Annotated in this window: 110 protein-coding genes and 3 tRNA genes (2 of these 113 running past the window's edge); 50 read left to right on the top strand and 63 right to left on the bottom strand. The window is 64.3% G+C overall.

Annotation, left to right across the window (positions count from 1 at the left end):
• Positions 1–63 carry the 5' portion of a DNA polymerase I gene (gene polA, locus AXZ77_RS05170; RefSeq protein ID WP_098410313.1) on the bottom strand. The gene continues 2763 nt to the left of window position 1, outside the view, so the window shows 63 of its 2826 coding nt (coding positions 1–63); its start codon is at positions 61–63; its stop codon lies off the left edge, out of view.
• 383 nt (positions 64–446) lie between these two features.
• Between polA and AXZ77_RS19510 the strand changes: the two genes are divergently transcribed.
• Positions 447–605, top strand: coding sequence for a hypothetical protein (locus AXZ77_RS19510; protein ID WP_176535967.1), 159 nt, complete (start codon positions 447–449; stop codon positions 603–605).
• A 22-nt stretch (positions 606–627) separates the two neighbouring features.
• On the opposite strand, the gene AXZ77_RS05165 is transcribed toward AXZ77_RS19510, so the two are convergent.
• A complete protein-coding gene (locus tag AXZ77_RS05165; protein ID WP_098410312.1) occupies positions 628–1071 on the bottom strand; it encodes a globin domain-containing protein in 444 nt (147 codons plus the stop codon).
• Entirely contained in the window at positions 1058–1264 is a 207-nt protein-coding gene (locus AXZ77_RS05160; protein ID WP_078519710.1) for a zinc-finger domain-containing protein, read from the bottom strand. Before AXZ77_RS05160 ends, AXZ77_RS05165 begins: the two co-directional genes overlap by 14 nt.
• Before the next feature lie 80 nt (positions 1265–1344).
• Between AXZ77_RS05160 and AXZ77_RS05155 the strand changes: the two genes are divergently transcribed.
• A complete protein-coding gene (locus AXZ77_RS05155) occupies positions 1345–2277 on the top strand; it encodes an ABC transporter ATP-binding protein (protein WP_255266418.1) in 933 nt (310 codons plus the stop codon).
• Here AXZ77_RS05155 and AXZ77_RS05150 read toward each other — a convergent pair.
• Both AXZ77_RS05150 and AXZ77_RS05145 read right to left on the bottom strand, forming a co-directional pair.
• Complete coding sequence (locus AXZ77_RS05150) at positions 2274–3131, bottom strand: DUF1989 domain-containing protein (protein ID WP_098410310.1); 858 nt, start codon at positions 3129–3131, stop codon at positions 2274–2276. The genes AXZ77_RS05155 and AXZ77_RS05150 overlap by 4 nt on opposite strands.
• Before the next feature lie 84 nt (positions 3132–3215).
• Complete coding sequence (locus tag AXZ77_RS05145) at positions 3216–3791, bottom strand: TetR/AcrR family transcriptional regulator (protein WP_098410309.1); 576 nt, start codon at positions 3789–3791, stop codon at positions 3216–3218.
• 100 nt (positions 3792–3891) lie between these two features.
• On the opposite strand from AXZ77_RS05145, the gene AXZ77_RS05140 reads away from it, so the two are divergent.
• On the top strand, positions 3892–4356 hold the full coding sequence (locus AXZ77_RS05140; RefSeq protein WP_098410308.1) for an MAPEG family protein: 465 nt from the start codon (positions 3892–3894) through the stop codon (positions 4354–4356).
• A gap of 70 nt (positions 4357–4426) precedes the next feature.
• Here the strand turns inward: AXZ77_RS05140 and AXZ77_RS19505 are convergent, their stop codons facing one another.
• The 10 genes from AXZ77_RS19505 to AXZ77_RS05090 form a co-directional block, all read right to left on the bottom strand.
• The gene (locus AXZ77_RS19505; RefSeq protein ID WP_176535966.1) at positions 4427–4603 is read right to left on the bottom strand and encodes a hypothetical protein; all 177 of its coding nucleotides are present in this window, start codon (positions 4601–4603) and stop codon (positions 4427–4429) included.
• Between the two features lie 190 nt (positions 4604–4793).
• Positions 4794–5570, bottom strand: a complete 777-nt coding sequence (locus AXZ77_RS05135) for a succinate dehydrogenase iron-sulfur subunit (RefSeq protein WP_075776181.1) — start codon at positions 5568–5570, stop codon at positions 4794–4796.
• Positions 5571–5585: 15 nt separating this feature from the next.
• Complete coding sequence (locus tag AXZ77_RS19285; RefSeq protein ID WP_141536227.1) at positions 5586–6803, bottom strand: glycosyltransferase; 1218 nt, start codon at positions 6801–6803, stop codon at positions 5586–5588.
• A 57-nt stretch (positions 6804–6860) separates the two neighbouring features.
• The gene (sdhA, locus tag AXZ77_RS05120; RefSeq protein ID WP_098410305.1) at positions 6861–8666 is read right to left on the bottom strand and encodes a succinate dehydrogenase flavoprotein subunit; all 1806 of its coding nucleotides are present in this window, start codon (positions 8664–8666) and stop codon (positions 6861–6863) included.
• Positions 8667–8679: 13 nt separating this feature from the next.
• Positions 8680–9072: a succinate dehydrogenase, hydrophobic membrane anchor protein gene (locus tag AXZ77_RS05115; RefSeq protein WP_075776184.1), complete on the bottom strand. Its 393-nt coding sequence runs from the start codon at positions 9070–9072 to the stop codon at positions 8680–8682.
• Positions 9073–9083: 11 nt separating this feature from the next.
• Positions 9084–9473 (bottom strand): succinate dehydrogenase, cytochrome b556 subunit, encoded by a 390-nt coding sequence (gene sdhC / locus AXZ77_RS05110; RefSeq protein WP_075776227.1) that lies wholly within the window; start codon positions 9471–9473, stop codon positions 9084–9086.
• A 255-nt stretch (positions 9474–9728) separates the two neighbouring features.
• Positions 9729–10763: a MaoC family dehydratase gene (locus AXZ77_RS05105; protein ID WP_098410304.1), complete on the bottom strand. Its 1035-nt coding sequence runs from the start codon at positions 10761–10763 to the stop codon at positions 9729–9731.
• Positions 10763–10966 (bottom strand): DUF1737 domain-containing protein, encoded by a 204-nt coding sequence (locus AXZ77_RS05100; RefSeq protein ID WP_098410303.1) that lies wholly within the window; start codon positions 10964–10966, stop codon positions 10763–10765. Before AXZ77_RS05100 ends, AXZ77_RS05105 begins: the two co-directional genes overlap by 1 nt.
• Before the next feature lies 1 nt (position 10967).
• A complete protein-coding gene (locus tag AXZ77_RS05095; RefSeq protein WP_098410302.1) occupies positions 10968–11519 on the bottom strand; it encodes an NnrU family protein in 552 nt (183 codons plus the stop codon).
• A 12-nt stretch (positions 11520–11531) separates the two neighbouring features.
• Entirely contained in the window at positions 11532–12404 is an 873-nt protein-coding gene (locus AXZ77_RS05090) for a CoA ester lyase (protein ID WP_098410301.1), read from the bottom strand.
• Positions 12405–12568: 164 nt separating this feature from the next.
• On the opposite strand from AXZ77_RS05090, the gene AXZ77_RS05085 reads away from it, so the two are divergent.
• Positions 12569–12901, top strand: a complete 333-nt coding sequence (locus AXZ77_RS05085) for a hypothetical protein (protein WP_255266417.1) — start codon at positions 12569–12571, stop codon at positions 12899–12901.
• 9 nt (positions 12902–12910) lie between these two features.
• On the opposite strand, the gene AXZ77_RS05080 is transcribed toward AXZ77_RS05085, so the two are convergent.
• On the bottom strand, positions 12911–13654 hold the full coding sequence (locus tag AXZ77_RS05080; protein ID WP_098410300.1) for a sulfite exporter TauE/SafE family protein: 744 nt from the start codon (positions 13652–13654) through the stop codon (positions 12911–12913).
• A gap of 225 nt (positions 13655–13879) precedes the next feature.
• Between AXZ77_RS05080 and mdh the strand changes: the two genes are divergently transcribed.
• Both mdh and AXZ77_RS05070 read left to right on the top strand, forming a co-directional pair.
• On the top strand, positions 13880–14842 hold the full coding sequence (gene mdh / locus AXZ77_RS05075) for a malate dehydrogenase (protein ID WP_078539780.1): 963 nt from the start codon (positions 13880–13882) through the stop codon (positions 14840–14842).
• A 150-nt stretch (positions 14843–14992) separates the two neighbouring features.
• The gene (locus AXZ77_RS05070; protein ID WP_255266416.1) at positions 14993–16174 is read left to right on the top strand and encodes a hypothetical protein; all 1182 of its coding nucleotides are present in this window, start codon (positions 14993–14995) and stop codon (positions 16172–16174) included.
• Here the strand turns inward: AXZ77_RS05070 and AXZ77_RS05065 are convergent.
• Positions 16161–17225 carry a glycosyltransferase family 2 protein gene (locus AXZ77_RS05065; protein WP_098410298.1) on the bottom strand — a complete coding sequence of 355 codons (1065 nt, stop codon included), beginning with the start codon at positions 17223–17225 and terminating at the stop codon, positions 16161–16163. The genes AXZ77_RS05070 and AXZ77_RS05065 overlap by 14 nt on opposite strands.
• Before the next feature lie 235 nt (positions 17226–17460).
• On the opposite strand from AXZ77_RS05065, the gene sucC reads away from it, so the two are divergent.
• The 7 genes from sucC to lpdA all read left to right on the top strand — a co-directional run bounded on the left by sucC (position 17461) and on the right by lpdA (position 26557).
• Positions 17461–18654, top strand: a complete 1194-nt coding sequence (gene sucC, locus AXZ77_RS05060) for an ADP-forming succinate--CoA ligase subunit beta (RefSeq protein ID WP_078519722.1) — start codon at positions 17461–17463, stop codon at positions 18652–18654.
• A gap of 5 nt (positions 18655–18659) precedes the next feature.
• Positions 18660–19547, top strand: a complete 888-nt coding sequence (sucD, locus tag AXZ77_RS05055; protein ID WP_075776193.1) for a succinate--CoA ligase subunit alpha — start codon at positions 18660–18662, stop codon at positions 19545–19547.
• 69 nt (positions 19548–19616) lie between these two features.
• Complete coding sequence (locus tag AXZ77_RS05050) at positions 19617–20069, top strand: hypothetical protein (protein ID WP_098410297.1); 453 nt, start codon at positions 19617–19619, stop codon at positions 20067–20069.
• 51 nt (positions 20070–20120) lie between these two features.
• On the top strand, positions 20121–23078 hold the full coding sequence (locus tag AXZ77_RS05045; RefSeq protein ID WP_098410296.1) for a 2-oxoglutarate dehydrogenase E1 component: 2958 nt from the start codon (positions 20121–20123) through the stop codon (positions 23076–23078).
• A 4-nt stretch (positions 23079–23082) separates the two neighbouring features.
• Entirely contained in the window at positions 23083–24615 is a 1533-nt protein-coding gene (gene odhB / locus AXZ77_RS05040) for a 2-oxoglutarate dehydrogenase complex dihydrolipoyllysine-residue succinyltransferase (protein WP_098410295.1), read from the top strand.
• Between the two features lie 111 nt (positions 24616–24726).
• Entirely contained in the window at positions 24727–25119 is a 393-nt protein-coding gene (locus tag AXZ77_RS05035) for an MAPEG family protein (protein WP_098410294.1), read from the top strand.
• Between the two features lie 49 nt (positions 25120–25168).
• Positions 25169–26557, top strand: a complete 1389-nt coding sequence (gene lpdA, locus AXZ77_RS05030; RefSeq protein ID WP_098410293.1) for a dihydrolipoyl dehydrogenase — start codon at positions 25169–25171, stop codon at positions 26555–26557.
• A gap of 94 nt (positions 26558–26651) precedes the next feature.
• On the opposite strand, the gene AXZ77_RS05025 is transcribed toward lpdA, so the two are convergent.
• From AXZ77_RS05025 to AXZ77_RS05015, 3 genes are all read right to left on the bottom strand, one after another.
• Positions 26652–27155: an acyl-CoA thioesterase gene (locus tag AXZ77_RS05025; RefSeq protein WP_078519729.1), complete on the bottom strand. Its 504-nt coding sequence runs from the start codon at positions 27153–27155 to the stop codon at positions 26652–26654.
• Between the two features lie 72 nt (positions 27156–27227).
• Complete coding sequence (gene hrpB / locus AXZ77_RS05020) at positions 27228–29714, bottom strand: ATP-dependent helicase HrpB (RefSeq protein ID WP_098410292.1); 2487 nt, start codon at positions 29712–29714, stop codon at positions 27228–27230.
• Positions 29686–30438 (bottom strand): DUF3108 domain-containing protein, encoded by a 753-nt coding sequence (locus AXZ77_RS05015; protein WP_098410291.1) that lies wholly within the window; start codon positions 30436–30438, stop codon positions 29686–29688. The genes hrpB and AXZ77_RS05015 overlap by 29 nt, the downstream gene beginning before the upstream one ends.
• Positions 30439–30568: 130 nt before the next feature.
• On the opposite strand from AXZ77_RS05015, the gene meaB reads away from it, so the two are divergent.
• Positions 30569–31555, top strand: a complete 987-nt coding sequence (gene meaB / locus AXZ77_RS05010) for a methylmalonyl Co-A mutase-associated GTPase MeaB (protein ID WP_098410290.1) — start codon at positions 30569–30571, stop codon at positions 31553–31555.
• A gap of 22 nt (positions 31556–31577) precedes the next feature.
• Here the strand turns inward: meaB and AXZ77_RS05005 are convergent, their stop codons facing one another.
• The 5 genes from AXZ77_RS05005 to AXZ77_RS04985 form a co-directional block, all read right to left on the bottom strand.
• Positions 31578–32138 (bottom strand): copper chaperone PCu(A)C, encoded by a 561-nt coding sequence (locus AXZ77_RS05005; RefSeq protein ID WP_098410289.1) that lies wholly within the window; start codon positions 32136–32138, stop codon positions 31578–31580.
• A gap of 39 nt (positions 32139–32177) precedes the next feature.
• On the bottom strand, positions 32178–32531 hold the full coding sequence (locus tag AXZ77_RS05000) for a hypothetical protein (RefSeq protein WP_098410288.1): 354 nt from the start codon (positions 32529–32531) through the stop codon (positions 32178–32180).
• Between the two features lie 112 nt (positions 32532–32643).
• A complete protein-coding gene (gene rpmB, locus AXZ77_RS04995; RefSeq protein ID WP_098410287.1) occupies positions 32644–32931 on the bottom strand; it encodes a 50S ribosomal protein L28 in 288 nt (95 codons plus the stop codon).
• A gap of 182 nt (positions 32932–33113) precedes the next feature.
• On the bottom strand, positions 33114–33770 hold the full coding sequence (locus AXZ77_RS04990) for a GntR family transcriptional regulator (protein WP_078519736.1): 657 nt from the start codon (positions 33768–33770) through the stop codon (positions 33114–33116).
• A gap of 31 nt (positions 33771–33801) precedes the next feature.
• Positions 33802–34497, bottom strand: coding sequence for a M48 family metallopeptidase (locus AXZ77_RS04985; RefSeq protein ID WP_098410286.1), 696 nt, complete (start codon positions 34495–34497; stop codon positions 33802–33804).
• 143 nt (positions 34498–34640) lie between these two features.
• On the opposite strand from AXZ77_RS04985, the gene AXZ77_RS04980 reads away from it, so the two are divergent.
• Both AXZ77_RS04980 and AXZ77_RS04975 read left to right on the top strand, forming a co-directional pair.
• A complete protein-coding gene (locus AXZ77_RS04980) occupies positions 34641–34967 on the top strand; it encodes an FYDLN acid domain-containing protein (RefSeq protein WP_098410285.1) in 327 nt (108 codons plus the stop codon).
• A gap of 248 nt (positions 34968–35215) precedes the next feature.
• A tRNA-Ala gene (locus AXZ77_RS04975) sits at positions 35216–35291 on the top strand.
• A 411-nt stretch (positions 35292–35702) separates the two neighbouring features.
• Here AXZ77_RS04975 and AXZ77_RS04970 read toward each other — a convergent pair.
• Together AXZ77_RS04970 and AXZ77_RS04965 are read right to left on the bottom strand one after the other, a co-directional pair.
• Positions 35703–35779, bottom strand: a tRNA-Arg gene (locus AXZ77_RS04970).
• A gap of 146 nt (positions 35780–35925) precedes the next feature.
• Positions 35926–37350 (bottom strand): HAMP domain-containing sensor histidine kinase, encoded by a 1425-nt coding sequence (locus AXZ77_RS04965; protein WP_098410284.1) that lies wholly within the window; start codon positions 37348–37350, stop codon positions 35926–35928.
• 306 nt (positions 37351–37656) lie between these two features.
• On the opposite strand from AXZ77_RS04965, the gene rpmH reads away from it, so the two are divergent.
• From rpmH to yihA, 8 genes are all read left to right on the top strand, one after another.
• Positions 37657–37791, top strand: a complete 135-nt coding sequence (rpmH, locus tag AXZ77_RS04960) for a 50S ribosomal protein L34 (protein ID WP_075776231.1) — start codon at positions 37657–37659, stop codon at positions 37789–37791.
• Between the two features lie 130 nt (positions 37792–37921).
• Positions 37922–38350, top strand: a complete 429-nt coding sequence (gene rnpA, locus AXZ77_RS04955) for a ribonuclease P protein component (RefSeq protein ID WP_098410283.1) — start codon at positions 37922–37924, stop codon at positions 38348–38350.
• Positions 38347–38637: a membrane protein insertion efficiency factor YidD gene (gene yidD / locus AXZ77_RS04950; RefSeq protein WP_083079214.1), complete on the top strand. Its 291-nt coding sequence runs from the start codon at positions 38347–38349 to the stop codon at positions 38635–38637. Before rnpA ends, yidD begins: the two co-directional genes overlap by 4 nt.
• A complete protein-coding gene (gene ttcA / locus AXZ77_RS04945; RefSeq protein ID WP_078539799.1) occupies positions 38630–39511 on the top strand; it encodes a tRNA 2-thiocytidine(32) synthetase TtcA in 882 nt (293 codons plus the stop codon). The genes yidD and ttcA overlap by 8 nt, the downstream gene beginning before the upstream one ends.
• A gap of 174 nt (positions 39512–39685) precedes the next feature.
• Complete coding sequence (locus AXZ77_RS04940) at positions 39686–41212, top strand: bifunctional diguanylate cyclase/phosphodiesterase (protein WP_176535965.1); 1527 nt, start codon at positions 39686–39688, stop codon at positions 41210–41212.
• Between the two features lie 191 nt (positions 41213–41403).
• On the top strand, positions 41404–43251 hold the full coding sequence (gene yidC / locus AXZ77_RS04935; protein WP_098410281.1) for a membrane protein insertase YidC: 1848 nt from the start codon (positions 41404–41406) through the stop codon (positions 43249–43251).
• Positions 43248–44015 carry an MOSC domain-containing protein gene (locus AXZ77_RS04930; protein ID WP_098410280.1) on the top strand — a complete coding sequence of 256 codons (768 nt, stop codon included), beginning with the start codon at positions 43248–43250 and terminating at the stop codon, positions 44013–44015. The genes yidC and AXZ77_RS04930 overlap by 4 nt, the downstream gene beginning before the upstream one ends.
• Entirely contained in the window at positions 44015–44665 is a 651-nt protein-coding gene (gene yihA, locus AXZ77_RS04925) for a ribosome biogenesis GTP-binding protein YihA/YsxC (RefSeq protein WP_098410279.1), read from the top strand. Before AXZ77_RS04930 ends, yihA begins: the two co-directional genes overlap by 1 nt.
• Before the next feature lie 21 nt (positions 44666–44686).
• On the opposite strand, the gene argF is transcribed toward yihA, so the two are convergent.
• The 3 genes from argF to AXZ77_RS04910 form a co-directional block, all read right to left on the bottom strand.
• On the bottom strand, positions 44687–45613 hold the full coding sequence (gene argF, locus AXZ77_RS04920; protein WP_098410278.1) for an ornithine carbamoyltransferase: 927 nt from the start codon (positions 45611–45613) through the stop codon (positions 44687–44689).
• Between the two features lie 88 nt (positions 45614–45701).
• The gene (locus tag AXZ77_RS04915; protein WP_098410277.1) at positions 45702–46880 is read right to left on the bottom strand and encodes an aspartate aminotransferase family protein; all 1179 of its coding nucleotides are present in this window, start codon (positions 46878–46880) and stop codon (positions 45702–45704) included.
• Between the two features lie 222 nt (positions 46881–47102).
• On the bottom strand, positions 47103–47849 hold the full coding sequence (locus tag AXZ77_RS04910) for a ZIP family metal transporter (RefSeq protein WP_098412443.1): 747 nt from the start codon (positions 47847–47849) through the stop codon (positions 47103–47105).
• A 154-nt stretch (positions 47850–48003) separates the two neighbouring features.
• Between AXZ77_RS04910 and AXZ77_RS04905 the strand changes: the two genes are divergently transcribed.
• Complete coding sequence (locus AXZ77_RS04905; RefSeq protein WP_098410276.1) at positions 48004–49167, top strand: alpha-hydroxy acid oxidase; 1164 nt, start codon at positions 48004–48006, stop codon at positions 49165–49167.
• 10 nt (positions 49168–49177) lie between these two features.
• Here AXZ77_RS04905 and AXZ77_RS04900 read toward each other — a convergent pair whose 3' ends face one another.
• Entirely contained in the window at positions 49178–50050 is an 873-nt protein-coding gene (locus tag AXZ77_RS04900) for a helix-turn-helix domain-containing GNAT family N-acetyltransferase (protein WP_098410275.1), read from the bottom strand.
• Positions 50051–50235: 185 nt separating this feature from the next.
• Between AXZ77_RS04900 and AXZ77_RS04895 the strand changes: the two genes are divergently transcribed.
• The 3 genes from AXZ77_RS04895 to pth all read left to right on the top strand — a co-directional run bounded on the left by AXZ77_RS04895 (position 50236) and on the right by pth (position 52149).
• Complete coding sequence (locus tag AXZ77_RS04895; protein ID WP_098410274.1) at positions 50236–50871, top strand: 50S ribosomal protein L25/general stress protein Ctc; 636 nt, start codon at positions 50236–50238, stop codon at positions 50869–50871.
• A 189-nt stretch (positions 50872–51060) separates the two neighbouring features.
• Entirely contained in the window at positions 51061–51351 is a 291-nt protein-coding gene (locus AXZ77_RS04890) for a hypothetical protein (RefSeq protein ID WP_078519751.1), read from the top strand.
• Positions 51352–51438: 87 nt separating this feature from the next.
• On the top strand, positions 51439–52149 hold the full coding sequence (gene pth / locus AXZ77_RS04885; RefSeq protein WP_078519752.1) for an aminoacyl-tRNA hydrolase: 711 nt from the start codon (positions 51439–51441) through the stop codon (positions 52147–52149).
• Here the strand turns inward: pth and AXZ77_RS04880 are convergent, their stop codons facing one another.
• Positions 52150–52584 carry a VOC family protein gene (locus tag AXZ77_RS04880; protein ID WP_078519753.1) on the bottom strand — a complete coding sequence of 145 codons (435 nt, stop codon included), beginning with the start codon at positions 52582–52584 and terminating at the stop codon, positions 52150–52152. It lies immediately after the preceding gene.
• Between the two features lie 154 nt (positions 52585–52738).
• On the opposite strand from AXZ77_RS04880, the gene thyX reads away from it, so the two are divergent.
• From thyX to AXZ77_RS04870, 3 genes are all read left to right on the top strand, one after another.
• Positions 52739–53656 carry an FAD-dependent thymidylate synthase gene (thyX, locus tag AXZ77_RS04875; RefSeq protein ID WP_098410272.1) on the top strand — a complete coding sequence of 306 codons (918 nt, stop codon included), beginning with the start codon at positions 52739–52741 and terminating at the stop codon, positions 53654–53656.
• Positions 53649–54311 (top strand): hypothetical protein, encoded by a 663-nt coding sequence (locus AXZ77_RS19280; protein WP_141536226.1) that lies wholly within the window; start codon positions 53649–53651, stop codon positions 54309–54311. The genes thyX and AXZ77_RS19280 overlap by 8 nt, the downstream gene beginning before the upstream one ends.
• 154 nt (positions 54312–54465) lie before the next feature.
• Positions 54466–54873, top strand: coding sequence for a DUF1810 domain-containing protein (locus AXZ77_RS04870; RefSeq protein WP_098410271.1), 408 nt, complete (start codon positions 54466–54468; stop codon positions 54871–54873).
• On the opposite strand, the gene AXZ77_RS04865 is transcribed toward AXZ77_RS04870, so the two are convergent.
• From AXZ77_RS04865 to AXZ77_RS04830, 8 genes are all read right to left on the bottom strand, one after another.
• Complete coding sequence (locus tag AXZ77_RS04865) at positions 54870–55781, bottom strand: ABC transporter permease (RefSeq protein ID WP_078539814.1); 912 nt, start codon at positions 55779–55781, stop codon at positions 54870–54872. The two genes, AXZ77_RS04870 and AXZ77_RS04865, sit on opposite strands and share 4 nt — an antisense overlap.
• A 12-nt stretch (positions 55782–55793) precedes the next feature.
• Positions 55794–57074 carry an ABC transporter permease gene (locus AXZ77_RS04860; protein ID WP_078519758.1) on the bottom strand — a complete coding sequence of 427 codons (1281 nt, stop codon included), beginning with the start codon at positions 57072–57074 and terminating at the stop codon, positions 55794–55796.
• Positions 57075–57091: 17 nt separating this feature from the next.
• A complete protein-coding gene (locus tag AXZ77_RS04855) occupies positions 57092–57583 on the bottom strand; it encodes a YegJ family protein (protein WP_176535964.1) in 492 nt (163 codons plus the stop codon).
• A 68-nt stretch (positions 57584–57651) separates the two neighbouring features.
• Positions 57652–58728, bottom strand: a complete 1077-nt coding sequence (locus AXZ77_RS04850; protein WP_098410269.1) for an ABC transporter substrate-binding protein — start codon at positions 58726–58728, stop codon at positions 57652–57654.
• 115 nt (positions 58729–58843) lie between these two features.
• Positions 58844–59944, bottom strand: a complete 1101-nt coding sequence (locus tag AXZ77_RS04845) for an ABC transporter ATP-binding protein (RefSeq protein WP_098410268.1) — start codon at positions 59942–59944, stop codon at positions 58844–58846.
• A gap of 109 nt (positions 59945–60053) precedes the next feature.
• Entirely contained in the window at positions 60054–62786 is a 2733-nt protein-coding gene (locus AXZ77_RS04840) for a Hint domain-containing protein (protein ID WP_098410267.1), read from the bottom strand.
• A gap of 314 nt (positions 62787–63100) precedes the next feature.
• Positions 63101–63187, bottom strand: a tRNA-Leu gene (locus AXZ77_RS04835).
• A gap of 143 nt (positions 63188–63330) precedes the next feature.
• Positions 63331–64995 carry a peptidoglycan-binding domain-containing protein gene (locus AXZ77_RS04830; protein ID WP_098410266.1) on the bottom strand — a complete coding sequence of 555 codons (1665 nt, stop codon included), beginning with the start codon at positions 64993–64995 and terminating at the stop codon, positions 63331–63333.
• 146 nt (positions 64996–65141) lie between these two features.
• Here AXZ77_RS04830 and lipB point away from each other — a divergent pair, with 146 nt between their 5' ends.
• The 4 genes from lipB to AXZ77_RS04810 all read left to right on the top strand — a co-directional run bounded on the left by lipB (position 65142) and on the right by AXZ77_RS04810 (position 69002).
• Positions 65142–65870, top strand: coding sequence for a lipoyl(octanoyl) transferase LipB (gene lipB, locus AXZ77_RS04825; RefSeq protein ID WP_098410265.1), 729 nt, complete (start codon positions 65142–65144; stop codon positions 65868–65870).
• Positions 65871–65984: 114 nt separating this feature from the next.
• Positions 65985–66416, top strand: coding sequence for a cytochrome c family protein (locus AXZ77_RS04820; protein WP_078599890.1), 432 nt, complete (start codon positions 65985–65987; stop codon positions 66414–66416).
• A 286-nt stretch (positions 66417–66702) separates the two neighbouring features.
• Positions 66703–68373, top strand: coding sequence for a cytochrome c oxidase subunit I (gene ctaD / locus AXZ77_RS04815; protein ID WP_098410264.1), 1671 nt, complete (start codon positions 66703–66705; stop codon positions 68371–68373).
• A 128-nt stretch (positions 68374–68501) separates the two neighbouring features.
• Entirely contained in the window at positions 68502–69002 is a 501-nt protein-coding gene (locus AXZ77_RS04810) for a DUF2244 domain-containing protein (RefSeq protein ID WP_255266415.1), read from the top strand.
• Between the two features lie 12 nt (positions 69003–69014).
• Here the strand turns inward: AXZ77_RS04810 and AXZ77_RS04805 are convergent, their stop codons facing one another.
• The 3 genes from AXZ77_RS04805 to AXZ77_RS04795 form a co-directional block, all read right to left on the bottom strand.
• Entirely contained in the window at positions 69015–69431 is a 417-nt protein-coding gene (locus tag AXZ77_RS04805) for a hypothetical protein (RefSeq protein ID WP_098410262.1), read from the bottom strand.
• A 59-nt stretch (positions 69432–69490) separates the two neighbouring features.
• The gene (locus tag AXZ77_RS04800) at positions 69491–69676 is read right to left on the bottom strand and encodes a DUF3008 family protein (RefSeq protein WP_078569541.1); all 186 of its coding nucleotides are present in this window, start codon (positions 69674–69676) and stop codon (positions 69491–69493) included.
• A gap of 81 nt (positions 69677–69757) precedes the next feature.
• A complete protein-coding gene (locus AXZ77_RS04795; protein WP_098410261.1) occupies positions 69758–70222 on the bottom strand; it encodes a GatB/YqeY domain-containing protein in 465 nt (154 codons plus the stop codon).
• A 170-nt stretch (positions 70223–70392) separates the two neighbouring features.
• Between AXZ77_RS04795 and carA the strand changes: the two genes are divergently transcribed.
• Both carA and AXZ77_RS04785 read left to right on the top strand, forming a co-directional pair.
• A complete protein-coding gene (carA, locus tag AXZ77_RS04790; protein WP_098410260.1) occupies positions 70393–71556 on the top strand; it encodes a glutamine-hydrolyzing carbamoyl-phosphate synthase small subunit in 1164 nt (387 codons plus the stop codon).
• 105 nt (positions 71557–71661) lie between these two features.
• Positions 71662–73716, top strand: a complete 2055-nt coding sequence (locus tag AXZ77_RS04785) for a glycosyltransferase family 2 protein (RefSeq protein WP_255266414.1) — start codon at positions 71662–71664, stop codon at positions 73714–73716.
• On the opposite strand, the gene AXZ77_RS04780 is transcribed toward AXZ77_RS04785, so the two are convergent.
• Positions 73717–74370: a GntR family transcriptional regulator gene (locus AXZ77_RS04780; RefSeq protein ID WP_078519773.1), complete on the bottom strand. Its 654-nt coding sequence runs from the start codon at positions 74368–74370 to the stop codon at positions 73717–73719.
• Between the two features lie 96 nt (positions 74371–74466).
• Here AXZ77_RS04780 and AXZ77_RS04775 point away from each other — a divergent pair, with 96 nt between their 5' ends.
• The 3 genes from AXZ77_RS04775 (at position 74467) to AXZ77_RS04765 (ending at position 76926) form a co-directional block, all read left to right on the top strand.
• Entirely contained in the window at positions 74467–75168 is a 702-nt protein-coding gene (locus AXZ77_RS04775) for a pyrimidine 5'-nucleotidase (protein WP_098410258.1), read from the top strand.
• Between the two features lie 114 nt (positions 75169–75282).
• Complete coding sequence (locus AXZ77_RS04770; protein ID WP_078519775.1) at positions 75283–75510, top strand: hypothetical protein; 228 nt, start codon at positions 75283–75285, stop codon at positions 75508–75510.
• 204 nt (positions 75511–75714) lie between these two features.
• A complete protein-coding gene (locus AXZ77_RS04765; protein ID WP_078569546.1) occupies positions 75715–76926 on the top strand; it encodes a UbiH/UbiF family hydroxylase in 1212 nt (403 codons plus the stop codon).
• On the opposite strand, the gene AXZ77_RS04760 is transcribed toward AXZ77_RS04765, so the two are convergent.
• The 5 genes from AXZ77_RS04760 to ppk2 form a co-directional block, all read right to left on the bottom strand.
• Positions 76923–78281, bottom strand: a complete 1359-nt coding sequence (locus AXZ77_RS04760; protein WP_098410257.1) for an MATE family efflux transporter — start codon at positions 78279–78281, stop codon at positions 76923–76925. The two genes, AXZ77_RS04765 and AXZ77_RS04760, sit on opposite strands and share 4 nt — an antisense overlap.
• 103 nt (positions 78282–78384) lie before the next feature.
• On the bottom strand, positions 78385–78981 hold the full coding sequence (locus AXZ77_RS04755) for a cytochrome b/b6 domain-containing protein (RefSeq protein ID WP_098410256.1): 597 nt from the start codon (positions 78979–78981) through the stop codon (positions 78385–78387).
• A gap of 6 nt (positions 78982–78987) precedes the next feature.
• The gene (locus AXZ77_RS04750) at positions 78988–79431 is read right to left on the bottom strand and encodes a cytochrome c (RefSeq protein WP_098410255.1); all 444 of its coding nucleotides are present in this window, start codon (positions 79429–79431) and stop codon (positions 78988–78990) included.
• 262 nt (positions 79432–79693) lie between these two features.
• Positions 79694–80296 carry a cyclopropane-fatty-acyl-phospholipid synthase family protein gene (locus AXZ77_RS04745; RefSeq protein ID WP_078569549.1) on the bottom strand — a complete coding sequence of 201 codons (603 nt, stop codon included), beginning with the start codon at positions 80294–80296 and terminating at the stop codon, positions 79694–79696.
• A 92-nt stretch (positions 80297–80388) separates the two neighbouring features.
• On the bottom strand, positions 80389–81399 hold the full coding sequence (ppk2, locus tag AXZ77_RS04740) for a polyphosphate kinase 2 (protein ID WP_098410254.1): 1011 nt from the start codon (positions 81397–81399) through the stop codon (positions 80389–80391).
• Between the two features lie 140 nt (positions 81400–81539).
• On the opposite strand from ppk2, the gene AXZ77_RS04735 reads away from it, so the two are divergent.
• From AXZ77_RS04735 to AXZ77_RS04710, 6 genes are all read left to right on the top strand, one after another.
• Positions 81540–82199: a glutathione S-transferase family protein gene (locus AXZ77_RS04735; RefSeq protein WP_098410253.1), complete on the top strand. Its 660-nt coding sequence runs from the start codon at positions 81540–81542 to the stop codon at positions 82197–82199.
• Positions 82200–82419: 220 nt separating this feature from the next.
• A complete protein-coding gene (locus AXZ77_RS04730) occupies positions 82420–82755 on the top strand; it encodes a hypothetical protein (protein WP_141536225.1) in 336 nt (111 codons plus the stop codon).
• 122 nt (positions 82756–82877) lie between these two features.
• Positions 82878–84833: a DNA topoisomerase IV subunit B gene (gene parE, locus AXZ77_RS04725; RefSeq protein WP_098410252.1), complete on the top strand. Its 1956-nt coding sequence runs from the start codon at positions 82878–82880 to the stop codon at positions 84831–84833.
• A gap of 9 nt (positions 84834–84842) precedes the next feature.
• A complete protein-coding gene (locus AXZ77_RS04720) occupies positions 84843–85424 on the top strand; it encodes a hypothetical protein (protein WP_098410251.1) in 582 nt (193 codons plus the stop codon).
• Between the two features lie 242 nt (positions 85425–85666).
• Positions 85667–86518, top strand: a complete 852-nt coding sequence (locus AXZ77_RS04715) for an aldose 1-epimerase family protein (protein WP_098410250.1) — start codon at positions 85667–85669, stop codon at positions 86516–86518.
• On the top strand, positions 86515–87018 hold the full coding sequence (locus AXZ77_RS04710) for a gamma-glutamylcyclotransferase family protein (RefSeq protein ID WP_098410249.1): 504 nt from the start codon (positions 86515–86517) through the stop codon (positions 87016–87018). Before AXZ77_RS04715 ends, AXZ77_RS04710 begins: the two co-directional genes overlap by 4 nt.
• Here AXZ77_RS04710 and pdeM read toward each other — a convergent pair.
• Complete coding sequence (gene pdeM / locus AXZ77_RS04705) at positions 86991–87638, bottom strand: ligase-associated DNA damage response endonuclease PdeM (RefSeq protein ID WP_098410248.1); 648 nt, start codon at positions 87636–87638, stop codon at positions 86991–86993. The two genes, AXZ77_RS04710 and pdeM, sit on opposite strands and share 28 nt — an antisense overlap.
• Entirely contained in the window at positions 87635–90040 is a 2406-nt protein-coding gene (locus AXZ77_RS04700) for a ligase-associated DNA damage response DEXH box helicase (RefSeq protein ID WP_098410247.1), read from the bottom strand. The genes pdeM and AXZ77_RS04700 overlap by 4 nt, the downstream gene beginning before the upstream one ends.
• Before the next feature lie 227 nt (positions 90041–90267).
• Between AXZ77_RS04700 and ilvD the strand changes: the two genes are divergently transcribed.
• Complete coding sequence (gene ilvD, locus AXZ77_RS04695; protein WP_078519789.1) at positions 90268–92103, top strand: dihydroxy-acid dehydratase; 1836 nt, start codon at positions 90268–90270, stop codon at positions 92101–92103.
• Positions 92104–92157: 54 nt separating this feature from the next.
• Here the strand turns inward: ilvD and AXZ77_RS04690 are convergent, their stop codons facing one another.
• The 12 genes from AXZ77_RS04690 to AXZ77_RS04635 all read right to left on the bottom strand — a co-directional run bounded on the left by AXZ77_RS04690 (position 92158) and on the right by AXZ77_RS04635 (position 109351).
• A complete protein-coding gene (locus tag AXZ77_RS04690; protein WP_098410246.1) occupies positions 92158–92988 on the bottom strand; it encodes a fructosamine kinase family protein in 831 nt (276 codons plus the stop codon).
• Between the two features lie 342 nt (positions 92989–93330).
• Entirely contained in the window at positions 93331–95046 is a 1716-nt protein-coding gene (locus tag AXZ77_RS04685; RefSeq protein WP_098410245.1) for a thiamine pyrophosphate-dependent enzyme, read from the bottom strand.
• 1 nt (position 95047) lies between these two features.
• On the bottom strand, positions 95048–96703 hold the full coding sequence (locus tag AXZ77_RS04680) for an FMN-binding glutamate synthase family protein (protein WP_098410244.1): 1656 nt from the start codon (positions 96701–96703) through the stop codon (positions 95048–95050).
• A 25-nt stretch (positions 96704–96728) separates the two neighbouring features.
• Positions 96729–96914, bottom strand: a complete 186-nt coding sequence (locus AXZ77_RS04675; RefSeq protein WP_078519794.1) for a PLDc N-terminal domain-containing protein — start codon at positions 96912–96914, stop codon at positions 96729–96731.
• A gap of 172 nt (positions 96915–97086) precedes the next feature.
• Positions 97087–100173 (bottom strand): efflux RND transporter permease subunit, encoded by a 3087-nt coding sequence (locus AXZ77_RS04670; protein WP_098410243.1) that lies wholly within the window; start codon positions 100171–100173, stop codon positions 97087–97089.
• A 7-nt stretch (positions 100174–100180) separates the two neighbouring features.
• On the bottom strand, positions 100181–101368 hold the full coding sequence (locus AXZ77_RS04665; RefSeq protein WP_098410242.1) for an efflux RND transporter periplasmic adaptor subunit: 1188 nt from the start codon (positions 101366–101368) through the stop codon (positions 100181–100183).
• 342 nt (positions 101369–101710) lie between these two features.
• Positions 101711–103678 (bottom strand): bifunctional 2',3'-cyclic-nucleotide 2'-phosphodiesterase/3'-nucleotidase, encoded by a 1968-nt coding sequence (locus tag AXZ77_RS04660; RefSeq protein ID WP_098410241.1) that lies wholly within the window; start codon positions 103676–103678, stop codon positions 101711–101713.
• 150 nt (positions 103679–103828) lie between these two features.
• Positions 103829–104842, bottom strand: a complete 1014-nt coding sequence (locus AXZ77_RS04655; RefSeq protein WP_098410240.1) for an ABC transporter ATP-binding protein — start codon at positions 104840–104842, stop codon at positions 103829–103831.
• On the bottom strand, positions 104839–105816 hold the full coding sequence (locus AXZ77_RS04650) for an oligopeptide/dipeptide ABC transporter ATP-binding protein (protein WP_098410239.1): 978 nt from the start codon (positions 105814–105816) through the stop codon (positions 104839–104841). The genes AXZ77_RS04655 and AXZ77_RS04650 overlap by 4 nt, the downstream gene beginning before the upstream one ends.
• Before the next feature lies 1 nt (position 105817).
• The gene (locus AXZ77_RS04645) at positions 105818–106720 is read right to left on the bottom strand and encodes an ABC transporter permease (RefSeq protein WP_255266413.1); all 903 of its coding nucleotides are present in this window, start codon (positions 106718–106720) and stop codon (positions 105818–105820) included.
• 22 nt (positions 106721–106742) lie between these two features.
• Positions 106743–107666: an oligopeptide ABC transporter permease OppB gene (oppB, locus tag AXZ77_RS04640; protein WP_098410237.1), complete on the bottom strand. Its 924-nt coding sequence runs from the start codon at positions 107664–107666 to the stop codon at positions 106743–106745.
• Positions 107667–107731: 65 nt separating this feature from the next.
• Positions 107732–109351: a peptide ABC transporter substrate-binding protein gene (locus AXZ77_RS04635; RefSeq protein WP_369679768.1), complete on the bottom strand. Its 1620-nt coding sequence runs from the start codon at positions 109349–109351 to the stop codon at positions 107732–107734.
• A gap of 424 nt (positions 109352–109775) precedes the next feature.
• Here AXZ77_RS04635 and AXZ77_RS04630 point away from each other — a divergent pair, with 424 nt between their 5' ends.
• From AXZ77_RS04630 to AXZ77_RS04620, 3 genes are all read left to right on the top strand, one after another.
• Entirely contained in the window at positions 109776–111218 is a 1443-nt protein-coding gene (locus AXZ77_RS04630) for an MFS transporter (RefSeq protein ID WP_098410236.1), read from the top strand.
• A 165-nt stretch (positions 111219–111383) separates the two neighbouring features.
• Positions 111384–112403 (top strand): aldo/keto reductase, encoded by a 1020-nt coding sequence (locus tag AXZ77_RS04625; protein WP_098410235.1) that lies wholly within the window; start codon positions 111384–111386, stop codon positions 112401–112403.
• 197 nt (positions 112404–112600) lie between these two features.
• Positions 112601–112831: the 5' portion of a hypothetical protein gene (locus AXZ77_RS04620; protein WP_098410234.1), read on the top strand. 141 nt of this gene lie beyond the right edge of the window; only the first 231 of its 372 coding nucleotides appear in the window; it begins with the start codon at positions 112601–112603; the stop codon falls past the right edge of the window.

Genomic DNA, 112831 nt, shown 5'->3' with positions numbered 1-112831 from the left:
GGCGCGGAAAATGAAGGCCGAACCGTCGATAAGATGCAGGTGACAGCCTTTGCCGAATGCCATTGCGAGAGCCCTCCTTCGCGCGTTGGCCCCGGTTGTGCCACAGGGGGGTGCGGAGGGGAAGAGGATCGGGGGGTGAGCCGCGTCTCGGAAGGATTCCAGTGGAAGCCTTCAGCGGCGAACGCGCCGCGCTTCGCGGCGCAGGGGTGGCGATTGAGTTTCGCGACAAGGGCCGCGCCCGAGCCTTGGGTGGGCGCTTCGCTGTCGTCTGATTTGGGCAGTTCATCTCGCAAGCCCGAAAGACCGCCGGGCCCGCGCACCATCGCCAATGCGCCCTCCCGGGGGGAGGGTCGGGCTGGTCGCCCGTGCCCAAGGATATGCGGAGAGCCCTTGCCAGCTCCCCTGAAATCCCCCATCTCAAGCGGCAGCCGCAAAGGATCGAACCGATGGATTATTCCAAGATGGGTGGCGCGAAGCCGCCGAAGAACACGCCCAAACATGCCGAGCACAACGCCTATGGCTCCGACAAGACGCCTTACGGGAAGAAAGACCCGAAAGCTGCGCTGCTCGAACGGATGAAGGCGGCGGCGAAGAAGGACAAGTGAGGCGCGGCAGGCAGACCGGCGCCTAGAACTGATCTTCCAGCGCCTCGGCGCCCGCGATCATCTGAGCCGAGACCTTGCTGAACAACTCGGCCCAGTCGGCGGCCAACTCGGGCGACCACTGATCGCCCAGCTTGGCCGCGAGGCCTGCGATCACCGCCTCTGACAGCCACACGTAATAGTCCGGCTCGGCTCCGAACAGCACATGCATCTGACCGAGGCCGGGCAGTTCCAGCTCCTGCTCCTCGGGCGGATCGAGCGTGGAGAGGATCACCTCCATCATCGCGGCATATTTCAGCTGCTGCCCGCCTTCGCTGTTGGGCAACACCTGATCAAGCTCGGGATGGACCGCGAAGAGCCGCGCGAAGGCGTCGCGAAACAGCGACGGATCTTCGAAGTCGAGCCGCGCCGCGCTGGCTTTCACCCGCGCCGCGCGCTCGGGCGGCAAAAGTGGCTCAGTGATCGTCATGCGCGTGATCGCGGTCGATCACATATTTCTTGTCGCAATAGCCGCATTCGACGAAACCGGTATCACGCGGAATCGACAGCCAGACGCGCGGATGACCCAACGCCCCCTCGCCGCCATCGCAGGCGACCTTCCAAGTGGTGACGACCTCGGTCTCGGGTGCCTCGGGGGCATTAGGCGAATGGGTGGCAGTCATGGATGCTCCGTCTATATAAGGCACGAAAACCGCGCCCTGAATTTGGGCTTCATTCTAGCAATCGCGAAAGGCGGGGCAAGTTGGAACAGCAGGCAATCGAAGTTACCGGGCTGCGCAAGACCTATGCAGGCGGCAAGAAGCAGGCACCGAAGGAAGCATTGAAAGGGCTCGACCTGTCGATCCCGGAAGGCTCGATCTTCGGGCTGCTCGGGCCGAACGGGGCCGGAAAGTCGACGCTGATCAATATTCTTGCGGGTCTGGTGAAGAAAACCGACGGGCGCGTCGTGATCTGGGGCTTCGATCAGGACGTGAACCCGCGCCAGTCGCGCGCCGCGATCGGGGTGATGCCGCAGGAGCTGAATATGGACCCGTTCTTCACGCCGCGCGCGGCGCTGGAGATGCAGGCGGGGCTTTACGGCGTGCCGAAATCCGAGCGCTGGACCGATGAGATTCTCGAACTGGTGGGGCTGTCGGACAAGGCCGAGGCCTATGCGCGCAACCTCTCGGGCGGGATGAAGCGGCGGCTTTTGCTGGCCAAGGCACTGGTGCACCGCCCGCAGATCCTCGTGCTGGACGAGCCGACCGCAGGCGTCGATATCGAGCTGCGCGCGATGCTGTGGCGCAATGTGCGCAAGCTCAACGAGCAGGGCATGACGATCATTCTGACGACGCACTACCTCGAGGAAGCCGAGGAGATGTGCGACGAGATCGCGATCATCAACAATGGCGAGCTGATCGTGCGCGACACCACGCCGAACCTGCTCAAGCGGATGGACCGCAAGGCGCTGGTGGTCGAGCCGCGCAATGAGGTTAGCCAAGAGATTCGCCTGCCCGAAGGCGTCACCATGGAAACCCGCGCGGGCGGGCAGATGGCGTTTTCCTACTCGCGCGAGCAGACCTCGGCGGAGGATATCCTCGATGCGCTGCGCGCAGCCGATGTCGAGATTCGCGACATCGCGAGCGAACAGCCGGGGCTGGAGGAAGTCTTTGTCTCGCTGACCTCGAACCGTTAAAGCCCGTGGCTGCGGTCGTAGGCGTTGGGCGCAGGCGGCGCCCAACCCTCGGGCGCTGATTTCGGGCGGTAGATTTCGACGCCCAGCGGAAAGCAGGCCGCCGTATCCGAGCTGTGCTCGGACGAGCAATCCCCGCCCGGACAGGCCGAGAGCACGCCCAGCAGATCGGTCTCTGCGAAGAATTCGAGGTAATCGCCGGGGCGCACCGGGCTCGCTTTCATGAAATACTGCCCGGTGTCGCGCGTGAAGCCGGTGCACATGAAAACGTTGAGCACGTCATGCACCAGTGCCTCAGCCTCGCGCAGCGGCAGATCGCGAGCCTCGGCCAGCGCGCGGGTCAGGTTCGAATGGCAGCAATGGTGATACTGCCCGCCATCGGACAGCAGACAATGCGTATAAGGATCGCAGCGCGTGCCGATCACGTCATGGACCGCGCCGCCGAAGGCGTCGATGCCATACCAGTCGAGCGTATCCTCGGTGATCGTCGCGAGCGGGCGCATCGTCGGAAAGCTCGACCACATCCGGTCGCCGCGGCTCAGATGCGTGCCATGCAGCGCGCGCGTCTTGCCGGAATAGAACCGTTCGGACAGGTCCGCCGAGAACAGGTTCAGATCGCCCACCTGCGGCCCCTCGACCGAAGCGATGCGGAAGAAATGCCCGGCGGGCACGTCGAAGGCCAACGCCTCGCGCGGGGGTACGCGCAGATCGGCGATCTTCTCCCAGCCGTCACGCGCCGTGCGATAGGCGGACAGATCCGGCGTGGGCAGCGCATCGGTCGGGTAACAGATCACCGGCGCGATATCGCGGCGGGCTTCGGCATCACCGGGCGCAGAAAACTGGGGCGTTGGGTGCATGGGGGCCTCCTTATTGCCGCCACTCTGCCTGTCTGGCGGGAAATGAAAAGGCATCTCCGCGAGGATCGTGTTTGAAGACTGGCCTTACTTCGCTCCGGTGAGGCGCGATATCAGCGCCTCCGTCATCTCGTCTTGCGAATGTTTCAGTGGATCATCGAGACTGTCTGCAAGCCCGAAGAGCATCACCATCCCCAGAACCGCCGAATGGATCGCAACGGCTTGCTGGCGGTCGCCTCCGCAGTGATCCGCAAGCGCGGAATACAGGCGGTCCGTTACGGGGTGAACTTGCGCCACGAACCCGGCGGCTGTCGCGTCCTGCCCGGTCCGCTTCAGGGTCTGCGGCATGAGATACATCGCCCGGAACCGGTCGAGGTCTCTGAAGTGAAACGCCGCGATGGCCCGCACGAATCCTACGATAGCCGCCCTGCCCTCGGGGGCGGATCGCAACGCCTCCAGACCCGCTTCCGTCTCCGCTTCGAGCCAGGGTAGATACATCGCCGCCAGAAGCGCCTGTTTGGTCGGATACCAGTAGAGCACCGCCTGTTTCGAACGTCCTAGCCTGCGGGCGATGGCATCGAAAGACACGCCACCAAGCCCTTCGGTCGCGAGAATGTCGCGCGCGATTTTCAGGATCTCAGCGTCTGTCTTGGGCGTGGCCATGCTCGAATTCCTTGACGACTTACCAAAGGTAAGTTTATCCTTACCAATGGTAAGCACATTGGTCCACCCCTTCGGATGGCCAAGAGATCAGGAGCGGACCTTGGATCACCTCAGCATGCAAAACCCCGTTCTCGCGACCTATGTCATCGCGGCCGCGCTCATGGTGCTCAAGGTCATGGGCCAAGGCTGGATGACCGTCTATCGCATGCTGAAAAGCAATTCCGGGCTCGCCAGCCCCGAGGATCTGCGCCCCGGCCTCATCAACCGGGCACCGGATCCATCCCAATTGGCGCTCAACGACTACGTCGACCGCTCGCGCCGCATGCATCGGAACGACTTGGAAAATATTCCCGCGTTCTGGGTCGCGGGGTTCCTGTTCGTGCTGATCGACCCTGCCCTGTGGCTCGCACAGACCTTGCTCTACGGGTTTGTCATCGCGCGGCTGGCGCATTTCTGGGCCTATGCGACGGCGCAATCGCATGAAATCCGCGCGACCTTCTACACGGTCGGGTCGCTGATCGTGATCTACATGGCGGCCCATACGCTCGTTGTCGCGCTGACCTGAGCGTCAGACAAAGAAAAACCCCGGCGGAGAGCCGGGGCAGTCACGACAGAACTCTTCGGGAGGTCACCGCTCAAGCCGCGGTGTAATACTCGTACATCAGCTCGACCGCTTCGAGACCGTCGGTATTTTCGGTCTTCGCAGTCGGGATGAATAGGGGCGTGGACTTCTCAGGGGTGTAGTAGGCCAGATGCTCTTCGGCCACCTGGATCGGTTGCGCCCCTTTGGGGAATTTGACGATATCGACCATGGAACTCTCTCCAGTCACGTTTCGAGTTCCTCCCTGCCACCCGATTTAGGGATTTTTCCGCGGAATCAAACCCAAAATGCTGCATGTGCGATATGCATTTGCCGCAACGCAGCAAAAAGGGCGGCTCGCGCCGCCCCTTCCACAAATCGTTGAGGGTGAACCATAGGCTCACCCCAATATATGCATCGGATCAGACGACCCGGTTGACCTGCATCCGCTTGATCTCGGCGATCGCTTTCGCCGGGTTCAGACCTTTCGGGCAGGTCTTGGTGCAGTTCATGATCGTGTGGCAGCGATAGAGCTTGAAGGGGTCTTCGAGCTGATCGAGACGCTCTGCCGTCGCTTCGTCGCGCGAGTCGATGATCCAGCGATAGGCGTGCAGCAGCGCTGCCGGGCCGAGATACTTGTCGCCGTTCCACCAGTAGCTCGGGCAGGACGTCGAGCAGGATGCGCACATGACGCACTCATACAGACCGTCGAGCTTCTTGCGGTCTTCGATAGACTGACGCCATTCCTTCTCGGGACGGTTCGTCTTGGTCTCGAGCCACGGCATGATCGACGCGTGCTGGGCGTAGAACATGGTCAGGTCGGGGATAAGGTCTTTCACCACCGGCATGTGCGGCAGCGGGTAGATCTTCACGTCGCCCTTGATCTCGTCGAGGCCGTAGATACAGGCCAGCGTGTTGATCCCGTCGATGTTCATCGCACAGGAGCCACAGATGCCTTCGCGGCAGGAGCGGCGGAAGGTCAGCGTCGGGTCGATCTCGTTCTTGATCTTCAAGAGCGCGTCGAGAACCATCGGCCCGCACTTATCCATATCAATGAAATAGGTGTCGAGACGCGGGTTCTCCCCGGTATCCGGGTCCCAGCGATAGATCTGGAACTTGCGGATATTCTTGCCATCCGGCTTCGGCCAGGTCTTGCCGACGCGGATCTTGGAATTCTTCGGAAGCGTGAACTGAACCATGAGATGTCCCTTTCGTCAGTACGAATAGAGCGGACGCGTAGGCATCCGACCAGATTTTCTATAGACACATGTGTCATAGGCGGATGATGGATCGCCCTGAACGTAGGTGCCGACATTGAGTTCGACTTTCAGATTCGAACGAAAGCCGTCATTGGTAACGCCCATCCCGGCCTCGCCGGACACCGGCGATTTCGGGGCATATCGAGCGTAACATTGAGCTTCGGCCTGTTCGACTGGGATCGGTCCGCAGGCCGCAAGCGCCATCATGCTAAGGCAAGCCGTCGCTACGGGTAACTTCGAGACGACACCCTTGAAGGGCACACTTGCAGCGAAAGTAGGAGCTACAGTCTGCAATATCTGCATGGCGCGATTATGGAAACTGTGGTTTTGAAGCACGTGTTCGGCGATCTCGTTCGATCCACGCGGTGCCTCCAGAGCTTCCCGAACGGCCACGGGTGCGCTCTCGGCGCCGACATATCCATACACATGCCGACGCAGGTCTTCCGGAATGCCGTCGATACAATCGGTTACGAGGGTCGCTCCCGAAGCGAGAACATCATATACCCTGTTGGAGGCGAAATGTCCGCGTGCCATTTGCGGCTCGTGGTCGTTGAGGACAACCTTTGCCGAGGCGTAGTAGGCCCCAAGTTCAGAATTCGGGATATGCCTGCCGCCGAGATTCTCGTCGGGGACCGCGCCCTTCCAATTCATGCCCCAGATTTTGAGCGGGAGCCCGTCAGCAATACATGCCGAGACGATCTCACGCCGGTAAGCGCCGCGAAGATTACCAACCGAAATAACCTCGCGAGCGAGGTCCGCTCGGGCATGGTCAGGTGAGAACACATACCGGTCCGTACATTGTGGTAGCCAGCTTGCACTGATCCCACGCCCTTGCAGTTCCTCTGCATAGGAACTCGACGCAGAAAACACATGACGCGCTCGCCGCAGATCAGCGTCACTTATACGCTCATGTTGCGAAATGACCCAGAGGTATTGCGACCGCCACAAGCTTGAATGCCCGCGCTTCCCACGGATAACCAAATCGATACCGCGACGCAGATGCGGCATATGAACCGCTTTCCCGCGATAGCCGACCCAAACTTCGGCACCGAGGTCTCTCAACGCTCGCGCCAGAGATTGACCAAAGTAATGGTCACCCCAGAAGCGCCCCTTGCTGGGGCGACTACACGGAAGAAGCACATTGATCCGAGGCGGGTAGTTGACTTCAGCCATGCGAAAGCCTCCCGCCGAGGCGGGGCGGCCGCTCCGGCATTTCACCGGAGCGACGCATCAGTAGACCCGCTTCTTCGGCGCGATCTTCTTGATCTCGATCCCGCCCTGATCCTCGGGGGTCAGCGGGTCCATGTGGACCGGGCGGAAGGTCAGATCGACGTTCGCGCCTTCCACATGCATGATCGAGTGCTTGCGCCATTCGGTGTCGTCGCGATCGGGATAGTCCTCGTGCGCGTGCGCCCCGCGGCTTTCCTTGCGCGCCTCGGCCCCGACGATGGTCGCCAGCGCGTTCGGCATCAGGTTCTCGAGTTCCAGCGTTTCCATCAGGTCCGAGTTCCAGATCAGCGAGCGGTCGGTGACCTTGAGATCGTCGAGCTTCGCGGCGACCGCCTTCATCTTCTCGACACCCTCGGCCAGCGTCTTGTCGGTGCGGAACACCGCCGCATCCGCCTGCATCGTGCGCTGCATCTCGTCGCGCAGCTGAGCCGTCGGCGTGCCGCCATCGGCGTAGCGCACTTTGTCGAAGCGCTCGAAGATCGCGTCGATCTTGGCTTTCGGGATATCCGGGTTGGAGCTGTTCGGATCGACGACCTCACCGGCGCGGATCGCGGCGGCGCGGCCGAAGACCACGAGGTCGATCAGCGAGTTCGAACCCAGACGGTTGGCACCGTGCACAGACGCCGAACCCGCCTCGCCCACGGCCATCAGGCCGGGCACGATCGCATCGGGGTCGCCCTCTTTCGGGTTGATGACCTCGCCGTGGTAGTTCGTCGGAATGCCGCCCATGTTGTAGTGCACGGTCGGCAGAACCGGGATCGGCTCTTTCGTGACGTCGACGCCGGCGAAAATCTTCGCCGATTCCGAGATCCCCGGCAGACGCTCGGCCAAAGCTTCCGGCGGAAGGTGGCTGAGGTTGAGGAAGATGTGGTCCTTGTGCTCGCCCACGCCGCGGCCTTCGCGGATCTCCATGGTCATGCAGCGAGACACCACGTCGCGCGATGCCAGATCCTTATAGGTCGGCGCGTAGCGTTCCATGAAGCGCTCGCCTTCGGAGTTGGTCAGGTAACCACCCTCGCCGCGCGCGCCTTCGGTGATCAGGCAGCCCGAGCCGTAGATGCCGGTCGGGTGGAACTGCACGAATTCCATGTCCTGCAGTGCGAGACCGGCCCGCGCGACCATGCCGCCACCGTCGCCGGTGCAGGTATGGGCCGAGGTGGCCGAGAAGTAGGCGCGGCCGTAACCGCCGGTCGCGAGCACAACCATCTTCGCGTTGAAAACGTGCATGGTGCCGTCGTCGAGCTTCCAGCAGACGACGCCCTGACACTGCCCGTCATCGGACATGATCAGGTCGATCGCGAAATATTCGATGTAGAACTCTGCGTTGTTCTTCAGCGACTGACCGTAGAGCGTGTGCAGGATCGCGTGACCGGTGCGGTCCGCGGCGGCACAGGTCCGCTGCACGGGCGGGCCTTCACCGTATTCGGTGGTGTGGCCGCCGAAGGGACGCTGGTAGATCTTGCCCTCTTCGGTGCGCGAGAACGGCACGCCGTAGTGCTCGAGCTCGTAGACGGCTTTGGGGGCGTGGCGCGCGAGGTATTCCATCGCGTCGTTATCGCCGAGCCAGTCCGAGCCCTTGATCGTGTCGTACATGTGCCACTGCCAGCTGTCCGGGCCCATGTTGCCCAAGCTGGCGGCGATGCCGCCCTGTGCGGCGACCGTGTGCGAGCGGGTCGGGAAGACCTTGGTCACGCAGGCGGTGCGCAGGCCCTGTTCGGCCATGCCGAGCGTGGCGCGAAGACCCGAGCCACCGGCGCCGACCACGACCACGTCGTAATTATGCGTTTCGTATTCGTAAGCAGCCATTATCTCGTCCCGTTCAGTTGCCCAGCAGAAGGCCGATGAAGACCATCTTGCCGAGTGCATAGAGTGCGGTCGCCATGATCACGTAAGCCAGCGAATGCATCGCGATCTTGGTCGCCTTTGCGGCGGTGCCGTGGATGTAGTCCTCGATCCAGATCTCAGTGCCCTTCGCGAAGTGGCGCATGCCGACGATCACGACCAGCGCGGTCAGGATGGCCGGGAAGGGCTTCGAGAAGGTCGTGATCACGGTCTGCTGATCGGCGCCGAGCGTGGTGCCGACGATATAGAGCCAGGTCGGGATCATGAAGGCGAGAGCCACGGCCGAGGCCGACATCCACCAGTGATGCTCGGGGCCGGTGCCCGAGGCGCCCTTGCCCACGGCGCGCTTGCGGTCGGTGAGGTAACGCATGAGGGCCTCCGTCAGAATTGGATGATGATGAGGGTCAGCACGGTCAGCACGACCGAACCGATGGTGCAGATCCAGCCGAGCATCTCGGCGGATTTGATGTCCATGTATTTACCCGCATCGAAGATGAGGTGCCGGATGCCGGCGAGGTAGTGATACCAAACGCCCAGCAACGACAGGGTGAAGACGAGATCGCCGAACCACGAGGTCGCGATCGCGTTCACGAAGTTGAAGTAGTCGGGGCTGGTCGCGGCGGCGAGAAGCCACCAGACGAGCAGCAGCACGCCGACGATGATGCCGTTGCCGGTGATCCGCGTCATGATCGACGAGAAAGACGTCATCTGCGGGCGGTAAATTTGAAGGTGCGGGGAAAGCGGACGCTCAACCTGTTTCGCTTCAGCCATGATCGGTCCCTTTTCGCTGGGCTCGGCGCTCTCGTCGGCCTCTGGAAGAGGCACGCGCTGGCGCGGAGCTGGCCGGAATTGGCTCTTTTACTAGCGCAAAATTCTCCCAAGTCACGGGGGGCAAGGTTGAAAACCTGTCATTTGCGCATAAAGAACGGCGAAAAATTCGCTTTGTGATCACATAAATTCTGTGCGTGATCACATGTTAACGCTCGCGGGCGCCCTGCCCCCGCGAGTGAGTCTCTCGAGACGAGTTCAGATCGGCATCAGTGCCCAGTAGTCGAGATCGAGCAGGACCTCGGGCAGGTATTTGCCGTCTTCTCCCTTATAGGCGAACTCGGGCGCGCCCTGCTTCACGGCGACCAGACGCAGACGGATCGCGCCCACGCCGGGCGCGCCGGTCTCGGCCTTGTCGAGCACTTCCGACCATGCCTTAACCGTATCGCCCGAGAAGCAGGGATTGGCATGCGCCCCGCCATTGAGCGCCACGATCATCTGCGCGTTAGCCAAGCCGTTGAACGACAGCGCCCGCGCCATCGAGATCACGTGCCCGCCATAGATCAGGCGCTGGCCGTCCTCGCGGAAGGTCGCGTCGAAATGCACCTTGGCGGTGTTCTGCCACAGGCGCGTGGCGATCATGTGCTCGGCTTCCTCGATGGTGACGCCGTCCACATGGTCGATCTTCTCGCCGATCTCGTAATCACCCCAGCGATGCGGCTCGCCCGCCAGATCGAAATCGTAGTCGTCGAAGCTCAGCCCATCGGGAACCACCAGATCCGCAGGCGCCACGACCGATGCCAGATCGGGCAGCACGGTCTCGGGCGCAGGCGCATCCAGATCGCCTTTGCGCACCATCACCCAGCGGACATATTCCAGCACGGTCTCGCCCACCTGGTTCAGCCCGCGGGTGCGGACATAGACCACGCCCGACTTGCCGTTTGAGTTCTGCTTGACCCCGATCACTTCGGATTCCGAGCGCAGCGTGTCGCCCGGATAGACCGGCTTCAGCCAGCGCCCTTCCGCATAGCCGAGATTGGCCACCGCATTGAGCGAGACATCCGGCACGGTCTTGCCGAACACCACGTGGAAGGCGATCAGATCGTCGATCGGCGAGCCTTCCAATCCGCAGGCCGCCGCGAATTCGTCCGAGGAATAGAGCGCATGGCGCGCAGGATAGAGCGCGTGATAGAGCGCGCGCTCCCCTTCCGCCACGGTGCGCGGGACGGCGTGACGGATCACGTCGCCCAGCTTGTAATCCTCGAAGAAACGGCCCGGATTGGTCTTGCCCATCATTGCTCTCCCAGCTTCATGTCGGGGTGATACTCCCCCTCGATCTCTTTGGTCACGGCCTGCGCACAGCGCATCACGCCCTTCGCCTGATCGAAGGCATATTGCGGATCGCCATGCAGCGCCCAGCCTTTCGAGAGCGCGAGGCTCACCTTGTGGCAAAAGGCCGAGGTGTCGTCCTCGGTCAGAAGGCGGTAAATCTGCATATCAGGCTCCGAACGGGTTGTGGCCGAACCAGATGTGGATCGCCGCGATCAGGCCGTAGAGGACCAGCGTGCCGACGATCCCGCCGATCTCCTTGCCCATCTTCACCTCGGGCGTGACCTTGGCGGGCTTCGACGCCTTGTTGATCAGGATGACCTCGACCACCGCCCACGCCAGCAGACCGCCGAACAGGATGATCCCCGGCAGGGTCGGATTGACCAGCAGGTGCGCCAAGGCCCAGGTTTTCACGCCGGTCAGCTGCGGGTGACGGATCTTGCCGCTGAGCCAGAGCTTCATGCCCGAGACCGCGAACAGATAGACCGCGAAGATCATCAGCAGGTTGTTGATCCCCTTGAGCGCCGCGTTCGGCGTCCAGAGGTAGAAGACCGGATCGGCGGCGCGCCAGCCGACGAACATCAGAACGAGGCTGATCAGGACGAGAGCGGCGACCATCGGACGCTCGGCCCCTTTGAGCGCGCGCCGGAAGCCCGGAAAGATCCGTTTTGCCAGATGTGCGAGCGACCAGATCAGGACGCCGAGGATGAGTAGTGCCATTGCGATTGCCTCTTAGCTGCCAAGCGCGGCAATCGCCTCCGCCTTGGCGAGGACTTGCCGCGCGGTGACGATATGCAGATTCTCGACGATCTTACCATCCACGACCGCAACCCCCTGCCCGGCCTTCTCGGCTTCCTCGAAGGCAGCGATCTGGCGCTGGGCGAGATCGATCTCGGCTTCCGAGGGCGCGAAGGCGGCATTACAGACCGCAAGCTGCGCCGGGTGGATCAGCGTCTTGCCGTCGAAGCCCATGTCGCGGCCCTGATCGCATTCGAGTTTGAGCCCCTCGTCATCCTTGAAGGCATTATAGACGCCGTCGACGATGATCTTGCCGTGGGCTTTCGCGGCCAGCAGGCACAGGCCCAGCCCCGGCAGCATCGGCAGACGGTCGGCGCGGAAACGGCTGCCTAACTCCTTCGCGAGGTCGTTGGTGCCCATCACCATGCCTTCGAGCCGTGGATAGGCCGCGATCTCGCCCGCGTTGAGCATCCCCAGCGCGGTCTCCATCATCGCCCAGAGCGGCACGCCCTGAATGAGATCGGCTACCGCGATAAGATCGGCGGGGGTGGAGACTTTCGGGATCAGGATCGCATCGACCTTGGCGCCGTTGCGGATCGCGTCGGCGAAGGCCAGCACGTCCTCGCGCCCCCATTCGGTGTCGAGCCCGTTGATCCGCACGATCTTCATGCGCGGACCGTAATCGGCCTCGGTCAGCGTCTTCGCGAGCAGCGCGCGCGCATTGGCCTTCTCGTCGATCGCCACGGCGTCTTCGAGATCGAAGATGATCGCGTCACAGGCAAGCCCGGTGGCCTTCTCCAGCGCACGCTCTTTCGAGCCGGGAATGTAGAGCACGGAACGGGTCGGGCGGGCCATTTGATTCTCCATCTCGCAATTTTCTTTCGCCAAATCGCACGAATGGGACAGAATCGGCAAGCCCCGATTTGCCGCAACGCAGAAAAATCACAGCGCCCAGCGATACGGGGTCGCGACGTAAAGCTTTCTTGACAGCTACGCCGTCACTCTTTGATGATGACTTCAGAGGGATCAAAATGCTGAACAAAACTTATGTGCTAACGCTCGGCCTGGCCGTAGCGATCGGCTTCGCACAGGCTTCTTACGGAGAGACGCGGGACCCGTCTGATCCGTCGCGCGCCTGTGGCAAGCGAGACGAGATCGTGGCCAATCTCGAAGCGAAATATCACGAGAGCCGCCGCATGGTGGCGCTCTCGTCGAACAACTCCGTGCTGGAGATCTTCGCAGCCGAGGCGGGCAACTGGACGATCATCGTCACCCCGGCGGATGGTGTGAGTTGCCTGATCGCCTCGGGCGAGGCGTTCGAGGAACTCGACGGGACGCTCAAGGAAAAGGACGCGGCGCTCTAGGCGCCGCCCTCACCCGGTGATCGCTTGCTGGATCAGCTTCAGCGAGATCAGCAGAAGCGCCCAGATCACCACCTTGAAGAAAATCTCCGTGGGCATGCGCTTCACAAGCCAGACACCAAGGAATACCGAGGCCGAGGCGGGGATCGCCAGGATCAGCGCGGTGCCCAAGCTGTCCAGGTTCACCTCGCCCAGCGCGATGAAGGGACCGAGCTTCGCAAGGTTCACATAGGAAAAGAGCACCGTCGCCGTGCCCGCGAAGACCTGTTTCGGCAGGTTCAGCGGGATCGTGTAAGCCTGAAACGGCGGCGCGCCGGAATGGCTGACGAAGCTGGTGAAGCCCGCGATGGTGCCCCAGAACAGGCCCGGCGCGACTTTCGCCTCCTGTCGCGCGCCATGCCGGTGCCGGAACAGCGCGTTGAGCGCGAAGACCGCACCGATCACGCCGACCATCAACGTCACCCACCGTTCGGAAACGACCTCGGCGGTGGCCCAGCCAATGCCGATCCCGAGCGTCGTGGCCGGGATCATGATCGCGAGCACCCGCTTGTCGAACTCCTTGCGATAGGCCCAGAGGCCGAACATGTCCGCGATGATATAGACCGGCAGCAAGAGTCCCGCCGCTGCGACCGGAGGCATGACGATCGTCAGGATCGGGACCGAGAGCGAGGCCGCCATCGGAATGCCGCCTTTCGACAGCCCCACCATCACCGCGGCGAACAGCGCAAGCGCCCAACCGAGCAGGCTCAACTCCATTCGTATGCCCCCTTCCCTGCGGATCACAGAATCGCTCTGTCCCGTCTTGCCCTCTTGCTTGCACGGCACGTGACGAAACGGAACCGTGGGCGGACGCGCGCGGACAGTTTCGGCATACGAGTGCATACAAACAGTGTCGCCGCAGCGCAGCGCCCTTGCCCTTTGCGAGCCAAAGAGCTACTCCACCTGCGATCTATTTTCCAATCCATCCACCCGGAGGACCAAATGGCCAGACCCAAGATCGCCCTTATCGGCGCCGGCCAGATCGGCGGCACGCTCGCCCATCTCGCCGCCATCAAGGAACTCGGTGACGTCGTTCTGTTCGATATCGCCGAAGGTACGCCGCAGGGCAAAGCGCTCGACATCGCGGAATCGGGCCCGTCCGAGGGCTTCGACGGCTCCTTCAAGGGGACCAACGATTACGCCGGTATCGCGGGCGCGGATGTCTGCATCGTGACGGCTGGCGTTCCGCGCAAGCCGGGCATGAGCCGCGACGATCTGCTGGGCATCAACCTCAAGGTCATGAAATCGGTCGGCGAAGGCATCGCAGCCCACGCACCGGACGCTTTCGTCATCTGCATCACCAACCCGCTCGACGCGATGGTCTGGGCGCTGCAGCAGTTCTCCGGCCTGCCGGCAGAGAAAGTCGTCGGCATGGCGGGCGTTCTGGACTCGGCCCGTTTCCGTCACTTCCTGTCGCTGGAATTCGGCGTCTCGATGCGTGACGTGAACGCCTTCGTGCTCGGCGGCCACGGCGACACCATGGTGCCGCTCGCACGCTACTCGACCGTTGGCGGCATCCCGCTGCCCGACCTCGTGCAGATGGGCTGGACCACGCAGGAGAAGCTCGACGCGATCATCCAGCGCACCCGTGACGGCGGCGCAGAGATCGTGGGCCTGCTGAAGACCGGTTCGGCCTTCTACGCCCCGGCCACCTCGGCGATCGAGATGGCGGAAGCCTATCTGAAAGACCAAAAGCGCGTCCTGCCCTGCGCGGCTTACGTCAAAGGCGCGCTCGGCCTCGACGGTCTCTATGTCGGCGTGCCGACCGTGATCGGCGCCAAGGGCATCGAGAAGGTCATCGACATCAAGCTCAACAAGGACGAGCAGGCGATGTTCGACAAGTCGGTCGACGCGGTCAAAGGCCTCGTCGCCGCCTGCAAGGGCATCGACAGCACGCTCGCTTGATCGAAAGACACGACTGATCCAAACTTGGGGCGCGCCTTTCTCGGCGCGCCCTTTGTTTTGGAGAGTGCCATGTGTTCCGCCCGTCTCGCCCCTTGCCTTGCCGTTCTTCTCGCGTTTTCACCGATTAGCGCACACGCGCAGGACGGGCCGGTGACCGCCAAGATCGCACGAAGCGAGGCGCCTGCCGCCGATCCGATCTCGGCGCAGATCGGGGCGGAGGGGATCGCGCCGGTGCTGGCCGATCTGCAATCGCGGGACGCGCTTGCCCCGAAGGACCGTTTCGCGCTCGGGGGGCTGGAATTCCTCGCAAGTCTTGAAGCGACGATGCGTTGGCAAATGGAAGCGGGCGCCGCTCGTTTGCTGATGCCATTTATCGGAAATGTCCCCGGCGGGCGCGACGCACCGCGCGAAACCTTCACCGCCGATGCGGTCACGCGCCAAAGCGAAGCGCTGATCGCTGGCATGAATCGCGCCAAGACCGCGCTCGACGGGCTGGCCGACGGAGCGGAGTTCGGTCTTGCGATCAATCTGAACGATCTCTGGTTTGACCTGAATGGCAATGGTGCGCGTGACGACGGGGGCGAAGACGCTGTGACGCTGTTGCGCGGCGCTTTCATGCCCCGCTCCCCCGAGGCCGCCCCGGGCGCCTCGCGGATCGTGCGCTTCGACAATGCGGATGCGGCTTGGCTGTCGGCCTATACGCATCTGATCTCGGGCGTGGGCGAGCTGACCCTCGCCTTCGACCCTGAGCCCGCCATCGCCCGCGTGATGGACACCTATGCGAAACTCGTCGAAGCGCGCGACAGGGCGACGGGCACCGGGCAAGTCACGTCGATGGACGGGATGATGATGTTCAGCTTCATCGATCCGGCGGCGGCGGTGCTCGACATGCTCCACCAGCAACCCGATCCGACGCGCACCCGTGCCGCACGTGACCATTGGCTGGCGATGATCGCGCAGAACCGCCAGTTCTGGGAGCTGGCCGAGGCCGAGACCGACAATCAGGCGGAATGGATTCCGAGCGACGCGCAGGATCAGGCGCTTGGCGTCGAATTTCCCGACGGCCTGGGCGAGACGTGGCGGGGCGTGCTGAGCGATGGCGAGGCGCTCCTGACGAGCGAGAAGTCTTTCCCCTTCTGGCGCGTGCCGGTCGGGGTCGATCTGGGAGCGTGGCTGGAAAATCCCGCGCCGCTGCCCCTGACCGGGGTGGTTCAGGGCTGGGCGCTCGATCCCTATTTCACCGACACGCCGATGCTGACGCCCGAGAACTGGACGCGCTTTTCGCGGTTGGTCGGGCGGCGGACCGGCATGATGATGTTCACGCTGAACTGACGAGCGGCTCCGGGTCGAAACCGAATTCCTCGCGCAGCCGCGCGATCAGCTCGGCCTCATGGAGGAGCAGCGCGCGATCGAAGGCGGCGGGCGAAAGATCGACCTTGTCGCCGAAGAGCGCACGGGTCTCGGCGGCTATCTTCACTTCGGGGCGGATCAGCAGCTCGTGGGCTTCCAGCTCGTCGGCCTCGTAATCGCGCATCCCCTGCACCTCCCACCACAGCTTTTTCAGCTCGGCGGGATCGGCGGCGCGTTCGGCGGCCGCGGCGAATTGCGCCTTGCGGGACCCGACATAGGGCACGGGCTGGCCCTGCACCTTGGTCGTCGCGCGGCGCAGCATCTTGAGGATGAAGTGCAACGGCGTCAGCCCGTCGAAATGCATCAGCCGCCCGTTATAGCTGGGCCGATAGGGCAGATCGTTTTCCTTGCTGTCCCAGTCTTTCAGCGGGAAATGCACCCCGATCGCATAGCCGCGCCCTGCCCTCACGACAGGTTTTCCGGCGACATGACCCGCGAGACCCTTCTTCAGAAAGCGCGACCGGAAGCCGTAGAACATCAGCCCGTCGTCCTGAAACCCGTCCCAACGCCGCCGGAACACGCCGCCGAAAATATCCGGGCCCGGAGTGCGGTCGAGATAGCAGCGCTCATCGACCTCCAGCCGCAGCCACGCTTTCTGCTCCCCCGTCTTCGCCAGCTCCCATTCGAGCGGGCGCGCGAGGCTCACGAATTCATCCGCGTCACAATGGATCAGCCAATCGAGCTTCGTTTCGGCCAGCGCACGGGTCGCGTTGTATTTCTGGCGGCCCTGATGGCGCGCGGGGCGTTTCTTCCGCCAGCTTCGCGCCCAGTCGTCATCGCCGGAATGGTGAATGAACGCCCCTTCGACCGGGACGAGCAGCGCCTCGGCTTCGGGGTTCGGGCGGTCGAAGAAGACGTGGACCTCGCTCGCGCCGATGCTCAGGTGATGCGCGACATAGGCGGCCACCAGCGCTGCGGGTTCGTCCACCGTCGCCACCACGCCCCAGCGCGGCATATCTTGCCCTTGCGTCATCTAAATTCGATCCCTGCCGATGCCTTCCGCGCAGATAGGGTCAATTGACCGAGTCGTGCCAGTGCTCCCATGCCACAGCGCAGCATTTTCCGATTTGTGATCACACCTTTCCGCGCTGTGATCACGTATGTCGCTTTTTCCGGGCGAGTGGGGCAGAATGTCGCGATTTCGGTTTGTCCGCCCCGCTTAACAGCCTAGAACCCCCTCAAATCGCACCAGCATGGGGTATCCAAGGATGAATATCCACGAATATCAGGCCAAACAGCTTCTCAAGAGCTATGGCGCACCGGTCTCGGACGGCCGTGTCGTCCTCAAGGCCGAAGAAGCGAAGACCGCAGCCAGCGAACTCGATGGTCCGCTCTGGGTCGTCAAGGCGCAGATCCACGCCGGCGGTCGCGGCAAGGGCCACTTCAAGGAAGCCGAAGCCGGCGAAAAGGGCGGTGTCCGCCTCGCCAAATCGGTCGAAGAGGCTGAAACGCTCGCCAAGCAGATGCTCGGCAAGACGCTCGTGACGCACCAGACCGGCCCGGCGGGCAAGCAGGTCAACCGCATCTACATCGAAGACGGCTCCGACATCGAGCGCGAACTGTATCTCGCGCTGCTCGTCGACCGCGTGACCTCGCGCGTCTCGATCGTCTCCTCGACCGAAGGTGGCATGGACATCGAGGAAGTCGCGGCGAACACGCCCGAGAAAATCCTCAGCTTCTCGATCGACCCGGCCACCGGCTACCAGCCGTTCCACGGCCGCCGCGTCGCCTTCTCGCTCGGCCTCGAAGGCCCGCAGGTGAAGCAGATGGTCGGTCTTCTCGGCAAGCTCTACCAAGCCTTCGTCGAGAAGGACATGGAGATGCTCGAGATCAACCCGCTGATCGTCATGACCGACGGCAACCTGAAGGTTCTCGACGCCAAGCTCGGCTTCGACGGCAACGCCGTCTACCGTCACTCGGACATCGCCGCGCTGCGCGACGAGACCGAAGAAGACAGCAAAGAGCTCGAAGCGTCGAAATACGACCTCAACTACATCGCGCTCGACGGTGAGATCGGCTGCATGGTGAACGGCGCTGGCCTCGCAATGGCCACGATGGACATCATCAAGCTCTACGGCGCCGAGCCCGCGAACTTCCTCGACGTTGGCGGTGGCGCCACGAAAGAGAAAGTGACCGAAGCGTTCAAGATCATCACCTCGGACAAGAACGTCAAAGGGATCCTCGTGAACATCTTCGGCGGCATCATGCGCTGCGACATCATCGCCGAAGGCGTGATCGCTGCGGTGAAGGAAGTCGGCCTCGAAGTGCCGCTGGTCGTCCGTCTCGAGGGCACCAACGTCGAAAAAGGCAAGGAAATCATCGCGAATTCCGGCCTGAACGTCATCGCCGCCGACAACCTGTCGGATGGCGCAGAAAAAATCGTCAAAGCGGTGAAAGGCTAAGAATCATGGCAGTTCTCGTCAACGAAAACACCAAGGTCATCTGCCAGGGCTTCACCGGCTCGCAGGGCACCTTCCACTCCGAGCAGGCAATCGCGTACGGCACCAAGATGGTCGGCGGCGTGACCCCCGGCAAAGGCGGCCAAGAGCATCTCGGCCTGCCGGTCTTCAACTCGGTCCACGAGGCGAAAGCCAAGACCGAAGCAAATGCCTCGGTGATCTACGTTCCGCCGCCCTTCGCGGCTGACTCGATCCTCGAAGCGATTGACGCGGAAATGGAGCTGATCGTCTGCATCACCGAAGGCATCCCGGTCCTCGACATGATGAAGGTCAAGCGCGCGCTGATCGACTCCAAGTCGCGTCTGATCGGCCCGAACTGCCCCGGTGTCATCACGCCCGACGCCTGCAAGATCGGCATCATGCCCGGCCACATCCACAAGCGTGGCTCGGTCGGCGTCGTGTCGCGCTCGGGCACGCTGACCTATGAGGCGGTCAAGCAGACCACCGATATGGGTCTGGGCCAGTCCTCGGCCGTCGGCATCGGCGGTGACCCGATCAAGGGCACCGAGCATATCGACGTGCTCGATATGTTCCTCGACGATCCGGAGACGGAATCGATCATCATGATCGGTGAGATCGGTGGTTCGGCGGAAGAAGAAGCCGCGGAATTCCTCGCCGAGCAGAAGAAAAAAGGCCGCTGGAAGCCGACCGCTGGCTTCATCGCTGGCCGCACGGCCCCTCCCGGCCGCCGCATGGGCCACGCCGGCGCGATCGTCGCGGGCGGCAAAGGTGATGCGGAATCCAAGATCGAGGCCATGAAGTCGGCCGGTATCGTCGTCGCTGACAGCCCCGCTACGCTGGGCGAAGCGGTGATGAAAGCGATCAAGGGCGAATAAGCTCTCTCGAAACTGGCAGGGTCGCGGCGCACGCGGCCCTGCATCCCGACCAAGGAAAGGACCGGACCCATGTCGCTGCGGATCGCACGGCGCGCCTCCCTCCCCGTTTCGGGGACGGTCGCATGCGCCCTGCTTGAAAGCAGCGACGGGGGCCGGTCTTTTTCTGCGGCTGAGCGCGTCGCGAGCGATGCATGGCTCGCCTCCGAACGCACCGGAAATTCCGCCCCTGGCGGCCTCGTTCCGGTCGCGGCCATCCGCTCATCGGCCGCAATGCAGTCCGCGCGCATCCCTGCCCTGCATGGAAGTCCCGACATCAGCACCTACATCACTGACCCAGAAGGCAATATGCCCGGGACGACAGGTGCCGGTTTCAAAGGAACCGTGATGGCCCCGCGCGCGAAGGAAAGGACCCTACATCATGTCCCGTTCCACCCCTGTATCCGTCGCGAGAGCCTCTGCGCGCCGCGCGACCCCGCCACCACGCGCGCCCAGCGTTTAACCAACCGTTCAATGGGCCGCTGATAGACGTTCGAGTTCCACAGATCCCTGTTTCACCGACCGAAGGTGAGGAAAATGACCGACCAATCCCCCAACGACCAGTTCAATGCCTCGCAGTTCCTGCAAGGCGCGAATGCCGAATATGTCGAGCAGCTCTATGCCAAGTTCGCCGAAGATCCGTCTTCGGTCGATACCGCCTGGGCTGCCTTCTTCGCCTCGCTCGGTGATCCCGATCAGGACGTGAAGAAATCCGCCGAAGGCGCAAGCTGGGAGCGTCGCGACTGGCCGCCGGTGGCTGCCGACGACCTGACCGCCGCGCTGACCGGCGAATGGCCCGCCGCCCCTGCCGAGGGCAAGGCCGCTGGCGACAAGATCAAGAAGAAGGCCGCCGAGGCTGGCGTTCCGGTCGATGAGGCCGCGGTGAAGCGCGCCGTGCTGGATTCGATCCGCGCGCTGATGATCATCCGCGCCTACCGTATCCGTGGCCACCTCGCCGCCGATCTCGACCCGCTGAACATGCGCGACACCGGCCAGCACCCGGAGCTCGATCCGAAGAGCTACGGCTTCACCGATGCCGACATGGATCGCCCGATCTTCATCGACAACGTGCTCGGCCTCGAGATCGCCTCGATGCGCCAGATCATGGATATCGTGAAGCGCACCTATTGCGGCACCTTCGCGCTGCAATACATGCACATCTCCGATCCCGAGCAATCGGCCTGGCTGAAAGAGCGCATCGAAGGCTACGGCAAGGAGATCACCTTCACCAAGACCGGCCGCCGCGCGATCCTCAACAAGCTCGTCGAGGCGGAAGGGTTCGAGAAGTTCCTGCACGTCAAATACATGGGCACCAAGCGGTTCGGCCTCGACGGCGGCGAAGCTCTGATCCCCGCGATGGAGCAGATCATCAAGCGGGGCGGTCAGCTCGGCCTGCAAGAGGTCGTGGTCGGCATGCCCCACCGCGGTCGTCTCTCGGTCCTCGCCAACGTGCTGCAAAAGCCCTACCGCGCGATTTTCCACGAATTCCAGGGCGGCTCGTTCAAGCCCGAGGACGTGGACGGCTCCGGCGACGTGAAATACCACCTCGGCGCTTCCGCCGACCGTGAGTTCGACGGCAACAAGGTTCACCTGTCGCTGACCGCGAACCCCTCGCACCTCGAGGCGGTGAACCCGGTCGCACTCGGCAAGGTCCGCGCCAAGCAGGACCAGCTGGCCGACCGTTCGGACCGCTCCAAGGTCGTCTCGGTGCTGCTGCACGGCGATGCGGCCTTCGCCGGTCAGGGCGTCGTGGCCGAGTGCTTCCAGCTCTCGGGCATTCGCGGCCACCGTACGGGCGGCACGATCCACCTCGTCGTGAACAACCAGATCGGCTTCACGACCGCGCCGCACTTCTCGCGCACCTCGCCCTACCCGACCGATCTCGCGCTGATGGTGGAAGCCCCGATCTTCCACGTGAACGGCGACGATCCGGAAGCCGTCGTGCACGCAGCCCGCGTCGCGACCGAGTTCCGCCAGAAGTTCCACAAGGACGTGGTCATCGACATCTTCTGCTACCGCCGCTTCGGTCACAACGAAGGCGACGAGCCGATGTTCACCAACCCGGTGATGTACAAGTCGATCAAGACCCACAAAACCACGCTGCAGCTCTACACCGAGCGTCTCGTGGCTGACGGCCTGATCCCCGAGGGCGAGATCGAGGATATGAAAGCCTCGTTCCAGTCGCATCTCAACGAGGAGTTCGAAGCCGGCAAGGTCTTCAAGCCGAACAAGGCGGACTGGCTCGACGGTCGCTGGTCCGGCATGGAGCAGGAAAAGAGCGAATACGAGCGCGGCACCACCGCGATCGCGCCCGAGACCTTCGAAGAGGTCGGCAAGGCGCTCGTCACCGCGCCCGAGAAATTCGCGCTGCACAAGACAGTCGGGCGTCTGCTCGAGAACAAGAAGCAGATGTTCGAGACCGGCAAGGGCTTCGACTGGGCGACCGCCGAGGCACTGGCCTTCGGCTCGCTCCTGACCGAGGGCTACCCGGTGCGCCTGTCGGGTCAGGATGCCACCCGCGGCACCTTCTCGCAGCGCCACTCGGCGCTGGTCAATCAGGACAACGAAGACCGCTACTACCCGCTGAACAACATTCGTGAGGGTCAGGCCCGCTACGAGGTGATCGACTCGATGCTCAGCGAATATGCGGTGCTCGGGTTCGAATACGGCTACTCGCTGGCGGAACCGAAGGCGCTGACGCTCTGGGAAGCGCAGTTCGGCGATTTCGCCAACGGCGCGCAGATCATGTTCGACCAGTTCATCAACTCGGGCGAGCGGAAATGGCTGCGCATGTCGGGCCTCGTCTGCCTGCTGCCGCACGGTTTCGAAGGTCAGGGCCCCGAGCACAGCTCGGCCCGTCTGGAGCGCTTCCTGCAGCTGTCGGCGGAAGATAACTGGATCGTTGCGAACTGCACGACGCCGGCGAACTACTTCCACATTCTGCGCCGCCAGATCCATCGCGACTTCCGCAAGCCGCTGATCCTGATGACGCCGAAATCGCTTCTGCGTCACCCCAAGGCGGTCTCGACCACGGAAGACTTCACCACCGGGTCCAGCTTCCACCGCGTGCTGTGGGACGACGCGCAGCACGGCAATTCGGATCTGGAGCTGAAGTCCGACGACAAGATCAAGCGCGTCGTGATGTGCTCGGGCAAGGTCTATTACGACCTGCTGGCACAGCGCGACGAACGCGGGCTGGACGATGTCTACCTGCTGCGTCTGGAACAGTTCTACCCGTTCCCCGCACAGGCGGTCACCAAAGAGCTGACCCGCTTCAAGAATGCCGAGATCGTCTGGTGCCAAGAGGAGCCGAAAAACCAAGGCGCTTGGTTCTTCGTCGAGCCCTATATCGAATGGGTCCTCGCCAAGATCGACGCGAAACATGCCCGTGCGCGCTATGCAGGCCGTGCAGCTTCCGCCTCGCCCGCGACGGGTCTGGCAAGCCGCCACAAGGCCGAGCAGGACGCGCTCGTCAACGATGCACTGGAGGGTTGAATAGATGTCCACTGAAGTCCGCGTTCCCACGCTCGGCGAGAGCGTCACGGAAGCCACCGTCGCCACCTGGTTCAAGAAGCCCGGCGACACGGTGGCCGCAGATGAGATGCTCTGCGAGCTCGAAACCGACAAGGTGACCGTCGAAGTGCCGAGCCCCGCGGCCGGCACGCTCGGCGAGATCGTGGCCGCCGAAGGCGAGACCGTCGGCGTCGATGCGCTGCTCGCGACGATCGAAGAGGCTGGCGCCAGCCCCGCGCCGAAGAAAGATGACAAACCGGCGGAAAAACCCGCCCAACAGCCCCAATCGAACGAGGGAAAAATGACCGACGTGATGGTGCCCAGCCTTGGTGAATCGGTCACCGAGGCAACTGTGTCGACGTGGTTCAAGAAGGTCGGCGACACGGTCGCGGCCGACGAGATGCTCTGCGAGCTGGAAACCGACAAGGTCTCCGTCGAAGTGCCGTCTCCCGCGGCTGGCGTTCTCAAGGAGATCGTCGCCGAAGAAGGCGCGACCGTCGATGCCTCGGCCAAGCTCGCCGTGATCGCCGAAGGCGAAAGCGGTGGCGCTTCCGCCAGCGCCCCCGCGAAGGAAGAGGCCAAATCCGAAGCCCCCGCCGCCAGCGGCAAGGGCGGCAAGGATGTCGAGGATGCGCCCTCCGCCAAGAAGCTGATGGCCGAGAAGGGCATCGACCCGGCCTCCGTTCAGGGTTCGGGCAAAGACGGCCGGATCATGAAAGAAGACGTCGCCAAGGCCGAAAGCGCGCCGAAGCAGGCGTCGGTTTCCGTCGCCTCGACGCCCTCGCAGGCGCCGCGCGGCCCGGTCAACGCCGATGACGCATCGCGCGAAGAGCGCGTGAAGATGACCCGCCTGCGTGCGACCATCGCCAAGCGCCTCAAGGACTCGCAGAACACCGCCGCGATGCTGACCACCTATAACGAGGTGGACATGTCGGGCGTCATGAACCTGCGCAACGAGTACAAGGACCTGTTCAACAAGAAGCACGGCGTGAAGCTCGGCTTCATGTCCTTCTTCGTGAAGGCCTGCTGCCACGCGCTCAAAGAGGTCCCGGAAGTCAACGCCGAGATCGACGGCAACGAGGTGGTCTATAAGAACTACGTCCACATGGGCGTGGCCGTGGGCACCCCGAACGGGCTCGTCGTGCCGGTCGTGCGCGATGCCGACCAGATGAGCTTCGCCTCGATCGAGAAGACGATCGCCGAGATGGGCACCCGCGCCCGTGACGGCAAGCTCTCGATGGCCGAGATGCAGGGCGGGTCGTTTACCATCTCGAACGGCGGCGTCTATGGCTCGCTGATGTCCTCGCCGATCCTCAACCCGCCGCAATCGGGTATCCTCGGCATGCACAAGATTCAGGAGCGTCCGATGGTCGAGAACGGCCAGATCGTCATCAAGCCGATGATGTATCTCGCGCTGAGCTACGACCACCGCATCGTCGACGGCAAAGGCGCCGTGACCTTCCTCGTGCGCGTCAAGGAAGCGCTGGAAGATCCGCGCCGTCTGCTGATGGATCTGTAAGCGACTTAGGACGAAGGCGGCCGCCCCGCCCCTTCGCTCTTGCCAAATATCCTCGGGGGGTCCGGGGGGCAGACAGCCCTCCGGACCCCCCTCTCCGCCGGGAGCGACCGAATGACCCCCGAACTCACCGTCCTGATCCTCGCCGTTCTGCTCCATCTGGGGCTGATGGTCGGCTATTCGATCAAGGCCAATACCGAGCTGGGCCCGCGCTACCCGCTCTCCCCGCGCGACAAGACGCCGCCGCAGATCTCGACCCTGCTTGGCCGACTGCAACGCGCGATGAACAACTCCTTCGAGGGGCTGATCCTCTTCGCCCCCGTCGCGCTGGTCGTGGGACTCACCGGGCAGACGACCGCGCTGACCACGGCGCTGGCCTGGATCTTCCTCGCAGCGCGCATCCTCTACATTCCCGCCTACCTGCAAGGCTGGGTGCCGTGGCGCTCCTATGTCTGGAGCGTTTCGTTTTTCGCAATTCTGGCGCTGGCGATTGCCGCGCTGATCTGACCTCCCGGCGCGAGGCCCCCCTCGCGCCCCAACCCAAGGAGCAAGAACAATGGCTGACTATGATGTGATCGTGATCGGCGGCGGCCCGGGCGGCTATGTCTGCGCCATCCGCTGCGCCCAGCTGGGCCTGAAAACCGCCTGTGTCGAAGGCCGCGACAGCCTCGGCGGCACCTGCCTCAACGTGGGCTGCATCCCCTCCAAGGCGCTGCTGCATGCCACGCATCAGCTGCACGAAGCCGAGCATAACTTCGCCAAGATGGGCCTGAAGGGCAAATCGCCCTCGGTCGACTGGAAGCAGATGCTGACCTACAAGCAGGAAGTCATCGACGGCAACACCAAGGGCATCGAGTTCCTGTTCAAGAAGAACAAGATCGACTGGCTCAAGGGCTGGGGTTCGATCCCGGAAGCCGGCAAGGTGAAAGTGGGCGAGGACGTCCACAACGCCAAGAGCATCGTGATCGCCACCGGCTCCGAGCCCTCCTCGCTGCCGGGCATCGAGATCGACGAGAAAACCGTCGTGACCTCGACCGGCGCGCTGTCGCTCAACAAGATCCCGAAATCGATGGTCGTCATCGGCGCGGGCGTCATCGGTCTGGAAATGGGCTCGGTCTATGCCCGTCTCGGCGCGGATGTGACCGTCGTGGAATATCTCGACGCGATCACCCCCGGCATGGATGGCGAGGTCTCCAAGAACTTCCAGAAAATCCTGTCCAAGCAGGGCCTGAAATTCGTCATGGGCGCCGCCGTTCAGGGCGTCGACGTGAAGAACGGCAAGGCCACGGTGAACTACCAGCTGCGCAAGGATGAGAGCAACGCCTCGATCGAAGCCGAGACCGTTCTCGTCGCGACCGGCCGCAAGCCCTATACCGATGGTCTGGGCCTTGAGAGCGTGGGCGTCGAGATGCTGCCGCGCGGTCAGGTGAAGACTGACGCGCATTGGCAGACCTCCGCGAAAGGCATCTACGCGATCGGTGATGCGGTCACCGGCCCGATGCTCGCCCACAAGGCCGAGGACGAAGGCATGGCCGTCGCCGAAGTCATCGCGGGCAAGCATGGTCACGTGAACTACGAGGTGATCCCGAGCGTGATCTACACCACCCCGGAAGTCGCCTCGGTGGGCCAGACCGAAGAGGCGCTCAAGCAGGAAGGTCGCGCCTACAAGGTCGGCAAGTTCTCCTTCATGGGCAATGGCCGCGCCAAGGCGGTGTTCCAGTCGGACGGCTTCGTGAAGCTGATCGCGGATAAGGAAACCGACCGCATCCTCGGCTGCCACATCATCGGCCCCGGCGCGGGCGACCTGATCCACGAAATCTGCGTGGCGATGGAATTCGGCGCCTCGGCGCAGGACGTGGCGCTGACCTGCCACGCCCACCCGACCTTCTCCGAAGCCGTGCGCGAAGCCGCGCTCGCCTGCGGCGACGGCGCGATCCACGCCTGATCGGCCACGGGTCGAAAGATATGCGAAAGGGCGCCCCGCGGGGCGCCCTTTTTCGTTTGGCGCGGCGGCCCAAACACCGATCACAACGTCAGGCTCACCCCTCGCCGTGATCCGCCGCCGCGTCCATCTTGGCGGCGAACTCCCGGCGCAGTTCCCGGCGCAGTTCGGCGGCGCGCCAGCGGTGGCGCTCTTCTGCCGTCTCCGCCTCCAGCTTCGGCACCGCGGCGGGTTTGCCGTCCTCGTCCACCGCGACCATGGTGAAATAGCAGCTATTGGTGTGTCGCCGCGTGCCGGCTGTGATGTTCTCGGCCTCGACGCGGATGCCGATCTCCATCGAGGTGCGGCCCGTGTGGTTCACGCTGGCGCGGAAGGTCACCAACTCGCCCACATTGATCGGCTGCTGGAAGGTCACCTGATCGACCGACAGCGTCACCGCGTAGCGCTGCGAGTAGCGCGAGGCGAGCGAGAACGCGACCCGATCGAGCCAGTTCAGCAGCGCGCCGCCATGCACCTTGCCGGAGAAATTCGCCTGATCGGGCGTCATCAGCACGGTCATCACGAGGCGCTTGCGGTCCTCGAAGCTCAGCGTTTCGGTCATGTTCTTCCCTCGTTACCTCGCGCCATATGCGCGAATGCGCCGCGCGCGGTCAACGTGGTCAATTGGGCGCAGCTATTTGCGGGGCTTGGCGCGCAGCGTCGGATCGGCCTCGCGCGGGTCTTCCGGCCACGGATGCTTGGGGTAGCGCCCGCGCATATCCTTGCGCACATCGGCGTAGGAGCCCTCCCAGAAGCCGGGCAGGTCCATCGTCACCTGAATGGGTTTGTGACCGGGCGACAGCAGCGTGATCCGCAGCGGCAGGCGTTTCGGGCCGACGGTGGGATGGGCGGTGACGCCGAACATCTCCTGCAGGCGGATCTCGATCCCTGGTGCCTCGCCCGCGTAGTCGATTGGCACGCGGCGACCCAAGGGCGTCTCGAAATGCGCAGGAGCCAAGCGATCCACCAGCTGCATCTGCTCCCAGTCGAGCGCTGCGCGCAGCGGATCGGTCAGGTCCAGCTTGCGCAGATCGGCCTCGGTCCGCACCTTGCCAAGATAGGGCAGCAGCCAGTCCTCGGCCCTTTCCAACAGCCCCTCATCCGAGAAATCGGGCAGATCGGCCCCCTGCCCGCGCAACAGCTCCACCCGCGCCTGAAGGCGGCGCGCGGCGGGCGTCATCGGTAGCCCGATCTGGCGCAGCCCGGCCAGTGCGCCGCGCGCCAATGCCTCGCGCGGAGCGTCCTTCCAGACCCGATCGTCCAGCACCAGCGCGCCGAACCGTTCGTGCTTGCGCGCGATCACCCGGCCCTCGCGCTTGGACCAGTCGCAGACATCGTGCCACGCGATCTGATCGGCGAAGAGGCGGCGAACCTCGGCCTCGGAGATCGCGATACCTTGGCGCACTTTCGCCTCGCGCGGATCGCCGTCGAGATCGCTCACCACGATCAGGCGTTGTGCGCCCAGCGGATCACCCTCGGCCACCACCGCGCCCTTGCCGCCCGACAGCACGTAGCGCGGCGCATCGCCCTTGCGGCGCAGGCCCACGCGGTCAGGGTAAGCGAGCGCGAGTTGCTCGGCGGGGGAGTAGGTCTCGGGCGTCTCGGGGGCGAGGCGGGCCAGCCGCTTCGCCTCCGAGCGGATACGCTCGATCGTGCCGCGATGGGGCGTATAGGGGTGGTTCGCCTCGAAGCGCTTCGGGTCGCGGATCGCACTGAGGCGCAGCGTCAGATCGGCGGGCGCGCCCCGCAGCGGATCGCGCTCGGCCAGAAGGGCAGCAAGGGAGGCGGCCTCGGGGCCCGCGGTCAACAGCATATGCCCGAGGCGCGGATGCAGCGGCAGTTTCGCGAGCTTGCGGCCGTGTTCGGTGATCAGCCCCGATTTCAGCGCGCCGAGTTCCTCGAGCAGAGCGCGCGCCTCCGCCATCGCAGGCGGGGGCGGAGGGGTCAGGAAAGCCAGATCGCCGCCTTCGGTGCCCCAAAGCGCAAGCTCCAGCGCGAGGCCCGTGAGGTCGGCCACCTCGATCTCGGGCGGGGCAAAGGCCGGCAGCGCGCCTTCCGCGCCCTTGGTCCAGAGGCGGTAGCAGATGCCTTCCGCGACGCGGCCCGCGCGGCCCCGGCGCTGCTCGGCCTCGGCGCGCGAGACGGGCTCCGTCACAAGCCGCGCCATGCCCGAACTTGGGTCGAAGCGCGCGCGGCGGGCGCGGCCGCCGTCGATCACGACGCGGATGTCTTCGATGGTCAGCGAGGTTTCCGCGATGGCGGTGGCCAGCACCAATTTTCGGCCCGAAGGCGCGGGCGCGATAGCGGCGCGTTGAGCGGCGAATTCCATCGCGCCGAACAGCGGGCGGATCGCGATGTCGGCGGGCAAGCGGCCCTTCAGCAGAGCTTCGACACGGCGAATCTCGCCCTCGCCCGGCAGGAAAGTCAGGAGGCTGCCGTCGGTAGCCTCGGCGGCCTCGGCGATCAGCCCGGCCATCGCGGCCTCGAACCGCATCGAACTGTCGACCGGACGATCCAGCCACCGCGTCTCCACCGGATAGGCCCTGCCCTCGGACACCACAATGGGCGCATCGTCCAGAAGCTGCGCCACCGGCTCGGCATCGAGCGTGGCCGACATCACCACCAGCGCCAGATCGGGCCTGAGCGCGCCGCGCACCTCCCATGCCAGCGCCAGCCCCAGATCGGCATTGAGCGAGCGTTCGTGGAATTCGTCGAAGATTACGCAGCCTATGCCGGTCAGTTCCGGATCGGATTGCAGCACGCGGGTCAGGATGCCTTCGGTCACCACTTCGATTCGGGTGGTTTTCGAGACCTTCGCCTCGCCGCGGATGCGGTAGCCGACCGTCTCGCCGACCTTTTCGCCCAAGGTGTCCGCCATACGCTCGGCGGCGGCGCGCGCGGCCAGACGGCGCGGCTCCAGCATCACGATCCGGCCCTCGATCTGATCGAGCAGCGCCAGCGGCACGCGGGTCGTCTTGCCCGCGCCCGGCGGCGCCATCAGCACCGCGCGGCCATGCGCAGAGAGTGCCGCCCGCAGATCGGGCAGCACCACGTCGATCGGAAGAGAAAAGCGGTCTGTGTTCACCCGCCCCTTATTGCCGAGTGAGGCGGCCTTTTCCATAGATCGTATCGGTCTCGATCTTGTCGACCTGCAAACCGCCCTTCGGGCTCGGCTCATAATAGAGGGTGAAGGCGAAACGGCTCTTTTCCTTCATGTCCTTTTCCGAGAACCCTTCGAGCCTGCGATATTCCCCCGAGCAGACGAGATCTTTGCCATCCGGTTTCGGATCGAAGAGGCGCACCTGAGAGCGCCGCGCGCCGTCATACATCTTCACGTCGAGCTTGCAGGCCTCGTCGCGCGGCACATCGCGCAGCACGGCATAGAGCGCGGTCAGCGGATCGACCGTGCCGCCCTGTTTCGCGGGATCGACATCGCGGGGTTTGGGCTTGCGCGGCGGCTGCTGGCTGACGGAAACGGGGGTGCCGTTATTGTAGATGATCTGGTGCTTCGACTTGCGCCCCGGCGCGTCGTCCACCTCGGAATATTTCATCGGGGTGAAGTTCTCGCCGTCATGAAGCCCCGAGACGCTGGCCGAGAACTTGATCTTGCGCAGCAGCCCCACGAGGCCCGCCGTCTGCAACACGCCATTCGCGCCATAGGCGCCATCGGTGATCTTGCCGTTGATCGCCAACTCGCCCGCGCGGATGCCTTTGAGCACCACGTCGAAGACGATCTTGTCGCTTTGATCGGCGCGCGCAGGGGCCGCGCCCAAGGGCGCGATCACCAGCGCCGCTGCAAGCGCGACGGCCAAGGGGCGCGTCGAACGGTTCGAAAGAGATGTCATTGGCATCCTCGTGTCAGGAATTTCCCATTGGCTCTGGACATAGGTCGCAGGGTGCAGGCAAGTAACCGTTAAGTCTTCACGTCTGATGTCATTTTTGACACGAATACCCAAAATCAGCGAAAGCCTGCCGATGACCAAACAAAGCCCCGCCGACCTCGCTCCGCGCATTCTGGCCGCCGATCGCCGCGCCCTGGCCCGCGCGATCACGCTGGTGGAATCGGGCCGGGCCGAGCATCGCGCGCAGGCGGTCGAACTCTTGGATACGCTGGCGGGCGAAGGGCGTCAGGCGCTGCGCATCGGGCTTTCGGGCACGCCGGGCGTCGGCAAATCCACCTTCATCGAAGCCTTCGGGATGATGCTGACCGCGAAGGGGCTGAAGGTCGCCGTGCTGGCGGTCGATCCCTCCTCGGCACGCTCGGGCGGCTCGATCCTCGGCGACAAGACCCGGATGGAGCGGCTGTCGCGCGATCCGAACGCTTTCATCCGTCCCTCTCCCTCTCAGGCGCATCTGGGCGGCGTCGCGCGGCGCACCCGCGAGGCGGTGTCTCTGTGCGAGGCGGCGGGCTTCGACGTGGTGCTGATCGAGACCGTGGGTGTCGGTCAGTCCGAGACGCTGGTGGCCGAGATGGTGGACCTGTTCGTGCTGCTGATGGCCCCTGCGGGCGGCGACGAGCTTCAGGGCGTCAAGCGCGGCATCATGGAGATGGCCGACCTGATCTTGGTGAACAAGGCCGATGGCGATCTGAAACCGGCCGCAATGCGGACGGTCTCGGATTACGCGGGCGCGCTGCGGCTGCTGCGCAAGCGGCCTCAGGACCCCGAGGGCTTCCCCAAGGCGCTGCCAGTCTCGGCGATGGAAGAGAACGGGCTGGAGAAGGCCTGGGACGAGATGACCGCGCTGGCCGAATGGCGGCGCGCGAACGGGCATTTCGATCAGCGCCGGGCCGAGCAGGCACGCCACTGGTTCGAGGCCGAGGTGCGCGAGGGGCTGCTTGCGCGGTTGCGCCAGGACCCGGAAATCCGCGCGAAGATGCGCGAGCTTGGCGATGCCGTGGCCAGCGGCGAAAGTGCGGCCTCGGCGGCCGCAGCCGAGATGCTGGAGCAGCTGGGCGGCTGAGCGCCGCCCTGCCCGGCCCCGATCACATATCGCTTTCTTTCTTGTCCATCGTGGGCTCGGTATGTTCCGGCTCCCCGTGGGTAATAGCCTCATGCGAAATCTGGGGATCGGCGACCGGCGCGGCGTCCTGCGACGGTGCGGCAGGCTGATCGCGGTTCAGATCGACCGGGATGTCCACGACCATCAGCCCCGTCTTCTCGAAGCGCAGGTTGAGCGTGACCATGTCGCCTTGATGGAGCGGCTGAACCAGCCCCATGAACATGACGTGATCGCCGCCGCGCTGCAGGACATGCTCACCCTTGGCGGGGATCTCGAAGCCTTCCTTGACCTCGAGCATCTGCATCTCGCCATTCGGCCCCTGCTTGTGGGTATGCAACTCGACGCGCGCGGCGATGTTCGAGCTGACCGAGAGAAGGCGATCGTCGAGATCGGAGATATTCTTGATCTCCATGAAGGCCGCCGCCGACTTCGACATCGGCGTCGAGACCCGGACGTAAGGGTCGATGATCTGGATGGGCTCGGCGGCGAAGGCGGGGAGAGCTGCGGCGATCAGGGCCGCGCTCATCAGGTATTTGCGGATCATGTGCGTCTCCTGTGGGTGTGTTCGTCTGAAAGCTTGGGATCAGACGGGCACGGGTGGTCCGCGGGCGCGCGGCACCACGACGGCCTGCGCCTGCGCGGTCTCGGGCTCGACCGTCTCGACGCTGCGCCCCTCGCCCTTCGGCGGTGTCGGCAGCGCCGGCGCGACTGCAACGGCAGCCATCATCGCCAGCACCATGTCGGGGCAGATATGGGCGGGGCCGGTCGGGTTGCCCTCGGCATCGACGCTGACCGTGGTCACGCCATAGCCGGTGCAGAGCACCACCTCGCCCGCGACGCGCGCCTGACCGCGTGCGACCGCCATCGTCATGCTGGTCATGGCCAGCATGAGCGCCGCGGCGATCCCGATTGGCAGCTTGAAGCGCGTCCTCCACATGGCGCTCACACTAGCGTGACGGCGCAGGGAGGGAAATACGGCAGATCGAGCCGCATAAGCAAAAACCCCGCGCCGAAGCGCGGGGTTTTCGAAACCGTGGATCCGGAAAGGATCAGGCGGCTGCCTGAGCTTTCGCGATCGCTTTCTTGATCTTCAGAGCGTTCACCGACAGGTCCGCATCCTTCGCCTTGGCGAGGAACGCGTCGAGACCGCCGCGGTGGTCAACCGAGCGCAGGCCGGCTGCGGAAACGCGCAGCTTGAAGCTCTGGCCCAGGGTGTCCGAGATCAGGGAGACATCGTTCAGGTTCGGCAGGAAGCGACGACGCGACTTGTTGTTCGCGTGGCTCACTTTGTTGCCCGTCGTGGGGCCCTTGCCGGTCAGTTCGCAAACGCGCGACATGGCATTCTTCCTTCGTTTCTTACCTGGCCGAAGTTACGCGAATCGCGCGCCCGGCCCCAACATGAGAAGGCGCCGCCCGGCAGCGCCCGAAAATCTGTTGGCGCGGAATACGGGCAATGGCGTCTCGCGTCAAGTCGCCCAAGCCGTTTTTATGCCCCTTACACATCGCTTAAGGGGCGGTTTTACCAGCCACGCTGGGCCAGGTGACGCAAACCCTGGGTCACATCGGTGCGCACGGCCAATCGAAGCGCCGGTTCGTCGCCCGCACGCAGCGCCGAGAGAATCATCCGGTGGTGGCGCGGCGGTTCGTTGCGCTGCAGCTTGGTGTAGACCGCGCGCATCGTCGGCCCCAGCTGCAGCCAGACGGTTTCGATCACCGCGAGCATCGCGGGCGCCTGCGCGCGCAGATAGAGCGTACGGTGGAATTCGAGATTGGTGCGGATGTAGCCGACCGCATCCTGTTTCGCGACAGCCTCGGCATTGGCGACGTTGATCGCGCCGAGACGGTCGATCAGCGCGAGGTGGGCGCGCGGCAGGGCGCGGGCCGACAGCTCCGGCTCGATCAGTGCGCGCAGCGCCGCCAGCTCCTCGATCCGCTCGTTCGACAGTTCCGGCGTGGCGACGCGGCCCGAACTCGACAGCGTCAGCGCCCCTTCCGCCACCAACCGCCGCAGCGCCTCGCGCGCGGGGGTCATGGAGACACCGTATTGCTTGCCTAAGCCGCGCAGCGTCAGCGCGGTGCCCGGCAGCAACTCCCCCACCATGATCTGCTGGCGCAAGGCGCGGTAAAGCCGATCATGGGCGGCGGTCTCGATGGGGCGTGTGGAAATCGTGGTCATGCGCTTTTTGTGATCACGTTAGCAGCCGGGGTCAATCTCGAAACCGGATCGCATGCAACGCAGAGCCTTCGCGCTTGAGCCAGGCGCGCTCTGTCTTGAAGCTCGGGCGCAGGGCCTCGACGACGCGCCAGAAGGCGGGCGAGTGATTCATCTCCTCGAGATGCGCGACCTCATGGGCCGCGACGTAGTCGAGCACCTCCGGCGGCGCCATGATCAGCCGCCAGCTATAGGAAAGCGCCCCGGTGGAGCTGCACGAACCCCAGCGCGAGCGCGTATCGCGAATCGTGATCTTGGCAAAGTCGCGCCCGATCTCGGAGGCATAGCGCGTGCTGGCCGCATGCAGCCGCAGACGGGCCGCGTGTTTGAAAAAGGTCTCGACCCGCACCCCCAGCCGTGCCGGGTCTTCGGGCACCAAGAGCCGCGCGCCGTCGATCTTCGGGCTGCGCAACCGTGCGGGCTCCAATGTCAGCATCTGCCCCTCGAACGGGATGCCTTGCCCGAATCGCACCGCCTGCGCGGGCGGAATCGCCCCGAGGGTCTTGCGCAGCCATTCGGTCTGCGAGCGCGCGAAGGCCAAAGCCTCGCGCTCGGACGCACCCCGCGGGATCGTGAGCGCCACGCGGCCGTCCACCCGCGACACCCGCAGAGAGAACCTGCGCGCACGGCCTGAGCGGCGCAGAACCAACTCCACCTCAGGCAGTTCCGGAATGGGGGGCGTGCGGGACAGAAGTTTTCTCCGAAAGGTTCGACAGCGAGAGGCGGCCTGCGGGTCGCGGCCCGGCCAGAAAAGGCACGAAAAGGCTTTGACACCCTGCCCGGCATGTGGCAGGTGGCTGCGACTCTGCTGGATTAAGTGCGCAGGAGAATTCCATGCCGAAAGAGGAATGGGGCGTCAAGCGTCTGTGCCCGCATTGCGCGAGCCGCTTTTACGACCTGAATAACGACCCGATGACCTGCCCGGTCTGCAACAACACCTTTACCCTCGAGGCTCTGACCTCGGGCAGCGGTCGTACGCTTACGACCGACAAGACGTCGTCTCAGAAAGAGGATGGCGTCAGTCTCGAAGATGACGATCTCGACACCGATGACGGTGACGTGGATCTCGACGACGATCTGCTCGACGACGACGACGATGACGACAATGTCTCGCTCGATGACATCGCGGATGTCAGCACCGAGGACAAGGAAGACAACTGATCGGCTGGGCCGCTCGGGACCATTGATCAAGGCGCGACGGGAAACCGTGGCGCCTTTTTCTTTGGCCCGGCGCCCTGCCCCGGCCTGCGGCCTCGCGCCCTGCTTCCGGGTGCAGATGAAGACTGACGTTCGGGAAGGCGAGAGAGACGAAATTTTCGCGCAGTTCGGAGCGAAATTCCTCTTGCGCCGCCGCGGCGCTTTGCCTATACGCCTCCCCACACAGCGGGGCTACCCGCTGGACCTCCGGTGGGGCCATAGCTCAGTTGGGAGAGCGCTTGAATGGCATTCAAGAGGTCAGGGGTTCGACTCCCCTTGGCTCCACCAATACAAACTTCGCGACGTCGAAAACCCCGCCCCTCGTGGCGGGGTTTCGCGTTTCCGAGGGTTTGTTTCTCTGAAAACCGCTGAGCCGCACGCCGCTTCCGACAGACGCCTGAGAGAAGCTCGAGAGGGCATTCCAAGCGTCTTGTCTTTGGATCCCGCCCGGAGAGGACTCAGAGCGTCGATCAGCGCGCGTAGCCACCCTTCGAACACCTCCGCGACACCCCACACCCACGCGCGGCCCGGAGCCCCTCTCGCAGCGCAGCGAGAGCTTGTCCGATGAGACGCACCCAAAGACGACCAAGAGCCCACGACTCAACATGCGCGACCGACAGAGCGCGCAGACCGCAGCAGACAACAGCGCGAACGACAGGCATGGCCTGCGAGGCATTGGCTTTCAGTAGGAGGGGGAAATGGCGGACCCGGGACGATTCGAACGCCCGACCCCTTGATTCGTAGTCAAGTGCTCTATCCAGCTGAGCTACGGGTCCGCTTATGTGGGGCGATGTAACGGCCACGTCGGAGCGATGCAAGAGCAAATTCGAGGCAATTTTGGAAAACCGTCAAAATTTCCGGATGCCCTCGCGGCAGCCTCCCGGATGGGCACGCTCCGCGCGGAACGTAACCCCGCGCAGGCTCAGGAAATTGCGCCCGCGCCCTTCTCGGAGGCGCAATCCAGCGCGATATCCGAGGGCAGGAAGATCCGGAACTCGGTGCCGTTGCCGTCGGTCCGCACCAGGTCCAGACGCCCGCCATGGCCACGAATCAACTCGGCCGCGATGGCGAGACCAAGGCCCGTGCCGCCCGCACGGGTGCCGCCCGTGAACGGCTTGAAGAGGTGTTCGCGCGCGGTCTCCGGCAGGCCGGGGCCGCTATCTTGAACGCGAATCCACCAGCCATCGGCATTCTCGCCTGCCCCGATCTCCACCGTGCCGCTCTGGCCAGTCGCCTCGATCGCCTGTCGCGCGTTGCGCACGAGGTTGTTGAGCACGCGATAGAGCTGCTCGCGGTCGGCGCGGATCACCAGATTCGGTGGCATGTCGGTGACAAAATCGACGAGCGGGCCTTCGCTCGGATGTTCTTCGTTCTCCAGAACCTCCTGCGCCAGCTCGCCGAACATGAAGCGCGACAGCGTCGGCGGCGGCTCCTTGGCCTTGCCGAAGGCGAGCGTCGTTTCGCACAGGTTGATCGCGCGCTCGATCGAGCCGGTCAGCTTGGGCGCCGCGCGCTTCACGCCGGGATCGTCGGAGCTTTCCATCCGATCGGCGAAGAGCTGCGCCGTGGTCAGGATGTTGCGCAGGTCGTGGCTGATCTTAGCGACCGCCTGCCCCAGCTGCGCGAGACGCTCCTTCTGGCGCAGCGACGCGGTGAGCTGCTGCTGCATAGAGGCCAGCGCCTCTTCCGCCACGCGCAGCTCCTCGACGCTGGCCTGCGGAGTTATGATGCGCCGGGCATCCTCGGGCGCGTCCGCGTAAGAAGACATATGCGCGACCAGCCGCTTGATCGGCACAACCATCAGGCGGCGCACCAGAAGGAACAGCAAAACGGCGGTGATCACCGAGAAGACCGCCGAGATCGACAAGAGCCGCAGCCCGTATTCCACCATCGCGATCCGCATCGGTTCGGTCGCGAGCGTCACCTCGATCACGATACCGCCCTTCTGCACCGGCTGACCCAGCACCCGGATCACGCGATCCCCGGAATCGAAGAGCGCGTGGACCGCATCGCGAATCCGCGTCCATTCCGTCGAATCGCGCAGGTCGTAGGTTTCGGTCACCGGAGAGGGAATCGGCGAGGACAGCACCAGCTGCCGCGCCGCGTCTCTGCGCAGCACCACGTTGAAGACGCCCGCATTGGACAGAAGCTCTTTTTCCAGATCGGGCGCGATAGTGGTGTCGGTGGTCAGAAGAGCAAGCGAGGCGATCTGCGCGCGCTCAAGTCGCGTTAGAAGATAGTCTTCGCGGAAATTCGCCAAACCCGGCAAAAGGATCAACGCCTCGGCGAGCACCACGAAAACCGTGGTCAGGATCAGAAAACGTCCTGAAAGAGTGTTCACTTTCATCGCCTATCAAACGCAGGGCCGCCCCACAGGGTCGGCCCGTCCCCTTCAATGTCACTCTTGATGCACCGCTGGTCGGGATGCAAGGATGCCGTCCCCGGCGTCAGCCGCGCTTTGCGCACAAGATAGGCGGCTCGCGCAGAAGGCAAAACCCCGTGAGCGGTCACGATCCGTGCGAAGCGACCGGAAAAGCCCGAAAAAACCCGCTTTCGCGAATTGACTTGCTGGGGAGAGGCCACTAAAGACCGGGCTTCGAAATGCTATCTGGCCTCGAATCCTGTTTCTGGGGCCCGAACCGGAGTGAAAACGATGAAACGCACGTTCCAGCCGTCGAACCTCGTTCGCGCCCGTCGCCACGGCTTCCGCAGCCGCATGGCCACGAAGGGTGGACGCCGGGTTCTCAACGCCCGCCGCGCGAAGGGCCGTAAGCGTCTGTCGGCTTAAGGCCGTCACAGCCGCGACTGGCTTTTGACGCCGCCGGATGCTTTTCGCAGGTCGGGCCCTCGGGTCGGATCGGTGAAAAGACCGGCGGCTTCGCTATTTTGCGTGCCGTTTATTCGCCGGAGGTCCCCTGATGGCCGCCATACGCTCAGATGATCCGACTCGTCCGACCGCGGTTCTGCGGCAGCGGGCGGATTTCCTGAAAGCGGCCTCGGCGCAGCGTAAGGGGATGCCCGGCTTTCTGCTGCAGGCGCGCAAGCGCCGCGAGGGCGAGCCCGTCGCCCCCGATCTGATCCGCGTGGGCTTCACCTGCTCGAAGAAGCTCGGCAATGCGGTGGCGCGCAATCGCGCGAAACGCCGCCTGCGCGAGATCGCGCGGCAGGTTCTGCCCAAGGCGGGTCGGCCGGGCTGGGACTATGTTCTGGTCGGACGCCCCGAGGCGACCGCCACCCGCGACTTCGCCGCCATGCTGGCCGAATTCGAGACCGTGCTCACGGTCATTCACGATTTGCCGATCACCCCGCCGCGGCCGCGCAAACCCAAGGGGAGCAAACGCAAATGAGCCCCCTCGCCCGAATCCTCGCCCTGCCGGTTCATGCCTATCGCCTGCTGCTGAGCCCCTGGATGGGGCATGGCTGCCGCTATCAGCCGACCTGTTCGTCCTATGCGCTCGAAGCGCTCGAACGGCATGGTGCGGTGAAGGGTGGCTGGCTGGCCGGGAAGCGGCTCCTGAGCTGCCACCCCTGGGGCGGGCATGGCTATGATCCGGTGCCCGGGGCCGATCCCGACCATGACGCCGCCCATCGTTGCGCCCATGCGCATGACGCGAAGGACACTCCAGATGCTTGATGACGAAGACAGCCCGATCCATCCGCTTTTCGCAGGCGCGCCCTCGACCACCGAGTTCAAGAAGCTGCGCAAACGCATCGTGCGCGAGACCCGCGAGGCGATCGAGAAATACGGGATGATCGAACGCGGGCAACGCTGGCTGGTCTGCCTCTCGGGCGGCAAGGACAGCTATACGCTTCTGGCCGTGCTGCACGAGCTGCAGTGGCGCGGGCTGCTGCCGGTGGAGTTGCTGGCCTGCAATCTCGATCAGGGTCAGCCGGGGTTCCCCGCGACCGTGCTGCCGGAATTCCTCGAGAAGATGGGCGTGCCGCATCGGATCGAATATCAGGACACCTATTCGATCGTGATGGACAAGGTCCCGCAGGGCCGCACCTATTGCGCGCTGTGCTCGCGGCTGCGGCGTGGCAACCTCTATCGCATCGCGCGCGAGGAAGGGTGCTCGGCGGTCGTGCTGGGCCATCACCGCGACGACATCTTGGAAACCTTCTTCATGAACCTGTTCCACGGCTCGCGCCTTGCGACGATGCCGCCGAAACTGCTGAACGAGGAAGGCGATCTCTTCGTCTATCGCCCGCTGGCCTTCGTCTCCGAGGCCGATTGCGAGAAATTCGCCCGCGCGATGGACTATCCGATCATCCCCTGCGACCTCTGCGGCTCTCAGGACGGGCTGCAGCGCCAGCAGGTGAAGATGATGCTCGACGGCTGGGAGAAGAACGCGCCCGGCCGCCGCAACAAGATGTTCAAGGCGCTGATGAACGCGCGCCCCTCGCATCTGTGCGACCCCTCGATCTTCGATTTCGCGGGGCTCGAGCGCCGCGCGGAGGGTGAAGCGGATTTTAACGAAAACGTCCCGGTTTTGCGCGAGCGCGATTAACCGGCTGAACACCATTGACGTCTAGCCTTGCTGGCGAAGGGGGACCTTGAGGGGCCCGCATGTGCCACGGGGGTAGGTGTCATGGGAAATGACGGGGGCAAGCGCGCCGCCCGCAAATCAGAGCTGCGCGCAAGATATAACGGTAAGCCGGGTCCGGTTCTGCTCCGACGCGAGATGATCGCCTTTTTGCCGGCCTGCGGGCTCGCCCTGCTTTGGGTCGGGCCGGAGGCGATGGTGCTAATCGGTCTGACCGCGATTCTGGTGGGCTGGATGACCCGCCGCCTGCCCGTTCCGGTCGAGATCGACGAGGAAGGATGCGACCCCGCGACCGGCCTGCTGCCGCCGAGTGCCGCGATTGCCGAGATGGCCGCCTCCTTGCAGGATTCGCAGCGGCGCAATCGCCCGACCGGATGCCTGATCCTCGGGCTCGACGCACCCGATCAGGTGCTGCGGCGGTTGCACCCGAAGGAATTCGATCTTCTGCTGCGCCGGATCGGCGAACGGCTTCAGGCGCAATTGCGCAGCGGCGATGTGGTCACGCGCTGGGACGGCGCGCGTTTCGCGGTGCTGCTTCGGCCGACGCCGCGGCTTGGCCTCGAAGGGATGATCCAGCTTTGCGGCCGCCTTCAGGAAGCGGTGAGCGAGCCTTACGTGATTGCCGAGCAGACGCAGGAGATCACCATGCATATCGGTTTTCACCTCGTGGGCCGAAGTGCCGCAGCCCCGGCCTATCGCGACGACGCCGCCTCGCAGGCCAAGGCTGACGCGCGCGCCAACACAGAGGCGGAGGCGGCGCTCTCGCGCGCCGAAACCGCGGCCAACCGCGCGATGCAATCCGGCCCCGGCGCGATCCGCTCCTCCCACTCGGACAAGGTCGCCATGAAAGAGCCGGGCCCGCATCCGCTGTCCGCCAGTGTGGGAGAGGCGCTCGAAGCAGGCCATATCAAGGCGTTTTTCCTGCCGCAGATTTCCACCGACACAGGCGATATCAGCGGGTTTCAGGCGATTCCGCGCTGGCTTCATGCTCAACGCGGGATTCTGACCGAAAGCGAGATACTCCCCGCGATCGAGGCTGCAGGGCTTGGCGCGCGCTTCTCCGAGGTCATGCTTTACGCGGCTTTCGGCGCACTGCGCGACATCGCCCGCGACGGTAGCGATTTCGGCCCGGCCTCGCTTCCTTTCCTGCCCGGGCAGATGAGCGACCCGAAGCTGGCCGAGCGGCTGGCCTGGGAATTCGACCGCTTCGAGATCGCCCCGAACCGGCTGCGGCTGATCGTCCCGCAGGCGATGGTGGCACGGCTCGACGATCCGGTCTGCAGCCATACGCTGCACGCGATCAAGCGCCTCGGCTGCCTGATCGAACTGGCGGGATTCGGCTCCGGCCCCGTCTCGGCGGAGACGATCCGCCAGATCGGGCCGCAGCGGCTGCGCATCCATCGTTCGCTCACGGCAGAGATCGACCACAACACCGAACACCAGCGCCTGACCGCCGCGATCGTGTCGATGGCGGAGGGGCTGGGACTGGAAACGCTCGCCGAAGGGGTGCCGGGGATCGCCGAACACGCGATGCTGTGCCAGTTGGGCTGCTCGGCGGTGCAGGGCCCGGCGATTGCCGCGCCGATGCCGATCAGCGAATTCCTCGAATGGGCGGAACGTCATCGCACCAAGCTCGACGCCACGCCGCAAATCGGCAGGCGTTGAACCATCCCAAAGACCGGGCCGCAGACCGAGTCGCAGACCGGGCTTTGCGACTGCGGACCCCGGATCTGGGCCGAAAGCGTGATGGCAAACCATGCCCGATCCACTGTTTCAAGGGAAAATGGCTTGACCTTTGGCTGCCCCTTCTGTTGAACCCATGCAAGTTTTCGACAGGCTTGTGGAATTAGGGTTTCATGGACAACCAAAACAAGAATCTCATTCTCGCGGTGGTGCTTTCCGCGCTCGTGCTGGGCGTCTGGACCTACTTCTTCCCGCCCACGGAAGACACGACAACAGCACCGAGCCAACCGGTCGCAGAGCAGAGCGCTACGCCCGAAGCCACTGATATCGCACCGAAGACCGCGGCCGACTCCACGGGCGCACCGGTCGATACCGCGACGATGTCGCAGGCCGCGAGCGCCCAATCCCAGAGCGCCGCGCGCATCGAGATCGACACCCCCGCGGTCGAGGGCTCGATCTCGACTCTCGGCGGGCGTTTCGACGACCTCTCGCTCAAGAAATACAAGGAAACGCTGGCCGAGGATTCGCCCGACGTGCGGCTTCTGTCGCCGATCAGCGGCGATACCGGCAATTCGACCCTGCCTTATTACGTCGTCTATGGCTGGCTGCCCGCAGGCGGTCTGCCCGGCGATCAGGTGCCCGGTCCGAACACGGTCTGGACGCAGGTCGGCAACGGCAAACTCACGCCCGACACCCCGGTCACGCTGCAATGGGACAATGGCCATGGCCTGACCTTCCAGCGCGAGATCTCGGTCGACGACAAGTATCTCTTCACGATCAAGCAGTCGGTGCAGAACGGCACCGACGCTGCGGTGAAACTTGCCCCCTACGGCATCATCGCGCGTCACGGCATCCCGCAGGAGCGCCGCGTCTACGTGCTCCACGAAGGCCTCGTGGCGATGGATGACGGCAATCTCGAAGAGATCAAATACAAGAACATCACCAAGCTCGACAACAAGGGCGCCGAGGGTCAGGCCGAGATCAAGCAGGTGCAGGACGCCGGCTGGACGGGCTTCACCGACAAATACTGGCAGACCGTTCTGGCGCCGATCTCGGGCCCGTTCACCTCGGTCGTGAAATATTCGGGCGAGAAGTCCGACATCTACCAGACCGAGACCCGCCTGCCGGTGATCGACGTCGCGCCGGGCGCCAAGGGCGACGCGCAGACCCACCTCTTCGCCGGTGCGAAAGAATGGGAAACCCTGCGCGACTATCAGGACAATGTCCCGATCCCGAAATTCGTCGACTCGCTCGACTGGGGCTGGTTCTACTTCCTCACCAAGCCGATGTTCCGCCTGCTGCACTTCCTGCATGGCGCGATCGGCAACATGGGCTGGGCGATCATCGCACTGACCTTCATCATCAAGCTGATCGTCTTCCCGCTGGCACGGAAGTCCTACATCTCGATGGCGCGCATGAAAGAGCTGCAGCCCGAGATGGAGAAGATGAAGGAAGCCGCTGGCGACGACCGCCAGAAGATGCAGCAGGGCATGATGGAGCTGTATAAGAAGCACAAGGTGAACCCCGCCGCGGGCTGTCTGCCGCTTCTGATCCAGATCCCGATCTTCTTCTCGCTCTATAAGGTGATCTACGTCACGATCGAGCTGTATCACGCGCCGTGGATCGGCTGGATTCACGACCTTTCGGCGCCCGATCCGACCTCGATCCTGAACCTGTTCGGCCTGCTGCCCTTCGCAGCGCCCGATCCGGGCTCGCCGCTCTTCATCCTGTCGCTCGGCATCCTGCCGATCCTGCTGGGTGTGTCGATGTGGTTCCAGCAGCGCCTGAACCCGGCGCCGACGGATAAGACTCAGGCGATGATCTTTGCGTGGATGCCGTGGGTCTTCATGTTCATGCTGGGCAGCTTCGCCTCGGGCCTCGTTCTGTACTGGATCACGAACAACACGATCACGTTCCTCCAGCAGTACACGATCATGTCGATGCACGGGAAACGCCCGGATCTGTTCGGCAATATCAAAGAGAGCTTCCAGCGGAAGAAACCCGCCGAAGAGAAGAAATGAGCGCAACGCTCTCTCGCATCTACCGACATCCGATCAAGTCGATCGGGGTAGAGGAACTAAAGGACGCGTCCCTTGAAGAGGGGCGCGTCTTGCCTTGCGACCGGGAATGGGCGGTACTGCACGAACGCTCCAAGGTCGGCGTCGGTGCGGAAGGGCGCGCGGATGCCTGGGGCAAGAAGATCAACTTCGTGATCGGGCGCTCCGCGCCGGGGCTGATGGGGGTCACGTCGCGGATGCTCGAGAACGGGCACATCCTGCTGGAACATCCCGAGCAATGGCATCTCGAGATCGACCCCGACCGTGAACTCGACCAGCGCAAACTGTTGGAATGGCTGCGTCCGTTCTGGCCCGAGAGCGCGCCGCGCCCAACCGCGCTGGTGCGCGGCCCCGACCGGGCCTTCACCGACGATCCCCTGCCCTATGTCTCGCTGATCGGGCAAGCCTCGCTCGATGATCTCTCGGCCCGGGTGGGCAAGCCGATCGACCGCCGCCGCTTCCGCGCCAATCTCTGGGTCGAGGGCTGGGAGCCTTTCGCGGAGATGGACCTGATCGGCAAGACGGTGCGGATCGGCGAGGCAGAGCTGCAACTGCGCGCCTGTATCGAGCGCTGCCGCGCGACGGACGCCAATATCGAGACGGGCGAACGCGATATCGACATGCTGAGCGAGCTGGAGCGCCATTACGGCCACCATGATCTGGGCGTATTCTGCCTCGTGACGAAACAGGGCCGCATCGCGCGCGGCGACAAGATCGAGGTTCTATGATGGAATTGAAGTTCCCGCTGGCCGAGGCCCCCGACGATTTTTCGCGTGAGCGTGGTCGCAAGCTGTTTGCGGCCCCCGTCGACTTCCTCAAGGGCGTCGTCGCGATGAAGGGGCTGCCGCCCGCCGACCGGATCGAGGTCTGCTTCGCGGGCCGCTCCAATGTCGGCAAGTCGAGCCTGATCAATGCACTGACGAACCGCCGCAACCTCGCGCGGGCGTCGAACACGCCGGGCCGGACGCAGGAGATCAACTATTTCACCACGCAGGACGGCCCCTATCTGGTCGACCTTCCGGGCTATGGGTTCGCGCAGGCCCCTGTCGCGGTGGTCGCGAAGTGGCAGGCGCTGCTGAAGGATTACCTGTCGGGTCGCGCCACGCTGCGCCGCGCCTTCGTGCTGATCGACACGCGCCACGGTGTGAAAGCGGTGGATGAGGAAATCCTGACGCTATTGGACCGCGCCGCCGTCCCCTTCCAGGTCGTGATGACGAAGGCGGACAAGGTCAGCGCGAAGGATTGCGAGAAGGTGCTGGATCAGGTGCGTCAGGCGCTGGCGAAACACCCCGCCGCCTTCCCCGAGATCGTGCTGACCTCGTCCGAGAAGGGCCAAGGGATCGAGACGCTGCGCGCGATCATCGCCGGGCTGGAGTAACCCCCTGCCCGGCTGCTGTCGTTATTTGCCGAGGCAGTAGCGCATCACCGCCTTTTGCGCGTGCAGACGGTTCTCGGCCTCGTCGAAGATCACCGAATGCGGGCCGTCCATGACGCCGCTCGTCGCCTCGTCGTTGCGATGCGCGGGCAGGCAATGCATGAACAGCGCGTCGGGCTTGGCGTGGCTCATCAGTTCCTCGTTGACCTGATAGGGCCGCAGCTGGTTGTGGCGACGCTCTTTCGCGGATTCCGGGTCGTGCATCGAGACCCAGGTGTCGGTGACGATCAGATCGGCGCCCTCGACCGCCTTGACCGGGTCGCGCTCGATGGTGATCGGGTGGCCCGCCTTCTCGGCTACGTCCAGCCAAGCGCGCTCGGGGTCGAGCGTCTCGGGCCCGGTGAAGGTCAGATCGAAGCCGAACTGCGCGGCGGCATGGGCAAAGCTCGCGAAGACGTTGTTGCCGTCGCCCGACCAGACCACCTTCTTGCCCGCGATCGGCCCGCGCTGCTCTTCATAGGTCATCACATCGGCCATGATCTGGCAGGGGTGAGTGCGGTCGGTGAGACCGTTGATCACCGGCACCGAGGCGTATTCCGCCATCTCGAGCAGGGTTTCCTCCTCAAAGGTCCGGATCATGATCAGATCGACGTAGCGCGACAGAACCCGGGCGGTATCGGCGATGGTCTCGCCATGGCCCAGCTGCATATCCGCGCCCGAGAGCACCATCGACTGGCCGCCCATCTGACGCACGCCGACATCGAAGCTGACGCGGGTCCGGGTCGAGGGCTTCTCGAAGATCAGCGCGACCATGTGACCGGCCAGCGGCTGCTCGTCATCGGGCGCGCCTTTCGGGCGACCGTTGCGGGCCTGCTTCATAGCGATGCCTTGGTCGATCATGGACCGCAGCGCGGCGGGGTCGGTTTTGTGGATATCGAGGAAATGGTTCATCGGTTTGTCTTTCGTGGAGGGGCCTGAGGGGCTGTCCGCCCCGCTGCGCTCCCGCGCAGCCCCCGAGGATATTTACGCCAAGAGGAAGTCAGGCGGCCTTTTCGAGTTGCGACGCGGCGGCATCGAGACGGGTCACGGCCTCGGCCAGATCGGCCTCGGAAATGTTCAGCGCGGGCAGAAGGCGCAGGACATTGTCGGCAGCCGGCACGGTCAGCAGGTTCTGGTCATAGGCGGCGGCGACGAGATCGGTCGGCGCGCGCTTGCATTTGAGCCCGAGCATCAGACCGGTGCCGCGAACGCTCTCAAACGTGTCGGGATGCGCGGCGATCAGCCCTTCAAGCTTCTGACGCAGGTAGCCCGCGCGCGCGTTCACCTGATCGAGGAAGGCGGGCTCGGAGACGATCTCCATCACCTTGGCGCCGACCGCGCAGCCCAGCGGGTTGCCGCCATAGGTCGAGCCATGCGTTCCCGCGACCATGCCGGAGGCGGCATCCTCAGTCGCCAGCACCGCGCCCAACGGGAAGCCCCCGCCGATGCCCTTCGCGACCATCATGATATCGGGCGTGACGCCTGCCCATTCATGCGCGAACAGCCGTCCCGAGCGCCCCACGCCGCATTGCACCTCGTCGAAGATCAGGAGCGCGCCGGTCTCGTCGCAGAGATCGCGCAGCCCCTTCAGACATTGATCGGGCACCGGGCGGATACCGCCCTCACCCTGGATCGGCTCGATCAGGATGGCGGCGGTCTTGTCGGTGACGGCAGCCTTGAGCGCCTCGTGATCGCCCCAGGGGAGCTGGCTGAAACCGGGCAGCAGCGGGCCGAAGCCTTTCACCATCTTTTCCGAGTTCGGCGTGGCCGAGATGGCCCCGGTGGAGCGGCCGTGGAAAGCGCCCTCGAAGGTGATGATCTCCACCCGGTCCTCGCCTTTCGAGGACCAGTATTTCCGCGCCATCTTGATCGCGAGTTCAGCAGCCTCGGTGCCGGAATTGGTGAAGAAGACCGTGTCGGCGAAGGTCTTCTCGACCAGCGCATCGGCCAGCGCCTGCTGCTGCGGGATCTGATAGAGGTTCGAGACGTGCCACAGCTTGCTCGCCTGCTCGGTCAGCGCCTCGACCAGTTCGGGGGCGGCATGACCCAGCGCATTCACCGCGATCCCCGCACCCATGTCGAGATATCGGGTCCCGTCCGCCGTCTCCAGCCAGGAGCCCTCGCCCTTCACGAAGGCGAGCGGTGCGCGATTATAGGTCGGCAAAACGGAGGGGATCATCGGGTCAAACTCCAGTAAGAGAAGGCAAATGCGTGCAACAGTCCCGGGGGTCTGTCAACATTCAGGGGCCTAAGGTCAGCGATTTGGGATAGGGTGTGGCGGCATGCCACGGCAGATCGGACGTCAGGCGCTTCAGCGGCGACGTCGGGGACGGGCGATATATGCGGTCCGAGCGATCATGCGTTTGCGCTTACGCCGGGGCAGCGCGGAAGTAAAGAGGGTTTAGCCAAGCGTCACGTCGAGGAACATCATCAGGATCAGCCCGAAGAGAAGCCCGGCGGTCGCGCGGTTCTGATGCCCGTTGCGGTGGGTTTCGGGCAGGATCTCGTGGCTGATGATGTAGAGCATGGCGCCCGCCGCGAAGGTCAGCCCCCATGGCAGCAACGCGCCGGAGACCGAGACCGCAGCCGCGCCGACCAGCGCGCCCAATGGCTCGACCGCCCCCGTCATCGCAGTGACGAAGAAGGCCTTGCGGCGGGTGTAGCCCTGCCCGATCAGCGCGACCGCCACGGCCAACCCCTCGGGAATGTCCTGCAACGAGATGCCCGTCATAACCGAGAAGCCGTTCTCGTTGCCCGCGCCGAACGCCACGCCGATCGACAGGCCTTCGGGGAAGTTGTGGATCGTGATCGCAATCACGAAAAGCCAGATCCGCGCCAGTTGCGCCGCATCGGCCCCTTCGCGCCCGGTGGTGAAATGCTCGTGCGGCAGGGTCGCGTTCAGCCAGGCCACGAAGCTCGCGCCGATGGCGATGCCGATTGCGGCGATGGCGGCGGCGACCCAGACCGAGCCGAACATGGTCTCGGCCACGTCGATGCCGGGCAGGATCAGCGAGAAATACGAGGCCGAGAGCATCACGCCCGCCGCGAAGCCCAGCATCGTGTCGGCGGTGCGCTGGCTCATGGAGCGCCCGAGCAGCGCCGGGATCGCCCCGGCAGCCGTTGCGACGCCCGCCACCATGCCGCCCATCAGGCCGAGCCAAATCTCGTTCACGCCGCTCTCCTTTTCGTGTTCGCTTGGCGAGATGGGAACGGATCGCGCATGATTGCAAGCCTTGCGATGGGTGATTGCGCAAATTTCGAGGGATTGGTAAGGAAACTTAACCACGGAGAGAGGAACACCCATGCCCGTCATCACCTCCATCGCCGATCTGAAACGTCTCCATAAGCGCCGCACGCCGAAGATGTTCTACGATTACGCGGAGAGCGGCTCGTACACCGAGCAGACCTTCCGCGATAACACCGAGGACTTCGCGCAGATCCGGCTCAACCAGCGGATCGCGCGGGACATGACGGGGCGCACGACGACATCGACGATGCTGGGTCAGGAGGTCGCGATGCCGGTGGCGCTGGCGCCGGTCGGGCTGACGGGGATGCAGCGCGCCGATGGCGAGATCAAGGCGGCGAAGGCGGCGGAGAAATTCGGCGTGCCCTATACACTGTCGACCATGTCGATCTGCTCGATCGAGGATGTGGCCGAGAATGTCAGCCAGCCCTTCTGGTTCCAGATCTACACGCTGACCGATGACGACTATAACAAGCGCGTGCTGGAGCGGGCACGGGCGGCGGGCTGCTCGGCGCTGGTGATCACTGTCGATCTGCAATTGCTGGGCCAGCGGCACAAGGATCTGAAGAACGGCCTGACCGCGCCGCCGAAATTCACCCCCGCCGTGCTGGCGGATCTCGCGACGAAATGGCGCTGGGGCATCGAGATGCTGCAGACCAAGCGACGCTTCTTCGGAAATATCGTGGGACATGTGGACAGCGCCGCCGATCCCGCCTCGCTGTCATCCTGGACCGCGGAGAAGTTCGACCAGTCGCTGAACTGGGACCGGATCAAGCAGCTCATGGATATGTGGGGCGGCAAGGTGATCCTGAAGGGGATCCTCAGCGAGGAAGACGCCGAGATGGCTGCCGCGACCGGGGCCGATGCGATCGTGGTCTCGAACCACGGCGGGCGTCAGCTGGACGGGGCGCTCAGCTCGATCCGTATGCTGCCGAAGATCGTCAACGCGGTCGGCGACAAGACCGAGGTCTGGCTCGACAGCGGCATCCGCTCGGGTCAGGATGTGCTCAAGGCGCTGGCGCTTGGTGCGAAGGGCGTGATGATCGGGCGCGCCTATGTCTACGGCCTGGGCGCGATGGGCGAGCCGGGCGTGACCAAGGCGCTGGAGGTCATCCAGAAGGAGCTCGACACGTCGATGGCGCTTTGTGGTGAGCGCCGGATCGAGGATCTGGGCCGGGACGATCTGCTGATCCCCAATGGCTTCTTCGACACCTATTCCTGAGGGCGGGCTCCTAAGGGGGTAGGCGCTTCTCGAAGAACCGGTCGGGATAGGGGTCGTCGTTGAAGCGGTCGATCTCGTCCCAGCCGAGTCGGTGATACATGGCGACCGCCTCGGGCAGTGCGGAATTGGTATCGAGCCGCAGATGCAGCTGGCCCAAGTCGCGCGCGGCCGCCTCGATCGCCTCCATCAGCTGCCGCGCCAGCCCGAGGCCGCGCGCGGCGGGGGCGATCCAGACGCGCTTGACCTCGGCATAGTCCGCGCCGCCCTTCAGCGCCGCACAGCCCACCGGCACCCCGTCGGACAGTGCGAGCAGGAAAGTGCCACGGGGCGGGCGCATATCGTCGGCCTCGGGGTCTTTCGACAGGTTCACATCGAAACCGCCTTCGAACCGGGCCGCGAGTTCCGCATAGTAGTTCTGAAGACACTCCCGCGCCCGCGGATCGAGCGGATCGCAGGGCACGATCTCGATCTCGGCGCGGGTCAGCGCCGTCGCGATCAGGTCCATCGCCGCCAAGAGCGCGCTCTGATCGGGATGGCGCGAGAGGATATCCGCCGCCTGCGCATCGGAGAGCCGTTCATATTCCGCGAATTCCGCCTGCCCCGCCTCGGTCAGACGCGCGATGCGGCGCCGCCCGTCTTCGGGATCGTCCTCTACGACCACCAGCCCCTCAGCTTCCAGCCCGCGCAGCAGACGGCTCATCAGACCGGAATCGAGGGCCAGCGCCTGACGCAGCTTGGCTACATCGCCCTGCCCACGCCCGATCGCATTGAGCACCCGCGCAGAGCCCAGAGGCCGCCCACGATCGAGGAAGGAGGAATTCAGCGCGCCCACCTGCCGGGTGACGGCCCGGTTGAACCGGCGTATATGTGCGATAGCGTCCATGGGAATACCTGACCTGAGTCCGAGATAATTTCTGACATTAGTCAGATATCCTTCTATAGCAACCCGGATTCCGCCGCACCGTCGGTTTCCCCTTGCCAACTCGGCCAATCCCGAGTATCCGCGCGGCTTCATGGGCCCGACACCCTTGGAGGCGGCCCATCACTTTGACAAATTGGAGACCAGTTATGGCAAAAGAGATCGAAACGATCGAAGCCGTGGCGCGTACGGGGACGGGCAAGGGGGCCGCTCGGCAAGCGCGTCGTGAGGGCCTCGTGCCCGGTATCGTCTACGGCGACGGCAAGGACCCGGTTGCAATCAACCTCGACTACAACCGCCTGATCACCCGCCTGCGCAAAGGCCGCTTCATGTCCACCCTCTTCAACCTGAAGATGGAAGGCCAGGAAGATGTCCGCGTGATCTGCCGCGGCGTTCAGAAAGACGTCGTCAAGGACCTGCCGACCCACGTCGACTTCATGCGCACCCACCGCAACTCGCGCATCTCGCTCTTCGTGCATGTCGAGTTCATCAACCACGAGAAGGCGCCCGGCCTGAAGCGCGGCGGCACCCTCGTCGCAGTGCGTCCGGAAGTCGAACTCAACGTTCTCGCCGGTGATATCCCCGAGCAGATCGTGGTCGACCTCGAAGGCAAGCAGATCGGCGACACCATCCACATCTCCGACGTGGACCTGCCGAAAGGCGCCAAGCCGACCATCGACCGTGACTTCGTGATCGCGAACGTCGCGCCCCCGAAAGGCTTCGGTGGCGGTTCCTCCGACGAGGACGAAGGCGAAGAAGCCAGCGAAGAAGCGACCGAAGAATAATCCTTCTTCCGATGAGATTTTCGAGACGGGGCCTTTCGGGGCCCCGTTTTTCTTTGCGCAGAGCCTTGCATCCCGGATGCGCGGCAAACCGCATGCGGCGCATGCTCACATTTATGTGAACAAGAATTTCCTCGCCTTTTTCTCAAAACGCGATAGCCTCTAAGTTAATACAACCTTAAGGCTAGTCACATGCTGGAGCTTATCGCACTCGTTCTTGCAGCATTCGTGGTGCTACCGCCTAGAATGCTCAGCGCTATTGGCCGCGCCGTTTATGCCGTGCTGCGTCCGGTCCTGCGCCCGTTCTGCCATTTCGCGTCGAGACGACTCCCGCGCAACGGGTACGAAGAAATTGCGAAATGCAATATCGACGAGACCAGCGAGCGCCTCTTCGATGAGTTCGCCCTGCCCGACGCGCAAGAGCGCCCGATCGTCGTAGGCGAGTCGGGACGCCCGACTTATGTCGAATACCGCGCGGCTTAAGCGCGACGACCCCCTTTCCCCTGCGCGCCCGCTCACATATCCCTCGGTGAGCAGAGCCTCGATACCGGCGATCGAAAGGGGAGACGCATGCAGCTTTGGGTGGGCCTGGGAAATCCGGGCGCGAAATACGCGAACAACCGTCACAATATCGGCTTCATGGCGCTCGACCGGATCGCCGAGGATCACGGCTTCGCCCCGTGGCGCGGCAAGTTTCAGGGTCAGGTGAGTGAGGGCCGCTTCGGCTCGACCCGCGTTGTGCTGCTGAAACCCGAGACCTTCATGAACCTGTCCGGCCAATCCGTGCGCGCGGCCGCCGATTTCTACAAGGTCGACGTCTCCGACATCACCGTCTTCCATGACGAGCTGGACCTCGCCCCCGGCAAGTGCCGCCTCAAGCAGGGTGGCGGTCATGCGGGGCACAACGGGCTGCGTTCGATCCATCAGCATATGAGCCCCGACTATGCGCGGGTGCGGCTGGGCATCGGCCATCCGGGGCACAAGGATCGCGTGGCGGGCTATGTGCTCAACGATTTCCCGAAGGCGGAGCAGGAGATGCTCGACGATCTGCTGCGCGGGATCTCGGACGGGGCGCCTGCGCTGGCGGCGGGCGACGGGTCGAAATTCCTCAATGCGGTGAGCCTCCGGGTCGCGCCGCCGCGCTCTTCGACCGGGACGAAAGCCCCCGCGAAAGCCGACACCCCTGCCCCGCAAGACGCCCCGCAGCCCGCGCCGCAAAAGAAAGAGGCCACGGAAACCCGCAGCCCCTTCGACAAGCTCAAGGATCACTTCCGTAAGTGATCACCAGCTGCCGGTGTTCTCCATGCTCGACCACGGCTCCTGGATCGGCAGCGGCTCCCCCATCTGCAGCAGCTCGATCGAGATATTGTCGGGCGAGCGCACGAAGGCCATGTGACCGTCGCGCGGCGGGCGGTTGATCGTCACGCCGTTGTCCATCAGGTGCTGGCACATCTCGTAGATGTTCTCGACGCGGTAGGCGAGGTGGCCGAAATGGCGGCTGTCCGAGGGCAGCCCGCTATCGCCGTCCCAGTTCCAGGTCAGCTCCACATCCGCCGTGCCGTCGTCCTGCTCGGGCGGGCACATGAAGACCAGCGTGAAGCGGCCCTTGTCGTTTTCGATGCGGCGGCGTTCCTTGAGACCCAGAAGCTCGTAGAAGGCTTTCGATTTCTCGAGGTCGAGCACGCGGACCATCGTGTGCAGATATTCGATTTTCATGAACAGGCTTCCTTGGAACTGATTGCGGTTAACCGGAGGATAGCCCTTGAGGCAGCCGCGGCAAGCACCCCGGCTTATCCACAGGATATGGCGGTTCCTAGAGCCGCCCATCGCATATATAGTGGAGGTCGATTCGAGACATCCGGAGGACATCATGGCGCTCACCCCCGAACAACAAGCCGAGATCGACGCACAGCGCGCCGAGACGCAAATGACCGCACGGGCGGTCTCGCCGGGGATGGAGAAGCGCCTCTATACCGCCCATGAGGTGCTCGATCACGGGCTGGTCCGGGTCATCGACTATATGGGCGACGATGCCGCGATCTGTCAGGCTGCGCGCGTCTCCTATGGCCGCGGCACGAAGGCGGTGAGCAACGATACCGGGCTGATCCGCTACCTGATGCGGCACTGGCACTCGACCCCCTTCGAGATGTGCGAGGTCAAGTTCCACGTCAAACTTCCGGTCTTCGTCGCGCGCCAGTGGATCCGCCACCGCACCGCGAACGTCAACGAATACTCCGCGCGCTACTCGATCCTCGACCGCGAGTTCTACATCCCCGCGCCCGACAAGCTGGCCGCGCAATCGACCCAGAACAATCAGGGCCGCGGTCAGGTGCTGGAAGGCGCCGAGGCCGCCCGCGTGCTCGACATCCTGCGCGACGACGCGATGCGCGCCTATGACCATTACGAGGACATGCTGACGCCCGACGAGGACGCGGGCAAACAGGGCCTCGCGCGGGAACTGGCGCGGATGAACCTGCCCACCAATATCTACACGCAATGGTATTGGAAGGTGGACCTGCACAACCTCTTCCACTTCCTGCGCCTGCGCGCCGACAGCCACGCGCAATATGAGATCCGCGTCTATGCCGAGACCATGTGCGACATCGTGCGTGACTGGGTGCCTGCGGCCTATTCGGCCTTCGAGGATTATCGTCTGGGCGGGGTGAACCTGTCGGGCAAGGCGGTGGAGCTGCTGAAGCGCCGTCTGGCGGGCGAGGAGATCACGCAGGAGACGTCTGGCATGAGCAAAGGCGAGTGGCGGGAGTTTTGTGAGGTGTGGGGTGATTGACGTAATTGCCGAATACGTTTTCCAACCGATTAAAGAGAATCCGGTTGGCTGGATGACGACATCGGCAGTGATCGCCACACTGGTCTGGATAGCTGTCAGCTACTTGAAGAAAAACCGAATTGAGAATCTCGAATCCCAACTCAAGCTCGCAAGAGATCGCCTAGAGGACTATCAGGCTAAACTGGACGGAGCGACACCCTCTGAGGCGGCTGAAAAAATGTATGAGCTCGAACAGAAGGTTAGCAACTTAGCGAAGTCATTCGAAGAAAACCTTCCTAAGAAGCTGTCACGCTTGCAGGCCGAAACACTTACAAAATTTCTGGCTGTAGCTCCCGCGAAAATCTCACTGTGCCGTGACGGGGCTTCATCTGAAGCGACAACGATAGCAAGAGGACTTGAGAGGGTATTCCTTGAGGCAGGATGGGAGGTAAGTTGTCCACTCGTTCTAGGAGTATCCAACCCTCCAATATCGGGAATCCGAATTTCCTACATCGAAGGTGCTTTCTCAAATGCAGAGAAGAACGCACTTGAGAGCGCATTCGAAGCAGCCAATTTGGCCTTTGAAAGAGCAGAAAACGGAAAACACCTTGGTAGCGATAGAGCGCCGGTTGCGGAGATTCTCATCACTGCGCCCCTTTCCTCGAACCACAATTGACGCTGACACGCCCGGCCCCTAGGCCGGGCCGCGCCCGCCCCGCCCCCAGGGCGGGCGTGATTGCGCCCACCCTCGGGTCGGACGCGTCCCTCGGCTCTCCTGCACAAGCGCCCGGCCCCTCCTCGCGCGCGGCGCACCGTGCTAGGCTCATCCCATGACCCAACGCTTCCACGCCCCCCAATCCCGCGACTATCCGACCGCGCTGCGCGAGCTGCGCCAAGGGCGCAAGACCAGCCATTGGATCTGGTGGATCTTCCCGCAACTGGCCTCGCTCGGCCGCTCTCCGCGCGCGCGGGAATACGGGATCGCGGATCTCGCCGAGGCGCGGGACTATCTCGCCGATCCCGTGTTGCGGGCGCGTCTGGTGGAGGCCTCCGAGGCGGTGCTCGCCCATTCGGGCACGCCCATCGAGGAGATCATGGGGCCGGTCGATGCGCTGAAGCTGCGCTCTTGCGCGACGCTCTTCGAGGCCGCCTCAAAGAAAAAGGAGCCGGTGTTCACCCGGCTCCTTGAGACGTTTTATGAGGGCGAGCGCTGCCCGCTGACGCTTGACGCGCTTTAACCGGGTGACATCCCGCGCAGGCGCTCGGAGCGGCGGCGCAGCAGCTCGACCGTGGTCAGAAGCGCAATCGACACGAAGACGAGGATCGTCGCCACCGCAAGGATCGCGGGGCTGATCTGCTCGCGGATACCGTTCCACATCTGACGCGGGATCGTCTGCTGGTCATAGCCTGCCACGAAGAGCACCACGACGACTTCGTCGAAGGAGGTGACAAAAGCGAACAGCGCGCCCGAGACCACGCCCGGCAGGATCAGCGGCATCACGATCTTGAAGAAGGTCGTGCGCGGATCCGCGCCCAAGTTCTGCGCTGCGCGGGTCAGCGAGTGATCGAAGCCCACCAGCGTCGCGGTCACGGTGATGATCACGAAGGGAATGCCCAAGGTCGCGTGGGCCATGATGATGCCCGGATAGGAATGCGCGAGCCCCGTCTTCGAGTAGAAGAAGAACAGCCCCGTCGCGGTGATGATGATCGGCACGATCATCGGCGAGATCAGCACCGCCATGATGGCACGGCGGAACGGCATCTCGGGGCGCGACAGGCCGAGGGCTGCCAGCGTGCCCAGCACCGTCGCGAGGATCGTCGAGAAGAAGCCGATGATCACCGAGTTCTTCGCCACGTCGATCCAGGTCGAATGCTGCCAGGCATCCATCCACCAAGACCAGCCACGCTCCACCTGCGGCTCCTGCATCCCGAAGGTCAGCAGCAGGTCATACCAGCGCATCGAATAGCCGGAAGGGTCGAAGCTCAGCATCTTCTCGGTGAAGGTGAAATAGGGCTCCGCGTTGAAGGACAGCGGAATGATCACCACGATCGGCGCGATCAGGAAGAAGAAGATCAGGCCACAGATCACGAGATAGGCGTAGTGCCAGGTTCTCTCGAGCGGGCTTGCATATGCGGGAACGGCCATCTGTGTTTCTCCTCAGCCCAGCTTCATGTTGTCGATGCCCACCAGCCGGTCATAGAGCCAGTAGAGGATGATGACGCCGCCAAGCAGCATCGAGGCCAATGCCGCAGCAAGCGACCAGTTGAGCGATTTCTGCATGTGGAAGGCGATCATGTTCGAGATCAGCTGACCGTCTGCACCACCGACAAGGGCGGGGGTGATGTAGTAGCCGACCGACAGGATGAACACGAGAAGCGCCCCTGCCCCGATCCCCGGCAGCGTCTGCGGCAGGTAGATGCGGCGGAAGGCGGTCCACGAGGTGGCGCCAAGGCTGCGGGCCGCGCGGACATAGCTCGGCGGGATGGTTCGCATCACCGAATAGAGCGGCAGCACCATGAAGGGCAGCAGGATATGTGTCATCGCGACGATCGTGCCGGTCTGGTTATACATCATCTCCAGCCGGTTATCGTTGCCGATCAGACCCGACCAGACGAGCAGATCGTTGATCACGCCCTGTTGCTGCAACAGCACCATCCACGAGGTCGTCCGCACCAGCAGCGAGGTCCAGAAGGGCAGCAGCACGAAGATCATCAGAAGGTTCGATTTCGCCAGTGGCAACGAGGCCAGCAGATGCGCGATCGGGAAGGCGAGGAACATGCAGAGCACGGTAATCACCAGCGACAGGATCGCGGTGCGGATGAACAGCTTGCCGTAGATCGCGCGTTGCGGATCGACGGGCACGATATTGTTGTCCTTGTCGCGGGTATGGTCGGTCGCGGCGAGGTAGAAATCCACCGTGTAGGGGCTCGACGCCGAGCGCATCGCACGCCACAGGTTCGGGTCGCTCCACCCCTCGTTCACGCCGAGGATCGACTCTTTCCACGGCGGCTCGAGACGTTCGATCTTGCGCGCGGTGGAGGTGAACAGCGAGCGCGTGCCCGCCACGTCATAGTTGATCCGGGTCCCCGCCTCGCCCTGCGTGCGGTTTTCCTTCATCTGCTTGAGGTCCGAGGCGAGCGCGGTATAGGCGCTCTCGTCGATCGGCGACCCCAGGGGGTGTTCGTTGAACCATTGCCCCAGCGCCGGCGCGTTCTTCGAGAACCCGTCGTTATAGACCGATTGCAGCAGCATCTGCCCGATCGGAACGACGAAGGTAATCAGAACGAAGAGGAACAGCGGCGCGACCAGAAGGAAGGCGCGGCGTTTTGCGCGGAGTTGAGATTTCGCGAGGGCGGCCTTCAGCGGCAGCCCGTCGGCGGTCTTCAACTGTGTTGGTTCGGGGCCGTTCAGGCTCGCATCCATCGTTGCGTCGCTCATCGTGTCTCCTTGGCCCCTCAGGGCAGCGGGGCGAGCTGCGCGCGCAAATTCGCGGCTTGCTCGGCGGGAATATCGGGCAGCATCACCCGCGTCGTGTAGTTGCCGTGAAGCTTGCCATCGCGGCGAAAGCTCCAGTCGGAAATCTGGTTCGGCGCGAAGGTAATCTCGTCTCCGGCATGCGCTTTGAAATGCACGGGCTCGTTCATCAACGTGCCGGTGATTTTCTGCGCGGAGATCGAAATCGGCGCGATCCAGATATGTTCGAGGCCATTGGCGGGCGTCTCGATCCCCGCCTTGAGCATGAATTGCGAGCCGGACCGGGCGCGCACCGCAGGAATGAAGACGCTTTCATAGGTCGCGCGGGCTTGGCCGATCGCCGCGTTCATCTTCGTATCGCCGGTCTCGTAGCCGACGACCGCATCGTCTTGCGCCTGAGCGTGCAAGGCAGCGGGCACAGACAGACAAAGACCGATGCACAAACAGGCCAGTGACGACCGGAAAGCTGACATCCGCGAGGCTCCTGACATCGAACAGGTCGAGCCGCGCGACATGGAAATGCCGCGCGGCCCTTGTGGCTTTAGCCAGCGAGCCAAGCGTTGAAGCGCTCGCTCAGTTCGGTGTCGTGGTCAGCCCAGAACTCCGAGTCGTTGACCAGGGCGTTCTTCATGTTCTTATCCGAGGTGGGCATATGCGGGCCCATTTCGGTTTTGCCGTCCTGATACATGCCGACCATCGGAGCCGAGGACTTACGTGCCGGACCGTAGGAGATCCACTTCGCCTGGTTGGCGAGCTGCTGGGTCTCGGTCGCGAACTTCAGATATTTCTTCGCGGCTTCCATATGGGGCGCGCCCTTCGGGATCACGAAGAAGTCGAAGTCCATCAGCTGACCGTCCCAGACGATCTTGAAGGGCTGACCCTCGGCGACTTCAGCGTTGAAGATACGGCCGTTATAGGCGGTCGACATCACGACTTCCCCATCGGCGAGGAGCTGCGGCGGCTGCGCACCAGCATCCCACCAGACGACGTCGCCCTTGATCTTGTCGAGTTCGGCGAAGGCCTTGTCGACGCCCTCGGGGGTGCCGAGTTCCTTGTAGACGTCCGCAGCCGGAACGCCTGCGCCCATCAGCGCGAATTCCAGCGTGCCCTTGGCCGACTTGCGCAGACCGCGCTTGCCCGGGTACTTCGCGGTGTCGAAGAAGTCGGCGATCGAGGTCGGCTCACCGTCAACTTTGTCCGAGTTGTAGGACATCACGGTCGACCACACGATGTTCGCCACACCGCAATCGGTGAAGGAGCCATCGATGAAGTCTTCGCTCGCCGGGGTGCCGTCGGGCGACGCGGCCAGATCGGTGTCGGGGTTGATCGGCTCGAGCAGACCTTCGTCGCACAGACGGATCGCGTCGGACTTCTCAACATCGGCCACGTCGACCGACACGTTGTTCGCCTCGACCTGTGCCTTGATCGGGGTCGCCGGGTTGTCGGCGGCTTCCATGTTCACGTCGATGCCGGTCGCTTCCGCGAAGGGCTTGTTATAGGCTTCGACCTGGCTTTTCTCGTAAGCGCCGCCCCAGGAAAGGACAGTGACTTCCTCGGCCTGCGCCGCACCGGCCACGAGGCCGACGAGCGCGGTGCTCAGGATCATTGCTTTTTTCATCTTGGTCTTACTCCCAGTTGGTTGAGCTTTTGTGGTTTCGCGACGTTTTCGCCGCTTGGCCGCTTTTTGCGGCAGTTCGGAGCGTGCGGAGCTTGGACCGCACGTTCCGCATTCTTTAGAGATCGAGCGCGCGCGCGTCCTGCGGGTGCCAGCCGATCTTGACCGTCTGGCCTTCCGTCAGCCGCACCTGATCGAGCGTATTGCGCGATTTCATGACGAATTCCGGCGACCCGGCAACCTTCATACGGGTGCGCAGGATGTCCCCCATATAGATCACTTCGAGCACGTCGGCGTTGATCGTATGGGCGCCCGAAGGCATTATCTCGGGCTTGAATTCGACCCGCTCGGGACGGATGGAGACCAGCGTCTCCTGCCCCGCCTCGCGGATATTCACCGCCGTCGCGTCGATGATCTCGCCGGTTTCCAGACGCACCGTGCAGGTGTCGCCATTCAGCGTCTCGACTCGGCCCGGAAGCTTGTTGTTCTCGCCGATGAACTGCGCGACGAAGCTGTTCTGCGGACGTTCATACAGCTCGTCCGGCGGCGCGAGTTGCTGAATGCGGCCGTCGTTGAACACGGCCACGCGGTCCGACATGGTCAGCGCCTCACCCTGATCGTGGGTCACGTAGACCACGGTGATCCCGAGGCTTTCGTGCAGGTGCTTGATCTCGAACTGCATATGTTCGCGAAGCTGTTTGTCGAGCGCGCCGAGCGGTTCGTCCATCAGGACCAGCTCGGGGTCGAAGACCAGCGCGCGGGCCAATGCGATCCGCTGTTGCTGACCGCCCGAAAGCTGCGCCGGACGGCGATGGATGAAGCTTCCCATCTGCACCATGTCCAGTGCGCGCTTAACCTTGGTTTCGCGTTCATCCTTGCCCATGCCCCGCACTTCGAGCGGGAAGGCGAGGTTCTCGCCCACGGTCATATGTGGAAAGAGTGCATAGTTCTGGAACACCATCCCGATGCCGCGCTTGTGCGGAGGCACCATGTTGATGTTCTGGCCGTCGAGGCGGATCTCGCCGTTGGTGGCGGTTTCGAAACCTGCAAGCATCATCAGGCAGGTGGTTTTCCCTGAACCGGACGGTCCGAGCATCGTCAGAAACTCGCCCTTACCGATCGAGAGATTGAGATCCTTCACGACGAGCGTTTCGCCGTCATAGCTCTTCTGCACGCGGTCGAATACGACGAATCCATCGTCGCTAGCTGCGTTGTTCAAAGCGGGCTCCCCGTTGTTTTTTGTCGTTGGTCAATTCCCGTGCATGTGACTAAAGCAAGGGCATTTGCGTTTTTCAACCCGGAAATCAAAAACCCACGTCACCGACCCATCACAGCACCATTTCGCCTGAAAAATTGCCGTTTTCCGTCACTTGTCGCGCAAGGAGCGACCACGACTTGCATTTGAGGCGATCAAGTTGCCGTAACGTCAGCATCGGCCGGGCGCGCGGACCGTAGATCGTCTCGGGTGACGCGCCGAGGAAATGGACCTTCGCCAAGGCGGGGTGGGCGCGCAGCAGATCGGTCAGATCTGACGGGGTCAGCGCGCGCAGCGCCTGCGGTCCGGGCCAGAAACTTTCGACCCAGGCACCCTCGGCATTGACCAACGCATGACGCGGCAGCAGCAGGTGGTGATAGGTCACCTCCCGGCAGCCCCGCATCACCCGCGCCCCGCCCCATCCCGTTGCTGCTAAGTGGCGCGCGCGCGCGAGCGCGCCCTGCCCCTCCGGCACCCAGATGCAATGTTGCCCGGAGAGGACCAGCGCCTCGCGATTGCCGAACGCCCCGGGCCGCATTCGCACCGGGCAAAGCCGCGGATCGGCAGCCAGCGCCGCCGCGCCAAACCGGCGACGCGCATGCCACAGCACCGGCTGCGGCGCATCATCCAGCGTCGTGATCAGATCGCCCGGTTTCAGGGTTTCGACCCGGCGCGGCCCGCGCGGCGTCGCGAGCCGCGTGCCTTCGGTGAAACAGGGGATTCCCATCGCGTAGAGCTGCGGCGCCCCCGCCACCTGCACGGGCGCGATACCGGTCAGCGTCAGGCTCTCACCATTGGGAAAGCTGAGAACCGCATTGCCCGCGCCATCGTCGCTGACCGCGACATCCCAGGCATTGACCGGATTGCCGCTATCATCGGTCAGGTCAGAGATATCGAGCTGATCGAGCGTGAAGCCAGTCCCGTCATCCGTCAGATCGAAATCGGTGACGATGTCCTGCCCGTCGCCATCGCCGACGCTGAGCGTGTCGGCGCCAAGCCCGGTTGTGATCGTATCGGCGCCTGCGCCGCCATCGATCACGTCGCTGCCCGCACCCGCATCGAGCGTGTCGCCCTGTGCCGAGCCGGTCAGCGTATCGGCCCCGTCGCCCGCCCCGATCGAGACGGCATTCGCGGCGGCAGAGGCGTCGAAGCTCTCCGCGTCGGCGGAGCCGCGAACCTCCTCGACCTCCCAGAAATAGGTGACGGTCGTGCCGCCGTCATAGCTGATCGCGCCCGTCTCCCAGCCGATCCAGGTGACGGTGGCCCCGCCCGGGCCTAGCACGATCACGTCCCAATCGGCGCCGCCTTCGCCGCCGAAGATCGTCTCGGCCCCATCGCCTGCATAAAGCAGGAAGGTATCGGCATCGTCGCCGCCATGCAGCTCGTCAGCCCCTGCCCCGCCGGTGAGCGTATCGCTGCCGCCCACACCCTGTAGCGTATCGTCGCCCGCCCCGCCCGAGATCAGATCGTCGCCGCCCAGCGCCCAGATCGTGTCGTTGCCGTCGCCCCCCGAAAGCGTGTCGGCGCCCGATCCGCCGGTGATCGTGTCGGCGCCGCCGCCACCGTCTATCGAGACACCGCTGGCATCATTGGTGGCGTCGATCAGATCGCCCTGCTCCGACCCGACGACCCCTTCGATTTCGCTGAAGCTCGCCGCGTTTCCGCCTGCGCTGGCCGTACCGCTCTCCGATCCGGAGAAGGTAACGGCCACGCCGCTCGCCGTGTAAAAGGTGAAGTTGAGCAGGTCGAAATCGCTGCCGGTGGTGACGGTCTCGCCGCCGAAGACCGTATCGCTGCCCCACGCGTCGCCCAGGTAGACCGTATCGGCATCGGCATCGCCGTAGATAAGATCACTGCCCCACTCGCCCGTGAGGTGATCGGCCCCGTCCCCGCCCGAGAGCGTGTCATCGCCTGAGCCGCCGAGGATCGTATCGGCACCAGCTTCGCCCAGAAGCGAGTCATTGCCATCATCGCCGTAAAGCGCGTCACTCCCCGCGCCCCCAAGGACCGTATCGTCCCCGGCCTCGCCATGGAGCACGTCGTCATCGGCACCGCCAAGGACGGAATCCGCACCGCCCCCGGCCCAGATCGTATCGCTCCCGGCCCCGCCGTGAAGCGTGTCGTCATAGTCGTAGGAGATGCCCGGGACGTCATCGATCAGATCGTTGCCATCGCCACCATAGACCAGATCGCCCTCAGCCTGAGTGCTGCCGCCGGCGCCGTAGTTAATCGTGTCGTCGCCCGTGCCGCCATCGATCGTGTCGGCCCCGGCCCCGCCGTCGATCAGATCGCTCAACGCGCCCCCTTGAAGCGAGTCGTCCAGATTGCCGCCCTGGATCGCGTTGGCGTCGTCGGGGTCGTAGGTTGCGTTGAAGAGCTCGGTATAGGCGGGGCCGGTCGAGACGTCGCTGACGGATGTGACCTCATAGGTGACACCGGGCTGAAGCGGTTGATCGGCGACCTCGCCGACGATCGTTCCGCCGATCTCGAGGATATAGATTGTGATCGTCGTGCCGTCCGGGGCGAGCAAGGTGAACGCGGTCTCTATATAGCCCTGCCCGGAGGCGATGGGCGTGCCAGCGGCATCGGTCACCGAGATCGTTTGCGTGCTGTCGTTGCCGACCTCGTTGTTGAAATTGTCGCCCGAGAGGTTCGCGTCATCGTCGGTGAAGGTGAAGATGCGCCCGCTGGTATCGACGTCCCAGCTCGGGTCGATCATGAGACGGCTGCCGGTGACGACGGTCGATCCGCCACCCTCGATCAGGAAATCCGACCTGAAATACCCATGAAAGACGTAACTCGCCATCGCTCGGTCGCCCGATCAGCCCCAATACGGTTTCACCCAGAGGCGATCATCGCGCGCATCTCCCAAGGCAGGGTTAACGCACGCGCGAGTGTTCACGGGATTTGAGATAAATCGGCGGGAGTTCAGCCCGGCGCGACCATGGTGGCGCACTGCCAAGGTGCGAGGCCGGACGCTGCCGCTGAACTTTGACCCGCACTGGAAACCGTCAAAGCACAGGACGCGCAGACTCGCGCGCGCATCCACGATGCGACAGGGCAATTGCGATCTGGGGGATACCCGCCTCGGGTCTGTCAGATTTCTCTTCAGGAGAGAAATGGTGCGGTCGAGAAGACTCGAACTTCCACGGGAGTTACCCCACAGCGACCTCAACGCTGCGCGTCTACCAATTCCGCCACGACCGCACTGTCTAGGCTTGGTGTGGCGCGTATTAGCCAAAGGCTTGGGGGATGAAAAGGGGGTATTTCGGGATTGGCGAGAATTTTTCGCATTCGCGCTCTTGCCGTTGCGACAGGCCGGGCGGTCCCGGCCTGTCGCGGGGTGCAGCTTATTGAGGTGCCGCGGTTTCCACGAGCTCCGCCGCCTTCGCCGCAAAGCTCGGCAGCGCCATCGCAGGCTTCGGCGCGGTGGCGGCGTCGGCGCGACCGTTCATCATCAGGGCCGCCTTGCGGATCAAACCGCTGCGCTCGGGCTGCGCGGGCGCGAAGACCGGCTGGGCCGAAAGCGCGTTCTCATACCAGCCCATCGCGAGGTCGGCGCGCTCGGCCGTGCCGATTCCCTGCATCAGGTGATGGCCGACCAATTCGTCATAAGCGCCCTCGCCAAGACCGCCCAGAACCAGCGCCGAGCCCAGCGCCACGTCCATGTCGTCGGTGCGGTAGCCGACCGACAGGCAGACCTTCGCGGTGCCCGAGAGCTGCGCCGGGCTCATCCCCGAGCCGTCGATGAAGCTTTTCACCTTGGCAAGTGTCGCCTCGCGCGGGGTGGTGCCGATGGCGGCCACCTGCTCGGAGAGAAGCGCGCCGAAATCGCGACATTGCGCGGCGATCTGCTCGGGCGTGAAGCCCCCGATATTGGCCTCCAGCTCCGCGCCCTCGTCCAGCGCATAGCCGCGTGCGAGGCAAAACTGTTCGCCCAGGGCCTGCCCCGGATCGGTCAACGAAGCCTCGGTGGCGAAGCCGCCATTGGACGAGGTGACGAGACTGGTCTTGGCGCAGAAAGACGCAAGTGACACCGGCACCGGTTCCGTAACCGGCGCAGGCGCCACGAAGGACGGCATCGCGGGCGCTGGCTGCGAGGCCATCTGCGTCGCGAAGGACGGCGCGGCTGGCGCCGGAGCAGGCGCGGGCGCTGCAGCCGTGACCGGCGCGTTGCTCTGGGCGCTCGCGTCGGTCTTCTGGCACGCCCCCGCCTGACAGGTGAACATCGCAGGCGTCGCGTTATAGGCCTGGAAATCGTTGCGCGAGAAGCCGCTCGGCGTCGAGGCGAAGACCCGCACCGCGCAGCTCTTGTCGTTGCACCAGAAGCCCGGCCCCAAAACCGAAGTATCGAGCAAATAATCGGTGCGCCCGTCATTGTTGAGATCGGCCAGCTGCACGAAGCCAGACCGCGCCATCAACTGCTGCGGCTCGACATTGGAGCTGCGCGCGATCTCGAACACGGCCTCGGAGATTTGCGGCGGCAAGCCGCCGATCGAATTGCCCGCATAGGTGTTACCCCCCGTGCCCAGCATCTGCTCGCGCGTCTGCAGGAGAAGCCCGCGCATCCCCTGCGGATGTGTCGAGATCGTCTGCGTGACCGCAGCACCGCCGAGGCTCGCCTTCTGATAGGACGTGGTCAGAATGGTACGCTCCAGATCGGTCAGCTTGCCCGTGATCGGGAAATCCATGAAGGCCTGATATTGCGAGATGCCCGCGCGCGAGTTGCGCCCCAGCACCCCGTCCGGCGTGCCGACATTCCAGCCGAAGTGGTTGAGCGAAACCTGCACTTCGCGATTGGCCTCGCGCTGCGCCGACGACATGGTCGGCTTCTTGTAATAGGTGCGCTTGGTGACCGTGCGCGGCTGGCGGTTGGCCTCGTTCACGATCGCGCCGCCGATGATCCCGCCGATCACCCCGCCCACGATATCCGAGCCGCCCGCCAGCGCCGGCCCTGCCGGTCCACCCGTAGCGACGGCGAGCGCAAGACCCGCCAGAACGAACTTGTGTTTCATCCCTGAACCCTCCAATCAAATGACTTCCGGTCTTGCCTGTTGCCCCGCAAATTCCATGTTTCTGCACGACAGGACCGGTCGGAATGGGACCGGCGCGGGGGGTGCGCGACCTTACCAATAGGTCAAGCTTGCGCCCCGAATCGGTGATGTGGCAAGGAATATTGACGCTGGGTAAGGTTTTCCGGCGGGTGAGGTTAAAAATGGTCGAATGGCGCGTAAGTGACAGCCCGGTCCCCTATCATGAGGCGCTGGCCTTCATGGAGGACCGCGTGGCCAAGATCGCCGCGGGCGAGGCCGAGGAGATGATCTGGCTTCTCGAACATCCGCCGCTCTACACGGCCGGAACCTCGGCGAAGCGCGAGGATCTCGTCGATCCCGACCGTTTTCCCGTCTTCGAGGCCGGGCGCGGCGGTCAGTACACGTATCACGGTCCAGGCCAGCGCGTCGCCTATGTCATGCTCGATCTGAACAAGCGCGGGCGCGACGTGCGCTGCTTCGTGCGCCAGCTCGAGGATTGGGTGATCGCCGCGCTCGACGAGTTCAACGTGAAGGGCGAAATTCGCGACGGTCGCGTCGGCGTCTGGGTCCAGCGCCCCGACAAGCCGAAGGCGGCGGACGGCAGCCTGCGCGAGGACAAGATCGCCGCGATCGGGGTCAAGCTGCGCAAATGGGTCAGCTTCCACGGCATCTCGATCAACGTGGAGCCCGATCTGTCGCATTTCGAGGGAATCGTCCCGTGCGGGATTCGCGATCACGGGGTGACGAGCCTCGTCGATCTCGGCCTGCCGGTCGAAATGGCGGATCTCGACCTGGCGCTACGTGCGACATTCTGTCGCATTTTTGTGAGCAAACTAAATGCGACCTCAGAAGTTTAGTGGACACATAGGTAATCATGCATGTTAGAACGCCCTTCAAGGCAGCGTGACTGCCCTGTGAAAGCCGGGTCGGGAGGGCCCGAGCTTCGTCTCAAAATGAACAAGGAAGACGCGATGAAACTCAGCCTTATTGCCATGATCACCGCCGTCACCGTTGCGAGCCCCGCGCTTGCGCAGGACGTCGAGAAAGGCAAAAACGAATTCAAGCGGTGCAAGGCCTGTCACTCGATCGTCGCCCCCGATGGCACTGCGATCTACAAAGGCGGCAAGGTCGGCCCGAACCTCTACAACGTGATCGGCCGCAAGGTCGCATCCGTGGATGGCTATAAATACAAGGACGGGATCAAGGAATACGCCGAGACCGGCGCCGTCTGGACCGAAGAGCTGCTCGCCGAATACATCACCGATCCGTCGAAGTTCCTCGAGGAGCAGACCGGCGATCCCAAGGCGAAATCGGGCATGGCCTACAAACAGCGCAAGGACCAGGCGGACATCGCCGCTTACCTCGGTTCGGCAGAAGTGTCGCCCGACGCGCCCGCGTCCTGATCGCGACATAAACGCATCACGCGTTCGTTGGCGGACCCTTTCGGGGGTCCGCTTTTTTTGTGCCGGCGTCGCGGATTCGCAACGCCCGCGCGGCGCCACGCCGACGCTCGCACAGCCTGCCAAGGGCGCGAGATCACGGATCACTCACACCTGACAGAGCTGCGACATTTTTTCACGGCTGCGTGTGCAGAATTCTTGCCCTGCCATCGAAATATTCATAACCTCCGTTCATTCAGGCCCAAAGGGACGGGAGACCCGGGTCTGACGGGAGAAATGGGAGATCACTATGGCGGACGCAGCCGTTCACGGCGAGGGCGCACATGACTCGCGCGGGTTCTTTACCCGTTGGTTCATGTCGACCAATCACAAGGATATCGGGATCTTGTATCTCTTCACCGCAGGCGCGGTGGGGCTGATCTCGGTCCTGTTCACAGTTTACATGCGCCTCGAGCTGATGGAGCCGGGCGTGCAATACATGTGCGCCGAGGGCGCGCGCTTCATCGCTTCGGCCGAGGAATGCACCCCCGACGGGCACCTCTGGAACGTGATGATCACCTATCACGGCGTCCTGATGATGTTCTTCGTCGTCATCCCGGCGCTGTTCGGGGGCTTCGGCAACTATTTCATGCCGCTCCAGATCGGCGCGCCGGACATGGCCTTCCCGCGGATGAACAACCTCAGCTACTGGCTCTATGTCGCGGGCACCTCGCTCGGGATCGCCTCGCTGCTCGCCCCCGGTGGCGGCGGCGGCACAGGTTCGGGCGTGGGCTGGGTGCTCTACCCGCCGCTGTCCGTGAACGAGGGCGGCTATTCGATGGATCTCGCGATCTTCGCCGTGCACGTCTCGGGCGCCAGTTCGATCCTCGGCGCGATCAACATGATCACGACCTTCCTCAACATGCGTACGCCGGGCATGACGCTGCACAAGGTGCCGCTGTTTGCCTGGTCGATCTTCGTGACCTCCTGGCTGATCCTGCTGTCGCTGCCGGTTCTGGCAGGCGCGATCACCATGCTGCTGATGGATCGCAACTTCGGCACCACCTTCTTCGATCCGTCGGGTGGCGGCGATCCGATCCTCTACCAGCACATCCTGTGGTTCTTCGGACACCCCGAGGTCTACATCATCATCCTGCCGGGCTTCGGCATCATCAGCCACGTCATCGCGACCTTCTCGAAGAAGCCGGTCTTCGGCTACCTGCCGATGGTCTATGCGATGGTGGCGATCGGTGTTCTGGGCTTCGTCGTCTGGGCGCACCACATGTACACGGTGGGCCTGTCGCTGACCCAGCAAAGCTACTTCATGGTGGCGACGATGGTGATCGCGGTGCCAACGGGCGTGAAGGTGTTCAGCTGGATCGCGACGATGTGGGGCGGCTCGATCGAGTTCAAGACACCGATGCTCTGGGCGATCGGCTTCCTGTTCCTGTTCACCATCGGCGGCGTGACCGGCGTGGTGCTGTCGCAGGCGCCGCTCGACCGGGTCTATCACGACACCTATTACGTCGTGGCGCACTTCCACTATGTGATGTCGCTGGGGGCGGTGTTTGCGATCTTCGCGGGCGTCTACTTCTGGATCGGCAAGATGTCGGGCCGCCAATACCCGGAATGGGCCGGTAAGCTGCACTTCTGGATGATGTTCATCGGGTCCAACCTGATCTTCTTCCCGCAGCACTTCCTCGGCCGTCAGGGCATGCCGCGCCGCTACATCGACTATCCGGAGGCTTTCGCCACCTGGAACTACATCAGCTCGATCGGCGCGTTCATCTCGTTCGCCAGCTTCGTGTTCTTCATCGGCATCGTGTTCTACACTCTCTTCAAGGGTAAGCGCGTCACCGAGAACAACTACTGGAACGAGTATGCCGACACGCTGGAGTGGACCCTGCCCTCCCCGCCGCCGGAGCACACTTTCGAGGAGCTCCCGAAGCGCGAGGATTGGGATCACGCCCACGCGCACTAGTGATCTAGATCTCCTGATAACGAGAACGGCCCCGGAGCGATCCGGGGCCGTTTGCAAAAGGGCGAGAGGTTGCAGGAAGGACCGGGCGGATCATGCCCTATCGCTGGACAGATACCGAAGGCCAAACCATGGAGGCGCCCCGCTCCGAGGCTGCGCCCCTGCCCGATCAACTGCACCTGTGGCCCTACCGCTCCCTGCCGCGCAAAGGCTTCGTCTTTTTCATCGCGGCCACGGTGGCCATGGTCAGCCTGCCGCTGCTGTCACTGCTGGGTCATGTGGAACTGTGGGGGCTGCTGCCCTTCATCGCGCTCGCCATCGCAGGCGTCTGGTGGGCGATCTCGCATAGCTATCGCACCGGGGAGGTGCTCGAGGTTCTGACCTTCAACGGGCCGGACCTGCACCTGATCCGCCACGAACCGGGCAAGCCCTCCCGCGACTGGGCGGCAAATCCGCATTGGGTGCAGGCCGATCTGCATGGAAAGGGCGGGCCGGTCGAAGCCTATCTGACGCTGCGCGGCGGCCCGCGCGAAGTGGAGATCGGCGCCTTTCTCACCCCGGAAGAGCGCCGCCAGTTGCACCGCGAACTGGTGATCCGGCTTGCTGCCGCACGCGCGCCTGTCGTGCCCTGAGCACCGTGAAACTCACTTCGAGATTCCGACCCCCGGCGCGGCCACAGGCAGGCATTCATACTGCTCTTCGATCTTCAACGCCGCCTCGCGCGCCCAGGCGTCACTGTCCCGGTTGACCTCTTGCGCGGCGGAACTCGCGCCGGTTCCGGCTTCCAGAGCGGAGACCAGCGTCTCGGCGAACCTGTCGCCGTAGCTCTGTATTTCGGCCTCATAGGCGGCATGGGCCTTGCGCGCGCGGGCCTTGGTAGCTCTCGGCGTGTTGCCCGGAGCGCAGAGATAGCTCACCTCGCCACCCAAGGCAGCGGAATTGAAATGATAGAGGGTGCGGTCGGGATAGCTCCGCTTCAGATCCTGCAGGCCCGGCTGCGGGACACATCCCGCCAGCCCGACAACCGTCCCAATCACCGCCAATCCCGGAAGACGCCCCATCCACTTCTCCAAACACATTACTCGTCACTCGACATCAGGCACGGCCGCAACCGCGCCTCTCAGTCGTCCTTGCTGTCAGGGAGGCCTTCGCGCTTCGTGCTCGCGATATCTTCAAGCTCGCTTTCGGACATGCTGTCATACATCTCCTTCGACGCACCCTGAAGATCGCCGACCTTGGTCTCGCCGCGCTTGGCCGCGAGCGCCGCGCCCGCTGCTTTCTGCTGTGCTTTCGATTGCGCCGGCATCGCTGCCTCCTTTTAGAAACTCGCAAAAGAAAACGCCCCGCAAGGGGGCGCTGTTCCCAGTCTCGAGAGACCCAAGTCAGATCAGGAGGCGAGGCGATCCTTCACCATCGGGCCGGCCTTCGAGAAATCCATCTGTCCGGTATATTGGCCCTTCAGCTCGCCCATCACGCGGCCCATGTCGCGAATCGACTCGGCGCCGAGTTTCGCGATGGCAGCCTCGATGGCGGCGTTCACCTCGGTTTCGCTCAGCTGACGCGGCAGGAAGTCCTCGATCACGCGGATCTCGGCCTGCTCCTTCTCGGCCAGCTCCAGGCGGCCGCCCTCTTCATAGGCGCGTGCGCTTTCCTGACGCTGCTTCACCATCTTTCCCATGATCGCAAGCACTTCGGCATCGCCGACAGTACCCTCGCCCTCGCCTTCGGCGCGCATCGCGATCTCGCGGTCCTTGATGGCGGCGTTGACCAGCCGCAGCGTCGAGAGCCGCTCCTGATCCTTTTCCTTCATCGCCGCTTTCAACGCGGCGGCGATCTTATCGCGCATTTGCATCACATCGTGTCCCTACTTCAGTGAGGGCGTCAGAATAGCGGCATTGCGAAACACGCACAACATCCGCAAGTCATTGATAAATAAGCAATTCGCAATTATCTCATGGCCTCTTGACCCCCGCGTTCAGCGCGTCTAGGTTCCGGCGAATTTTGACATCGGGGAGTCGCGCCATGCCTGCAAGCCAGTCCGCATCGGAAAAGCCCACTGCGTTGATCGCGCTCGCTGATGGATCGCTGTTTTACGGGAAGGGCTTCGGCCGCCCGGGTGAGACAGTGGCCGAACTGGTCTTCAACACCTCGATGACCGGCTATCAGGAAATCATGACCGACCCTTCCTATGCGGGTCAGGTGGTGACCTTCACCTTCCCCCATATCGGCAACACCGGCGTAAACCCGGAAGATGACGAGACGAACGAACCCGTCGCCGCTGGCATGGTGGTGAAATGGGACCCGACCGAGCCGTCGAACTGGCGCGCCGCCGAGACGCTGGTCGAGTGGCTCGAGAAGCGCGGCCGGATCGGCATCGGCGGCATCGACACCCGCCGCCTCACCCGCGCGATCCGCCAGCAGGGTGCGCCGCATGTCGCGCTTGCCTACAACCCCGATGGCGTCTTCGACATCGAGGCTCTGGTACGCAAGGCGCGCGAATGGTCCGGGCTCGAAGGGCTCGACCTCGCGAAGGACGTGACCTGCTCGCAAAGCTACCGCTGGGACGAGATGCGGTGGGCCTGGCCCGAGGGTTACAAGAAAGCCGAGGGCAACGATCTGAAAGTGGTCGCCATCGACTACGGCGCGAAGCGCAACATCCTGCGCTGCCTCGCCTCGGCTGGCTGCGACGTGACCGTGCTGCCGGCGACTGCGACCACCGAGGATGTGCTCGCGCTTGAGCCCGATGGTGTCTTCCTGTCGAACGGTCCGGGCGATCCGGCGGCCACCGGGGAATATGCCGTGCCGATGATCAAGGGCGTTCTGGAAACCGAGCTGCCGGTCTTCGGCATCTGCCTCGGCCACCAGATGCTGGCGCTCGCGCTTGGCGCGAAGACGATCAAGATGAACCACGGCCACCACGGGGCGAACCACCCGGTGAAGGATCTGACCACCGGCAAGGTCGAGATCACCTCGATGAACCACGGCTTCGCGGTCGACAGCCAGACCCTGCCCGATGGCGTGTCGGAAACCCACGTGTCGCTCTTCGACGGCTCGAATTGCGGGATCGCCATGTCCGACCGCCCGGTCTTCTCGGTGCAGTATCACCCCGAGGCGAGCCCGGGCCCGCAGGACAGCTACTACCTGTTCGAGCGTTTCGCGACCGCGATGCGCGCGCGCAAGGCGTAAGCGACCCGGCCATTCGCCCCCTGCGACGCCTATCCCGGCGCTCAGTCAGAGTTAACCCTGCGTTAACCAAGCGCACGCATGCCGCCCTGCGGGACAGATGCGAGGATGAGCATGGGCGGCGCGCGGCGACAGCTTCTCGAGATACCGGCGGGGATCGCCGAACCTGCAGAGCATGCGCATCGCGCGCCCGCGGCAAATTCGCCCGGCGCGGTAACGCGCCCTAAGCCCGACCGCCCCGCGCGCGCCCCCTTGGGGCAGATCCTGCTCGACCGGGGCGCGACCGATCCGGGCGATCTGTTGAAAGCTCTGGCCCTGCGGCATCGCGAGGATGTGCGACTGGGTGACATTCTTCTTGCGAATGGCTGGGTGCGCGAAGCCGATCTGATGGCTGCGCTGGCGGAGCAGTGGCACGCTTCGGTCGTCGATCTGCAGGCCTGCCCGCCCGATCCACGTCTGATCGACGCTGTCGGGGCGGAACTGTGCCTGAGGCATGCGATGGTGCCGTGGCGGCGCGTGGGCGGTGTAACCCTCATCGCGACCGCACGGCCCGAGGATTTCGAAGCGCTGCGCGACGCCCTGCCCGCGCGCCACGCGCCCTATCGGCTCGTGCTGGCTCCGGAACGCTGCATCCACGAGAGCTTGTTGGCCCGCCGCCAGACCGCCCTGATCCGCCGCGCCGAGATCAAGGTCGATCCAGCCGAGAGTTGCCGCAACTATAACGAACAACGCGCGAGCCGGATCGCGGCGATTTTTATCGCGGTCGTGGGCCTTGGCCTGTGGTTCGCGCCCTCGCTGCTGATCGGTGTCCTCTTCGCTTGGGTGATGCTGACGCTGCTAGGCTCCATAGCCCTCAAGCTCGCCGCCTTCGCGAGCGAGATCACGGTGCGCCGTCGCCCCGCCCCTGACCCTTGCGCGCGTGGCGCAGCTAAGGGCCAGCTCCCGATCATCTCGATGATGGTCCCGCTCTTTCGCGAAACGGACATCGCCGCACGACTGGTCGAACGGCTAGGCAAGCTGCGCTATCCGCGCGAATTGCTCGACGTGATCCTCGTCGTCGAGCAGACCGACGCGATGACTCTGGCGGCCCTTTCCGGTGCCGATCTGCCGCGTTGGATGCGGGTGGTCACGGTGCCCGACGGCCCGATCAAGACCAAGCCGCGCGCACTGAACTACGCGCTGAACTTCTGCCGGGGATCGGTGATCGGGATCTGGGATGCCGAGGACGCGCCCGAACCGGACCAGCTGCAGATCGCCGCTCAACGCTTTCTCGAGGCCCCGCCCGAGACCGCCTGTCTGCAAGGCATCCTCGACTATTACAATCCGCGCACCAACTGGCTCGCACGCTGCTTCACCGTGGAATATGCGACATGGTTCCGGATGTTCCTGCCGGGGCTCGCGCGGCTCGGCTTCGTCGTGCCTCTGGGCGGCACGACCCTGTTCTTCCGCCGCGACGCGCTGGAGAAGCTGGGCGGCTGGGACGCGCATAACGTGACCGAAGATGCCGATCTCGGCGTGCGCCTCGCGCGACACGGCTACCGCACAGAACTGATCCCCGCCGCCACTTATGAGGAGGCGAACTGCCGCGCCCTGCCTTGGGTCAAGCAACGCTCGCGCTGGCTCAAGGGCTACGCGATGACCTGGGCGGTCCATATGCGCGATCCGGTGCAGCTCTGGCGCGATCTCGGAACGAAACGCTTCATCGGGGTGCAGATCCTGATCCTCGGATCGCTCTCGCAATACGTGCTGGCCCCCGTCCTGTGGAGCTTCTGGTTCGCGCTGTTCGGCCTGTGGCATCCGATCGCCAGCGCCCTGCCCGACCCGGTCTTCACGCTCGTCATGAGCACTTTCATCCTGTCCGAGATGATCGCGGTCACAACCTCTGCCTGGGCCTGCCGCAGCGCGGAGCATCGCCATCTGATCAAATGGGTGCCGACGCTGCATTTCTATTATCCGCTGGGCGCGCTGGCAGGCTGGAAGGCGCTGTATGAGCTGGTCGCGCGGCCCTTCTACTGGGACAAGACCAGCCACGGCATTTTCGATGCTAATGGAGCCACAGCGCCGGACAGCGCTCAGCACGGGCTTCTTGATGAGATCGCAGCCGCACAGGCCAAGGCGGACCCGGAACCCCAGCGTCTGGCGCATGCGCCGCTTATCGGCTGATCAAAGCGCCTCGGCCCAATGGCCCGCCGTGCCGTGATGCGCAGCGTCGAGCGTGAGGCGCGTCTCGAAGGCCCGCGAGATATGGGCGCGCAGTGCCGAGGCCGCCGCATCGCCATTGCCCTCGCGGATCGCATCGACAATCGCCTGATGCTCGTCGAGCGCAGCCTCGCCCCGGCCCTTCACCGCAAGCGAGGTCGTCGCGAGAAGCGCCATCGAGCGGTGCACGAGGTCGAGCTGCTGGACGAGGTAACGATTATGCGAGGCGAGGTGAATTTGGTGGTGGAACCGGCGATTGGCCCGGCTCAGCGCCTCCGGATCGTCGAGTTGACCGCGATCCTCGTCGATCATGTTCTGCAGCACGCGGACCTCTTCGGGGGCCGCATGTTTCGCCGCCAGCTGCGCGGCCAAGGCCTCCAGCTCGGCACGCACGATATAGAGCTCCGCCAGCTGGTTGTGATCGAGCGAGGCCACGATCAGCGACCGCCCGTCTCTGGCCAGCATTTGTTGGGTTTCCAGCCGCTGCAGCGCCTCGCGTACCGGGGTGCGTGACACACCGAACCGCTCCGCCAATTCGGATTCGACCAAACGGTCCCCGGGGCGGTAAACGCCTTCGTCGATGGCGTCGAGTATAAGGGTGTAGGCGTCTTTTTGCATGCAACCTGCTTTCGCGTTCTGCCAGAGATTAGGCGCGGGCCGCCCCCGGTGACAAGCAGATTGCACCTGCGCGCCGCGCGACCTAGCTTGCAGCCCATGACAGACAGCTCCGCGCCTGCCCCCGCCTCCGCCACCCCTGCCGACCGCGATCTCGCCGCCGAGTTCGCGCATGTCGACGCCTGGGTGTTCGATCTCGACAACACGCTCTACCCGCCAGAGGCGCGGCTCTTCGACCAGATCGAAGTGAAGATGACCGATTTCGTGATGCGCTCGCTGGGCGTCGATCGCGCGCGGGCCGACCATCTGCGCAATCACTACTGGCAGCTTTACGGCACCACGCTGGCGGGTCTGATGCACGAGCACGATGTGGACCCTGCCCCCTATCTGCACGAGGTGCACGAGATTTCGCTCGACCATCTGGTGGTGGATGAGGCGCTGCGTGACGGCATCGAAGCCCTGCCGGGCCGCAAGATCGTCTACACGAACGGTTCGGCCCCCTATGCGACGCGGGTGATCGCGGCGCGCGGGCTGACGGGGCTGTTCGACGGGGTCTATGGCGTCGAGCATGCCGAATTTCATCCCAAGCCGCGCGCCGAAGCTTTCGACCGGGTCTTCGCGCAGGCCGGGATCGCGCCCGACCGCGGGGCGATGTTCGAAGACGACGCCCGCAACCTGCGCCATCCCCATGCGATCGGGATGAAGACCGTGCATGTCGCCCCTGCCCCCGCGCCGGAGGATCACATCCACTATCACACTGCCGATCTCGCCGGGTTCCTGCGCAAAATCACGCGCGCATGAAGGGAAAGTGACGGCGCTGCGACAATATGGCACGGCTTCGCATCTTTATCGAAACGAGATGCATCTTTAAATCACGGTGGCCTGTCAGGGAGACAGCAAACGGGAGAATCGATTATGACCATGACGACCGCCGATTCCGGCGTTTCGGCCTATGTGGCCGATCATTCCGAAACCGAGCACAAGCAGATTTCGCCGGCTTTCATGTTCACCCTCGCGCTTGTCGTCGTGGCTCTGGCCGCGGGCATGGTCGCGATCATGGGCCTTGGCGGCCTGATCCTCTGGGCCGTGGGCGCCACCTGGATCATGCTCGCCCTCATCGTGGTGATGACCGCAGGCGGCTGACGTCGCATCAGAAGAATTCTCGCCCTTGGCGAACACGGCCCGGATCCGCGCGATCCGGGCTGTTTCTTTTTGTGCCGCGCGTTGCGGGACCTGCACGCCCCCGGCTTGCGTTTCGCTGTGTCGCCACGTCGCATCCCGGCGGCGGATCATTGCACCTGCCTGCGCCGGAGGGCAAAGTGGCACGGACATTGACGGAGGCGCCCCATGGCCGAGACCCGCACACCCATCGACACCGATATCCTGATCTCCGGCGGCGGCGTCGCCGGTCTGACCGCAGCCGCGGCCTTCGGGCAGGCCGGCTTCACCACGATCTGCGTCGACCCCACGCCGCCGGTCACCGAAGAGGCGGCGGAGGGCGCGGATATGCGCTCGACCGCGTTCCTGCGCCCGTCGCGCGAGGTGCTGCAGGCTGCGGGGATCTGGGATCGGCTCCTGCCCTATGCCGCGCCGCTGCAGATCATGCGGATCGTGGATGCGGGCGGCGAAAGCCCGACCGCACGGCTGACCCGCGATTTCGACGCGGCGGATCTGTCGGACGAGCCCTTCGGCTGGAATTTCCCGAACTGGCTGCTGCGCCGCGAGCTGGTGGCCGCGCTGGCCGACAACCCGCTCGTCGATTTCCGCCCCGGCGTCGCGACGACCGGCCTCGTGACCCGCGAAAGCGGTGCCGAGGTGACGCTGTCCGACGGCACCCATGTGCGAGCCCGTCTCGTCATCGGGGCCGATGGCCGCAATTCCTTCGTGCGCGAAGCGGCGGGGCTTGGCGTCAAGACGATCCGCTACGGGCAGAAGGCGCTGGCCTTCGCGGTCACCCACCCGATCCCGCATGACAACGTCTCGACCGAGATTCACCGCTCGGGCGGGCCGTTCACGCTGGTGCCGCTGCCTGATCGTGACGGCAAACCCTCTTCCGCGATCGTCTGGATGGAGCGCGCTGCCGAGGCCGAGCGCCTCGCCACGCTGCCCACGGAGGAATTCGAAGCGGCGATCATGGAACGCTCGACCGGGCTTCTCGGGCCGCTGAAGCTGGAAACCCGCCGCGCGGTCTGGCCAATGATGACGCAGATCGCGGATCGGTTCTCGGGCCAGCGCGTGGCCCTGATCGCCGAGGCCGCCCATGTCATTCCGCCGATCGGCGCGCAGGGGCTGAACATGAGCCTCGCCGATCTCGCCTGCCTTCTGAAGCTGGCCGAGGAAGACCCGGTGCATCTGGGCGAGGCGAAGATGCTCGACGCCTATCACCGGCGCCGTTGGCCGGAGGTGAAGGCGCGCGAAGTAGGGATCGACCTGCTCAACCGCGCCTCGATGGTCGAAGCCCAGCCGCTGCGCGATCTGCGCGCAGGCGTTCTGGGCGCGCTCTATTCGCTCGGACCGGTGCGCAAGACGCTGATGAAGGCGGGGCTCGGCGTGCGTTAAGCGACTGACTGGCGGGGCTGCAACCACGGTCCGCGCCAGAACCGCCGCATCATCATCGCCCCCGCCGAGGCAAGGCCAAGCACGAGGCCGAGCCAAAGCCCGACGCCGCCGAAATCCAGCGTGAAGGCGAGAAAGTAGCTGGCCGGGATACCGATCAGCCAATAGCTCGCCACCGCCATCCACATCGGCACGCGTGTGTCCTGCACGCCGCGCAGCAGGCCCAGCGCCATAACCTGCATCAGGTCGAAGAGCTGGAAAATCGCCGCGACCATCAGGAAGCGCACACCATAGAGGACGATCTCGGGCGTGGCCGGATTGTCGGCATCGAGAAAGAGCCGCGTGAGCCACGGCCCCGCGAAGACGAAGACCGCCACCGTCAGCAGACCGAAGCCCACGGAAAGCCCCGTCACCACCCGCGCCCCGTCACGCAGAAGGCGCGGGTCACGCTTCCCATGCGCCCGGCCCGCCCGCACGGTGGCAGCGTTCGACAGACCGACATGCACCATGAAGGTGATCGAGGAGACCTGCAGCGCGATCCCGTGCGCGGCGAGTTCAATCGTGCCGATCCAGCCCATCATCAGCGCCGAGGCCTGAAACATCGAGCCTTCCGCCACCGCAGTCAGCCCCACCGGCAGGCCCATCTTGGCGACGATCCAGAAAGCCTCCCAATCGGGCCGCCAGAAGCGCTGGAACAGCCGGATATGGGTCAGGCCCGGCGCACGCGCGGCATAGATCGCCTGCGCGACGAGGTTCAGCACCATCGCGCTGAGCGAGGCGATGGCCGCACCCCGCACGCCCAGTTCCGGCGCGCCCCAATTGCCGAAGATCAGGATCCAGTTGACGCCCGCGTTCAGTAGAACAGCCCCCAGCGTGATCCAGAGCAGCACCGCCGTGCGCTCCTGCGCGGACAGGTACGAGCGGATCACCATCATCGCGAGGCCGGGTGCGAGGGCGAAGCCGAGGATGCGCAGGTAATCCTGTGCGAGCGCCGCAATCTCGGGCTTCTGGCCCAGCATCTCCAGCACCGCGCCGGAATTCCAGAAGACCGGCAGCATCGCGACCCCGAACAGGATCGACAGCCAGATCCCCATCCGGGTGTCGCGCCGCGCCTGCACCTCGTCATCCGCGCCTAGGCTCGCCGAGACGCGCCCCATCACCGCCAGCGCGATCCCGTTGCCCAGCATGAAGATCGAGAAGAAATAGGAGGTGCCCAACACCAGCGCCGCCAGCGCCTCGACGCCATACCAGCCCACCATCACCGTATCGGTCACGTTGAGCAGCATCTGCGCGAGGTTGGAGCCGATCAGCGGCAGACCCAAAGTGAAGATCGCCCGCACATGGCGGGCGAGCGGCATCGCTTGGTTTTGCGACGGAGGCGGCGGTGGCGCGCTCTGGGATGGGTCGGTGCTCGTCATGGGCGAGCGCTAGCCCCGCCCGACGCGGCGGTCAAGAGAGCGGTTACTCGCCCACTTCTTTCTTACCCGTGATCATCGGCTTCACGAGGTTCACACCCTTCCAGGTCCGGTAATAGACGATGGCCGCGATATGGATACCGACGACGATCAGCAGCAGGGTCGCCACGAATTCGTGGATTTTCGGCGCCCAGCTCGTGCTGATGCTGTCGGGCACGGAGCCCGCAAGGGGACCGACGTTGATATAGTCCTGCGGATCGGAGGTCAGCCCGGTCACGACCTGCACGATCAGCAGCGCGAGCATCACGACAACCGACCAGCCGCCCAGCGGATTATGCCCGACATGGCCGGAGCTTTCCTTCGACGGAAGGTGGCGAAGATAATTCGCCACCTCCTTGGGCCCATAGAGGAACTGCGAGAACCGCGCCGTGCGCGACCCCACGAACCCCCAGATAAGACGCACCGCCAGCAGCCCCGCGATCGCGTAGCCGGCATAGAAATGCCACGTCATCTGGTTCGGCCCCCATTCCCCGAGACCCCAGGCGGCGGCAAAGGCCAGCACCAGAAGCCAGTGGAACAGACGCACGACAGGGTCCCAGACCGTGACGGTTTTCTTCGCGGGGGAGGCGGCGGTGTCTTTCATTCTGCGTTACTTCGAACGGAACTCGTCATGGCAGCCCTTGCAGGTGCCGCCGAGCTTGCCGACCGCCGGCTGCAGCGTCTCGAGGCTGCCTGCCGCATCGGGCATCTCAGCCGCGGCTTGATGGAGGGCGTCCGCCTTTTCCATGAACAGGTCCATGTTCGACCAGATTTCCGACTTCGCGTGGGTCTCCATCATGTCGTCGACCGAGGTGCCTTCGACGAAGAGCGGCGAGATGTCGACCTTCGCGAGCGCTGCGATGTTGTTGGCGGCGGTCTGTGCCTTGGCGGCGTCGAAGTCCATCTTGCCCTGAGCCATCGGCGCGAGCACGGCCATCTGGGCACCGAGCAAATCGAAGAAACCTTGGCGCGCTTCGACAGCGTCTTTGGGCGACTGCGCGAAGGCGGCGCTGGCGGCGAGGGTGAAGGTCAGGGCGAGGAGAGGCTTACGCATGTGGAACTCCAATCTGCGATGGCAAGAAACGTACCGGTTTGATGTTACACGCATTCGTGTAGTTGCGAAGACACTCCTCTGTGCGCAGGCACACATTTCCCCTACTGGGGCTATAGGGAAGCACGGGGTCTTAGGCAGGTTCCGGCCTATTGCCGATCGAACGCGCAAATCGCCTAGAAATCGCACTTAAATCGCGACGGAACGTCAGGCACCCCGCGTATAAGCCGCGCGAAACCCTGACTTTATGCCGAAATCTGCGGAATCACCGCTCGGGTTTGCGGGCGACGAAATCGATCAGAGCCGCGCGGCCGGAATGGCCCGCGCCCTCGTCGAGATCGGCATCGTAATCGGCCTGATGCAGCACCTCCCAGCGCGGGAACGCGTCGCGCAGGAGATCGAGATCGTAGAGCTGCTCCACGACCCCGGGACCGCCCGTGCCGTAGCGCGGCTGGCGGCGCGCGAAGCCGTGGATCAAAGCAAGCCCGCCCGGTTTGAGCGCGGTCGCGATGCCGTCGAAAATCTCCGCGCGAAACGCGGTATCGGCGAATTGGATGAAACAGGCGAGAACGGCGTCATATTCGCCGCGCGGCCAGTCATAGCCGCGCAGATCGGCGTCGATCGTCTGCATCGACACGCCCCGCTCCTGCGCCAGTTCAGCGGCCTTGCGGCGCGCGTTTTCCGACGGCTCGAGGGCCGTGACCTGCACTCCGAGGCTGGCGAGATAGGTGCCGTTGCGACCTTCGCCGTCAGCGATGCTCAGAAGCCGCGCCCCCGGAGCGAGACGCCATGCCTGACGCGCCACGAAATCCGCCGGGGTCGTGCCATAGAGATACTCTTCTCCGGCGAATCTTTCGTTCCAGCCCATGCTCTCCTCCGGTTGTTACCCTTCACATGGAATGCAACCGGCGGAGGGACAAGCCCCACCGGTCACCGAAATCGCCATCGGCGATCACATGCTCAGGATTTGGTCACGCGGCGCTGATCGGGATGAAGAGATGCGCCAAGAATATGCTCGGACGAATGCACGACATGGCTCGCATGGCCCACGATCAGCGGATCGGGCGGCGTTGCGATCAAAGGATCCTTGTCGGGATAGTCCAGCGTCGACAGGAAATGCTTCATGCAGTTCAGCCGCGCGCGCTTCTTGTCGTTCGACTTCACGATGGTCCACGGCGCATCGGCGGTGTCGGTGTAGAAGAACATCGCCTCTTTCGCCTCGGTGTAATCGTCCCAGCGATCGAGGCTCGCCAGATCGATCGGCGACAGCTTCCAGCGCTTGAGCGGGTCGGTTTCGCGCGATTTGAAGCGACGGCGCTGCTCCTCGCGGGTGACCGAGAACCAGTATTTGTAAAGCCGGATACCCGAGCGGACGAACATCCGCTCCAATTCCGGGGTCTGACGCATGAATTCGAGGTAATCGTTGGGTTTACAGAACCCCATCACGCGCTCCACGCCCGCGCGGTTATACCAGCTGCGATCATAGAAGGTCATCTCGCCCGCGGTCGGCAGATGCTCGACATAGCGCTGGAAATACCACTGGCCCTGCTCGGCCTCGGAGGGCTTGTTGAGCGCCACGACCCGAGCAAAGCGCGGGTTGAGATGTTCGGTGAAGCGCTTGATCGTGCCGCCCTTCCCCGCCGCGTCGCGGCCCTCGAAGAGGATCACGAATTTCTCGCCGCTCTCCTGCGCCCATTTCTGGACTTTCAGCAACTCGGCCTGAAGCTGCGCCTTCTCCGCCTCGTAGGCGGGGCGCGCCATCTTCCGACGATAGGGATATTTGCCGGTCTCGAAGGCCAGCCGGACCGCGCTCGGATCGACGCGCGGAAACTGTGTCGGTCCCGCCCCTTTCAGCGAGACATCGACGCCCGCGGGCACCGTCTCCGCCGCAACGGAAGGTCCGTCGACCGGCAGCTTCGCAGTCGCGGATTTGGCGGCCTTATCCTGTTCGGTCGCGACCTGATCTTTCATGCTTATCCCTCCGTTGGCTGAACCTTGCGGAGCATCGCGCAATCCCGCGTGATGTGCCTTGATACGCATCAAAAACCCGTGTCTGCTGGGCCCCCGGCGGCAAAAACGCCACAAAAATCGAGCGAAGCGAAGGAACGGACATGATCACGATCTATGGCAACTATCATTCGCGGGCGAGCCGGGCGCTGTGGTTGCTCGAGGAGCTGTGCCTGCCGTTCCGTCTGCGCCGAGTCGTGCAGGCGAACCGCTTCTCCGATCCGCTCGCGCCGGAGGTGCCGCTCAACACCCGCTCGCCCGAGTTCCGCAAGCTCTCGCCGATGGGCGCGATCCCGGTGCTGGAGGAAGACGGGCTGATCTTGACGGAGTCGCTCGCGATCAACCTGCATCTCGCACGCAAGGCGGGTGGCCCGCTCGCCCCTGCGCACGAGCGCGAACTGTCGCAAATGGAGCAATGGGCGCTCTTCGCCGCGACCTGGATCGAGACCGACGCGCTCGCGCTCAGCTTCGTCTATCGCCGCAAGGAGCAGGACACGCCCGAGGGCAAGGCCGAGATCGCATCTCTCTGCTCGAAGCTCGCCCGGCCGCTGACCACGCTCGAGACCCATCTCGAGACGCATAGCCATATCGTGGGCGGCCGGTTCACCGTGACCGATCTCAATCTCGCGGAGGTTCTGCGCTACGGGCAGGACCACCCGGATTTCCTCGCCCCCTACCCGCGCCTGCAAAGCTGGATCAAGCTGTGCCAGAGCCGGAAAGCCTTCCAGGCGATGTGGGAGAAGCGCGAAGCCGAGGCGTTTTGATTCGGCGAACTCCGCGCCGCGCCTAGGTCGAACGGTGTGTAGAAAGACAACGCGGATGCGCGCTCTGCTCAAGCGATGGGCAGGCGCTCAACCCAACTTCGCCTTTCAGTCAGGTCTCCCTGACCAAGTGGTCGGGTTTTCCGCAGCGGGGGTGAATTCCTCTTAGCAATGCAGCTTCCCTTACGTCATTTTGTCGGGGTGAAGAGGGTTCGAGGTAACCATGTCTGCTTTGCTTGGATACAGCCTGTGTTTGGGTGCGACGCTGATCGTGATCGCTGGTGATTTCGTTCTGAAATCTGCCGGCGAGAAGGGCCACGCGCTGCATTCGCCGTCTGTCTTCCTAGGTTGCGTGCTTTACGCCGCTTCGGCAGCAGGTTGGTTTCTGGCTATGCGGCATGTGTCGCTGGCACAAACGGGCGTGGCCCCGGCGCTTTTCACATTGATGGCTCTGGTGACGATGGGAGTCGTCCTGTTCGGTGAAAAACTCGCCTTGCGGGAAGTCTTCGGTATCGCGATGGCGGTGGGGTCGATGCTGCTCATGGCGCGCGTCGCGTAAGGGCCGGACGTTTTCGGGGGTGTGGGGCTTTCGAAGCGGATCGGGGCGGTGGGGTGTTCTTGCTCCTCCGCCCCAACCTGCGGTATCTCTTGTTTAGAAAACTACAAGAGAAAGCGAGCAGCATGGCCGACGATCTTCTGACGCCCCAGACCGATTCCTATGACGCCTCCGCGATCGAGGTGCTCGAAGGTCTCGAACCCGTGCGAAAACGCCCCGGCATGTATATCGGCGGCACGGATGAGCGCGCGCTGCATCACATGGTGGCCGAAGTGCTCGACAACTCGATGGACGAAGCGGTGGCCGGTCACGCCAACCGCATCGAGGTCGAGCTGCTCGAGGACCACTCCGTCGTCATCCGCGACAACGGGCGCGGCATCCCGATCGACCCGCACCCGAAATTCCCCGGCAAATCCGCGCTGGAAGTCATTCTCTGCACGCTGCACGCTGGCGGCAAGTTCTCGGGCGACGCCTACGAGACCTCGGGCGGTCTGCACGGGGTGGGCGCCTCGGTGGTCAACGCGCTGTCGGATTCGATGGTCGTTCAGGTCGCCAAGAACAAGGAGCTGTATGAACAGCGCTTCTCGCGCGGCATTCCCGAAGGTCCGGTGCAGAAGATCGGTGCGGCGCCGAACCGCCGCGGCACCACCGTCACCTTCCATGCCGACGAGCAGATCTTCGGTCATCACCGTTTCAAGCCCGCGCGCCTGCTGAAGATGGTGCGCTCGAAAGCGTATCTCTTCTCGGGCGTGGAGATTCGCTGGAAATCCGAGATCGATGACGGCGAGACCCCGACCGAGGCCACCTTCCACTTCCCCGGCGGCCTCGCCGATTACCTGACCGAGACGCTGAGCGGCGCCAGCACCTATGCCGACCGCCCCTTCTCGGGCAAGGTCGAGTTCCGCGAGAAGTTCAACGTGCCGGGCTCGGTCGAATGGGCGATCAACTGGACGCCGTCGCGCGACGGCTTCATCCAGTCCTACTGTAACACCGTGCCCACCCCCGAGGGCGGCACCCACGAGGCGGGCTTCTGGTCGGCGATCCTCAAGGGCATCCGCGCCTATGGCGAGCTGGTGAACAACAAAAAGGCCGCGCAGATCACCCGCGACGACCTGATCACCGGCGGCTGCGCGCTCGTCTCGTGCTTCATCCGCGAGCCGGAATTCGTGGGCCAGACCAAGGACCGCCTTGCCACCGTCGAGGCGCAGCGTCTGGTCGAAGGCGCGGTGCGCGACCACTTCGACAACTGGCTGGCCTCGGATACGAAATCCGCCGGTGCGATCCTCGATTTCCTCGTGCTGCGCGCCGAAGAACGCCTCAAGCGTCGGCAGGAGAAAGAGACCCAGCGCAAATCGGCCACCAAGCGGCTGCGCCTGCCCGGCAAGCTGGTCGATTGCTCGGCCACGAACCGTTCGGGCACGGAGCTGTTCATCGTCGAGGGCGACTCGGCAGGCGGTTCGGCCAAGATGGCGCGCGACCGCAAGAACCAGGCGCTGCTGCCGCTGCGCGGCAAGATCCTCAACGTGCTGGGCGCGGCAAGCTCCAAGCTCGGCTCGAACCAGGAGATCAACGATCTGACTCAGGCGCTCGGCGTGGGCCTCGGCACCAAGTTCAACGTCGACGATCTGCGCTACGACAAGATCATCATCATGACCGACGCGGACGTGGACGGAGCCCACATCGCCTCGCTCCTGATGACCTTCTTCTTCACCCAGATGCGCCCGATGATCGACCAGGGGCACCTCTATCTGGCCTGCCCACCGCTCTATCGCCTGACCCAGGGCGCCAAGCGTATCTACGTGGCCGACGACGCCGAGAAGGACGCGATGCTCGAGAAGGGTCTGGGCGGCAAAGGCAAGATCGACGTGCAGCGCTTCAAGGGTCTGGGCGAGATGGACGCGAAGGACCTGAAAGAAACCACGATGCACCCCGACACGCGCAAGCTGATCCGGGTCACGATCCACGACGACGAGCCGAACGAGACCGGCGATCTGGTCGAGCGCCTGATGGGCAAAAAGCCCGAACTGCGATTCCAGTATATTCAGGAGAACGCGCAGTTCGTGGAGGAGCTGGATGTTTGAGGAGGCGCGGTGACGGAGCCTCGTTATCAGGTCCAAGAGGATTTACCTGACGACTATTTGCTCGCGCTCGGGATCTACATGCAGACCTGCGCTCGGATCGAGTTGTGGGCGGCGCGTCTTGTCTGCCTGGCCGAAGGGCTAGAAAAGACGTCAGACGAGTCGATCGCACGCACTGACAAACTCCGTATGGATACCGGAAAGTTAGTAAAGAAGCTAAAGGCCAGCCTAGAAGGCTTAGCCCGCCAAGGACTGAACGACCCTGAATTGATTGGCCTTGGGGAATGGATCGAAGCCAATCTCAAATTCCGTCACCTTGCAGTTCATGGAGTGCATGGGGCTTTAGAAGGCTCGATAATGTTGGAGGCCGCTCCAAAAAATGAAAGGCCTAAAGTCTTAGCGCTTGATGCCCCTGCGATCCTTGGCGCTTTAGACGACGCGGATCGAATTTTACGCAAGCTAAGAGTTATTGCGAAACAGCATGAGAGGGACCCCGCCCGGGCGACCAGCCCGGGCAGCGCCCGACCCTCCCCCCGGGAGGGCGCATTGGCGACGCAGCCCGCAGCCGCCCCGTCCTCCGGGCTTGCGAGATAAAGCGCTCAAACCAAACGACAGCGAAGCGCCCACCCAAGGCTCGGGCGCTGCCCTCATCTCTCATCACACGCGCCCGTCCGGCCCTTCGCTCGCGCTCCGGGCGTTCGCCGGGGCGTCCTTCCACTGGAAAGCCGCTCTTCCCGGCTCACCCCCTCGCTCGGCACGAAACGGACACGGGCTTGGATCATCTCCGGCGGCGCGATACCAAGGCGCGACACGTCACAACCTCCGGATCCCGACACATGCCCCAGATTTCGACCCAAAGCCTCAGCGTCACCATCGCCGATTTGGGCGCCGAGATGCAGGGGCTGAGCTATCAGGGGCAGGAGTTGCTCTGGGAGGGGGACCCGGCCTGGTGGAGTGGGCAGGCGCCGATCCTGTTCCCCATCGTCGGCCTTCCCGCGCCCGACGGGGTAACGATCGACGGCACGCCTCACGCGATCCCCAAGCATGGCTTTGCCCGCCGCCTGCCCTTCCGCGTGACCGAGCTGACGCAGAGCCGCTGCTGCCACCTGCTCGAACCCTCGCAGGAGACGGCCGCCTACCCGTTCGATTTCCGGCTCGAGATCGTCCACGAGGTCGTGGGGGCTGAACTCAGCGTCACCGCCACGGTCAGCAATACGGGCGATCGGGAAATGCCGTTTTCCTTCGGCTTTCACCCGGCCTTCCGCTGGCCGCTGCCCGGCGCGACCGGTCCGCATCGGATCGAGCTGCGAAACGGGGCGGAGCCTGCCTTGGCGCGGCTCGCGGATGGGATGCTGGGGCGCGCACGAATGCCCTCGCCCTTCACGGCGGGCGCGCTGACCCTCGATCCGGCGCAGTATGAGGACGATGCGATGATCTTCCCCGAAGGCGCGGGGGACGGGCTGCGCTACCTCGCCGACGGGGCGCCGGTGCTCGATTTCCGCTTTTCCAACCTGCCCAATCTCGCGCTGTGGCAGAAACCCGGTGCGCCCTATATCTGCGTTGAGCCGTGGCATGGGCTGCCTGCTGCGGAAGGGGCCGGGCCGGAACTGGCCGCGCGTCCCGACAGCATGATGCTGCGGCCCGGCGCGCAGGAGACATTCGCGATGACCTTACAGGTGAGCGGATGATCCCCTACCTCGCCTATGGCTCCAACCTGCTGACCTCTCGGCTCGCCGCGCGCTGCCCCTCGGCGCGCGTGCTCGGATTGGCGGAGGTTCCCGGACATTCGCTCGATTTCTCGAAGCGCGGGCGCGACGGGAGCACGAAGGCCACGATCACCGAAAGCGACGCGCGCACCCAAGGGGTGCTGTTCGAGATCACGGAGAGCGACATTCCCGCGCTCGATGCCGCCGAAGGCGCGGGGCTGCATTACGAGAAGATCGCGCTTGTGCTCGACGATGGCCAGCGCGCCTTCACCTATCGCGCGCTACAGCGCCGGGACGGGATTGCGCCGTTCGAATGGTATCTGGCGCTGATCCGGGCGGGGCGGCGCGAGCACGGGCTGGGCTTGGCCGATCTGGCGCATGTCGAGCCGATCCCCGACCCCGAGCCCGAGCGCCCCGGCTTCATCGCCGCCCGCGAAGCGTTGGTCCGCGCGGGCTATCGCGACTGGCGCGCGGCGCTCTGACCGAACGGACGCACCGGCATACCCGGCCCGGTCAGCACAGCGATGCCTGCCCCGACCAGCGACGACAGCTCCGGCCCGTCGCAATCCAAGCCCCCGGTATAGGTGCCGAAAGCGGGCAGGATCAGGTGATCGGCCCCCACCAGAAACGCCCGATACGCGCGCCGGGCGATCTTGGCTTTCGGGTGGTAATGGCCCGACAGGTCCGGCCCCTGCCCTGCGATATGGCGCAGGGTGAGCGGGCCGATTTGCGTCTCCTCCACGGTCTGCCCAAGGCCGATCGGGTCATGGTTTCCCGCGATCCATAGCAGTTCGGTCTGCACCGCGATGCGGGTCAGACGCCCCGCGATCTCGGGGGCGATTTCGCTCGCGACCGCATCGTCGTCGAAGGCGTCACCAAGGCTGATCAGCCGCGCAGGGCGCAAGCGCAGCACCTCGGCCTCCAGCCGGATCACCGTGTCGAGGCTCTCGAAAGGCGGCAACAGCGCGCCGCCGCGCCGCGCCATCCGCTCGGACTTGCCCAAGTGAAGATCGGCCACGATCAGCGCGTCTTCGCCGGGCCAATAGAGCGCGCCCGAAGGTTGCGCGATGAGTCGCTGCCCCGCGAAGGTGATCTCTCTCATTCCAGCCCCGCCTCGCGCATCATTGCCTGCGCCTCTTCTTCCATCAGCCGTGCTTCGCCCGTGCCGCCTCGAATGCCGACCTGCCCGTGTTCGAGCAACAGGGGCGCGGCCAGCGGCGTCACATGCGGGGCGCGGATATGCACGATTCTCTGCCCCTGGGCCAGCATCTCCTCGATCCGCTCGAAATCGACGAGGCCGCGGCTGGCCTCCTCGCGGGTGATGCGCAAGAGCAGGTGATCGGGGTCGTAGCGGCGCAGCGTGTCGTAGAGAATATCGGACGAAAACGTCGCCTGTTTACCCGATTTGCGCTGCCCCGGCAGGTTGCGCTGGATGAGACCCGCGATGGTCGCGATCGACCGAAACGCGCGCTTCATCACCGCGTTGCTCTCCAGCCAGTCGCGCAGACCTTCCCGCAGCCCATCGGCCGATAGCAGCGGCGCCGGATCTTCGACCGGGTCGATCGACCAGATCAGCAGCGCGTAATCAGTCGCGACGAAGCCGAGCGGCCCGAGTCCCGCCTGCTCCATCCGGTGCGTCAGCAGCAGCGCGAGGGTCTGATGCGCGTTGCGCCCGGCGAAACCGTAGAGGCAGAAGAACGCCCGCCCGCCGCGCAGGAAGGTCTCGCAGGTCAGCGTGCCGGGGGCGGGCAGCGTGGAAATCTCGCGCTGCAGCGCCAGCCACTCGCGGGTGTCGGGCGGCAGCTGTTCCCAGGCCTCGGGCGTGGCGATCAGGCACTGCACCCGCCGCGACAGCTCCAGCGAGGTCGCCATCTTCAGCCCTGAGAAGACGGCGATCTTCGGCTCGCGGGTGGCGGCATTCGTGACCTCGACGACCATCTCACGCAGACCTTCGTAGCGCACCACCTGTCCGCCGATCAGGAAGGTATCGCCGGGGGTGAGAGACGCGGCGAAGCCTTCCTCAACCTCGCCCAGAGGCGTGCCGCCGCGTCGGGATTTGCGGCGGACTTTCAGCTTCTCGGTCTCGGTGATCGTGCCGATATTCATCCGCAGATCGCGGGTCGCGCGCGGATCGCGGAGCTGCCATTTGCCATCACGCTGCAACAGCCGCTGCCAGCGGTCATAGGCCCGCAGCGCGTAGCCACCCGTCGCGCAGAATTCCAGACAGGCGTCGAAATCCGCGCGTGACAAATTCGCGTAGGGCCCCGCCCGCAGCACTTCCGCATAAAGCGCATCCGCCTCGAACGGCCCGGCGCAGGCGGTCAGCAGGATATGCTGGCACAGCACGTCGAGCGGCCCGCGCCAGCGCCTCCCGCCGCCGTCCAGATCGTTCTCGCGCACGGCCTCCAAGGCGGCGGCACATTCGACGATCTCGAAGCGATTGGCCGGTACGATGCGGGCGCGCGAAGGCTCGTCATAGCGGTGATTGGCGCGCCCGATCCGTTGCACGAGGCGTTTGACATTCTTCGGCGCGCCGACCTGCAGGACCAGATCGACATCGCCCCAGTCGAGCCCCAGATCGAGCGAGCCGGTGCAGACCACCGCGCGCAACTCGCCGCTGGCCATCGCTTCCTCGACCTTGTGGCGGGCCTCGCGTGAGAGCGAGCCGTGATGCAGCCCGATCGGCAGAGCGGTGTCGTTCACCTCCCAGAGCGCCTGAAAGAACAGCTCGGCCTGCGCGCGGGTATTCAGGAAAACAAGGCTGAGACGTGCGTTTTCGATTGCCGCCATCACGTCGCGCGCCGCGTGCCGTCCGCCGCCGCCAGCCCAAGGTGCGGGGCGCTCGGTCGGCAGCATCTCGATATCGGGGGGCGGGCCCGGGTCGGCCATGATCACTCGCGCGCCGCCCATGAAATCGGCCAGCGCCTGCGGAGCTTCGACCGTGGCCGAGAGCCCCGTGACGGTCAGGTCCGGCGACAGGCAGCGCAGCCGCGCGACACCCAGCATCAACTGATCGCCGCGCTTGCTTTCGGCCAGCGCGTGGATCTCATCCAGCACCACCCGCTTCACCCCCGCGAAGATCTTCGGGGCCTCGGGGTAGGACAGCATCAGCGCGAGGCTTTCGGGCGTCGTCAACAGGATCTGCGGTGGATCGACCCGCTGACGGCGACGCTGCGTGGCCGATGTGTCGCCGGTGCGATCCTCGATCCGCAGGTCCAGCCCGATTTCGTCCACCGGCGCGCGCAGGTTGCGGGCGATGTCCTTGGACAGCGCCTTGAGCGGCGAGACATAGAGCGTGTGCAGCCCCTCGTATCCCTCGGCCAGATCGACGAGCGACGGCAGAAACCCCGCCAGCGTCTTGCCGCCCCCGGTCGGCGCGATCAGCAGCGTATCTTCGCGCGCGGCCAGCACGTCGAGCTGATGCCTGTGCGGCTGCCAGCCCCGGCTGGTGAACCAGTCGGCGAAGCGTTGCGGCAGGAGGGGCGTGGCGGCGGTGTCGGGCATCGCGTGAAAGGTAGGCGTGAGGAGCGGATGCGCAAGCTTTCCGGCACCTCTTGGCGCGGGCGGCTCGGACGCAAGCGCGCGCCTACCGCCCCTCCCCCAACATCTCGCACCATTGCACAGCCTACCCGCGCGATCTCGCCACTGTTCATCGGGCGATCCATGTTATATTCAGGCCCGCGACAGGAAATTGCCCGAGTCCCATCGGGCGCGACAGAAACGGAAAACTTATGGCCTTTTATCGTTCCCGTAGATCCACCCATGGCCGCAACATGGCGGGTGCGCGCGGTCTGTGGCGCGCCACCGGCATGACCGATGACGACTTCGGCAAGCCGATCATCGCGGTCGTGAACTCCTTCACGCAGTTCGTGCCCGGTCACGTCCACCTCAAGGATCTTGGCCAGATGGTCGCGCGCGAGATCGAGAGCGCGGGCGGTGTCGCGAAGGAATTCAACACCATCGCCGTCGATGACGGGATCGCGATGGGCCATGACGGGATGCTCTATTCGCTGCCCTCGCGCGAAGTGATCGCGGACTCCGTGGAATACATGGTCAACGCGCATTGCGCCGATGCGATGGTCTGTATCTCGAACTGCGACAAGATTACCCCCGGCATGATGATGGCCGCGATGCGCCTGAACATCCCGGTGATCTTCGTCTCGGGTGGCCCGATGGAGGCCGGCAAGGAAGGCGCGGAGATCATCGGTCACGACCTCGATCTGGTCGATGCGATGGTGGCTGCGGCCGACGACAAATATTCCGACGAGGACGTGCTGGCGATCGAGAAGGCCGCGTGCCCGACCTGCGGGTCGTGCTCGGGCATGTTCACCGCGAACTCGATGAACTGTCTGGCCGAGGCGCTGGGTCTGGCGCTGCCGGGCAATGGCTCGATGCTGGCGACGCATGCCGACCGCAAAGAGCTGTTCCTCGAAGCAGGCCGCAAGATCGTCGAGATCACGCGCCGCCATTACGAGCTGGAAGACAAGGGCCTGCTGCCGCGCGAAATCGCGACGTTTGAAGCCTTCGAGAACGCGATGAGCCTCGATATCGCGATGGGCGGGTCCACCAACACGGTGCTGCACCTGCTGGCGATCGCGCATGAGGGCAAGGTCGACTTCACGATGGAAGACATCGACCGCCTGTCGCGCAAGGTTCCCGTGTTCTGCAAAGTCGCGCCGGCGAAGCAGGACGTCCACATGGAAGACGTGCACCGCGCGGGCGGCATCATGGGCATCCTTGGCGAGATGAACCGCGCCGGGCTGATCCATCAAGATGTGCGCACCGTGCATTCCGAAACGATGGCCGAGGCGCTGTCGAAATGGGACGTGATGGTCGCCAATGACGACGCGACCGACCAGTTCTACCGCGCCGCCCCGGGCGGCGTGCGTACGACCCAGGCCTTCTCGACCGAGAACCGCTACAAGGAGCTCGACCGCGACCGCGAAAACGGCGTGATCCGCACCGCGGAACATGCCTTCTCGCAGGATGGCGGTCTGGCGGTGCTCTACGGCAATATCGCCGAGCAGGGCTGCATCGTGAAAACCGCAGGTGTCGATGACTCGATCCTGAAATTCTCGGGCCCCGCGAAAGTGTTCGAGAGCCAGGACGACGCGGTGTCGGGCATCCTGACCGGCAAGGTCGTCGAGGGCGAAGTGGTCATCATCCGCTACGAGGGCCCGCGCGGCGGTCCGGGGATGCAGGAAATGCTCTACCCGACCTCCTACCTCAAATCGAAGGGCCTCGGTGCGAAATGCGCGCTGCTGACCGACGGGCGGTTCTCGGGCGGCACTTCGGGGCTCTCGATCGGCCATGTCAGCCCGGAAGCGGAAGAAGGCGGTACGATCGGCCTCGTCGAGACCGGCGACATCATCGAGATCGACATCCCGAACCGCACGATCAACCTCGCCGTGGCCGACAATGTTCTGGCCGCGCGGCGCGAGGCGATGGGGCCGTTGCCGTGGAAACCGGCAGAGCCGCGCAAGCGCGCCGTCTCCACCGCGCTCAAGGCCTATGCGCTGCTGGCCAGCTCGGCGGCGAAGGGCGGCGTGCGCATCCTGCCCGAGTGATCGGCTGACATCATGACTTGAAACGGCCGCCTCTCGGGGCGGCCGTTTTCGTTCTCAAACGCCGCTCCGGTCCAAGAGCCCCGCCACCATCCCGTGATAGCCCGAACCGAACAGGCGCAGATGCACCAGCGCGGGCCAGAGCTGATAGATCGTCCGGCGCGCCTGCCAGCCGGGTTCAAGCGTGCCGTAGCCAGCGGCGAATTCCGGCCCGGGCGCGCCGAAGAGATGGAGCATTGCGAGATCGACCTCGCCGTCGCCGTAATAGCAGGCCGGGTCGATCAGCCCGCTCAGATGCCCCCGATCGGCCAGCACATTCCCCGCCCAGAGATCGCCATGCAGCAAAGACGGGAACGGGCGCGGCGGCAGATGCTCGTCGATCTGCGCGGCGAGCGTTTCGACACGGCGCGCGAGTGGCACGGGCAGTTCGGGCAGCGACGGGCGCAGCCGTGCCTCGGCCCAGAACTCGGGCCATGTCGGGCGCGCTGCGTTCGGGATCGGCACCGGGCCGAAGGCGTAATCGTCGGGCCAGCCGTAGGGCGCCTCTTCCGGTGCCCCCGGCGCACGGTGTTGGCGCAAGAGCGCCTCGCCCAGTTCCAGCCACCCCGCGCCCCGCAGCCCACCGCTCTGCGGCAGGGCTTCCATCACGAGGCAGATCGGAGACGCCGCAATCACCTTCGGCACGCGCGCCCCCGCCTCAGCCAGCGCCAGCAGCATCCTCGCCTCGATATCGGGGTGCGGACCGCCCTTCACGATCACCCGCTCTCCGGTCGGCAGGTCCAGCGCCAGCACCGGGCTCAGGTCGCCGCCCGCCAGCGGCTCGGCCCGTCGCGGCGTGATTTCCAGCAGGCGCGCGGCCTCTGCCAATATCCGCGCCGTTTCGTCCATGTCCCCCTCCTGTTCCCTGTCCTTTGCCCGTTCCTTCGGCACCACAGGCGAATATCCGCTCCGTGCGACAGGATTACGGTTGCGTGACGGGTTCCATCCTGTGCAAATGCCCCTTGTTGCCGTCGATCAGCCTCCCCTTGGCGGGTCAGCCTTCGCGCAGCATAGACATTTGGACGCCTTCGTGCCGAGACAATGCGTGCAGCGCGCTCGGGCCGGGGATTTCGTCCGTTTTGTCCCTCGGGGGACAGCACGAGACCCTGACGGAGATTCCCCACACTCGTCTCCGTCGGGCAGCAGCCGCCGCGAACCCCTTGCGGCGGCTGCGTTTAGCCCCGGCCCCGGTCAGCGCAGAAAATTGTCGCGCATCAGCGAAACCACCTCATCGGCACGCCCGTTGAGCACCGCCTTCACGCCGAAGAGCGCGGTCGAGCCCATCTGTGCCGGTTTGATCTTCGGCGGCATCACCAGCTCCATCCGGTTCACCTTCACATCGAGCAGCGCAGGCCCCGGAGCGGCGAGCCAGTCGCGCACCGCGCCTTCGAGGTCGCTCGCGCTCTCGACCCGCATCCCTTCCATCCCGATCGCCCGCGCCATCGCGCCGAAATCGGGATTGTGCAGCTCGGTGAAGGCGTCGAGCATCCCCTCGACCCGCTGTTCCATCTCCACAAAGCCCAGCGAGGCGTTGTTATAGACCACGAGCTTCACCGGCAGCTTCTCCTGCACCAGCGTCAGCAGATCGCCCATCAGCATGGTCATCCCGCCATCGCCGCACATCGCGATCACCTGACGCTCGGGGTAGGCCTCCTGAATGCCAAGCGCCTGCGGATAGGCATTGGCCATCGTGCCGTGCAGCAGCGAGGTCAGGAAACGCCGCTCGCCATTGGCACTGAGGTGACGCAGCAGCCAGACCATCGGCGAGCCGCCATCTGCGGTGAAGATCGCATCCTTCGCCGCGAACCGGTCGAGCAGCTCGGTCAGGTGCTGCGGGTGGATCAGGCTCGGGTCGGGTTCTTCCGCGCTTTCCAGATACCCCTTGAGATCATCGGCATAGGCTTTCAGCGCCCGGTCGAGATGTCTGCCGGTCTCGCGCGGGGCAAGGCGCGGCAGCAGCGCGTCGATCGTATCGCCGACATCGCCCGCAAGTCCCAGATGGATCGGCGCGCGGCGGCCCAGCCGGGTGGGATCGATGTCGAGCTGCACGATCTTGGCCTTGCCGGGATAGAACTGCGTATAGGCGAAATCGCTGCCCAGACAGAGCAGCAGATCGCAGTCGCCCATCGCCTCCATGCCCGCGCGATTGCCCAGAATCCCGGTCATACCGACATTGTTGGGCATGTCCGGCTCGATGAATTCCTTCGCCCGCGTCGTATGCGCGACCGGGGCCGCGAGCCGCTCCGACAGCGCCCGGATTTGGCCCGCTGCCCCGCGCGCGCCGATACCCGCGTAGATCGTGATCCGTTCGGCCTCGGCGATCATGCCGGCCAACGCGTCGAGATCGGCATCGGAGGGGCGCATCACCGGCTGAGGGCGATGCACCGCCCATTGCAGATCGTCCGTCGACGTCTCGCGGAACATATCGCCATTGACGATGACCACCGCGACGCCGCCCTTGGTCAGCGCCGCCTGCGCCGCCTGCGCGGTGATCCGGCGCGCCTGATCGGGATGGCTGATCCGTTCGCAGAACACCGAAGCCTGTTCGTAGATCTTCTTCTGATCGACCTCCTGCGGGAAGCCCAAGCCCTCCTCCGCGCGCTCGATATTGGAGGCGATCAGCACCACGGGCGCGCCGTTGCGGTGGCTCTCGAAAATGCCGTTCACGAAATGCAGGCTGCCCGGCCCGGTGGTCCCCGCGCAGACCGACAGCTCCCCGGTCATGTAGCTCTCGCCACCCGCCGCGAGCGCGCCGACCTCTTCGTGGCGCACATGGACCCAGCTCAGGTCCGAGCGGCGCACCGCATCGGTGAAATGATTGATCGTGTCGCCCACGATCCCGTAGACGCGCTGCGCCCCCGCCGAAACGAGGGTTTCGGCGATGATGTCAGATACGCTCTTGCTCATGTCAGGCCTCTTTCAAATCGGCTTTGTGATGCAGGCTGGTGCGCTTGGCATCGAGGTCGATGCGCGGCTTGAAGCTGTCGGCATCGGCCGCTTCCCACCAGTCCGCGTAATCGGTACTGCCCGGATCGTCGTTGAGGATATTGGCGGGCAGGAAGGGATAGATCTTGTCGATGGTGCGGGCCTCGCGCACGGCAGTGCGGTGCACGATATGATGCGGCTGCAGCGCGCTCGGATGCTCCAGCCCGGCGGCGGCGACGATGTCGGCAAGCGCCTCCAGCGTCTTGGCATGAAAGCGCGCCGCGCGGGGGCCCTGCACCTCGGGCACGAGGCCACGCTGACGGCTCTTGTCCTGCGTCGTCACCCCGGTCGGGCAGGTCCCCAAGTGGCACCGCTGCGCCTGAATGCAGCCGATCGAGAACATGAAGGCCCGCGCGGCATTGCACCAATCCGCCCCGATCGCGAGGTTCTGTGCCAGCCCATAGCCGGAATAGACCTTGCCGGACGCCGCCAGCCGCACCTTGTCCTTCACGCCCGCGCCGACCAGCGCGTTGCGCATCAGCACCAGCCCGTCGATCAGCGGCATGCCCACATGATCCGACAGCTCCAGCGGCGCCGCCCCGGTACCGCCCTCGGCCCCGTCCACCACGACGAAATCGGGATAGATGCCGGTCTTCTGCATCGCTTTCACGACCGCGAAGGCCTCATGCGGCTGGCCGATGCACAGCTTGATGCCCACCGGTTTGCCACCCGACAGCTCACGCATCCTTGCTGCGAATTCCATCATCTGCGCGGGCGTCGAAAACGCCTTGTGGCCGCGCGGAGACAGGCAGTCCTGATGCGCGGGCACCTTGCGGGTCTCGGCAATCTCCTCGGTGACTTTCGCGGCAGGCAGCAACCCGCCATGGCCGGGTTTCGCGCCTTGGCTCAGCTTGATCTCGGTCATCTTGACCTGATCGCGGCTGGCCTGCTCGGCAAACAGCTCCGGGTCGAAATTCCCCGCATCGTCGCGCGCCCCGAAATAGCCCGAGCCCAGTTCCCAGACGATGTCGCCACCGTGGCTCTGGTGATAGGGCGAGAAGCCTCCTTCGCCCGTGTCGTGGTAGAACCCGCCAAGCTTCGCCCCAAGGTTCAGCGCCTCGACCGCATTGGCCGACAGCGCACCAAAGGACATGGCCGAGATATTGAGCACCGAGGCCGAATAGGGCTTCGCGCATTGGTCGTTGCCGACCGTGATGCGGGGGCTTTTGTCGGGATGTTCGGCGGGTGCGATCGAGTGGTTCACCCATTGGTATTCGGCGCCCGCCACGTCGCGCTCGGTGCCGAAAGGGTGGGTGTCGGTCTCGCCGCGCGCGCGGGCATGGACGAGGTTGCGTGCCTCGTAGGGGTAGGGTTTGCCCTCCAGATCGCCCTCGACGATATAGGCCCGCAGGAAGGGCCGCAGATCATAGGCGAGCCAGCGGATGCGCGCCGCTCCCGGATAGTTGCGCGTGATCGTCCAATCCTTCTGGAAATAGTCGTAGAGGCCAAGCGCCAGAAGCGGCACCGTCACAAGCAAAAGGATCAGCCACCAAGGGCTGATCCAGACGGCCAGCGCGAGCGCCAGCACAGACATCAAGAGCGAGCCGAGGGGGACGATGTTGCGGATGATGCTGTTCATATCGTCGCTCCCGGCTCTGCGTGACTCAGACTGTCGCCTTGGCGCCTTTCGGCCCGACGAGCAGCCAGATGATGAAGCCGATAATCGGCAGGATGACGATCAACAGGATCCACAGCACTTTCTTGCCGGTGGATTCGCCCGAGCCAAGGATCGACACGATGGCCCAGATATCGAGGATGAGGACGACGAGGCCCCCGATCATGCTCAGCATAACTTCACTCCTTTATCGGTTTTTTCCGGCGCTTACCGGCGTTCCTTGGCAGGGAAACTTGCGCCTTCAGCGCTTTGTTCCCCGCTTTCGCCGTTTCAAGCGGAAGTGATTGATCGCCAAGGCGGCCCCGCGCGCAGCGCCGCCGCCTTGGCTTTGGGGGCAGGTCTTGGCCTCAGCGCCCCGGCGTGAGCTTGCGGATCAGGACGTAGAAGGCGGGCACCATGAAGACGCCGATGAAGGTCGCCGCCGCCATGCCGCCCAGCACGCCGATGCCGATCGCGTTCTGCGCCGACGCCCCTGCCCCGGTCGCGATCGCCAGCGGCACCACGCCCAGCATGAAGGCGAGCGAGGTCATCAGGATCGGGCGCAGGCGCAGCCGGGCCGCCTCGATGGTCGCGGGGATCAGCTCCTTGCCCTCGGCCTCCAGGTTCTTGGCGAATTCCACGATCAGGATCGCGTTCTTCGCCGCCAGACCGATCGTCGTGAGGATGCCCACCTTGAAGTAGACGTCATTCGACTGCCCGAAGACCCAGGCCGAGACCAGCGCCCCCAGAACGCCCACCGGCACGGCGAGCATCACCGAGAGCGGGATCGACCAACTCTCGTACAGCGCGGCAAGGCAGAGGAAGACCACCAGCACCGAGAGCGCATAGAGATAGGGCGCCTGATCGCCCGACTGGCGTTCCTGATAGCTCAGCCCCGTCCAGGCGACCGCGTAGCCGCCGGGCAGATCGGAGACCAGCTGCTCCATCGCGTCCATCGCCGCGCCGGAGCTTGCGCTGTCCGAGGCCTGACCCGAGATCTCGATCGCATTGGCCGCGTCATAGCGCGACAATTTCGGCGCGACCGAGACCCATTTCGTCGTCGCGAAGGAGGAGAACGGCACCATCTCGCCCGACGCGTTGCGCGCATACCAAGTGTCGATATCCTCCGGCTGCATCCGGTAGGGCGCGTCCGCCTGCACGATCACCGGGCGCAGATTGCCGTTGAGGTCGAAGTCGTTCACCGATCTGCCGCTGAAGATCACCGAGAGCATCGAATTGAGATTGCTCAGCGTCAGTCCGAAGCTTTCGGCCTTCTGCTGGTCGATATCGAGCTGCAGTGCCGCCTTGTTCTCGTCGCCGCTGACGCGGACATTGGTCAGACGGCTGTCGGATTTCGCTTCGGCCACGAGCTGCTCGCCCGCCTCCTTAAGCGCCGTCGTGCCATTATTCCCCTGATCCACCAGATACATCTGGAAACCCGAGGAGTTGCCGATACCGCGGATCGCGGGCGGTTGCAGGAAGAAGACCTGCCCCGCGCGCAGCCCCGCGAAATGCGCATTGGCCCGGCCCGAGATGGCGGCAGCGGTCTGATCCGCGCCGGTGCGGTCGTCGAAATCCTTCAGCTTGGCGAAGACCATCGCGGTGTTCTGCCCACCGCCGCCAAAGGAAAACCCGAGCGTCGCGAAGACCGAGGCTACGTCGGATTTCTCCTGCGTCAGCAAGTATTGCGTGATCTGGTCGACCACATCCGAGGTCTGCGCCGTGGTCGACCCCTCGGACAGGTTCACCATCGCCATCAGCACGCCCTGATCTTCCTGCGGCAGGAAGGACGAGGGCAGCCGGGTCATCACGCCCCACGCGCCCGCCAAGACCAGCACGAGAACCAGCGCCATCAGGAAAGGTTTACGCACGATACGGGCCACCGCGCTGGCGTAGCCGCCCTGCATCTTCGCGAAGCCCGTGTTGAAGGCGCGCGCAGGCGCAATCGCGCGACCCGTCGAAGGCCGCAGCAGCTTTGCCGCCAGCGCAGGCGTCAGGATCAGCGCAACCACGGCGGACAGCACCATCGCCGTGATGATCGTCACCGAGAACTGTCGGTAGATCACCCCCGTCGAGCCCGGGAAGAAGGCCATCGGCAGGAACACCGCCGACAGCACCAGCGCCACCCCGATCAGCGCGCCGGTGATCTGCGACATGCTCTTCTCGGTGGCTTTGAGGGGGCTGAGCCCCTCCTCCTCCATCACACGCTCGACATTCTCCACCACGACGATCGCGTCATCGACCAGCAGACCGATCGCCAGCACCATCGCGAACATGGTCAGCGTGTTGATCGAATAGCCCGCGACCAGCAGCACCGCGAATGTGCCCAGCAGCACCACGGGAACCGCGACGATCGGGATCAGCGTCGCGCGCCATTTCTGCAAGAAGACGAGGATCACCAGCAGCACCAGCACGATTGCCTCGGCCAGCGTGTGATAGACCTTCTCGATGGAAAGCTGCACGAAGGGCGAGGTGTCGTAGGCGATCTGGAACTTGACGCCTTCGGGCAGCGACGACGACATCCGGTCCAGCGTCGCGCGCACCGAAGACGCGGTATCCACCGCATTCGCGCCGTTCGCGAGGTTCACGCCGAACCCCGCCGCATTCATCCCGTTGAACCTGGAGTTGCTGCCGTAATCCTCCTGCCCGATCTCGATCCGCGCCACGTCGCCCAGATAGACCGCCGAGCCGTCCGCCTCGGTCTTCAGCAGGATCTTCTCGAACTGCTCGACCGAAGTCAGCTGGCTCTGCGCGGTGATGGTCGCGGTGAATTGCTGGCCCTCGGTGGTGGGCAGATCACCGAGAGAGCCGACCGAGACGGTCGTGTTCTGCGCCTGCACCGCCGAGGTCACGTCGGTCGGCGTCAGCTGATATTGTTCGAGCTTATAAGGATCGAGCCAGACCCGCATCGCGTAGCCCGAGCCAAAGACGTTGATCCCGCCCACGCCCGTGGTGCGCTCGATCGCGCCTTTCACTTCGGTGTCCAGAATGTTGCCCAGCTCGACGGTCGAATATTTCCCATCGGTCGAGACCAGCGCGCCGACCATCAGGATATCCGAGGAGGAGCGCGACACGCTCACCCCGGAGGTCTGCACCGCATCGGGCAGCGAATTCTCGACCTTGCGGATCTTGGTCTGCACCTCGTTCTCGGCGTCGATCGGATCGACCGAACCGTCGAAGGTCAGCGTCAGCCGCGACGAGCCCTGATTGGAGGTACTCTCCATGTAGAGCAACCCGTCGAGCCCGGTCAGCGAGTCCTCGATCGGGGTCGTCACCGAGTTCTCGACCGCCTGCGCGGTCGCCCCGGAATAGCTGGCCGAGATGCGGATCGTGGTCGGCGCGACTTCCGGGTATTGCGAAACGGGCAGCCGGGTGATCGCGTAGCCACCGGCGAGCATCGTCACCAGCGCAAGCACGATCGCGAAGACGGGGCGATGGATAAAGAAACGGATCATGTCGGGTTCACTCCGCCTTCGCCGTGTCGGCGGAGCTATCCGTGGCATCCTTCACCACGCCCTGCGCGTTGATCGTCACCGGCACCGTCTTGATCTCGGCCCCGTCGCGCAGGTTCTTCAGCCCGTCGAGGATCACCTGATCGCCGCTCTCGATGCCGTCGGTCACGATCCATGCGTTCTGATAGGTGCCCGCCGTCGTCAGCGTCACCTTCTTCGCCGTGCCATCCGCAGCGATGAAGGCCGAGAGCGACCCGTCCCCTTCCCGAGTCGTCGCGCGCTGCGGCACGAGGATCGCCTGCGTCGTGCCCAAGGTGATCTTCGCGCGCAGGAACTGGCCCGGCAGGATCAGCCGGTTGGGATTGTCGAACTTGAACCGGAAATCAACCGTGCCGGTGGTCGCGGACACCGTCGCACCGGGGCTGACAAGCGTGCCAGTGCCGTCATATTCCGCGCCGGTCTCGAGCAACAGCGAGACCTTCAGCTGATCGCCGCGTTGAAGCGTGCCCTGATCGATGCGCTGGCGCACCCGCATGATCCGCGCGGCGCTTTCCGAGACATCGACATAGATCGGATCGAGCCGCGTCACCGTGGTCAGCGCGTCGGACTGGTTCGCCGTGACCAGCGAGCCCACCGAGACGTTCGCCACATCCGGGTAGCCGTCGATGGGCGAGCGGATCACCGTGCGGTCGAGATTGAGCTGCGCGGTCTGCAGATCGGCCTCGGCACTCAGCGCGGAAGCTTTCGCCTGTGCAAGCGCGACCCTCGCCGTCTCCAGATCGCTCACGGAGATCGAGGTCTTCTCCAGCTTGGTGTAGCGGTCCACCTGCGATTGCGCGGCCTGCACATTGGCGTCGGCGCTCGCCTTCTCGGCCTCGGCTGCGGTCAGCTCCGCCTGATAGGTGTCATCGTCGATGTGAAACAGCGCATCGCCCGTCGCGACCTTGTGGCCCGCCTCGTAGTCGATAGAGGCGATGGTGCCCGCGACACGCGGGCGGATATCGGTCTGCTCATAGGCCACGGCGCGGCCCGGCAGGGTGACGGTATAGGGTACGGATTGCGTCTCGACCTGCATCACGCCGACCTCGGTCGCGCCTTGTGCGCCGCCCGGCATTCCCTGCGCCAGCGCCTGCGCGGCGACCCCGCCCGCAAGCAGCATCCCAAGCGCGGCGCGCCGCGTCATCCGACCAATACACATACTGAAACTCCTGTCCGCAGCCCGGTTTTCCCGGCGTTGTTCCGTTTCTACGATAGGCCCGCGCTGTTCTGTCGCCACTCGCGCGCGGCCGGAAACGCAAAAAACGAATGCTGCGAGCCGTGAAGCCGCGGGAACGGCGGATTGTCTTACTTATTGTTTTAAATGGCAAAATTTTCGTTCGACGCAGCCGCCCGAGATCTCCACGCCGCAATCCCATTGTCAGGTCGCGCCCTTCACGGAGTTCACGTATTCGCGAGATGCAGGCCGCAGACGGCCTCGCGACCGCAGCGCATGAAAAAAGGGGCGCCGGTGGCGCCCCTCTCGATCCCTGTCCGAAGCAGTTCACAGCGTGATGCGATAGAGCGCGAAGCCCCCCTCGCCATCGCCCGCCGGTTCGACATCCAGACCGCGCGATTTGACGTCTTCGAGATAGTCCTGCGCCTTGGGCCCGGTCTCGAACAGCACGGTCGCACCATCCGCCGGCGCGAAGGACCAGTTGGCATCCGCCTTCGGGTTGATCGTGCCCTTGTCGTGGATATAGCGCACGATCACGTCGCGGTTGGTGTCGGGCGCGCGGTAGATCACCGTCGAGCCATCCGCGCCGGGGAAGCTGCCGCCACCCGACGCGCGGTAGTTGTTCGTGGCGATCACGAACTCGGCCTTCGGGTCGATCGGCTTGCCGTCATATTTCAGATCGACGATGCGGTTCGTATCGGCGTTCACCACCGCGCCGTCCTTGTCGAACTTGGCGGGCTGGGTGATGTCGATCTGATAGGTCACCCCGTCGATCACGTCGAAATTGTAGGACGGGAAATCGGGGTTCAGCAGCGTGGCATCCTTCGCGCCCGGCTCGATCTGGTTGAACATGCCCGCGGAGCGCTCCAGCCAGTCCTTCACCTGCGCGCCGGTCACTTTCACCGCCTGCAAGGTGTTCGGATAGAGGTAGAGGTCGGAGACGTTCTTGATTGCCACCGGGCCTTTCGGAACGTCGGTGAAGTAATCCGGGCCGCCGCGCCCGCCCGCCTTGAACGGCGCCGCCGCCGAGAGGAGCGGCAGCTTGCCTTCGGGCGTGCCCTCCAGCAGCTTCTTCACATACCAAAGCTGCGCATTCGAGACGATCTGCACCGACGGATCGTCAGCCACCAGCGCGAAGTAGGAGTAAAGCGGCGCCTCGGTCTCGCCGACCTTCGCGCGGACATATTTCAGCGTCTCTTCGTGCACCTGATCGGTGGCGGCGAGGATCGGCTTGTAATCGGTGGTCAGCGGCGTGATCGAGCGGTCCTCGCCACGCGCGAAGATCGGACGAATTTCCGAGGTATGGGTGTCGATCTTCCACTTGCCGCCGTCGCGGCTCAGCATCAGGTCGATCAGGCCCATATGGTTGCCCCAGAAGCCCGCCTGCACCGCCGGTTTGCCCTGCAGCGTGCCCTTGTCGTTGTCGATGCCGGGGCCGGAGAAATCCTTGCCGGGGAAGTTCAGGTGCTGGTGCCCGGTGATCACCGCGTCGATACCGTCCACGCCCGCGAGGTAGAAGGCCGCGTTCTCCATCCCGTCGCTGTGCGGGCCGTTGTCGATGCCCGTATGGGCGAGCGCCACGATGAGATCGGCGCCCTCTTCCTTGATCTGCGGCACCCAGGCTTTCGCGGCCTCCACGATGTCGCGGGTCTGGTAGTTGCCTTCGAGATGCGCGCGGTCCCATTGCATGATCTGCGGCGGCACGAAGCCGATCACGCCGATGCGGATCGGCATCTTGTTCCCCGCCCCGTCGGTCAGGTCGCGATCGAGGATCAGGTAGGGCGGCAGGTAGAGATCATCCTCACGCGGAGACGCCCCGAGCTTATGGGCGAAGTTCGCGCAGACCATCGGGAAATTCGCGCGGTCGTTCACCTTCTTGAGGAAATCCATCCCGTAGTTGAATTCGTGATTGCCCAGCGTGCCGCAATCGTAGCCCAGCAGGTTCATCCCCGCGATGACCGGGTGGGTGTCGCCCTCTTTCATCCCCTTGGAATAGGCGATGTAATCGGCCATCGGGTTGCCCTGCATGTAGTCGCCATTGTCGAACATCATCGTGTTGGCGGCCTCCGCGCGCACCCCCTGGATGAGCGTCGCGGTGCGCGACAGGCCGACAGTGTCGACGGGCTTGTCGGCGTAATAGTCATAGGGCCGGATGTGGCAGTGAACATCGGTGGTGCACAGAAGGCGCAGGTGGGCCTGCCCTTCGGCGGCGCGCGCAGTGAAGGGATGGACCATCACGAGCCCGCCCGCAGCGGTGGTGGTAATCAGGAAATGGCGACGCGAAATAAGCGACATAAGGGGGATCCTCCGAGACAATTGGCTCCTTGCCGGAGCGCTCTATCCGAGGATCGTAACAGTGCTTTGACCGTCCGGATAAATATCCCGACGTAAGCTCGCACAAATTGGTGTGAGCGGGCGAGGAACCCCCGCCCGCCGCACAAGAATTCAGCTCTCCGAGAGCACCGCCTGCACTTCCGCGGCAGGGCCGGGATGGTGGCAGAAGACCTGCCGTCCGGCGACCTCTTCGGTGGGCGGGGTCGTGGCGCAGATCTCGCTTGCGCGCGGGCAGCGAGTGCGCAGCGGGCAGCCCGATGGCGGGTTGAGCGGGCTCGGCAGATCGCCTTCCAGCGCGATCAGCACCTTGTTGCGCTCGATCTCCGGATCGGGGATCGGCACCGCCGAGAGCAGCGCCTGCGTATAGGGGTGCTGCGGTTCGGCGAAGAGCTTCTCGGTCGCGCCCGCCTCCATCATCTGGCCCAGATAGAGCACCATCACCTCGTCGCAGACATGGCGCACGACGCTGAGGTCATGGGCGATGAAGATGATCGTCAGCCCCAGATCGCGGCGCAGGTCTTCGAGAAGCGCGATCACCTGCGCCTGGATCGAGACATCGAGCGCGGAGACCGGCTCGTCGCAGATCAGGAGCTTCGGCTCCACCACCAGCGCGCGGGCGATGCCGATACGCTGACACTGACCGCCCGAGAACTCGTGCGGGTAGCGGTTGATCTGGTTCGGCAACAGGCCCACCTTCTCCATCACCTCGCGGACCTTCGCCTTGCGCTCCTTGCGGCCCATCTTCGGGCGATGGGTGCGCAGCGGCTCGGCGATGATCTCGCCCACCGTCATGCGCGGGTCGAGCGAGGCCAGCGGATCCTGAAAGATCATCTGGATGTCGGAGCGGTATTTCAGCATCTGGCGCGGCGAGAGCGGCAGCAGATCGGTCTTGCCCTGCCAGATGATCTCGCCCTCGGCGGGCAGCATCTGGATCAGTGCGCGGGCCAGCGTGGACTTGCCACAGCCGGACTCGCCCACGATGCCGAGCGTCTTGCCCTGCTCCAGCTTGAAACTCACGCCATTGACCGCGCGCAGTTTCGGCGGCTCGGTCCAAGGCAGGTCCGAGGCGCGGCGGATGTCGAAGGTGACCCGAACGTCGCGGGCCTCGATCAGCGGGGTCGTCATGCGGCGGCCTCCTCGATCGTTTCAATGGAACGGTGACAGGCGCGGGCGCGGCCCGGCGCAAACTCCGCCAGCGGCGGCATCACGTCGGCGCAGGCCGCTTCGACGAAATCGCAGCGCGGACAGAACGGGCAGCCCTTCGGCGCGCCGGTCATGTTCGGCGGGTTGCCCCGGATCGGGGTCATCGCGCGATCCGCATCCAGACGCGGCAGCGCGGCCAGCAAGCCCTTGGTGTAGGGATGGGTCGGGTTTGCGAACAAGGGATCGACGGGCGACTGCTCCATCACCTGACCGCCATACATGACGATCGCGCGCTCGCAGAAGCCCGCGACCACGCCAAGGTCGTGGGTAATCAGCACCGTGGCCATGCCCAGCTCGCGGCGCAGCTCGCCCAGCAGGTCCATGATCTGCGCCTGCACGGTCACGTCGAGCGCGGTCGTCGGCTCGTCCGCGATCAGCACGTCGGGTTTGCACAGAAGCGCCATCGCGATCATCACGCGCTGGCGCATCCCGCCCGAGAATTCATGCGGGAAGAGGCGCACGCGGTTCTTCGCGTCCGGGATCTTCACCAGTTCGAGCATTTGCGCAGCTTCGGCCACGGCGGCGCGCTTGCTCAGCCCCTTATGCAGCATCAGCACTTCGGCCATCTGGTCCGAGATCCGCATATAGGGGTTGAGCGCGGTCATCGGGTCCTGAAAGACCATCGAGATCCGGTCGGCGCGCAGCTTGTTCAGCTCGGGTTCGGGCAGGTTCAAAATCTCCCGCCCCTCGAATTTCACCGAGCCCGAGGCTTTCCCATTCGCGGCCAGCAGCCCGAGGATCGAAAAGCTGAGCTGCGATTTGCCCGAACCGGACTCGCCGACGATGCCGAGCGCCTCGCCGCGTTCCAATGCGAAGCTGACGCCGTTGACGGCGTGGACCTCGCCCTCCTGCGTTGCGAACCGGACGTTGAGGTCGTTGACTTCCAACAATGGCATATCAGCGCTCCTTCGGGTCGAGCGCATCACGCAGCCCGTCCCCTACGAAATAGAAACCGAACAGGGTGGTGACGAAGAAGAACAGCGGGAAGGCCAGCTGCCACAGCGTGCCGTAGCTCATCGTCCCCGCCCCTTCCGAGATCAGCGCCCCCAGCGAGGTCTGCGGTTCTTGCACGCCGAGCCCGAGGAAGGAGATGAAGCTCTCCGTCAGGATCATCAGCGGCACCAGAAGCGTCGCGAAGACCACCACCACGCCCACGAGGTTGGGCAGGATGTGACGGCGGATGATCGTCGGCGCAGGCACACCGATGGCGCGCGCGGCCTCGACATAGTCGCGGTTCTTCAGGGTCAGTGTCTGCCCCCGCACGATCCGCGCCATCTCCAGCCAGGATATCAACCCGACGCCCACGAACAGCATCCCGATCGAGCGGCCATACATGACCAGCAGCAGGATCAGCACGAACATGTAGGGGATCGCCAGAAGGATATCGACGAGGCGCATCATGAAGCCGTCGACGCGGCCTCCGAAATAGCCCGAGATTGCACCGTAGACCGTGCCCACGGAGACCGCGATCAGCGTGCCGATCACGCCCACCAGCAGCGAGATCTGCGTGCCCTGCACGGTGCGCGCGAACAGGTCGCGGCCCAGATCGTCGGCGCCGAAATAGTGGCCGTTGGCGAAGGACGGCGCGGAGGCCGTCGCATCGCCCATCACGTTGTAATCGATGTCGGAATTGTTCCACGCTGCCAGCAGGTTGCCGAACAGCGCAAAGGCCACGACGAAGGCCAGCAGCCCCAGCCCGAAGATCGCCGCCTTGTTGTTGAAGAACCGCCGGCGCGCATCCGCCCAGAGCGAGCGGCCCGCCACGTCTTCGCGGCTCGTTGCCTCGGCGAGCGAGGTCATTTTGGATTCATCTATGACCATGTCAGTACCGGATTTTCGGGTCGATCCATCCGTAGACGATATCGACGACAAGGTTGAACAGGATGGTCAGCGTGCCCAGCAGGATCGTGATCCCCATCATCACCGCGTAGTCGCGGTTGAGCGCGCTATCCACGAAGCTTTTGCCGATCCCACCGGTGGTGAAATACACGTCCACGATCACCGAGCCGGTGATCATCGAGACAAACGCCGGACCGAGATAGGAGATCACCGGCAGCAGCGCGGGTTTGAGCGCGTGGCGCATGATGATCTTGCGCTTCGGCAGGCCCTTGGCGCGGGCCGTGCGGATGTGGTTCGAGCTCAGCGTCTCCAGCATCGACGAGCGCGTGATCCGCGCGATCGAGGCCATGTAGGAGGTCGAGAGCGCGATCACCGGCATGATCCAGAAGCGCGGATCGTCGAAGCTCCAGCCGCCGCCGGGCAGCCAGTGCAGGGACAGCGTGAAGACCAGCACGAGGATCGGCGCCATCACGAAGTTCGGCAGCACCTGCGCGCCGATGGAGATGCCCACGGCGAGATAGTCGAGCCACGAGTTGCGCTTGATCGCGGCGGTCACGCCAAGGGTGACGCCGACCAGAACGGCGGCGATGAAGCTGAGGAAGCCATAGGTCAGCGTGACCGGGAAGCCCTGCGCGATGATGTCGTTCACCGAGCGGTCCTTATACGAGAACGAAGGCCCGAAATCGAAATGGGCGACCACGTTCCACAGATAGGTCGCGATCTGCTTCCATAGCGGCTGGTCGAGCCCGTATTTCGCGTTGAGATTGGCGAGCACCTCGGGCGGCACGGCACGTTCGGAGGTGAACGGCCCGCCGGGCGCCGTATGCATCAGCAAGAAGCTCGCGATGATGAGCACCAGAAGCGTCGGAATCGCGATGGCGAGACGCTTGAGAATGTAGACGATCATAAGAATGTCCCGAAATAGGTCGGGCGGGCCGATTGCGCGGCCCGCCCGTTATCGTTTCAGCCGGCTTACTTCGCGACCTTGTACATGTTCTTCGCGTACCAGTTCAGCTGGACGTTATCGAACGGGTAGCCCTTGATCTGCGGGTTCAGCAGCATCGGCAGCGAGTAGGCGTAGATCGGCGCCAGCGGCATGTCCTCGGCGAGGATCTTCTCCGCCTTGGTGTAGTCCTCCTGCGGATCGGCCGCCGTCTTCGAGTCCTTCATCAGCTTGTCGTAATCAGCATTCTTCCACTGACCCGAGTTCTGATCCGACCACGAGGTGTTCACGTCGAGATAGGTCGAGGCCTCGTTGTAGTCGGCACACCATGCGGTGCGCGCCACGTCGAAGTCATGCTGACCGTTGAGCTTGTCGAGATAGACCTTCCACTCGTAGTTCTCGAGGGTCGACTTCACGCCGAGCTGCTTCCAGAACTGCTGCACCGCGATCGCGATTTTCTTGTGGTCGGCCGAGGTGTTGTACATGATCCGCAGGTTCAGCGGGTGATCAGGACCGTAGCCGGCTTCCTTCAGAAGCTCCTTGGCTTTGTCCATCCGCTCCTGCTGGGTCATGTCGGCGTAAGCGACGTCCGGCGACTTGAAGTTCGCGGTCGCCCAGTGGGTCCAGGTGTAGGCCGGTTTCTGGCCGCCCTTGAGGATCTTGTCGACGATGATGTCGCGGTTGATCGCATAGGACAGCGCCTTGCGGACCTTCACGTCCTTGAGCGCCTCGGGGCCGTTCGGGCCGACGTTGAAGCGGTAGGCATAGACACAGGAACGCGGCGGAGCGTGGGCCGCATCCGGGTATTCCTTCTTCAGGCGCGGATATTGACCGGCCGGGGTCTGCACGAAGTCCAGTTCGCCCGCCTCGTAGCGCGTCAGCGCCTGGTCGTTATCCTGCATCGGGATGAACTTCAGATCGGTCAGCGTGACGTTCGCGGCATCGTAATAGGCGTCGTTCTTCGTCAGCTCGATCGAGTTGCCGATTTTCCAGCTTTTCAGCTTGTAGGGACCGTTGACGACCATGTTCTCGGGCTTGGTCCAGTCGGACCCGTATTCCTCGACGACCTTCTGCGGCACCGGGAAGGTCGAGGACAGCACCAGCATCTGGCGGAAATAGGGGATCGCGCTGTCGAGCGTCACCTGCAGCGTGTGGTCGTCAAGCGCCTTCACGCCCAGCTCGCTCGGCTTCTTGTCGCCCGCGATCACGTCATGGGCGTTCTTCACCTGCATCAGCTCGATATACCACGAGTATTGCGAGGCGGTCGCCGGATCGGCGAGACGACGCCATGCATAGACGAAGTCCTGCGCGGTGACGGGATCGCCGTTCGACCACTTCTCGTTACGCAGGTGGAAGGTGTAGGTCTTCTTGTCGTCGGACACCTCGTAGCTCGTGGCGAGCGCGGGCACGAGATTACCGTGATCGTCCTGCTGGTAGAGACCTTCGAACATCTGCTGAAGAACGTCGTTGCCGTCCTTCGAGGTGCTCAGATCGGGATCGAGCGTCTTGAGATCGTCCTGCATCCAGTAGGTGAAGGTCTGGTCAGCGGCGAGCTTGGTGCCTTCGGGCACTTTGCTCGACTGAGCGAGAACGGGTGCGGCGCTGCCCAGCATCAGGGCAAAAGCGGAAATCGCGGCAATCGACTTCAAGGGATACCTCCAGTTTTCCGGGGTCCGATCGCGCGCAACGCAGAGGTGAGCGCGGGGCCCCGATTTTTCGTTGATGGGGCATCAAGGGCAGGATCGGGGCGCGGCGCAAGTCTGACGTGACGGTGCTCACACCCATGTGAGAGCGCATTTCTCGGACCTCGGCAAAATCTTTCTGAAACTTGCGCAGCACCCTTGAAATTTGCAACGAACGCCAAGCTCCGTCGCGTGAGCCAAGGCTCTCTCCCGGCCCTCCGCGACCGAATCTCTCCGCCCGCGACACATCCGCTTGCGCGCCTTTCTTTCTATGTATTTTGACACATCTGCAGGCTGTTCCGCGCGGGCTCGCCTTCGGGCGAGCTATTGACCAGCCTCTCCCCCCTGCTAGCTACCCTTGGCGTTACAGCTCCGACAGAACGGACCCCGAATGGCCGAGACCGACCAGAAGACCCCACTTTCGCCCGCACGCCGCTGGGCGGCTGCAGCCGTGCTGCTGCTGGCGAATTTCATGAACCTGATCGACATCACGATCGTCAATGTCGCCCTGCCCTCGATGAAGAACGAGCTGGCGGCCCCGCCGAACCTGATCGAGTGGATCGTCGCGGGCTACACCTTCTCCTTCGCGATCCTGCTGCTGCCGGCGGGACGGATGGGCGACCTGCTGGGGCGGCGCAAGCTGTTCGTGTCGGGCATCGCGCTGTTCACCGCCGCCTCGCTGGTCTGCGGCATCGCGCCGGGGATCGGGACGCTGGTCACCGCGCGCATCGTGCAGGGCGTGGGCGCCGCGATCATGACGCCGCAGACGCTGGCGCTGGTGCCGCGCCTGTTCCCGCCGGAGCAACGCGGCGCGGCCTTCGGCCTTTTCGCGCTGACCGCCGGGCTGGCCTCGGTCGCGGGGCCGATCGTGGGCGGGCTGCTGCTGACCGCCGATATCTACGGGCTGGGCTGGCGTCCGATCTTCCTCGTGAACATTCCGCTGGGCATCGCGGCCTTCATCGCGGCGCTGATGCTGGTCCCCAAGGGTCAGGGCAACCGCAAGCTGGGCATCGACAAGGTGGGCATCGCGATCGCAGCCGTGGCGACGCTGGCGCTTCTGTTCCCGCTCGTGGAAGCCCCGTCGATCGGCTGGCAGGTCTGGATGTATCCGATGGTGATCGCGGCGCCGATCCTCGGCTGGGTCTTCATTCGCTGGCAACGGCATCAGGAAGAACGCAACGCCCCCCAGCTTCTGCCGATGCGGCTGCTGCGCTCGGGCTCGTTCCTGTCGGGCAGCCTTCTGAACGCGGCGCTGTTCACCGCGGTGCCGAGCTATTTCTTCACCATGGCGCTCTATCTTCAGGCGGGTTACGGGCTCACGCCCCTGCAATCGGGGCTGACGACGACGCCCTTCCCGCTGGGCGTGCTGCTGGCTTCGGCCACGACGGGCTGGTTCGGCTCGCGCTGGGTCCGCTGGCGCGTGATGGGCGGCGGCATTCTCATCGCGACGGGCTTCGCGGGGCAGCTCTGGGCGATCTGGACGATGGGCGACGCGATCAGCTGGTGGCGCATGGCGCCGTGGTTCTTCTTTGGCGGCTTCGGCCTGGGCAACACCGTCTCGCCGCTGTTTCAGGTCTCGCTCTCGGCGGCGGATAGCAACGACAGCGGCTCGGCCTCGGGCGCGGTGCAGGCGATCCGGCAGGTCGGCATCTCCTTCGGCATCGCGATCATGGGCGGGATCTTTTTCGGCATGCTGGGCGGCGCGGAGCCGGGCGACCACGAGGCCTATCGCAGTGCGATGATGTCGGCGATCGGCTACGCAATGGTCATCGCGAGCGTGGTGATCCTCACACCGTGGTTCACGCCGATGAAGATCGAGCGCACCGAAGACTGAGCGGGCGGCGCATCCCTGCGCCGCTCCCATCCCTGTCTCGCACGATGACACGATCGTGCACCGCAAGTGTCATGCGACACTCGCCACGCGCGCCGCGCGCCCCATCTACCCAGACCAGAGGGGCCGTCCGAACCTGGCCCCCGACAGATGCGAAAGGAGCGATCCATGCGTTACAGACCTCTCGGCCCCAGCGGCCTCCTCGTCTCGGAACTTTGCCTCGGCACGATGACCTTCGGCGGCTCGGAGGGCATGTGGGGCCAGATCGGCCAGCTGCGTCAGGACGATGCCGACGGCCTTGTGAAAACCGCCGTGGATGCGGGCATCAACTTCATCGACACCGCCAATGTCTATGCGGGCGGCGAAAGCGAGCGCATCCTCGGCCAGAGCCTGCGCAATCTCGGCATCGCGCGCGACGAGGTGGTGATCGCGACCAAGGTGCTCGGCCCGATGGGCGAGGGCATCAACCAGCGCGGCGCCTCGCGTTACCACATCATGGAGCAGTGCAAGCAGAGCCTCGAGCGGCTGCAGCTCGACCATATCGACCTCTACCAGATCCACGGCTTCGACCCGATGACGCCGATCTCGGAGACGCTGGAAGCGCTGACCACGCTCGTGCAGCACGGCCATGTCCGCTATATCGGCCTGTCGAACTGGGCCGCGTGGCAGGTGATGAAGGCAATCGGCATCGCTGAGGCGCGCAAGCTCGCCCCGATCCTCTCGCTGCAGGCCTATTACACGATCGCCGGGCGCGATCTGGAGCGCGAAGTGGTGCCGATGCTGCGCGACACCGACATGGGCCTCATGGTCTGGAGCCCGCTGGCAGGCGGTCTGCTGTCCGGCAAATACGACCGCGACGGCAAGGGCTCCGACGGGCGGCGCGCCAATTTCGACTTCCCGCCGGTCGAGAAGGACCGCGCCCATGACGTGATCGACGCGATGCGCCCGATGGCCGAGAAGCGCGACGCGAGCGTGGCGCAGATCGCGCTGGCATGGCTTCTGCATCAGAAGGTCGTCACCAGCGTCATCGTCGGGGCGAAGCGCAAGGACCAGCTGACCGACAATATCGCCGCGACCGGGATCACCCTCGATGCGGAAGAGCTGGAAACCCTCGACAAGGTCAGCGCCCTGCCCGCCGAATATCCGGGCTGGATGCTGGAGCGTCAGGGCGGCTACCGCCAGCGCTAAACACGCAGCGAACCGATCGGCGCGCCCGGGCGGGTGTTGGCTTGGCCAACCCTGCCTTGGCGCGCCTTTTCATGTCTGCGACCGGGGCCACAATCGGTGCGCCACTACGCAGCGGCCTCAAATCGGTTCACTTTTTCATGGACCTCGAAAGACACAGAGCGCGTTGAGCGGGAAAGCACTTACCAAGGAGAGCTCCTTTGGCACATTCCCGCTCAGCATCACGGCCACGCAGCATCCTGATTGTTCTGGGGGCGCTGGTCGGCGCCGCCATCGCGATCTGGAATTTCGTCACCCCCCTGACCGGCGTGACCGGCACATTCGGCGCGGGGCTGGTGATCGCCTCCTCCGTGTTGATCGCCCTCGCAGGGATCGTGATCCAGCTGACCGAACCGGGAGCGATCCGCACGATCCTGCGCGTCCTCGTCGCG

It is taken from the genome of Thioclava sp. ES.031, assembly GCF_002563775.1.
Classification (GTDB): domain Bacteria; phylum Pseudomonadota; class Alphaproteobacteria; order Rhodobacterales; family Rhodobacteraceae; genus Thioclava.
This window is presented reverse-complemented; position numbering and strand designations above follow the sequence as displayed.

Excerpts from the sequence above, each read along its gene's own strand:
- AXZ77_RS05065 (WP_098410298.1), bottom strand. The coding sequence starts at position 17,225 with ATGACGCAAGGGCAAGATATGCCGCGCTGGGGCGTGGTGGCGACGGTG.
- sucD (WP_075776193.1), top strand. The coding sequence starts at position 18,660 with ATGGCAGTTCTCGTCAACGAAAACACCAAGGTCATCTGCCAGGGCTTC.
- AXZ77_RS04905 (WP_098410276.1), top strand. The coding sequence starts at position 48,004 with ATGCCCGTCATCACCTCCATCGCCGATCTGAAACGTCTCCATAAGCGC.
- AXZ77_RS04910 (WP_098412443.1), bottom strand. The coding sequence starts at position 47,849 with ATGGGCGGCATGGTGGCGGGCGTCGCAACGGCTGCCGGGGCGATCCCG.
- AXZ77_RS05090 (WP_098410301.1), bottom strand. The coding sequence starts at position 12,404 with ATGGAGAATCAAATGGCCCGCCCGACCCGTTCCGTGCTCTACATTCCC.
- AXZ77_RS04670 (WP_098410243.1), bottom strand. The coding sequence starts at position 100,173 with ATGATCCGTTTCTTTATCCATCGCCCCGTCTTCGCGATCGTGCTTGCG.
- AXZ77_RS04940 (WP_176535965.1), top strand. The coding sequence starts at position 39,686 with ATGATCGCCTTTTTGCCGGCCTGCGGGCTCGCCCTGCTTTGGGTCGGG.
- meaB (WP_098410290.1), top strand. The coding sequence starts at position 30,569 with ATGACCAAACAAAGCCCCGCCGACCTCGCTCCGCGCATTCTGGCCGCC.
- AXZ77_RS19285 (WP_141536227.1), bottom strand. The coding sequence starts at position 6,803 with ATGGCTGAAGTCAACTACCCGCCTCGGATCAATGTGCTTCTTCCGTGT.
- carA (WP_098410260.1), top strand. The coding sequence starts at position 70,393 with ATGCCTGCAAGCCAGTCCGCATCGGAAAAGCCCACTGCGTTGATCGCG.
- ctaD (WP_098410264.1), top strand. The coding sequence starts at position 66,703 with ATGGCGGACGCAGCCGTTCACGGCGAGGGCGCACATGACTCGCGCGGG.
- AXZ77_RS04730 (WP_141536225.1), top strand. The coding sequence starts at position 82,420 with ATGTCTGCTTTGCTTGGATACAGCCTGTGTTTGGGTGCGACGCTGATC.
- AXZ77_RS04870 (WP_098410271.1), top strand. The coding sequence starts at position 54,466 with ATGACCCAACGCTTCCACGCCCCCCAATCCCGCGACTATCCGACCGCG.
- lpdA (WP_098410293.1), top strand. The coding sequence starts at position 25,169 with ATGGCTGACTATGATGTGATCGTGATCGGCGGCGGCCCGGGCGGCTAT.
- AXZ77_RS05015 (WP_098410291.1), bottom strand. The coding sequence starts at position 30,438 with ATGACATCTCTTTCGAACCGTTCGACGCGCCCCTTGGCCGTCGCGCTT.
- rpmB (WP_098410287.1), bottom strand. The coding sequence starts at position 32,931 with ATGTCGCGCGTTTGCGAACTGACCGGCAAGGGCCCCACGACGGGCAAC.
- AXZ77_RS04735 (WP_098410253.1), top strand. The coding sequence starts at position 81,540 with ATGATCACGATCTATGGCAACTATCATTCGCGGGCGAGCCGGGCGCTG.
- AXZ77_RS04750 (WP_098410255.1), bottom strand. The coding sequence starts at position 79,431 with ATGCGTAAGCCTCTCCTCGCCCTGACCTTCACCCTCGCCGCCAGCGCC.
- AXZ77_RS05115 (WP_075776184.1), bottom strand. The coding sequence starts at position 9,072 with ATGCGTTACCTCACCGACCGCAAGCGCGCCGTGGGCAAGGGCGCCTCG.
- AXZ77_RS04650 (WP_098410239.1), bottom strand. The coding sequence starts at position 105,816 with ATGCCATTGTTGGAAGTCAACGACCTCAACGTCCGGTTCGCAACGCAG.
- odhB (WP_098410295.1), top strand. The coding sequence starts at position 23,083 with ATGTCCACTGAAGTCCGCGTTCCCACGCTCGGCGAGAGCGTCACGGAA.
- AXZ77_RS04850 (WP_098410269.1), bottom strand. The coding sequence starts at position 58,728 with ATGAAAAAAGCAATGATCCTGAGCACCGCGCTCGTCGGCCTCGTGGCC.
- AXZ77_RS05080 (WP_098410300.1), bottom strand. The coding sequence starts at position 13,654 with ATGGAGTTGAGCCTGCTCGGTTGGGCGCTTGCGCTGTTCGCCGCGGTG.
- AXZ77_RS05085 (WP_255266417.1), top strand. The coding sequence starts at position 12,569 with ATGCTGAACAAAACTTATGTGCTAACGCTCGGCCTGGCCGTAGCGATC.
- AXZ77_RS05145 (WP_098410309.1), bottom strand. The coding sequence starts at position 3,791 with ATGGCCACGCCCAAGACAGACGCTGAGATCCTGAAAATCGCGCGCGAC.
- AXZ77_RS05095 (WP_098410302.1), bottom strand. The coding sequence starts at position 11,519 with ATGGCACTACTCATCCTCGGCGTCCTGATCTGGTCGCTCGCACATCTG.
- AXZ77_RS19510 (WP_176535967.1), top strand. The coding sequence starts at position 447 with ATGGATTATTCCAAGATGGGTGGCGCGAAGCCGCCGAAGAACACGCCC.
- AXZ77_RS04930 (WP_098410280.1), top strand. The coding sequence starts at position 43,248 with ATGAGCGCAACGCTCTCTCGCATCTACCGACATCCGATCAAGTCGATC.
- AXZ77_RS04770 (WP_078519775.1), top strand. The coding sequence starts at position 75,283 with ATGACCATGACGACCGCCGATTCCGGCGTTTCGGCCTATGTGGCCGAT.
- parE (WP_098410252.1), top strand. The coding sequence starts at position 82,878 with ATGGCCGACGATCTTCTGACGCCCCAGACCGATTCCTATGACGCCTCC.
- AXZ77_RS04785 (WP_255266414.1), top strand. The coding sequence starts at position 71,662 with ATGAGCATGGGCGGCGCGCGGCGACAGCTTCTCGAGATACCGGCGGGG.
- AXZ77_RS04840 (WP_098410267.1), bottom strand. The coding sequence starts at position 62,786 with ATGGCGAGTTACGTCTTTCATGGGTATTTCAGGTCGGATTTCCTGATC.
- AXZ77_RS04745 (WP_078569549.1), bottom strand. The coding sequence starts at position 80,296 with ATGGGCTGGAACGAAAGATTCGCCGGAGAAGAGTATCTCTATGGCACG.
- AXZ77_RS04625 (WP_098410235.1), top strand. The coding sequence starts at position 111,384 with ATGCGTTACAGACCTCTCGGCCCCAGCGGCCTCCTCGTCTCGGAACTT.
- hrpB (WP_098410292.1), bottom strand. The coding sequence starts at position 29,714 with ATGGAAAAGGCCGCCTCACTCGGCAATAAGGGGCGGGTGAACACAGAC.
- AXZ77_RS05000 (WP_098410288.1), bottom strand. The coding sequence starts at position 32,531 with ATGTGGAGGACGCGCTTCAAGCTGCCAATCGGGATCGCCGCGGCGCTC.
- AXZ77_RS04715 (WP_098410250.1), top strand. The coding sequence starts at position 85,667 with ATGCCCCAGATTTCGACCCAAAGCCTCAGCGTCACCATCGCCGATTTG.
- sdhA (WP_098410305.1), bottom strand. The coding sequence starts at position 8,666 with ATGGCTGCTTACGAATACGAAACGCATAATTACGACGTGGTCGTGGTC.
- AXZ77_RS04800 (WP_078569541.1), bottom strand. The coding sequence starts at position 69,676 with ATGCCGGCGCAATCGAAAGCACAGCAGAAAGCAGCGGGCGCGGCGCTC.
- AXZ77_RS04690 (WP_098410246.1), bottom strand. The coding sequence starts at position 92,988 with ATGGACGAAACGGCGCGGATATTGGCAGAGGCCGCGCGCCTGCTGGAA.
- rpmH (WP_075776231.1), top strand. The coding sequence starts at position 37,657 with ATGAAACGCACGTTCCAGCCGTCGAACCTCGTTCGCGCCCGTCGCCAC.
- AXZ77_RS04915 (WP_098410277.1), bottom strand. The coding sequence starts at position 46,880 with ATGATCCCCTCCGTTTTGCCGACCTATAATCGCGCACCGCTCGCCTTC.
- AXZ77_RS04810 (WP_255266415.1), top strand. The coding sequence starts at position 68,502 with ATGGAGGCGCCCCGCTCCGAGGCTGCGCCCCTGCCCGATCAACTGCAC.
- AXZ77_RS04890 (WP_078519751.1), top strand. The coding sequence starts at position 51,061 with ATGCTGGAGCTTATCGCACTCGTTCTTGCAGCATTCGTGGTGCTACCG.
- mdh (WP_078539780.1), top strand. The coding sequence starts at position 13,880 with ATGGCCAGACCCAAGATCGCCCTTATCGGCGCCGGCCAGATCGGCGGC.
- thyX (WP_098410272.1), top strand. The coding sequence starts at position 52,739 with ATGGCGCTCACCCCCGAACAACAAGCCGAGATCGACGCACAGCGCGCC.
- AXZ77_RS04830 (WP_098410266.1), bottom strand. The coding sequence starts at position 64,995 with ATGAAACACAAGTTCGTTCTGGCGGGTCTTGCGCTCGCCGTCGCTACG.
- AXZ77_RS05005 (WP_098410289.1), bottom strand. The coding sequence starts at position 32,138 with ATGATCCGCAAATACCTGATGAGCGCGGCCCTGATCGCCGCAGCTCTC.
- lipB (WP_098410265.1), top strand. The coding sequence starts at position 65,142 with ATGTGGCAAGGAATATTGACGCTGGGTAAGGTTTTCCGGCGGGTGAGG.
- AXZ77_RS05165 (WP_098410312.1), bottom strand. The coding sequence starts at position 1,071 with ATGACGATCACTGAGCCACTTTTGCCGCCCGAGCGCGCGGCGCGGGTG.
- AXZ77_RS04630 (WP_098410236.1), top strand. The coding sequence starts at position 109,776 with ATGGCCGAGACCGACCAGAAGACCCCACTTTCGCCCGCACGCCGCTGG.
- AXZ77_RS04685 (WP_098410245.1), bottom strand. The coding sequence starts at position 95,046 with ATGAGCAAGAGCGTATCTGACATCATCGCCGAAACCCTCGTTTCGGCG.
- AXZ77_RS04865 (WP_078539814.1), bottom strand. The coding sequence starts at position 55,781 with ATGGCCGTTCCCGCATATGCAAGCCCGCTCGAGAGAACCTGGCACTAC.
- AXZ77_RS04895 (WP_098410274.1), top strand. The coding sequence starts at position 50,236 with ATGGCAAAAGAGATCGAAACGATCGAAGCCGTGGCGCGTACGGGGACG.
- AXZ77_RS04855 (WP_176535964.1), bottom strand. The coding sequence starts at position 57,583 with ATGTCAGCTTTCCGGTCGTCACTGGCCTGTTTGTGCATCGGTCTTTGT.
- AXZ77_RS05160 (WP_078519710.1), bottom strand. The coding sequence starts at position 1,264 with ATGACTGCCACCCATTCGCCTAATGCCCCCGAGGCACCCGAGACCGAG.
- AXZ77_RS04700 (WP_098410247.1), bottom strand. The coding sequence starts at position 90,040 with ATGCCCGACACCGCCGCCACGCCCCTCCTGCCGCAACGCTTCGCCGAC.
- yihA (WP_098410279.1), top strand. The coding sequence starts at position 44,015 with ATGGAATTGAAGTTCCCGCTGGCCGAGGCCCCCGACGATTTTTCGCGT.
- oppB (WP_098410237.1), bottom strand. The coding sequence starts at position 107,666 with ATGATCGTCTACATTCTCAAGCGTCTCGCCATCGCGATTCCGACGCTT.
- AXZ77_RS04760 (WP_098410257.1), bottom strand. The coding sequence starts at position 78,281 with ATGCCGCTCGCCCGCCATGTGCGGGCGATCTTCACTTTGGGTCTGCCG.
- AXZ77_RS04780 (WP_078519773.1), bottom strand. The coding sequence starts at position 74,370 with ATGCAAAAAGACGCCTACACCCTTATACTCGACGCCATCGACGAAGGC.
- sdhC (WP_075776227.1), bottom strand. The coding sequence starts at position 9,473 with ATGGCTGAAGCGAAACAGGTTGAGCGTCCGCTTTCCCCGCACCTTCAA.
- AXZ77_RS04710 (WP_098410249.1), top strand. The coding sequence starts at position 86,515 with ATGATCCCCTACCTCGCCTATGGCTCCAACCTGCTGACCTCTCGGCTC.
- AXZ77_RS19505 (WP_176535966.1), bottom strand. The coding sequence starts at position 4,603 with ATGGTCGATATCGTCAAATTCCCCAAAGGGGCGCAACCGATCCAGGTG.
- AXZ77_RS05025 (WP_078519729.1), bottom strand. The coding sequence starts at position 27,155 with ATGACCGAAACGCTGAGCTTCGAGGACCGCAAGCGCCTCGTGATGACC.
- AXZ77_RS04795 (WP_098410261.1), bottom strand. The coding sequence starts at position 70,222 with ATGCAAATGCGCGATAAGATCGCCGCCGCGTTGAAAGCGGCGATGAAG.
- argF (WP_098410278.1), bottom strand. The coding sequence starts at position 45,613 with ATGAACCATTTCCTCGATATCCACAAAACCGACCCCGCCGCGCTGCGG.
- AXZ77_RS04805 (WP_098410262.1), bottom strand. The coding sequence starts at position 69,431 with ATGGGGCGTCTTCCGGGATTGGCGGTGATTGGGACGGTTGTCGGGCTG.
- AXZ77_RS05135 (WP_075776181.1), bottom strand. The coding sequence starts at position 5,570 with ATGGTTCAGTTCACGCTTCCGAAGAATTCCAAGATCCGCGTCGGCAAG.
- AXZ77_RS04665 (WP_098410242.1), bottom strand. The coding sequence starts at position 101,368 with ATGTGTATTGGTCGGATGACGCGGCGCGCCGCGCTTGGGATGCTGCTT.
- AXZ77_RS04660 (WP_098410241.1), bottom strand. The coding sequence starts at position 103,678 with ATGTCGCTTATTTCGCGTCGCCATTTCCTGATTACCACCACCGCTGCG.
- AXZ77_RS04860 (WP_078519758.1), bottom strand. The coding sequence starts at position 57,074 with ATGAGCGACGCAACGATGGATGCGAGCCTGAACGGCCCCGAACCAACA.
- AXZ77_RS04765 (WP_078569546.1), top strand. The coding sequence starts at position 75,715 with ATGGCCGAGACCCGCACACCCATCGACACCGATATCCTGATCTCCGGC.
- AXZ77_RS05105 (WP_098410304.1), bottom strand. The coding sequence starts at position 10,763 with ATGGGCAAGACCAATCCGGGCCGTTTCTTCGAGGATTACAAGCTGGGC.
- pth (WP_078519752.1), top strand. The coding sequence starts at position 51,439 with ATGCAGCTTTGGGTGGGCCTGGGAAATCCGGGCGCGAAATACGCGAAC.
- AXZ77_RS04965 (WP_098410284.1), bottom strand. The coding sequence starts at position 37,350 with ATGAAAGTGAACACTCTTTCAGGACGTTTTCTGATCCTGACCACGGTT.
- AXZ77_RS05050 (WP_098410297.1), top strand. The coding sequence starts at position 19,617 with ATGTCGCTGCGGATCGCACGGCGCGCCTCCCTCCCCGTTTCGGGGACG.
- AXZ77_RS04820 (WP_078599890.1), top strand. The coding sequence starts at position 65,985 with ATGAAACTCAGCCTTATTGCCATGATCACCGCCGTCACCGTTGCGAGC.
- AXZ77_RS04675 (WP_078519794.1), bottom strand. The coding sequence starts at position 96,914 with ATGCTGAGCATGATCGGGGGCCTCGTCGTCCTCATCCTCGATATCTGG.
- ilvD (WP_078519789.1), top strand. The coding sequence starts at position 90,268 with ATGGCCTTTTATCGTTCCCGTAGATCCACCCATGGCCGCAACATGGCG.
- pdeM (WP_098410248.1), bottom strand. The coding sequence starts at position 87,638 with ATGAGAGAGATCACCTTCGCGGGGCAGCGACTCATCGCGCAACCTTCG.
- AXZ77_RS04990 (WP_078519736.1), bottom strand. The coding sequence starts at position 33,770 with ATGACCACGATTTCCACACGCCCCATCGAGACCGCCGCCCATGATCGG.
- ttcA (WP_078539799.1), top strand. The coding sequence starts at position 38,630 with ATGCTTGATGACGAAGACAGCCCGATCCATCCGCTTTTCGCAGGCGCG.
- AXZ77_RS04775 (WP_098410258.1), top strand. The coding sequence starts at position 74,467 with ATGACAGACAGCTCCGCGCCTGCCCCCGCCTCCGCCACCCCTGCCGAC.
- AXZ77_RS05150 (WP_098410310.1), bottom strand. The coding sequence starts at position 3,131 with ATGCACCCAACGCCCCAGTTTTCTGCGCCCGGTGATGCCGAAGCCCGC.
- AXZ77_RS04880 (WP_078519753.1), bottom strand. The coding sequence starts at position 52,584 with ATGAAAATCGAATATCTGCACACGATGGTCCGCGTGCTCGACCTCGAG.
- sucC (WP_078519722.1), top strand. The coding sequence starts at position 17,461 with ATGAATATCCACGAATATCAGGCCAAACAGCTTCTCAAGAGCTATGGC.
- AXZ77_RS04655 (WP_098410240.1), bottom strand. The coding sequence starts at position 104,842 with ATGACGACCCCGCTGATCGAGGCCCGCGACGTTCGGGTCACCTTCGAC.
- AXZ77_RS04980 (WP_098410285.1), top strand. The coding sequence starts at position 34,641 with ATGCCGAAAGAGGAATGGGGCGTCAAGCGTCTGTGCCCGCATTGCGCG.
- AXZ77_RS04900 (WP_098410275.1), bottom strand. The coding sequence starts at position 50,050 with ATGGACGCTATCGCACATATACGCCGGTTCAACCGGGCCGTCACCCGG.
- AXZ77_RS04680 (WP_098410244.1), bottom strand. The coding sequence starts at position 96,703 with ATGAACAGCATCATCCGCAACATCGTCCCCCTCGGCTCGCTCTTGATG.
- yidC (WP_098410281.1), top strand. The coding sequence starts at position 41,404 with ATGGACAACCAAAACAAGAATCTCATTCTCGCGGTGGTGCTTTCCGCG.
- rnpA (WP_098410283.1), top strand. The coding sequence starts at position 37,922 with ATGGCCGCCATACGCTCAGATGATCCGACTCGTCCGACCGCGGTTCTG.
- AXZ77_RS04755 (WP_098410256.1), bottom strand. The coding sequence starts at position 78,981 with ATGAAAGACACCGCCGCCTCCCCCGCGAAGAAAACCGTCACGGTCTGG.
- AXZ77_RS05035 (WP_098410294.1), top strand. The coding sequence starts at position 24,727 with ATGACCCCCGAACTCACCGTCCTGATCCTCGCCGTTCTGCTCCATCTG.
- ppk2 (WP_098410254.1), bottom strand. The coding sequence starts at position 81,399 with ATGAAAGATCAGGTCGCGACCGAACAGGATAAGGCCGCCAAATCCGCG.
- yidD (WP_083079214.1), top strand. The coding sequence starts at position 38,347 with ATGAGCCCCCTCGCCCGAATCCTCGCCCTGCCGGTTCATGCCTATCGC.
- AXZ77_RS04645 (WP_255266413.1), bottom strand. The coding sequence starts at position 106,720 with ATGACCTCGCTCGCCGAGGCAACGAGCCGCGAAGACGTGGCGGGCCGC.
- AXZ77_RS05045 (WP_098410296.1), top strand. The coding sequence starts at position 20,121 with ATGACCGACCAATCCCCCAACGACCAGTTCAATGCCTCGCAGTTCCTG.
- AXZ77_RS05100 (WP_098410303.1), bottom strand. The coding sequence starts at position 10,966 with ATGCAGATTTACCGCCTTCTGACCGAGGACGACACCTCGGCCTTTTGC.